This is a genomic window from Brachyspira hampsonii, from assembly GCF_001746205.1.
Lineage (GTDB): Bacteria > Spirochaetota > Brachyspiria > Brachyspirales > Brachyspiraceae > Brachyspira > Brachyspira hampsonii_B.
The window spans coordinates 180,514-295,856 of the sequence record NZ_MDCO01000001.1 but is presented as its reverse complement, the minus strand read 5'-3'; the positions used below and the strand labels follow the sequence as shown (position 1 = coordinate 295,856).

Below are 115,343 nucleotides of genomic sequence, written 5' to 3'. Positions count from 1 at the left end.
CTCAGCAATTTCCATTCCTCCTTGTGTATATTTTCGCTGCGGGTCAGCAGTTAGCCTTCCTATTAATGTTACAATGTTATGATCTGACATAACAACTCCTAATTTAATTTTATTACTATATCACAAAGTAAAGCAGCAATATTTGATAAAAAGAAACAAAGTAAATAAAATGCTTTACCTATAATATTTTTATTTGCTATACTAATAAATAAGAATATAAATCCTAGTATATGCCAAGATATAGATAAAAAATTATACATCATTTATATATCTCCACATTACTATAATAATTTTTATATGATAGTGCTAATTTTCTTGGAAGTTTTGAAACTCTCTTGAATAATAAGCATTGATATTTTTTACCGACTTTTATTAATATTTTTAATCTTGCTATGACATCTTTTTCCTTTTTATAACTTATCTTTTTATGCCAGTCATATCTAACACGCCTTTTTATTCGTTTATAAATAGCTTTATATTTATTAGCTTTATTCTTCAAGATCATAATAACTCCTATCAAATAAGTTCTGTATTTCTTCCTGAAACTCTTTATATATATCTTTTAAACATTTTCTTATTTTATTGTTCATATCAGATATATTTTCAACTTTAGTTCCTTTTTTTATTCTTATATATTCATGATGCATATATAAATCTATATGTTTTAATTGTTTGTAATCTCTATCAAAATGAATATTAAAGTCTAAGTCATGAAACGGAAGCATATTTTTTAATATACTTTTTACTTTTTCTCTTAAAATTATTATTTTTTTATTAAGCATTTTCAAACCTTATTCAATATATTTTCTACCGCCTGCATATAAAACTCTAAACTATGATGACACTCCAATCTTTCATTATTAATAGTTAGAAACAATTCATTTTTCTTTTTTAGTTTTTTATAACTAACATTAATATTTTTGTATTTATATTTTAATATTCCTAGAATATCATTCATTCTTCTGAACTCATCATTTACATCTTTATAATTAATAATCGCTTTAATCATATATTTTTATCTCTTTTATATGTTACTTATTAAGTCCTCTTCCTAAGATTTGCATCATTTTTAGATAATTTAAAACTTTATTTAAACAATTACTTGAATATAATTTTTTACTTCCTTTGCTATATAAAATAAATCTTTTTATTTTCTTTTTATATATTAAATTAAAATCTCTGCTTTTACCATTATGATAAAAGTTTTCTATTGTAAAACAAAATATTATAGATTTATCTTTTCCATTTTCCATAACTGCCATATCTTTTTGATAAGTAAAAAATAATCTAGTAAATATTCTTGATATTATTATTTTTTCTTTATTATTCTTCATTATCTTCTTCCTCACAAACAATCGTTATTGGAATACCCATATACTTCGATAAACCTTCTAAGCATGATATACAAAGTTTACCTTCTTTTTCTTTCTCTTTTTCTATACCATCTTTATCCTTATATTTAATATTTATTTGTCCTTCCAATATCTCATCATCATTTATATTTTTTTTACATATATCACAAATCATTTTTTATTTCCCTTATTCTTTTTTATATATTTATACAAAGTTTCTTTATTATCTTTCACTTTATATAATATATCCAAAACAACATCTTCAGGTTTTTTCTTAGTGTTTATAGCAGTTTGATATATAAGTGTTGCATATCCTATTAAAATATCTTCATAGCTACCTTTGGTTTTTATCAGAGTTTGATTTTCTTTTGTATTATCAAATATTATAATAGTGCCTTTCATTTATAAACCTCAATAATCAAAAAGCATTTTATTACCATCTGCATCTACTTTATCACCGTCTGCATCAAAATCCCAATTATTTATATTATCAGTATCTACACTTAATGGATCTTCATCTTCATCTATTTTATAATTAGACTGTTCTTCATCTTCTGAGAAAGATATTATCTCATTGTTTTCTTTTAATGTTTCTTCAAAAGATTTATTTTCTCTTTTATAAATTTCTTTTTGTATATCTTCTCTATAATTATCAAGCATTGTTACTTTCTCTAATTCTTTCAATTCTTCAAGAGTAAGTTCTGATAGTCTTCTGCCCTGTGTTATTTTATTTTCAAGTTCACGGCTATGATTAAACTTTTTGCCTTGTAAAATATGTTTTGCAGTTTCTGAATATCCACATATAGAAGCTAATTCACTTTCCAATAAAGCTATTTCTTCTAATTCCTCATTAGAAAGCTGTGTAATATCTCTTCCATTTTTTATACTTTTTATTTTATTATTAAGTTCATGCTCTTTTATATTTTCTATTATTGTGTTTGATTTTTTTTCTTTTTTAGTATTGTTATTATTACTGCTTTTCTTTTTTGATTTAGTCATACTTAAATCAAAAATACCTCTTTTATTTAATTCGTTTTTTATATAATCTTTATGCCCTTGCTCTAATTCCTCACTATTATACAACTCAATTAATTTGTCATCACTAAATAAATTTAAATATACATCTTTACTAGGACCATCTATAGGACATCTTGAATAGTCTTTTACAGAAGATTTACTGTTGTCATTAATATTTTCTTTTATTTCATTATCACTATTTTTTGATATAAACCTCTGTATAGCATTCATAATAGTATTAGCTTCTGATTTATTATCAGACTTAAAAGTTATACCAAAAAGTCCGTTATCTTCTATAAAGTTTAACTCTCTCATTCTTTATTTCCTCTTTTATTTTCTAATTCTAGTTTTTTCATTATTGCTTTATCTATCATTATTAAAAATACATTTGAAGGTATATTTATTTTCTTTTTTACTTATAAAGTCTATAAACTCAGATAATAAATATATAATGTCTTCACCATTGACATTGTTTATATCAATTAATACTTTTCCTTCAGATGTATTTTTTTCTAAATGTATATATTCTATATTATCTGTTTCCATAATAGCCTCATCAATAATCTTTTTTTTTATTTCCAAAAGCTCCATCTTCTTTTGCTGTTTTTCTGCTATGACACCTTTTGCATAAAGCCTGCAGATTACTTTTGTCATAAAACAGAGGATCATCTTCACTTTCTATTCTTTTTATATGATCCACATGTTCAGCAAAATTATGACACTCAGCAAAGTTTTTGCAAAGCGGATTTTCTTTCAAAAAACTTTCTCTAAAAGCACGCCATTTTTTGCTTTGATATCTTTTATATGCTTTTTCATCTCTTCTCATTATTATTCTCTTCTTTTTCTTTTAAGTAAATACTAAAAAGAACTGCATAGCCTGCTATATCAAATACAGTATCAATAATACTTTCCTCTACCATTGGTTCTTCTTTTGATAGTATAAGAGTTTTTAATCTGTTTAATTTATCTTCTATTCTTACTAACCCAATCTGTTTTCCAAACTCATCTAATGTTTTATCATAACTGTTTCCATAATCTTTATTCTTCTTAATTAATAAGTTTTTAAGCTCTTCACATTCATTAATAATTAAATCTTCTTTATTCATTTTTTATCTCCTAATTTTTGAACATCTTATTTACAAGTTATCAACATTGTTAACAGCTTATGAACATAGCATTATTCATTTTCACTAATTCGCTCTCCTATATCCAATATCAAAGATTCTGAATCTTCATAGCAATATGGTGCTTTTCCATCAAAACATATTTTGAATAATCCGTCATCTATATCTATATAACATCCGCATAAATCACTATTAATTTCTAATCTGTTTCTTTTTATCACCATAGAGTTGTTTAAGTCTGGATATTCCTCTGCTATTCTATTTAATATCATTTCTAAAATAGCCAATTTAGTTTGAATGTAATGCCTACATAATTCATCTAAATACATTTTTTATATCCTTATTTATAATTTGTAAAATCAATAACTAAATCTGTTTTTATATTATTATTATTTTTATCTATGATTTTATCACGAAGTTCGGTATATCCTCTATCAATAGTATCTACGCAATCTGAAGATAAAATAAAGAATTTGTATTTTTTATCATCTTCAATAATTAAATTATATTTGTTTATTGATAATCCATTAATATCAGCTTTATATATGTGCATAGGTTTTTCAATAAAAAATAAACTATTATCAGTTATTATAGTTAGCATACATATTTTCCTCTTTTAATAAAATCTTATAAAAATAATCAAAATAATATTTTGACTATTTAAGCAGTTATTAATTCTTTATATTTCTGCATTTCTAGTTCTATAATATTTAAGTTCTTTAATCTGCTTGTAAGCCTGCCTTTGATTTCCTCAATATTATCTTTTCTTGTTTTAATATTTAGACTGTTCATTAAACCTATATAGCTTTTATTTGATGTTAGTATCACTGTTTTTTCTAATTCTCTGATTTTATCAAATAATTTATAATAGCCTTCAGCAGCATAATGGAAACCTACACTGTCAATGTCGTCTATCATAATAATATCTGCAAATTTTATATTATCTATTTTGGCATCTATACTTGATTTCAAATCTCTATCTTGTGCATTTTTATTAAACAAGTTTTTATGCATATCTTCAAAAATAGATGCCTTCATATACAATGCTTTAATATTATTAATAGCATATATCTGCCATAACATTTTAAGCATTGTAGTTTTACCTGTTCCGCTTTCTCCTTCAATATAAAGTGAGTTCATACTTCCTAACTCTAAATATTTTTTTATACTGCTTACTAACTTTTGATTATTAAACTTTTCTGCAAAAATATTTAATGTCATATCATTGTCTAATTTATTAAATACAGTATTATATCTTTTTATTATTATTTCTAAGTCCTCTATTTTTCTTTCTATCTTACTTTTTTCATCACTCACGCAATAGCAAACAATAGGAACTATACTTTTAGAACCTTTTACAAATCCAAACTCATCGCATTTTGTGCAGTGCGGGTCTTTGCCTTCTCTTGCCGTTTTTTTCAATTCTTCCAAATGTTTTTTATAGCTAAGAAGGCAATAACTGCTATCCGCAATTTGCAATTTTAGCATACGCTTCATTTATGTTTCCTCCTTTTTCCAATTCATTTAATAAAGCATTTAATTTATCAAGTCCTCGAGGTATTGAGTATTTTTTGTTTTCTTTATCTGTTTTATTTTCTTCAAAAAAATATTTTTTAGCATCATCTATTTTTTTATCTTCTGCTTTTTGTAGATTTCCTTTCAATGCTAATCCTACTAAGTTTTGAAATTTTATACTGTCTCTTTTATTTTCTGCTAATCTTAAAAAATATTCTTTAGCAATTATTAAAGCATCATCTATATTGTCCGTAGTTCTTTTTCTATAATGCTCTAATAAATACTCTTTATATTTTGTATTTTTTCTGAAATCTAATTTAAACCCTAAAACCTCTTCATGCACATTAAAATATTTATCCCAGAATTTTTTAAAATCATCAGCTTCTTTTTTCTCTTCTTCTGTTTTTTCTTTTTTTATTAATTTTCTAGGCTGTAAAGGTTCTGTGTTTACATCTTCATTAAACAAGCTAGGCTCATCGTATTTCTGTTCAACAGGTGCATCCATATTGCGTATTGCTCTGTCTTCTTCAACAAGCATCTCTATTGCTTTTTTTAATCCTGCAAAATTATATACCGTTCCTGTTCCGCAGAATCTATTGTCTTTATAAATATATCTAGTTGTAAAAGTTAAATAGCCTTTTGCATACAGACTCTGTCTCTGTCGTGAATAATGTGTTCCTGTAGGATTGATTTCTTTATCTCTTATTTCCTTTTCTTTTTTCCAGCTCAAACTCATTACAGCGATAATAAACTCAAACTCGCTTGCTGTTAGCCCAAGTCTTTTTCTGTAATAAATTAATGTATTCGGTATTGATGTAAAGCCTCTGTCAAGCATAGCATCGCCGTACGCTGCTATTAAGTATTCGCTTTTTACTTCCTGTCTTTCCGTAGTCATTATACTGCTCCGCATAAATATTTTTTTGATTTGTTTTTTACATCAAAGAATGATGTTAAAGATTTAAATAAATTTCTTTTGAAGTGATTTTGATGTCTGATTTTTTTAACTGAGAAGTAGTTAAAAGATATGCTCAGATTTATATTAAAAAAGCTGTAAAAAAACTTTTTATTTGCTGTTATTATTTTCGAGATTTTGAAAAATTGATTTTGCTTTAAATCTAGTATGCGATTAACACATACTAGATTTTTTAACATATTAGTGAGATTTTTTTTATGAACTTGTACCGCTTTCCATATTCTTTTGAAATTCGTTGAAATTATTATTTTTTTTATTATTGCTAATAAAAATTGTTCGCTAAAAATGTATAGCAAGTAAATTTGCTATACGCCACAATTTTTATATTTTGCTTTCTAATATTTAAAAATTATTATATTTATATATGCTAAAGTAATTTTATAAAATATTTCTAAGCAGATTATTATAGTATAATAACAAAAGAAGAATTAAGTAATTAATATTATAGAAATGTAAATAAAGTATTAATGATATTTTTTAATAAAAATTCTTTTCAATAAATAGACTTGTTTTAAAAATACTTGAAAAGATTATATACAAAAATTTTATAATTTATTAATTATAAAAATGCTTTATATGTTTATAAATTATTACTTTAGTATATAAATATGCAGTCTTTCACTCAATCATAAATAAGATTATTTTTTAAACAAGACCCATATATTAATTAAATATTATTTTGTTGGTTAATTAAAATTGGAAAAATTAGTATTTTACTTACTTTTCTTTTTTGAGCTATTTTAAATCCCACCCTTCATTCTTATTGATGTATTCTGCAATTTATATTTTCTATTTTTTTCTGTCTAATTAAAAATTTTTAGCTTCCCACCCAATTCTTTTTAATTTTAAATTTAATACACCGCACGTTTTATTTAATTTTATATATATTTTTTATTATGATTGATAATCTATATATGTATATAAAACATTCAGCGTGCGTGTATTAAAATTTAATAAATTTCATTAAGCTGTTAATATTTATCAATTCTATATTTTTTATTATATGCTTCTAATATTTATATATTAAATATACAAAAAAAATAATAATAGTGATAATTTTAATATATATTTTTTAATTTTTTTCATTATAGTAGTTGACAAAAAATATAATTAGTATATAATACGAAGCATTCCTTAACTAATTTGGAGTTGTAGCTCAGTTTGGTTAGAGCGCCTGCCTGTCACGCAGGAGGCCGCGGGTTCGAGCCCCGTCAACTCCGCATTTTATTTTAATATGGAGTGAATTACAATGCCTAATATAGCTTCTGCATCTAAAAGATTAAGACAGAATGAAGTTAGAAATCTCTATAACAGAAAAATTAAAAGTTTCTTAAATACTCAAAAAAAGAAAGTAATTAAAGCGGTAGATAGTAATGATAAAAATCTTGCTTCAGAAGAATTTAAAAAATATGCGAGTGCTTTAGATAAAGCTGCTAGAAAATCTGTTATTCATGTTAATAGAGCAGTTGCTAAAAAATCTTATATGATGAGAAAAATTAATGCTATGAATTGATTTTGTTTTTGATTAGAAATACAAAGACCTATACATATAAATGTGTAGGTCTTTTTTATTTCTTCATTTTATTTTTTTAATAACATGTTTTTTGTGAAAAAATATATATTTTTTATTTTTTAAAATAAATTTTTGTTATTATTATAATATCAGATTTAAGTTGTTTAATAGTATATAGTTTTTATAATACTTAATGGTAAATTAATCTATATTTTTTATTATAATATTATTGCTTCTAAATATGATTAAGCCTTAGAGAAAAGGAGGAACCATTGTGATTAATAACTTAAATTTTCTTAATAATAATTATGATGATTCTATTATATTTAATGATGAAGATTATAATTCCTTAATTCAAGAATATAATGATATTATTAAGAATAGCATATCAGAACAAGAAAATAGTGTTCTTTAAAAATATTATAAAAATACCGGTTATTTTATATAGCTGGTATTTTAATTTTTAAAATGTATTTGTTAGAATTATTTTGAAACAATTACAATTATAATATAAAAAATTCTAACATTATAATTATAAAATACGAAAATAAAGGTTATGAAATATCTAAAATTAATTTTGCTTGTATTTATATTTAATTTAAATATATATTCTCAAACTATAACAGAAAATTCTCTGCCTTTGAGAGCAAAAAATTTTTTAAATATTAATTTTCCGGGAAATAATATAGAATCAGTTTCATTATATCAAAATGGTGGAGGATATGAAGTTGATATAGATTTTGGATATAAAGTTATTTTTTATAATACAGGACTTTGGAAAAAAATATCTATAATCAATGATGAAACTAAAAATATTGGAATACCAAGAAGCTGCATACATAAATCTATGGTTAATGTTATAGATAATGAATATCCTCATTCTAAAATAACTGAGATAGAGCGTAAAGATAAAAATTTTATTATCAAATTAGATGATAAATATTTAATGGAAATAACAGGATACGGTATTATAATCAGTCAAGAAAACTTAGATAAAGAAGATACTGATTCATATAATTAGGAAATTATTTCTTTGGCTTTATTGAATGCTATTATAGATTTATCTCTATCACCCATAGCATTATAAGTGTTAGCAAGTAATATATAAACTTCTTTATTGCTATTATCTAATTTAATACATTCTTCCAAGGCATTTATAGCATTATCGTAAAGTCCGGCTGAATAATATGAAAGAGCCAAGTAATAATAAGAAGATGAATGGCTGTTATTCATTTCTATAGCTTTATTTAAATATGATATAGCATTTATGTAATCTTTAGTTTCATATAAAGAAATTCCAATATAATAGCATAGCAAATAATCTTTATTATCTATATTCAAAGCACTATTAAAAGAATATACAGCATTATCAAAATCATTAAGCATAAAGAAACATAGCCCCATATTAAAATATGCATAATAGTTATTTTTTTCTATCTCTATTACTTTTTTTAATATATCTATAGACTTTTTATATTCATATTTATCTTTATATGAAATGGCAAGCATATATAGGCTAGTATAATCATATTTATTAAGTTCTATAGCTCTTTCAAAAGATTCTATAGCCTCATCCGTTCTTTTTAGATTATATAGTGCTATTCCAAAAGTACGCCAATTAAGATATTCTTTTGGTGCTATCATAAAAGATCTATTTAAAACATTTACGGCATCTTCATGTCTTCCTACTTCTACATAGCATTTTCCAAGCCAATTAAGACTTATATAATCATTATTTTCTATTTCACAAGCTTTTTCAAGATGAGCTATAGCATTATAATAATTATTTATTTTAGTATATGATATTCCTATAAGACGCCATATAGAATAATCACTATCATTTATGACTAATGCCTCTTTAAAAAGTTCAATAGCTTCTTTATGATTGCCTAATTGAGTATAAAATACTCCGAAATCTATTCTAGCTTTATGATTATTTGGTTCTCTATTACATATTTCTTTATAATGAGATATCATATTATCTATTTTATTTTGAAGGCTGTAATCTGATGAATTGTCCATAATTGATTTGATTTCCTCAACAAATAATTATATATAATAGTATATCTTTAAGTTAATTTTTTTTCAACTTTTAATTTTAATATATATTCTGTAAAAATTAAAATGTCATTGTAATTTGACAAAATTTTATTATATTACTTAAATAAGCAATAAAAATTGACAAACCTATTATTTTTAAATATACTACATATAGGTATATAAAAAGGAGTTAAAAATGAAAAAAGTTATAATAATAGGAGGCGTTGCTGCTGGAATGAGTGCGGCTGCCAAGGCTAGAAGATTAGATAAAGAGGCTGTTATTACAGTTTATGAAAAAACGGATGTTGTATCTTGGGGGGCATGCGGTATGCCTTATTATGTAGGCGGTTTTTATGAAAGCCCTAATACTATGATAGCAAGAACTGCTGAGGCTACTATAAAGTCAGGGATAGACTTAAAAGTGAAGCATGAAGTTTTGAAAATAGATGCTAAAAATAAAAAAGTATTGGTTAAAGATATAATAAATAATAAAGAATTTGAAGATAATTATGATTCGCTGCTTATAGCTACAGGGGCAAAATCAATAATACCTAATATAGAAAATATCAATATAGGCAATGTATCTACTTTAAAAGAGTTTAGTGATTCTATTAACATGAGAGAAAAAATGAAAGACTCTAGTATAAAAAATGTTGTTATATTAGGTGCAGGATTTATAGCTATTGAGGCTGCTCATGCTTTGAAGCATATAGGAAAGAATGTTATTATCATACAGCGTTCAGACAGAGTATTTGGAAATAAATTTGACAAAGAATTTTCTGATATGGTGATAGAACATATAAAAGAAAATGTTGACTTGCATCTAAATGAAAAAGTTCAGGGTTTAGAAGCTGACAGTAACAATAATGTAAAAGCAGTTGTTACAGACAAGGGAAAATATGATGCTGATTATGTTGTTGTTGCTATAGGAGTTACACCTAATACTGTTTTAGCTAAGGATGCCGGTATAAAATTAATGGATAATGGTGCTATATTAGTTGATAGGGAAGGAAAAACAAATATTGATTCTATATATGCTGCTGGGGACTGTGCTAGTATATATGATAAAGTATTGAATGATCAGACTTATGCTGCTCTCGCTACAGGGGCAAATAAATTGGGAAGAATGGTTGCTAGTAATTTAGTAGGAGGACATGAAAAGTTTATAGGAAGTTTAACTAGTGCATGCATACTTGCTTTTGAACTTGAAGCTGCAAGAACAGGAATAACAGAGGAAGAAGCTAAAAAAAGGAATATTAACTATAAAACTGTTACGGTAAAAGATTTAGATCATACTCATTATTATCCTGATTATCAGGACTTACATATAAAACTTGTATATTTAGCTGACAGCAGAAAGATAATAGGCGGTCAGATATTAGGAAAAAGAGGTGCTGTATTGAGGGCGGATGTCATAGCTGCTTGTATATATGCTGGGCTTACTGTAGATGAATTAGGAATGCTTGACTTATGTTATGCTCCTCCTTTTGCAAGGACTTGGGATTCTTTGAATGTCGTTGGAAATGCAGCTAAATAAATGATTTTAATTTTAAACCATGCTGCATAATTATTAATGCAGTATGGTTTTTGGATTTATTTTCACTACCCGCCCTTTATATTTTTTGCTTTATTTTGTTATTTCTAAATTATTATTCTTTTTTATTTCAAAAGAAAATATAGAGTCCCACCCAAGTTTTTTTAATTGGAAAATCTATTTCAACTAACAGTTAATTAATGATTATTTATAGCTAAAATTCTATTATTAACTTATTTATATTAGTTCATCTTGTATACAATCAATTAAAAAAAATTCTATTTATAATGACTTATAATTTTTGCTTTTTATATGAATGTATTATTTATTATATAAATGAATATTTATATAATAAATTTATGAATATAAAATTGGTATTAAATAAACAATAAAGGGAGATGATGATAAAGTACATTTAGTTAATAGTGTTTTTTGAGAATAATAATTGAAAAAATGCTATTATTAATTTATAATATATTTATGAATAAAAAACATTTTTTTATTAAAAAAAATAGAAAACATAAAAAATTTTATAAGAAATTATCACATAAAAAACATACGATTAAAAAATTTAGATATGAATTAAAGAAAAAAAGAAAAAGTGGTTTTGCTACTGGAAGCATATATAAAAAAAGTATACATAAAAAAAAAGATAAATTAGAAATAAATATTCCTAAAATTTTATCATTCGATGAAAATTTATACGAAACATTAGTTTTTTTCAATAAAATAAGAGAAATATCAGATAATAAAAAAAGATTGTTTATAAATATGCAATATCTTACATATATAACTCCTGAAGCAGCATTGGTATTGGTATCTGAATTAGATAGACTTTGTACTTTACATAAAACTAAAATTGGAGTTTATGATTTTAACAAATGGAACAATGAAATAAAAAATATATTTAATGATATAGGTATGTATGATTTTCTAAATATCAAATTATCAAGAAAAGAAAAAAGATATATAATTCCTAGTAATAATAGTAATATAATATATTTGAAATTTAAATCCGGAACTAGCGGTAATGAAGCTCGTAAATTACAAATTGTAAATGAAATGGAAAGCTTAATTAACGAAAATAGTATAAGTGGAAAGAAAACTCTTAAAGTTGGCATAACAGAAGCTATATTAAATACGCATCATCATGCTTATCCTAATGATTTTATTGGTAATTCTATATATAAATTAAAAAAATGGTGGTTATTAGGCTATATAAATATAAATGATAATAATATAAAAATTATAATTTATGACCAAGGAAAAACAATACCTAAAACACTAGATTTAAAGAAATATTTTATTTTAAATAAAAATGATGCGGAAAAAATTCTTACTGCAGTAGAAACAAGTGAATCATCAACAAAATTAGAAAATAGAGGAAAAGGATTGAAATCCATTAAAAAATATGCTAAAAAATCGGATGATGGTGAACTTGTAATAATTAGCGGAAAAGGTTATTATAAGTATACAAAAAATAATGATACTATCGAATCAAAATTATTAGCGGATAATCTTCAAGGTACACTTATTTCTTGGAATGGCTGCATAAAATCTGAAATAGATATAGATGAAACATTATATGAGGAGGAATAATTAATGAAATTAGTAAAAAAATATATAGTTTTATATAAAGATTTTAGTCCTTCTCCTTTTGGTAGATATAGAACTGATAGTGATGTATCAGGAGAAGTTTTTAGAGAGGATTGCTTGATACCATCTTTAAATAAATATGATAAAATAACTATTAACCTTGATAAGTTGGATGGTATAGGACCATCTTTTTGGGATGAAGCATTTGCTGGTTTGATTATACATAAAAATTATACTTTAGATGAAATCAATAAAAAAATTCAGTTTGAATGTTCAGATGATAAATTTTTAATAAAATATATAAAAAGTTTTATGGAAAAAGCCAGCAACTTAGTAAAAAAATGAATGCAGAAGTAATAATATCTATAATTTCTTTGTCTATTTCAGTAATAACTTTGATTGGAACTATAATATATAATCATATTGTGACAAGTAAATTTCCAAGTAAAAGATTATCTCATCAATATTTAAATATAATATTGAAAGAATTTGATGAAATTGAAAAATATATATTTAAGATTGTATATGATATAAATATATTAAAAGATGATAATTTTTATTTTGAAACATTTATAAGTGCAAAAAATAAAAATATAAGAGAATTACTTACTTTATTTGATAAAGAAAATAGAAGAGAATTAAATCATGAAACTTTTTTTGATAATATGAATTCTTATGAAAATTTATCTATTAAAATAAAAATATATAATAATAACATCAAATATGATTTAAGAGAATTCATAAATAAATTATTATCTTGTAAAAGGTATATATATACTCTTATATACAAAGAAAAAATTAAATCATAATGAATTAATATCCTATTGCAAGTAATTCTATACTTAGAAATAGTACAACTTACAATAGGATATTAAGAATTAATTACTGATTTTTTATACGATGCTTACATACAGGGCATATTGGAGGATTTGCATTTTCAGGATCTATATAACCGCATATATCACATTGCCAATTTGGTATATCTATTTTAGTATCTCTAAGTAAACTTTGAAATTGCTTTTTATGTCCGTCTTCTATTCGAGCAACATTCATAAAAGCCATAGCTAGATCATCAAATCCCTCTTCTTGAGCTGTTTTAGCATAAGAAAGATACATATCTATAGATTCGTAATTTTCATTGATTATAGACTCTTTTAAATTTTCTTCAGTGCTAAGTATACCATGAAAGTTTTTAAACCATATCTTAGCATGTTCCTGTTCATTTCTGGCAAATTTTTCATATACAGCTGCTACATCCTCTCTCCCTTCTTCACGAGCTTTTTCAGCATAATACATATACCTGCATCTAGCCATAGCCTCACCTATAAAAGCATTTCTCAAATTAACTTCAGTTTTAGATCCTTTTAATTTCATAGGTCTCTCCTTTATTAGTAATATTTATTAATAAGTATTATATACTAATATAACAAAAAGTCTATATGTATAATATTGTTAAATATAACAAATAATACAAATAAGGATAATAAAAAAACAAGAGCTACAAAAAATAATTTAAGCCCTTGTTTTTTGATGATATAGTATTAATATGATATTATTTTTCTATTTCTCTGATTAGGTTTACCATTTCAATAGCAGCCATAGCAGAATCGAAACCTTTGTTTCCAGCTTTAGTACCAGCTCTTTCAATAGCCTGCTCAATATTTTCAGTAGTTAAAACTCCGAACATTACAGGCACATCAGAATTAAGTGAAACATTAGCAATGCCTTTAGATACTTCGGCACAAACATAATCATAATGAGTAGTAGAGCCTCTTATAACAGCACCAAGACATATAACAGCATCATATTTTTTGGATTTAGCCATTTTAGAAGCTATTAGAGGTATCTCAAAAGCACCAGGCACCCAAGCAACAGTAATATCATCGTCTTTGATATTATGACGAGATAAAGCGTCCAAAGCACCGCCCAAAAGTTTAGAAACAATAAATTCATTGAATCTAGCACATACTATACCAACTTTAATTGGTTTTTCACTAACGAGTTTTCCTTCAAAAGTTTTCATGATTGTATCCTTTTTTAAATTTGCTAGAAAATTGCTCGCTATCTAGGCTCTGGTAACTTCCTTCGTCAGTTATCAGAGGCTCGCAATTTATCTAGCATTATATTTTTAAATTTTTACTTACTTCATCAAAGCTGCTGCTTCGCTAAAGTGCATATTAAAAAATTATTTAATACATATAAAAAAACTTGTTCATTAAAACACTCACAAGTTTTCTACTTCCTCTATACTCAAACCTGTATTTTCACTTATTATTTTTATATCTATACCAACTTTTTTTAAATTTCTAGCTATAGATATTGCCTTATTTTTTTCACCTTCTTCAATACCTTGTTTAATACCCTCTTCAATTCCTAGTCTTCTCTCTTCTTCAAGCATTATCTGATTACCATATAAATATGCCTGTCTCTTATCATATTCATTCATCATTAGCCTATCTTTAATGAAATTATTATATCGTCTCTGTACTTCTTCCATCACAGTTTTTTCTTTTACTAATTCTGACATTATAACCTCCTCATTCTCTTTCATTGTAAAGAATTTTAGCCAGCAATTTAAATCTGGTTTTAATAAATTATTATTAAATTTCTTTAGCTCAATTATATGTATTTGTAAATGGTCTGTTAGTAATCTTTGATTAACCGTATCATAAATCATATAGCAGGAATGTATATTATTACTGTCATCTAAATTAAAATTAAGAAGATTAATACTTATTACTGGAGTTAGAGCATCGTATTTTTCACCTTGCTTTAAAAGTTTGCTGTAATTAGAAGCCCAATAATAAAGTATGCGTTCTGGAAATCTTGAATTGCCTTGAAGCTGAATCTCTATAATAACAACTGAACCATTTTGGGTTATACATTTAACATCTGCAATTGTTTCTTTATCTTCATAGTTCTCCTTATAGTTAAATGGCGTCAAAATTTCAACAGAACGAAAAGTCTTCATTCCAGAGTCAAGCATTGTTGAATTAATAAAATCAAGCAATATTGCCTCACTTCCTTTATCTGAGAAAAGATATCTCACAAAATAATCATTCAATGTATTAAAGTATTTTATGCTTCTGTAGTTATTATCCATCATACAAACATTATAATAAAATTAATATAAATTGTCAAAATTATTATTTATTATTGCTATGTTCGCCTTCGCCTTAAATAAGCTAGTGAGTTTACTCACTCACACGTCTGTGCCCTGTGGGGCTGGCTTCGGCTCACTTGGTATTGCTATGCTCTTTTAATAGCCTCCGTTTTCAATTTTTATCTGTGAATTATGCACAAAGCCATGAATTGCATCTTTTCCATCTTTAGCATTTGGAGGCATATAATATACTTCACACCAACCTTTATCATCTATTTCATAATAATAATAATAATAATAATAATTATCAATAGCTAATAAAAGACCGCCATTATTAATCATATCGTTTTTCAAAATCTTTCCTATTACTTTTCCATTTGCTTTATCTCTTATATTCACATAATCATCTTTAGAATTATATTCAAGTTTAGTATAATAAGAATTTCCAGCATGATAATAACTGCCTTCAGAATTATCTTTAGAAAAATATTCTATTTGTACATCATCAAGTAATTTAATATTTACAAGATCGCCATAAGCCTCTCTTCCTGCTTCACCTTCACAAAAAATAGAATAATTTCTTATTGTTACCTCCGCCCTTACAGCAGCAGCACCTAAAAATCTTTTATTTAAAGGTTCTGGTAATTTTACTTCAATATTTTCTAATAAAACACCGAAGTCTAATCTTTCAAATTCTTTATAATCCTCCATATTATCTGAATATATACTAAATAAAAAAGGCAAATCAATATTATTATCAGGATAAAATCTTAAAGCACTATAAATAATATCAACATCAGAATTATCAGTTCTTTCCAACACTCCTGTTAATGTAATTTCACCATCAAAATAAGCAGAATAATTGCCGCCATCAATTTTTTTTACTTTAAGTGTATTTTTTATTACTTTACCATTATCGCTTAAAAGTTCATTGAAGTATGCTGCATCAGGCGGAAATGCCCATAATAAATTAATGCTTAAAAGAAATAAAATAATTTTTTTCATTACAATAGCTCCTTGTTTATAAATAACAATTATTCGATTCTTACTACTGATTAAAATTATAATAATCAATAAATTTTATATTCTTTACAACTTTTTCCCGCCGCACACCGCAGGTGGGCTTCGCCAAAGTTGCTGCCGCAGGCACGCTTTCGCGAAAGTGCATATTAAAAACCTATTTATTAAATGTAAAAACTTGTTAGTCTAAAGCTAGTAATTTTTTATTTTGTTGTTATGTCGCATTGCCAACACGCTTCGCGAGGTGGACTTCGTCCGGCACAAAGAGTGTTGGTCGGCTCACTTGTTATTGTTATGCTCTTTAATAGCCTCCGTTTTCAAGTTTTATCTGTGAACCATGCACAAAGCCATGAATTGCATCTTTTCCGTCTTCAGCCTCTGGAGGAAGATAAAACACTTCATGCCATTTTTTTTCAAAATTTTCATAATTCATATAATCAATACCTTCTCCATTGATAGATAATAAAACTCCCCCATCATAAAGCATATCGTTTTTCAAAATCTTACCTATTATTTTTCCATTTGCTTTATCTCTTATATTCACATAATTGTCTTTAGAATTATATTGAAGTTCGTTGTAATGAACCTCCCCTACATTATAATTATATTTACTAAAATACTTTGTTTCTACATCACCTAAAGCCTTAAAACCTACAATATCACCGTAAGCCTCTCTTCCTGCATCACCTTCTCCATAAAAACGATAATTTCTAATTGTAACTTCAGCTCTTACAGCAGCAGCACCTAAAAATCTTTTATTTAAAGGTTCTGGTAATTTTACTTCAATATTTTCTAATAAAACACCGAATTCCAATCTGTCAAATTCAACGCCGCTAAAATCCCAAGAATCACCATATTTAGAAGCACCTTGATTTTTCAAATTCATTTCAGATGAAGCATATAAAAAAGGAAGATCTACATTATTATCAGGATAAAATCTCAAAGCAGTATAATTATCTCCCATATCTTCATTATCAGATCTTTCAAGAACTCCTGTTAATGTAATCTCTCCATCAAAATAAACTATACCATAATCGTTTACATCATAAGCTTGCATTGTATTTTTTGTCACTTTACCATTATCGCTTAAAAGTTCAGAAAAATACGCTTCACTAGGCGGAAATGCCCATAATAAATTAATGCTTAAAAGAAATAAAATAATTTTCTTCATAATAACTCCTGTTAATATATAAAAAATTACTCGCTAATAAGCTCTAGCAACTTCCTTTGTCAGTTGCTAGAGGCTCGTAATTTTTTATTCTGTTGTTATGTTCGCGACGAAGTCCACATTGCGAAGCAGGTGCAGCCGCCTTAAAGCAGTGAATAAGCATGTCTGTGCTCGGATCACTTGCTTGTTGTTATGCCACCCATAATGGTGTCTTACCTACATTTTTTATTATATATAAAAAACTTATTTTTTACTACACTCACAAGTTTTTTATTAGTTCTATATAATTTTTATTATCCTTATGTTTAAATTAAAACATAAATATTACAAATTTATAAAACATTTACTATTTTATTATTTTATAACCGTACATACTCGCTATATCATTAGCTGTTTTACCTTCTTTATTTTTTATATTCACATCAGGATTTAATTTTAATATCTCATCTACAAGAGGTTTATATTTAAAGGTTATAGCATACATTAATAAAGTGTTTCCTTTGTTATCCTGTGAATTGATATCTGCTCCATTATCTATTAATAGCTTTACAAATTTAATAACATTTTTAGTTGCTTCTTCTTGTTCTTCTTTTCTATTTCCTGTTATCAATTCAGTTATCTCAGTGTTAATTTTTCCAAACATATTATATGTCATATTTTTACCATAATCTATTGCATGAAAATATAATAATGTATAGAATAAAGCAGTTTTTCCTTCTTTGTCTTTTATATGAAGATTGGCATTTGCTGATAAACACATATTTACTATTTCAATATTATAATCCTTAACAGCAAACATTAATGTTGTTATTCCTTCATTATCCTGAGCATTAATATCTGCTCCGTTTTCAATTAAAAACTTTACAATATTTTGACTTTGGTATGCTAACGAATATTGTATTAAAGCAGTTCTTCCAGTTATATCTTTTTTATTAACATCAATACCGTTTTTTATTAGATAATACATAGTTTCTATTTTACTAGCATAAAATAAAGCAGTAGAACCGTTATTATCTACAGTATTAAAATCTGGATTATATTTTTCAAATAGTTTCAGCATTTCAAGTTCATCTAAAGCAGCCGCCCAGAAAAATGCATTTCTTCCGCTATTATCTTTTATTTTAGTAACATCAGCATTATGCTCTAATAAAATTTTAACAGCCTCTATTTTTCTTCCTCTTATAGCATTCATTAAAGGAGTATATCCTTCTTCTTCATCTTGAACATTGATATTAACTTTATCAATTAATTCTTTAATTCTATAAACTTGCCCATAACGGCATGCATTCAGAAAAATGTTTTCATCTTGAGAGATACCATAAGAATTATTCACCATAAAAACTAATCCTATAATCATTAACAAAATATATTTTTTTAACATTTTAACTTACTCGCTTATTATTACTAATAAAAATTGTTATTAGCTAAATGATAAATTAATTTTAAGATTTAAATTATTTTATATTGATGATATTTGCTGAATTTGGTATTAATAAAATAATACAACTTTTCAAAAAAATAATATAAACCTCTTTTATAAGATAAACTATTAAAACAAAAAAGTCAATATAGATATATATGGTATATGATTTTATCAAATATATTTATGCAATTAAAAAAGGCGATAGTATTAAAAATACTATCGCCTTTATATTTAAAGAAATTAAAACTTATTAATTTTCTTCTTTTTCATTTGACCAATTTTCTCTAGGCTCTTCTTTATCCTGAGGCGGCTCTTTACCTGTTTGTAAATATTCAATAGCAGCCTTTAACTGTTTATCATAACGAAGATCATATATCTCTTTATAATTATCTAAATTTCTTTCATTATATATTAAACGCTCAAGCAAATAATCACTAGGCATTATATTTTGTTTTCTAAGCTCTTCTTTGAAAGCAGGCAAAGCATCAGCATCAGAACTTTCATTAGGATATTTTTTAGCATAAGCAGAAATCTGTCCGCCTTTTCTAAGCTCTGTTAAAGCTGTTATATCTGTACTTGAAAGTTTAGGTTCTACTACAACAAAGTCAGGAGTTAAGCCTTTACCATGAAGTCTTCTTCCATTTGGAGTATAATAATGTGCTACAGTAAATTTGAAAGAAGTATTATCTCTAGCATCTAATGGGAGTACATACTGAACACTAAATTTTCCGAATGTAGTTTCACCCAAAAGTTTAGCTCTTCCGCTGTCTTGCAAAGCACCGGAAAGTATTTCAGAAGCAGAAGCACTGTACTGATTTACTAAAACTAATGTATCGCCTTCAAGCCATTCATCGCCTTTCTTAGAAGCATAATAATCCTGATTTTCATTTCTGCTTCTTCCTCTTGTATAAACTATTTTTCCTTCAGTTAGGAACTCTTCTACTATATTTATTGCAGTATCAAGTCTTCCGCCCGGATTATTTCTTAAATCAAGTATAAGTTTTTTCATACCTTGTTTTTTAAGATCTATCAAAGCATTTTCTAAATCTTTTGCTGTATCATCACCGAAAGTAGTTATTCTTATATAACCTATAGAATCATCAACCATTTTATATTTAACGCTTTTTATTTCTATGATTGCTCTTGTAAGAGGATATTTAATAGGTTCAGCAACACCATCTCTCACTATTGTAAGAGTAACTTTAGTACCCTCTTTACCGCGCATTATATTTGCCGCATTATCAACTGACATATCTTTAGTGCTTTTACCGTCTATCTCTGTTATGATATCGCCTGATAATATACCAGCTTTCTCACCGGGACCGTCTTCTATAGGAGAAACTACCATTAAGCCTTTATCAGCATTCTTTGAAATAGAAAGCCCTACTCCGCCGTATTTTCCTGACATTTCTGTATTTAATGCTGTATTTAATTCCTCATCAAGAAGAAATGTAAATGGGTCATCAGTTGCTTCAAGCATTCCTTTTATCGCACCATACATAAGTTTTTTTGTTGTTACATTATTAGTATCAACGAAATTCTGCTGTAATGTGGCAAATACTTTTTGGAACAATCTGCTGTAATAATAAAAATCATTATCAGACTGAGCATTTCCCTGCTGTGCTATTGCAAGCGAAGGACTTTTAAAATTGAAAAAAGAAATTGCTACTACAAAAATTAAAAGAAATATCCATAAAAGTCTTTCTTTGTTTTTCATCATGTCTAAAATCCTTACATTAAAAATATATTATAAAAATATATATATATTCAAAAATTTTACTATTTATATAAATAAATTATAACATAAATAGTAAAAAATTTATATACATAACTTAAAAATATTATGATAACTTTATATTATTTGCTTTACTTTTAAAATGATTTCTATATAATTACTATATAATTTTTAATTAAACGGACATATTTATGAAATATACTAAAAAATTTATATTAATTTTTGCAATATCATTAGTATTACTATCATGCAGCAATATGCCTACAGGAACAAGGGAAGCCCTTAAACTTAAAGAAAGAGCAGGAAGATATCTTGTTAATGGTAATTTTGATAAAGACATAGAATTAAATTTTATAATATTTGAAACAGGAAACATAAATTTCATAGGAAGTAAAGCAGATAAGGCAAATAATCTAGGAACTTATGTACTTGGAAATCCGGAGAGTACAAATAAAACTTTTTCTTTCGATATAAAAGAAACCATAAACGGAGTTGCTCCAAATACTTATTTTATAGATTTTTTATATAGTCAAATTGAATATTCAACAAATAAAGTTTTATTTAGAAAAAGCTCAGATAGTACAAATATAAAAGTTGGAGAGAGAATAGGAGTATATTATAATCAAAATAAAGATCATAAAATAACCGTATCAGAAAACAAAATTGAATGGAGCTATTTTACTGATGCCTATATAGATATAAGCGATATATATTCTGAAGAAAATACATTTACAAAAACACAGATATTTACTAATGAAAATAATGAGGAGCATAGCTTTTCATTGAATATAGTTTTTACAGATAATGCCTGCAAACTTACATTTAATATAACAGATCCTAATTACTCTCAATATAATAAGAGCGAAGAAGAATATAGAATATCTTGGGAATAAAAATTTTTATAAGGTTATAAATTAATGATTAAAGTATCCGTAATTTTGCCAATATATAATATAGAAAAATATTTGCCTAAATGTTTAGAGAGCATTGTAAATCAAACTTTAAAAGATATAGAAATAATATGTATTAATGACTGCTCTCCTGATAATTCAGAAAATATAATAAAAGAATATATAAAAAAAGATAACAGAATAAAACTTATAAACAATGAAAAAAATATTGGTGTAGGACTTTCAAGAAATATAGGTGTTGATTTAAGTAATGGAGAATATATTTCTTTTATCGACTCTGATGACTTTATAAATAATAATTATTTGGAGAGTTTATATAGTACCGCAAAGAAATATGATGCCGACATAGTTTTTACAAACAATATGTATACAGTTAATGACAACAGCGGATATATAAAACCTTATTATCATAATAGAATGCATATATGGAAAAAAAAGTTTAAAAATACTTGGAAAGAAGGAAAAAGCAGCTTTGATGTAAGCACAACAGAAAAAGAAAATACTCCTGAATATCCATTGGTATCAAGTGTGAATAAAATATTTAAAAAATATTTCATTACTAATAATAATTTAAAATTTCAAAATTATATTGTAGCTGAAGACAGTGAATTCTTTTACAAATATTTAGTATATAATCCGAATATGTATTACAATAATAATGCAGAGTATTATTATGTTCAAAGAAAATCATCAGCCGTTCATTCTATAGAAAAAGATGAAAAAATGGCATCAGATGCTTTATCTGTATTCAGCAATATATTTAACTTTTATAAAGAAAAAAAATTTAATCTATTAAAAGAATCCAATTTTTATAATTTCTATTCATTTTTATTTATATTTAATAATTATAAAGCTGAAAATAAAAGTGAATTCTACAAAAAATGCCATGAAACAATGAAAAAATTAGATGTTGAAATAGACCGAGATAAACATGCCTTTTATGCCTACAGTGTATATATAATGAAGACTTATGATGATTATAATATTTATTTAGAAAAGATTGAATCAATTAAGAAAAAAGTTTTTGATATAGCTTGGTGGATACCTTCAATCACATTAAGAGAAAAATATAAAAAAATAAACCTTGATAAACTTGCAAATAAAAATTGGAAATAGAAAAAATCAAATACTTGAAAAAATATTCAGTTATACTATACTAATAAAAGTTAAATATTTGTAAAAGGTATATAAAAATAATGAAAAAAGAATATAAATATAGATTAACTGAAGACGATTTTATAGATTTTCAGCTTCATTATTTAAAATCAAATTCAAATATTACATCATCAATAAAAAAAACTATTATTATACTCATAGCACTTTATATTATTGTATTTGCATCTATGGCAATATACTTTAGAAATAATGCATTTTTAATAGTGATAATAGCTTTACTAGTATCTGCTTTTTCTATACTTCAAATATTTACATATAAAAAGCGTCTTGAAAAAAAGATAGTGAAAAAAGTGAAAGAGTATGCAAGAAGCGGTAAATTGGATAAGGTTTTCGGAGATAAAGAATTAACTATATATGATGATAAAGTAATTTTTAAAGAGGACAGAGGAACAAGTCAATTTAATAAAGATGAAATAAAAAAAATAGATTCTGCAAACAAATGCATATTTCTCTATACAGATGAAATGTCTGCGATAATAATACCTAAAAATATATTAAGCTCTGAAGATATAGATTTTATTTTATCTTATAAAAAATAAATAAGAAATAAAATTTTAAATTATACTTGAAAAACTATTTATATTTATTATACTGTTTTTATTATGGTTATTTTGAAAATGAAATTAAAAGGCGATAAGATATATATCAAAGTATCAGGCGGAGATGTATTTACTATACCAAAAAACGGACTCTATGAACTTGATTTATATGAGGGAATGGAGCTTGAATATGATGAAATACCGCATATAAGGTTCAGGGCTTTTGAATCTGCCGCAAGAAAATCTGCTGTATCAATACTTAAACGCGGATTTATAAGCGAGGGTATGCTTAGAGAAAAACTTACAAAAAAAGGACATAAAAAAAGATTTATTAAACATGCTGTAAACTACTGCAAAGAATATGATCTTATAGATGATAAAAGATTCGTAAAAATAGCAATTAATAGCCTAAAACTTAAAGGAAAAAGCAAAAGGCATATAATAGATTATTTAAAGAAAAATAAAGTAAAGCCAAGTTTAATAGAAAAAGCACAAAACTCTATAAGCGATAGAATAGATGATAAAGCCTTAAAAGATGCTATAAGAAAATATTATAAACTGTATGAAAATAAAGAAAGAAAAGAAGATTATATTATAAAGACATTAATGCGTAAAGGTTTTAAATACGATAGAATAAAAACTTTGTTAAAAAAGTATATAGACAAAAAAAAGAATTATGAAGATTAATTATTGTTTGGCTGCCTCTCTAGCATAAGGAGAATGCCCTGTTGTAGTTTTATCTATCTGCTCGGCTGCTTTTCCGCCTATACCTGTATATCTAGGTACATATTTTGAAGAATTAGCTGTCATATCATCTTCATATACTTGATATAGAATAATATTTTTATTTGCATCAATAAATCCTATAGGATCATATTCATAGAATTTATACCCTAAATGATAATGTTCTATAGCCTTAAATTCAGTAGGAAGAAGCTGTCCCAATATATCAGAATACTTTGTAATTTTAGCATAAGCAAATATATATTTACTGTATGTATCTATAGCTATCAAATAATTATCTAACTTAACGCCTGCTATGCCTACTAATCTTATAAAGAAAAACCGTTTTATTCTTTCAGAAGAATTATAAACTCCGCTAGAACTTACTAACGGATTTTTACCGTAACGATATACTGTCATAGGAGATATTTTTATTAGATTTGTAATTATAGGAGTTGCTGTAGTGTTGCCATCATCGCTAGCATCAAAAGTATATTCATCATAATAGCTTGAAGAATCTTTTTTCCATTCTCTTCCGTCATTAGGCAAAAAGAAAGAATATACAGGAACAGTTGTAACCTTAAAACTTATTTTCATAAAATAGTTATATAATTCATTTCCGTTAAATTTATAATCTATTCTATTCCAATCCTCTTTGCTGTTAAAAGGATCCGATGCATCATTGGCATCATATAAAGGCATATCTATATCCGGATAATTTTGTTTTTTATTAGAATTATAATAATATCTTTCTCTCGAATTAAATGGATTCGTACATGAACATAAAAAACTTATAATTATTGCCAGATATAGTATGTTCTTCATATTTTAAATAAAATTAACTAGCTTGATATTGTAAATCAGCATTCATTGTTGGATTAAAGGCATTTCCAGTCGACATATCAATATCAACTGTAGCTCCTTGTGTTTTATCTGTTCCTGATTTAAATGTTACTTTTATTTTTGCACTTTGAGATATTACTTGACTGTTAACATTCATCTTAACAGTTGCAGTAAATGGACCGAAAACTGTTTCTTTTGAATTAGGGTCAAATTTTATAGGATTGGCTGGATCTAAACTATCATTTCCATTAACCATCAATGATGTTATAGTTCCTGTATTATCAAGTGTCATAACAAGATTCATTCCCATAGAAGAAATAGTTCCGTTGTAAGTACCTGCTCTCTCTGAAAGAGATATATTATTATTATTATTATTGCTTGGGTTGTTTGGGTTATCTTTAGCACATGACAATATGATAAATGATGATAAAACAAAACTTAATATAATGGCTGTTTTTTTCATTTTTAAACTCCGAAATATAATTTTTATATAAGAGATATTAAAATAAATTTATAAAAATTCAATATAAAAAATATACATTTTTCTAAAAATGTCTTCAATTTATTTTTATAAAATCAAAATATGTATAAAATGTATTATAATGTAATATGTAAACTAAAAAATATTATTTAAAACTATACATTATAGAAATATGATATTGTGATAATTTCAATAATAAACTACAATTTTTCAAAAATGTAGGGAGAAAAATTATGATTAAAAAAATATCCATTTTGATTTTAGCTATTATTATTATATCTTGTGCAAATAAGAATCCCAATAACCCTAATAATAATACCGATAACGGAGAAAATGGCGGAGGAGGAACTACCCCAGAGATTCCAACAACATCTATAAATTTTGATGAAATGTTTTTAAAATTTGAAACAGACAATAAAACAGTTCCTCATTTTACATTCTTTAAAGATGACGGAACAGCTGCTACAGGTCCTAGACAATGGACAGCTAACCATGATGGTACTAATACTTGCTATATTTACAATGCCCCAGATGGAGAAAGTGGAAATCAAATGCCAGGAGATACTCCTAGTAGTCCATTACCTATAACAGGTTTGCAAGTATATGTATACAGAGGAATTAATCCATTTAAAACTGCTGTTGAAAATGAAATAGAAAAACAATTCTACTTCTACAGATATACAGGAACAGTATTATTACCTCCAGAATTGGATAATTTTTTGATAGCTGTTGATACAAAAACAGGCTTAATATTCCCTTATGCTGTACCTGAAAAATGGAGAAGTGTTTTTGGTATTTCTTGGGCACCTGACGGCTGGATATCTGCTGAGTTAGGAGAAACAGGAAAACCTCAAACTACAGATCAAAAAGTTACATTTGAAGCTCATAAATTCTGGCAGTATGACCCTATAGGGAAAGTTAATGATGACGGTACTGTTACTTTAGAGCAGTTCTATATTGATGCTCAAGGAAATAGTGATTACAAGCCTAGATATACAGGTACTTCACCTTACAAAGACATACAATAATTATTTGTTCTTATAAATAAAAAGAGATGCTGTTTATTTTACGGCATCTTTTTTTATTTATTAAAAAATAATATTAAATATTGAATTATAAAATTAATATAATATAATACAAAAAATATTATTTTAGGATTTATCATTATGATTGAAAACAATATCAGTGAAATTGCAAAAAAAATAGAAAAAGAATCAAAAAAACTAGACAAAAAAATAAAAGATATTGAAAAAATAAAATCATCTATAACTAAAGACTTAAAGAAAAATGTTAAAGAATTAAAAACAAATCAGTTAAAAAAACTTCAGGAAGAAAAGAAAAATATTACAGAGAAAGTTAAGGAAATGAAATATAATCTGTTAAGTGCTAAAAAGGCAAATGCTTCCAAAGATGAAAATAAAAAAAATACAAAAATAGAAGATAATTCAAATAAAAAGCCTATAGATAAAACAGCAAAAAAAATTATGAATATGATGGCTTTATACAATAAAAATGCAAATAAAAAACTCATTGAAATTTTACAAACAGTTAAAGATGAAGACTTAAAAAAAGAAAACAATGCATATTTTAAATCCATACATGGAACATTTATGCATATTATTCAATGCGATATGTATTTCTTTAAAGAATACAGAAAATATTCAAGCAAGAAGAAAATAGAAAATGAAAATATATTAAATTATCTAAATGAAGATTTTACTTTCAATATAAGTATAAATGAAGATTTAAAAAGTTTAATAGATATAAGAACAAAATTAGATGATGTTATAATAGCTATTATTAATAGTATAGAAGATTTTAATATATCAGAAAAAGTAATAGTTCCAAATGCGGTAATAAAAAAACCTAGATATCATTTGATAATGCATGAATTAAATCATGACACTCATCATAGAGGTGAGATTTCTGTAATGCTCGATCAAATGGGATATAAAAATGATTATTCAAATTTAATTACTATAGTTTAAAATTAAAACATATATGCAAATAAATATCTGCATATATGTTTTTTTATAAAAACTATTTTAAAAGACCTAATATATACAAAACAAGATTATTGAAATCAAGATTTACATGCTTAGCCATTGCAGGTATATCAGAAGTATTAGTCATGCCTCCTTGAGTATTTACCTCCATAAGATAAACTTCATTGTCCTCCCCTACTATAGCATCTATTCTTGAAAGCCCGCTGCAGCCTAAAACTGTATAAGCCTTTTTGCATGTTTCCATCACTTTATTTTCCATTTCTTTTGATAATTTCGCAGGCATTTCCATCTCTGTTTTTCCGGGCGTGTATTTTGCCTCATAATCATAGATTTCATTTTTAGAATTTATTCCTAGTATAGGAAAAACATAAATATTATCATCGTCTTGTCTTACTAAGCCTACTGTGATTTCTTTTCCTTTTATATAAGGCTCTAAAAAATAATTTTTTGTTTCTTTTATACCGCTTACTATACTTTCAAACTCTGATTTTGTTTTTATCAAATGAACACCTACGCTTGAGCCGTCTGATATAGGTTTTAATATTATAGGAAAATTAAAAGTGAGTAAACTTCCTTTCACACTTTTATCATTAATCTCTTTAACATCTTTAAGAAGCATAAAATCTGCAGTAGATACATTTGAAGACTTCCATATTCTTTTTGTATAAACCTTATTCATACAAACGGCACTAACTAAAATATTCTCGCCTGTATATTTAATATTAAGACTTTCCAAAAGCCCCTGAATAGTTCCGTCCTCTCCTGATGTGCCATGCAGAATATTGTAGCAGTATTCAATATTATTTTCTTTTAAAGTATTTACCAATTCATAAGAATCCTTTACATCTATTAAAATACAATTATCTTTTATTTCATCAAAGCTAGTTAATGCCTTATAAACATTCTGTCCGCTTCTAAGTGAAACTTCCCGCTCGGAACTTAATCCGCCATACAAAACTGCTATTTTTTTATTTTTAAACCTATTTAAAATATTTTGTTTTAATTCGCTGTTTAATATCATTTTATATACCTATTTATATTTTAATTGTATTATTTTAATAAATAATCTTAATCTTATTATATCGTATAATTTTATATTTATATAATTAAATTTTTTAATACATTATTGCTTTAATATGAAAATAGTTATAAATTACCATTTACTTTATTACAAATAAGGTTTATTATTAAAATATTATGAATGCTGATTTGAATAATAATATAAAAAATTCTGTTTCTAAAATAAGTGCTGTTATATGCATAATATGTGCTAGTTCAGCAATAGCTGTTTTAGTGCTTTTAATAATTAATTCTAAAACTGCCAGGGAAATAACTTCATTTTCTCTATACTCTAGCTTTTTAACAATATTTTATATAATAAATTCAATATACCATTTTTTCCCTTTTAACAATAAAGCTAAAAAAGTTTTTTATATACTATCTCATGCATTTTTTATTATGATGATTTGGGGCATATATATTCCGCCCTGCCTAATATCATTAGAAAATGGATGGGGCTGGAGCTTTTTTGGAATTATTACAGGACTTTGTATATTAGGTATTACATTAAGAAGTATATTCGGGTACAGATGGCGCGGGGCTACTGAAACAATTTATTATTTTTTATTAAATTGGGTTTGGCTCATAGCAATATCAAAAATATCTGCAGCTGTAGGCGAATACGGTGCCATATTATATTTAACAGGTTTTCTTCTGCTAAACATATCAATGGTGTTCTACAGACTTGCTATGTATGAATCTAACAAAAGATATACTCTATTCTTACCTTTGTTTTATTCGCTGTTAATAATATCCAATATATGTCATGCAGTTTTTATGTTTAGATATGTTGCTAACATTTTCTAATTTTTTTATATATAAAAAATAAATATTGAGGAGGCTGATATAATATGATTAAAGAAAGACTAAGCGAATATATTCAAAATAGTATAAAAGAAAATTGGGATATAAATGCATTAGCTGATTATGGAACTAATAATATATTAAAATATTCTGATATAGCCAAAAATATATTAAAAATACATACAGGTTTTAAAAAGCTCGATATACATAAAGGAGAAAAAATAGCTCTATGCGGTGCGAATTCTGTTAATTGGGCTTTAACATACATTTCAATAGTAACTTACGGAGCAATCGTAGTTCCTATACTTGTGGACTTTTCAAAAGAAGATATAGCATCCATTATCAAAGATTCCGGAGCTAAATTCTTATTTGCAGATTCAAATATATTAAAAGGAATTGACACTGATACTTTATCAATTCTTACTAAAGCTTTTCATTTAAATAATTTTGACACTTTTACTATAGAAAAGGAAAATACAGAAAATAATAAAAAATCTGAAAATATATTCATCGATATAGAAATTGAAAATATAAATAAAGAAGATTTTAATCTTACTATATTTGAAAATGATACTTTAGCTACTATAATATATACTTCAGGAACTACAGGATTCAGTAAAGGAGTTATGCTCAATCATAATTCATTAGCTGCAAATATAAGATATGCTATTAATAATATGCCTATAAAGCCTCATGATCATATACTTTCTTTTCTTCCTCTTGCCCATGTATTCGGATGTTTATTTGACTTTTTATTTCCATTTTCAAGAGGGGCATGCATATATATGCTTAATGCTATACCTAGTCCTAATATTTTACTTAAAGCATTTGATGAAGTAAAACCTAATCTTATACTTATGGTTCCGCTTATCATAGAAAAAATTTATTTGAAAAAAATACTCCCTACCATAAGCAAACCTTTAATTGCTGGTTTATTAAAAATGCCTATTATATCATCTTTACTAAAATCAAAAATCAGAAATACACTTACACAATCTTTCGGAGGAAATTTTTACGAAGTTATAATAGGAGGAAGTGCTTTAAATAGTGATGTAGAAAAATTCCTTATGGATATAGGTTTTAAATTTACAGTAGGATATGGTATGACTGAATGCGGACCTTTAATCAGTTACGGACCTTGGAATAAGCATGTACCTAGAAGCTGCGGATGCATAATTGACACACTTGAAGTTAAAATTGATGCTGAAAAAGAAGGTGATGTAGGAGAAATCATGGTAAAAGGTGAAAATGTTATGCTTGGATATTACAAAAATTACAAAGCAACTGCTGATGTTCTTTCTAAAGACGGATGGCTTAGAACAGGTGATTTAGGAGTGCTTGGTGAGAATAACAGGATATTCATAAGAGGAAGAAGCAAGAATATGCTGCTTGGTGCAAGCGGTCAGAATATTTATCCTGAGGAAATTGAAAGTAAATTAAATGCTATGCCATATATATTAGAGTCTTTAGTTTTACAAAGAGAAAATAAACTTCATGCTCTATTATATTTGGATGCAGAAAGAATAAAAAATGAAAAATTGAGCGAAGAAGAAGTCAATAAACTTATAGAAAATAATAGAATAGAAGTTAATAAAATGCTTCCAGAGTTCGGAAGAATATCAGGATTTACAATACAAAAAGAAGAGTTTATAAAAAATCCTACTAAAAAGATAAAGAGATTCTTATACAAATAAAAGATATTTAAAATAAATAATATAAATAAAAAGGCTTGGATTATATATTCAAGTCTTTTATTTTGACTTATTTTAACCAAAGAGTTTTATAAATTTTAGGCTTTCAAACCGCACGCAGAAAAAAGTTTTAAACTTATGAGCATTAAAAATTATAAGTTAAATAATAAATAAAATTCTATTGACCGTGCGTTGAGTAAAGTTGCTAAGCTAATAAAAACTTGGGCGGGGGCTGAAATTTCTAATTAAGCAATAAAATAATTTTAAATTATAATTTAAATTAAAACAGAAAATATTAAAGGGCGGGGTATGTAAATAAAATTTTAAACTTAAACAGCTTTTAAGGATTGCACACTTTGCATGCAGAATATCCCATTGATTTAGCTTTACTTAGTGATATAGCAGTTGTATTTGAATTTTTTGTTGTTCTGCAATATTCCCTATGATATTTCTTTCCTTTTTCTGTAATATAAACAGTTTTATCCTGAGAATATGATAAAGATGATATCAATAATAATAAAAATAAAAACTTAAAAATCTTCATAATTATTTATCCTTTATATAATAGTAGTATAAATATTATAAGACTATAAATTTTTATAAACCTTATATAAGATGTTCTTATATAAAAAAAATGATTTTTTAGTAACTTTTTGTTTCTTTACTTATACAACACAATGAATACAATATTTAGAAAAAATTAAAATGAATTTTAAAATTCTAATATCATTTTTTAATAAATATAATAATAAATATTTCCATTTTTATTTTTTATATGCTCTAATATAAAGCTAGTTTTATTATACATCTTCACGCAGTCAAATATTACAGTATTTCCTCTGTGGTCAATAATATCTTCTTCTTTGCATTTAGAGCATCCCACCGACATACTTTTTGGACAGAATGCAAAGTTCATAGCAGGTATAAAGCCTTCTTTGATGCTTATAGTATGTTTTAAAGTTTTACCTGCCTCAACAGCTGATATCACGGTATCAATACCTAACTTATATAAAAAGTTCACACTGTAATTATTAATGGCATTAAGTCCTATTCCAGACCATAATACAGCTTTATTTTTTAATGCTTCAATATGCCCCAAGTTATTGCATATTACAATCATGCCGTCTGTTTTTTCTGCTATGCTTTTTATAACCTCAATATCTTTATCGAATGTTACATGAGGAAGTATTATACCGTCTATTTTTTTATTTTCAAAAAGTGTTATTATTTTTTCATCATAAACACTTGGAAATAATATCTTTTTATCATAATGAATATCAGAATATAATTTTAATTTCTCTTCGCTGTTTACAATCAAAACTTTTATATCAGTATTAGGATAATTGATATCATTAAAAATATTTTTATTATAATGAATTTCTTTAGGCTTAATCAAGGTATTTTCCAATTTTTCTATTAATCCTCTCCTAGCTTCATTTAAAACTTTTACTGGGATAAAAGGATTTTTAAAATTCTCTTCTATAATAATATTTTCAAATTCAAATACAGTTGCCCCAGTCTTTGAAATAGAATTAAAAATATGTTCTTTAGTGGTTGATTTTGTTTTGGCTTCTTGAAGAATATAATCGCTTATATATTCTATATTATTTAATCTATCATCGTATTTGCTATGAACTTCCAATTTTATTTTGTCATTATTAAATCCTACTGTGCATTTCAAATCAAGAATATGTTTAAAACTATCATTTTCAATTATTTTGTTTGCCTCATCAATCTGCAGTTTATCTGTAGTCCTATAAACTTTATCGCCTACATTGACATTTTTTATAACAGCAGAAAAACTCAAATTTCCCTTAGCTCTTTTTACTCTCTCATTATCTTTATACAAATCAGAAATCTGCATTCCAACCGTTCCGCTCTCTCCAAATGAAAGCCCGTCATATACATTTAATTCTTTATCCGCATGTATATATATCTTATTTTTCTTGTATGCAGTAACTTTTCCTATATATTCACCGTCATGGCTTGGTTTATAATTTTCAAAAATGTCCTTTGAATTATAATAATAACCTTGAGAAAATCCGCCCCTATTAAAAATCTTCATCAAACTTTCTCTGTACTTTTCAATTGGTATATCCTTATTTTCCAAAGTCAAATCAATAGCATGCCTGTATATAGAAGTTGTAATTGCGGCATATTCGCTTCTTTTTGCACGTCCTTCAATTTTAAAAGATGTTATTCCGCTTTTAAGCAGATCAGGAATTATATCAATAGTCATCAAATCTTTTGTGCTTAAAGGATAATTAGTTTTACCTCCTGTGTATTCCATTCTGCAAGGCTGAGCACATGCACCTCTATTGGCACTTCTTCCGCCATGCAGATATGAATAAGCACATTGACCTGAAAAACTCACGCATAAAGCTCCATGCACAAAAGTTTCAAGCTCTATATCAGTATTATCTCTAATATATTTTATATTATCCAAACTCATTTCACGGGCTAAAACTACTCTGTCAAGTCCAATACTTTTTAAAAGTTTTACACTCTCTAAATTATTACAAGACATCTGCGTACTAGCATGCATTGCAATATTTAAATTATTTCTTACTATATCAATAATACCCAAGTCCTGCACTATAATAGCATCAGCCCCCATATTATAAACACTTTTTATAAGAGGAAGCACTTTATCAATTTCATCATTATAAACTAAAGTGTTAACCGTTATATAAACATTAACATCTCTTAATTTAGCAAATCTGATATTCTCTTCAAGTGCCTTTTCATCAAAGTTTTCTGCCGCACCAACTCTAGCATTAAAACTTTTAGTGCCAAAATACACAGCATCAGCCCCAGCATTAACAGCCGCCTTCAAAGCTCTTTCATCTCCAACAGGTGCGAGAAGTTCTATTTTTTTGTTTTGAGTTTTTATATTCAAGTTATTTTCCATTATTTTTTAGTTTATTATTTTATGATTTAAACTATAGCATATAAGTGTATGAATTCAAGTACTGAATATATTTTTGATGATTATATTTATATAGTTTTAATACTATCTATTTAGTATTTCCAGCCTTTATCTTTACAGAATTTTATTGCTACTTCATTTCCTTGTATAGCCATACCAATAATTTTGTCTTGTATTATTTTTCTTAATTGTTCATTAGATAAATTGTAGGCTGTATCTAAATCATTATAGTCATCATTAAAAGATTTTTTATATTCATCTAAATCTTTATCAGTTATTTTGGATAATAATAATGATTTAGCAATATATCTATTAAAATAAGCTTCCGAATAATTAGGATTTAATTCTATTGCCTTATTAAAATCTTCAATAACATTATTTAATATACCAATTTGCAATTTTAATAACCCCCTGTTGCTATAAGCTTCTGCATAATATGAGTTTAATTTTATTGCTTTATCAAAATCATTCAAAGCATCATTTCCTTTATTTAAATTTTTCATTAGCACACCCCTATTATTATATGCTTCTGCTAAATATGGATTTAATTCTATTGTCTTATCAAAATCTTTTAAAGCTCCTTCATAATCTTTTAAATGTTGTTTTAATAATCCCCTATTATTATATGCTTTTGAATTATTAGGATTTAATTCTATTGATTTATTAAAATCTTTCATTGCTTCTTCTAAGTAATCTATATTATTATAAATATAATATAAATTATTTTTAGTATTGCCTCTATTATTATAAGCTTCTGAATAATTAGGATTTAATTCTATTGATTTATTATAATCTTCTAAAGCACCTTTATAATCTTCCAATTTTTCTTTGCAAGTCCCTCGATTGTTATATGGTTTAGGATCTTTATTATTTAAACTTAAAGAATAATTAAAATAATTTAAAGATTTATCATATTCTTTTTTAGCATAATATACTAGACCTAAATTATTATATACTTCAGAATTATCTGGATTTAATTCTATTGATTTATTAAGATAATAAATAGCTTCATCATACATTTTTAACTCATATTTAGCTGTACCTATATTATAAAAAGCCCCCGCATAATTATTAATATGATTTTTATCTTTTATATTATCAACATTTCCATATAATTTTATTATTTCTAAATTATATTTTATAAGAGAGTTGTAATCTTTATTTTTACCACAATCATCAGCTAAATTAAATAATTGTGATATTCTTATATATCTATTATTTTCATCAATTATTTTTTGTGTTTCTATTCTACTTTCTTCTTTTATATTTTTTATAGACTCTTTTGACTCTCTTTCTACCATTTTTAATTGAGTTTTTGATTGTTCCAAAATATTATTATTTATAAAATAACCTGCAAAACTAAATACAACCATTATCACTGATAAAAAGGCAAACCAGAATGTAAGAACATCATTTGAGTTTTTCATTGTTTCTGAAAGCGAAGCCTTTAATAAATCTAAACCTATTTCAAAAGATTTTTTTAATTCATCAAAACCATCTCCCTCACTACTTATCATATTCATAATATTATTATTGTTTATTGATATTCTATCTCTTGTACTTGTGCATAATGAAGATGTTCTATTATTAGATACTATGCTTTCATTGGTTTGATTATTTGTTGATATATATAAATTATTAAATATATTTGATATACTTTGTTCATATGACTTAAGTGCATTATCAAATCTTTTTTCTACATTATTTGTATGAGTAAAATAAATACTGCTGAATGATAATAAAGATATAAGAAACAAAATTATAAAAAATAAATTATAGTATTTGTGTAAAAACTTTAACAACTCTTTTAATTTATCTCTATTAGATTTTTTATATAAAATAAACATTATGATAAATATTATTAAAAAAGATAAATAATACATAACCAAATTTAAATTATTAATTATAATACTGTTCACATTATTAATATTCATATACAAATCCTATAAAAATATTATAAACAATATTTTTATTTTTATCTATTAAATTAGATACAAATATTTACATTAAAAACATAAAAAACTATATATAGTTCATAATAAATTATTTTTTACTTCTAATTTTTACCATTATATTAACTTTTGATTTTTTCTTAATGAGGATTATTAAATCTTCCGCTATTTATTAAACTCGATATTATATGACTTTTAGATTTATCTTTTGCATCTAATATTTCATTAACATCATTAATAAAATCTTGAAACTGTCTGTTATAGCAAAGTTTATGCATAGTGTCTATATCTAAATAATTTCTTTTTTTGGCAGAAAATAATATCTCAGAATCTTCTGGGTTATTATAGTCTAATTTAATTACACCTACTCCGAAAGACTGGTTTAATCTTTTTATTTCTTCCATCAATTCATCGTAATTATTTTCATCTATTTCCATAGCAACAAGCCAAGCTTCATTAGCCCATCCGGAATTTGATAATGCCTGAAAATAATATTCTGTTAAACTTCCAAGTGTAAGTTTTAATTTTAATTCATAAGCATAAAGCTCTGTGGTAGGTAAATTTATATGATTGAACAATTCTAAAACTGATTTATTAATATAATCTTTAAATGTAACAGCCACTATATCAGGAGTACCCCATTTCATTTTTCCTTTCAAGTTAACATCTGTGGCATTTGCATTTATTGTTTTAGAATATATTTTCATTGAATACAAATACTTTGTAAGCGGTATATGCAAATCTTCTTCTAATATTTTTTTATTTGTAATTGTATTTTCAATTATATCTTCTGCATCTTCTTCTTCGCTTAAATTATTAATTTCATTTATCAAATTCTGATTAGAATTATTTATTTTACTCTTTAATAAGAATTTCCCCTTACCAATTTTAATAAATATAGTAGTATCAGGATTGAATTTTATATCTGTATATATTTTAGCACCCAAACTTGAAATTGGGGTTTTACTCATTTTTCCGTTTAATGTTTCAGCTATAATTTTATCATAACCTAATTCGCAAGCCTTAGCCCATATTTCATCAACTTTCATGGGAACATCGCTTTGCTCCAAAACTTTTTTAGCTGCATCATAATATGTCATAATTTAACTCCTAAAACTTCATCATAGCATTATAACATATTTATACAAAAATTAAACTAATTATAATATACACTACTACATCATTTATATTTGATATATACAAAATTAAATGATATAATATTATAATTAACTTAAAAATATTGGACTTCTATGAATCATTTAATTACAGGACCCATGTTCGCAGGAAAATCAAAATATTTAATTAAAACTTTAGATTATCTTTTAATGGAAAATAAAGATATTAAAATATTATTCATATATCCGGCAATATCTTTTAGAGGCTATTTCTGCCGCGATAAAGATGTTTCCTTAGATAAGAGAATAGATATAATCACTGAAGAAGAAATCGAAAATAATATCGGAAAAGATGTAGAAAATATTTATAATTATATTTCAAGATATGATATTGTAGGAATAGATGAATTTTGCTTTTTAAATGATACTTCCATTTTTATAAAACTAATAAAAGCATGCACTCAAAGAAATTCTGCAACTAACTTTTGTATAGCTTCTCTTGACATGGACTATAAAAGAAATTATTGGGAAAGTGTGTCGGCATTAATAGAAGAAGATTTAATTGACATACATACAAAAGTTTTTGGTAAATGCGACTGCGGAAGAAAAGGAATATACTCAAAAAGAATAGTTAAAGATGTTGACAGAGTTGTAATAGGAGATGATATATATAAATGCGTATGCAGGTATTGCTATGAAGGCGAAGATGAGGTTAAGTTTGATTTATAAAGATATTTAATTTTTTACTCATACTACGCACGCAGAATAAATTTATAAAATATATTTTCATTATTATTTCTAGTTTACACTATATAATAAATTTTTTTAACCGTGCGTTATTATTCATTATCAATTAAAAAAACTCTTGGGTGGGCAGCTATAATTTATGATTGAAATATTAAATATAATAAAATTTTAAATGCATATTAAAGTTATAAATCTAAAGGGTGGGTTTTCTAAACGATTTTTGTTTTAAAAAATTAATTACATACCCCGCCCTTTTTCCTTTTTAAATTAATAAGTAATAAAAATACTAATATTCTTTTTTATTAAATGAGAAATGTTAACACCCGCCCAAGTGTATATTAATTTATTGAATTATATGAAATAAGCAATACTTTAATATCAAATGAATAATATTAAAGTATTGCTTTTTATATTTAATTATATTTTTATTTAATTAACTTTTCTTAAAACTTGATATTTTATCATAGAACTTAGGAGCAAGAATAGCAAGTACACACATTACTATAAAACCTGTTAATAGAGCAGCTATAGGATTTAAAGTTATTCCTCCAACTACTACACCAATAAATGCAGATATTGCCACCAAACCTGCATAAGGAATCTGTGTTGCCACATGTTCAAGTAAAGGACAGTTACTTCCGGTAGAAGAAAGTATTGTAGTATCGGATATAGGCGAACAGTGATCTCCAAATACAGCACCAGAAACAACAGAACCTACATTTATAAGAAGAACATTAAGAAGAGCATTGTCAGTATATCCGTTAGCAGCAGCAAGCCCATTTGCAATAGGTATTACTATAGGAATAAGTATTGCAAAAGTACCCCAGCTTGTACCGGTAGAAAATGCTATAACACATCCTAGTAAATATCCTATAGCAGGAAGTATCCAAAGAGGAAAACCGCCTCCTTTTACATCCTCAGATAAAAAAGCAGCAAGTCCAAGTCCGCCGTCTGCAGGAGATGATTTAATAACACTTCCTATAGACCAAGCTAAAGATAGAACTACTAATGCCGGAACCATTGATTTAACACCTTCCATAATAGAGTTGCCGGCAGAACGAATACTTAATAATCTTCTGGCTATATAGTATATGTACATTATTATAAGAGAAATAACAGCTCCGTAAAATAAAGCCTTAGAAGCATCGGTATCCAAAAAAGCCTGATTCAATGATATGCTTGACATAGCCTGAGAGAAAGTTTCTATTCCATCACTTCCAACTAAGCCCATATATGTAGTAACAGGAAACATTACTATACATACTATTATAAGCACAAGTATAGCTATAACCATATCATACCATTTAGCTTTATTATTTGAAGAAGTTTCCATATTACCCGGACAAGCTCCGTATAATTCTTCATCAAAAAGTTTTCCATTTTGAGCATTATCTTCACTTCTCTTCATAGGTCCGAAATCTTTAAATACTAAAGAAATAAGAACTACAAAAGCTAAAGCAAGAAGCGGATAAACAGAATAAGGTATCATCTTTATGAAAAATACGAATTCACTTATATTTAAAGATTCAAACCCTTGAGAATCCCTTATATAACTCATAACTGTTACCACCCAAGTAGATATAGGTGCAAGTATGCATACAGGAGCAGCTGTGGAATCCAATATATAAGCAAGTTTTGCCCTTGAAATTTTATTCTGATCTGAAACCGGACGCATGACAGTACCAACTGATAAACTGTTAAAATAGTCATCTATAAATATAATAAGCCCGAAAAACCAAGTAAATATAAGTACACTTTTTTTGCTTTTTAAATATTTGCTAGCCCATAAACCAAAAGCCCTAGTAGCACCTGTCTTTGAAAGCATACTGACAAAAGCACCAAGCAAAGCACAAAATAAAAGTATTCTTATATTCCAAGCATCTCCGCTCATCTCTGCTACTTTATCAGTAAATATTGTAACGGCAGTAAATACATTGCCATGTGCTATTATTAAAGTTCCAGATAATATACCTAGCGTAAGTGAAATAATAACTTCTTTAGTTACCAAAGCAAGTATAATAGCTAAAAGAGGCGGTATAATACCCAACAGACCATAATGTTCCATAAGTTACTCCTAATTAATATATACACCTTATAATTTTGAATGATTTCTTAAATAATATTGTTAAAATATAAAAAAGCCCCCTTATTTAGGGAGCCTTAAATATTAAAAATTATTATACAAAGAATATAATAATTCAACACTCCCAAGAATAGAATGCTTTTTTAAACTTCTTATATAAGAAAAAATTATTCATAGAAAATACCCAAAATTATCCTTACTTTTTATAGTATATTAAAAATATCACTTTGTCAATAGTATTATTAATAAAGAATACATTAGTACCGTATATATTTATAATATAAATTACATACCCCGCCCTTTATATTTTTTCATTTTATTCACATCTGATAGTTTTATTTAAGTTTTAAATTCATATAATAAAAACATGCCCGCCCAAGTGATGATTAGTTTTAAAAACTATATTAACGCACGGTGTATGCATTTTTATTTATTGTATAAATTATAATTTAAAATATTTTTATATTTTAAAGTTTATTTACCGTGCGTATCATGAAATTGTATCTTTAATAAAATATTTATAATACAAAATTATTTTTTATCGTAATAATATATAAAGAAATAAATATTAATCCAAATAGTATAAATAAAACATAAAGAATACCTTCAGAAAAAGGAAGTTTTATATCTCTTGGTTTTTCATGGTTATACCATAATGTTAATTTATCTCCTACTTTTCTAAAAGGATAATAGCTTTTTAAAGTAGTGTATAATTTTCCGTATTTATCAGTATCATAACTTATTACCATTGTATTTTCATATCTTATTTTTCTATGTTTATATACCTTTTTAGTATTATATTGTTCTACTATGCATACTGTATGTATATAATTTTTTGTACCAATAAAAATGGAAAAAATACCTATTATTCCTACTATAAATAAAAATATTCCTACAATAAAAATTATTATTCTATATATTTTTTTATCCATAAGCATTACTTTAAATTAAGCCCGCTTATTTTTATAAAAAGAATAAAAGAAAAATTTTATAATTAACTTTCACTATCTTTTTTAAATATACCTTGAAGTATTAAAGCTAAAGCACCATCTCCTGTAACATTACATGCAGTACCGAAACTGTCCTGTAATGCAAATATTGCAAGTATCAAAGCAGTACCATCATCATTAAAACCTAAGACAGAAATTATTATTCCCAAAGAAGCAACAACAGTTCCTCCTGGTACACCCGGAGCACCAACAGCAAATATACCAAGCAATATAATAAATAGAATCATAGTACCAATTTCAGGTAAATGTCCGTATAATATTTTTGATATAGTCATGACAAAGAAAGTTTCTGTAAGTACAGAGCCGCATAAATGTATAGTTGCTCCCATAGGTATTGCAAAGTTCACAATATCTTTGTCTAAAGCATCAGATTTACTTGCACATTTCAAAGCTACAGGTAAAGTTGCCGCAGATGACATAGTACCAACTGCAGTAAAATATGCAGGTCCATAATGTTTAAATACTCTTGCCGGATTTTTCTTTGATACAATACCAGCTATAGAATATAAAAAAGTAAGCCATATAAAATGTCCTATTATTGCTATGATTATAATTATTAGGAATATAGGCACACTTTTAATTATAGTACCCTCATAGGATAAAGTAGCAAAAGTAGTTCCTATATAAAATGGTAATATTGGCACTACGACATTATTTACTAAAAACAATATTATATTATTAAGCTCATCTAATAGACTTTCAAAATATTTTGATTTAGTTTTAATAACAGCCACTCCTCCGCATATAGCCAAGAATAATGCAGTTATTACAGGAAATATAGGGTTAATGTCTAATTTAAATATTATTTCAGGAAGTTCTCTACCCCCTGCAACATTTGAAGCTATATTTAGATTAGGAATTATTATATACCCGGCAATAGCAGCAAATAAAGCAGCACCTACTGAAGAAAAATATGCTAAGGATAAAATTACTCCTAACATCTTATTTGCTTTGCTTCCCATTCTAGTAATAGCAGGGGCAATAAATCCTAATACAATTAATGGAACCATAAATGATATTACCTGATTAAGCACATATTTTATAGACTGTATTACATTAATGACAGCTTCATTACATAGCATACCTATTATAATACCTAAAGCTATGCCTAATAAAAGCTTTATTAATAAATAATCTTTTTTTACTTTTGGTTCTAGCTCTTCCATAAAAATATCCTCAAAATTTATCTTATAAAAAAATAGTATATTCAATTTATATTCATTTGCAAATAAAATTCATTATTTAATAATTTTTTCTTTATTATTATTAAAATATTTGAAAATTATATTACAAAGTTGATAAAAATTTATTTTTAAGATATAATGAGAATATATTTAAATATTTGGGGAATGAGGGTGTAAATCCTTCGCTGGCACGCAACCGTAAAGTTTAATTTATAAATTAACGAAGTCGGATTACCTAATCAATAAATAATCAGTCGAGTGCACTAGATTATATTTTCCTAATCAGGCACTCCTATTTATTATTAAAAAAATTGTATAGCACTTAGTCATATAATATAAATTTGATTGATCTCTTATACATAAATAAACCAAATATCTAAAAATTAGGCAGGACTTATTTTTTAATTCCTGCCGTATTTTTAAATATTAATGTTTATACCCTGAACTATATTTTTTTCTTTCATCTTCTTCGATATTAGATTTATTATTTCTCCTTTTGATTTTATCCATTTAGGAGCTATTAAACTGTCTCCCAAACTATCCCCCATTAAACGAGCTATGATAATATCAGACCTCGTAAAAGAAATTGCATCGCTCATTAAATCTATATAAAAATCTTCATCTAAAGTGGGAAAAATATAATCACTATACATATTCTCAAAATAAGAATTTTTTACTATATCAAGCTGATGAAATTTTACAGCATCAATTTGTAAAGCAGATACATCTTTAACTGTTTTTATCATATCATCTCTGCTTTCTAATTCTATTACTTTATTATTAATTTTTTTAGGGAGTCCGAATATTATATGAGTACATATTATAATATTACTATAATTCTCTTTTATATGATTTACCATTTTAGCAAAAGAATTATAATCATGTCCTCTATTAATGAATTTTGAAGTTTCATCATTTGATGATTGAAGTCCCATTTCAAGCCAAATTTCTTTTCCAGATGAAGATGATAAGTTACTAAGTTCTTTCAATACATTATCTTCAAGCATGTCGCTTCTTGCCCCAAACATAAGTCCTACACATTCATCAAAATTTACTAATTTATTGGCATATTTTAATGATTCTTTGGAAGCTAATGGTGATAATGGTGTACCTAATTGAAAATATCCGTAGAATTTTTGGTATCTTCCTTTATAATTTTTTAATCCGTTAATCCATTGATTATTAATATCTTCTTCTGTTACATAAGGCGGTTTATAGCTATTTAAATTACAGAATCTGCATCCGCCGTCATTAGCTTTATGAGCACAGCCGAAATCTGTATCTATAGAAATTTTACCTACTTTCACTCCAAATTTATTTTTAACATAATCAGAAAATGAATAATAATTTTTATTGTTTTGAATATTATTTTTATTTTGCATAATGCTGTAAGTATATCATAAAATAAAATTTTTAAAACTATTGATAACAAATGTAATTTTTATTTAATTTATGGGCGGTATATATGCTATAAAATAAAAAAACACTTGGGTGGGCATCTAAAATAACAATATAGAATAAAATAGAAAAATAGTATATAAAATACATAATATGTTAAAAACTTAAGGGGTGGGAAAATGTAATTAAATTTTTAAACTTTTATTACATACCCCGCCCTTTTTCTTTAGTATTTTATTCTGAAATTATTATTTTTATTTTCTTAAATGCTTATACAGAAATATTAGCACCCGCCCAAAATTTATTTAGATTTATAATTCTTATACCGCATGTATAGTCAAATTTCAAATATAGCTTATAATGAATTATAATTTAAATAAATTAAGAGTTCATTTACCATGCGTTAATTAATTTACAAAAGAGCTATCCTCACTATATTTGTACCCATCAGAATAATATAAAGGCATTTTATCAATTCTGTAAATTCCCCAAGTTCTTATTCCAAATCTTAAATGATAATAAACTTCCTTAGTTTCTTTATTTACTTCTATTATCTGTGAATTATTTCCGAAATCAAGAAGCATATTCCCATTACTCAAAAAATCTATATCTGATATATAGTGAGAATATAATTTATTTTCTGTTTTATACTCGTAAATTTTGTCAGCTTTCCAAGAACCATGAGAACCAGTGATTTTATATTCTACATACCTTGAGCCGTTATAGTTAATATCTTCATCGCCCTGATTGTCAAACATACCTATTACATTTGTTGATATCAGAAATAAAGCATGCTGACTTTTAGGTCCGTCTGTATTGCCGTCTCCAAGAACCTTATAAGGATCAAATGATTTTAAATCTTTTAAATATCTGCCGTAAGGATTATATGATTCCATAGTGTCCAATGTATCATCAGCCATATACCAAATAAGCTCCCATTCACTGTAATCAACTGCCATAACAGCTAAACTTCTCACAGATAAATAAAGTATATCATTATCCTCATCATAAACCAAAGAATTACAATGTGCCCAATCCATAGGAAAATCTCTTTTTCTTCCTATGCTGTAGTATTTATTATCCTCATCAAATATAAGTTTTTTTAAATACTCTTTCTCTCTCTCATCTCCGTTTTTATTTACTATTTTTTTTATCAAATCTCCTACATACAAATCTCTAATCATATTTCCATTGCTATCAACTTCACAAATCCTATCTTCAACACCCCAAGCAGAATTTGCAAGCATTATATAATTACTGTCAGACTTTTTCCTTATAGTGTCATGATGAACTCCTATATCAAGTTTTGTAACATCTAATTTGGCATTTCCAAGTAAATCGCTTACTCCCATAGTATCATAAATAACAATATCATTATCTTCATCGATTACCTTTGCTATTTCATTTGTAAGATAGAAGTTGGAATAATTCACATAACGCAAATTTCCGTTACTGCTTACTCCCATTAAGAAAAGACCTTTCCAGCTTCTATTTATAACAGGACTTGCAAAATATATCTCTTCATTATTATCAGTTAAATTGCTTATTGAACTTTCATCATTGATACCGGCAAAATATACATTCTCTTCAGGCACTAAATTTTTTATAACTCTGTTAGTAGCTGGTATATAAAGCCCGTCAATATATAGTTTATCTACTATTATATTAGTTGCTATTCTGTTAGTGCCGTTAATAATATAGATGGTATTTGTATTCTCAGGATACATGCCATGTATAGCAAAATTAGATCCGTAATTTTTAGGATAAGTAAATATGATATCATTATCTCCAAGCATTCCTTTTGTTATGACTGTAACAGGGTAATTATTATTAGTTTCTATTTTATAAACTAATGATAATGGCGTTTGTCCGTTAGGATTTAATATAAGCTCCCCTATTTTATCATCAGGAAGCGGCATCTCTTTTTTTGAGCATGAGAAAAATAAAAATAATATTAAAATTATAAATGCAGTAAATCTTTTCATTTTTAAATATCCTAATTGTTATCATTAATGTAAATTTTTTTTATATTTTAAATAATAAAATAAGTTTTTGCAATAAAAAATATATAAAAAATATAAATATAATTGAAAATATCTATTTTATTATATAGAATACAATCTCTATTTTTTAGAAGTTAGTTTTTATAATAGTTACAAAAGGAGAAAAAATCAAAAATGAAAAAATTAAAATTTCACGATTTTATTTTTCACATAATTTATATTATGTGCTTTTTTTTAATATTATCTAATAATATTCTTTTGGGTCAGAAATTAGATAAAACTAAATTAGATTTAAATTATTATGAAAAATTTAAAGGTCAAAACAGAATATTAAATATATGCAACTGGGGCGAATATATAGCTGACGGTTCTGATGATTCTATGAACATAGTAAAAGAATTTGAAGACCTTACAGGTATTAAAGTGAATTATACAACTTTTAATTCTAATGAAGAGCTTTATATAAAATTAAAATTAGGAAATACTGATTATGATCTGATATTTCCTACAGATTATATGGTCATAAGAATGATTAAAGAAGGATTGGTGCAGAAAATGAATATAGATTTACTTCCTGCAAGAACTAATATTGATCCATTTTTCTTATCATTAGCTTATGATAAAAACGGAGAATACACTATTCCATATACTTGGGGAATGAGCGGCATAATATACAATACTAAAGAAGTTGATGTTAAGCCTGAAGATGTGAGCTGGTCTTTATTATTTGATGAAAAATATAAAGATAAAATATTAATGGCTTATGGGCTTAGAGATGCTTTTGCCGCTGCTAAAGGATATTTGGGATACAATGTAAATAGTACAAATGAAACTGAAATAAGAAACGCTTATGAGGCTTTAAAAAAACAAAAACCTATTGTTCAGGGATATGTTATGGATGAGATATTTGACAAAATGGAATCAGAATCCGCTTATTTAGGAATTACTTATGGAGGAGATGCTTTAAGAACCATAGCAAATAATACTAATCTTAATTTTGCAATTCCCAAAGAAGGAGGAAATGCCTTTGTTGAATGCATAGCTATACCTGCAAATGCTAAAAATGTTGAAGAAGCTCATATGTTTCTTAATTTCTTATGCGAGCCTCAGGTTGCTTTGGCAAATGCCAATTATATAGAATATGCCTCTCCTAATATGACAGCTGTTAATATGATGCCGGACGAAGTAAAAAATGATAGGAGAATATATCCGGATAAAAAGGCTATGGAAAATATGATTCATTATGTAGCCAATCCTGATGGGAAAGATAGTTTGCTTATGGAAAGCCTTTGGAAAGAAATGCTTACTACAGAAACTACTAAATCAAATAACAGTATTATTATAATATCTGTTATTGCGGTTATATTAATTGCTGTTATAGTTATTAAAAAAACTAGAAAAAAAACTTATTAATTAATTTTTAACTTCTAAAAAATATAAAAGATGATTGGGTTAAAGTAAAATATACTTTAACCCATAAATAAAATTGAGGATTTAAATATAATATATGAAAGAGTTTTTTGATGCTGCTAAAAATGGAGATTTAAAAACATTAAAAGAATGCTTAAAGAAAAATATAGATATAAACAAATTAGATAATGAAGGATTTACTGCTTTGATGCTTGCTTCTATATTCAATAGAGTTAGTATTGCAGAAGAATTAATAAAAAATAATGCTGATATTAATTTGAAAACAGAAGAAAATTGGACTGCTTTGATATTTGCTTCATTTTACGGACATGACAAAATAGCTGAAATTTTACTTAATAACAATGCCGATTTAAATATCAAAAATAAACAGGGTTTTGATGCTTTACTTATTTCTGTTTTTTATAAAAAAATTGATACTGTTAAGCTATTATTAAAATATAATGCTGATGTTAATACAAAAAATAATGAAGGATTTACTCCGATTATTTATGCATGTAATCATGATAATACTGATATATTAAAACTTATTATAAATTATCATGCTGATATCAATGATAAAACTAATAATGGTATTAATGGACTTATGTATGCATGCTTAATGCTTAGAGAAGATATAGTAAAAGAACTTCTTGAAAATAATATTAATATTTATGAAACTGATAATAATGGAGATAATGCATATATTTATTTAAAAAGTAATGAAAATAATGAAAACGATGAAGAATTAAAAACTATGAATAGAATAAATGATATGATAAGCAATTATATAAAAAATAGAGAAAATAATAAATAAAATTCTATTTTGTTTTTTTATCTTATCTGCCCGCCCGCCCCCTAAATATTAATTTGTAATAATGCTTTTTTTACTATATAATAATTAAACTTATAAATAAATTTTAAATAGTTGTAAGATTTATGCAGGATATATGTATAATAACTGATATAGGAACAATATACGGGTTCGGACATATTACTCGTATGAAATTTATATCAAATAAATTAAAAGAATATTATAATTTCACATTTTCTTCTATTAACGATAACAGCGGTATATTTAAAGATAATACCATAAATACATGCAAATATAATGAAATAAAAAATTTAAATCCTTATTTGATAATAGTAGACAGCAGAGAAGTAGATTCAGCATATATAAGAGAATTAAAGAAAATAAGCAGTGTTATAATAGTAGACAGTGTAGGAAATGAGAGAGTATTGGCTGATATAGTTATAGAAATGCTCCCTAATATAGATAATTCCAAAGAGGTAAATGTAAAACCTTTTATAGCTACTATATTAAACTCTAATGTAAAACCAAAATATGATGCAGATGCTCCTGTACTTCTATATTTAGGATTTAATAATGAATTAAAAAATAAAGCCATAGAAATAATAAGCAAAATAGAAAATAAAAACTTTGTATTGATAGATACAGAGAAAGAAAGCGAATACAGTAATATAAGATATAAAAATTTCGGAACAGATATATTTCAAAATCCATATAGTGCCGTTATAACATATTTCGGATTAACTGCTTTTGAATGTATAGAATCCTCAATCCCTGTCATTTTGCTCTCTCCCACAAAATATCATGATGATTTGGCAAAAAGTCAGGAGGAATTATTCTTTAATTTAGGCTTCTTTCAAAATATAGATACAAATACAGCAGTAAATAAATTGAGAGAATTTTTATTTAATGATGATATACTAAATAAGTTTAAAGAAAAAGGTAAATTAATTAATACAGAAAAATCTTTAGATCGTATAAAAACTATAATAGATAATATAAAAGATTTCAAAGATATAGAATGTCCTTTTTGTAAAAGCAAAAATATAGAAATGAAAAATAGAAATTTGGAATCTAATCTGTATAAATGCAGAAAATGCAGTACTCTATTTAGAAAATATTTTCTTCCTCCTTTTACAGATTATTCATCTAAATATTTTGTTGAGGATTATAAGAACCAATACGGTAAAACTTATGAGGAAGATAGTGCTAATTTAACTGCTTTGGCTAAAAGAAGATTAGAAAAAATAAGAAAAATAAAGCCTAATGGAAAAATACTTGATATAGGAAGTGCAATGGGTTTTTTCCTTAAAGAGGCGAGAGAATATGGATATGAAACAGAAGGCATAGAGATAAGCGAATATGCATCAAATTACTGTATAAATACTCTTAATCTCAATGTGCATAATTGCTCTTTGCTTGATTTTGAATATAAAGAAAAAGAATACGATATAATAACTGCTTGGTATGTTGTAGAGCATATATACAATTTTGAAAGTATTTTAGAGCATATAATTTACTCCCTCAAAGATGATGGAATATTGGCTTTTGCTACACCTAATGGCAATGGTTTAAGCGGAAGATTTAATAAGAACTATTTTTCTATAGTACCTTCAGATCATGCATTTGAGGCTAATCCTAAGTCTCTTGATATACTTATGTCTAAATATTCGTTGAAATGTATAAATTTAGAAAATCAAAGCGTTTATTATAATAGATTCTGCGATATATTCGGCTTTAATCTTATTAGAAACAATAATTTTCTATCAGGAATATATAATTCTCTAGCTAAAAATAAGAATTTAGGCGATACATTTGAATGCATATATCAAAAATCATAAAAATGTAGTAAATGTTGTTTAAATTTATATATTAAATGATTAATTGATATATTATGAAAATAACTATCATTTTTTTGATTTTACAAATTATTATTATCATTGTTATAAATGTATATTATGTTAATTATTTTAATATAATAGTATACAAATATGATACTTAAGGAAATATAATTATGAAAAAAATATTTTTACTTATGTCAGTAGTGATTATAGCGGCTGCCTGTAAAAGTGCCCCTGTTGCTACTGGTCCTGAAGAGAATAGCGGATTCAAAACAACTGAGGCTAACAATCAAAATTCTAAGGGACTTAATCTACCTGACGGAGCTACTGTTAGAGAAACTCCAAGAGGAAAAATATTGGTGCTTCATGATCCTAAATCTAAAACAGATGTTGGTAAGCCAGGTTCAGCTTATGAAGTAAAATTCGGATTTGATAATACTATAGAAATAGGAACTTATAAAGAAGCTTATAACTTAGTTTATCAAATAATAAATAATAATCCCGATATCAGAATAATTTCTGAAGGGCATTCAAGTAAAGAAGGTCCTGCTCCTTATAACTATGCTCTATCTCAAAGAAGATCTGATAAGAGCTTTAATTACATAATAAAATTAGGTGTAGAAAACAGCAGATTATTAAAAAATGCATTCGGAGAGGCTTTGCCTGAATACCCTACTCTTAGAGAAAATAGAAGAAGTGAATTCATAATAATAATGACCGAAGATGATTTGAAAAAATATAACGATTTTGCTAAAACTGTCGACATTAATAAAGAAACAAATTAATGTCGAGGTTTAAGTAAGATAATGAAAAAACTTTTATTTATTTTTAGTTTATTGATCTTTGTCATAGCATGTAAAAGTACGCCTACAAACACAACACCGGAAGATGTAGTTATAGCAGATGATCCTCCTGCAGTAGAAGAAGAAAAGCCGAAACCTGAAGAAGTGGTAGCTGATACAAATATGGAATCAGATACTCAAACATTGACATCTAGTTCTGAAGAGCTTTATCTTCCTGTAAATACTTCAATAAGAGATACTGAGAGAGGAAGAATTTTAGAAACTACACCAAAAGTAATATTCAAATTTGTAGAAACTAATATGCCTGCATCAGCAGAAATGTCATTCAATCAGGTAATAGAGTTTTTAGAGAAGAATCCTAATGTTAATATAGTTTTGGAAGCACATACAAGTAATAGAGGAAAAGCATATCCTTATAATTACAATCTTTCTGTTGTAAGAGCCAAAAATGGTAAGGTATACTTATTGGCTAAGGGTATTCCTTCAGAAAGAGTTATGGAAAGTCCGCTTGGTGAGGCTATTCCTGAATATCCTACTCAAAATGAGCTTAGAAGATATGAGTTTGTCATAATAGCCAATGATGAAGATTTAGTAAAGTATAATACTTATATTTCTAATTTGGATGTGAGAAAAGAAAGTACATATCAGGGAAACTGATTAAATTATAAAATAGCAAAAAAAATTAACCTCCTTTATTATTCACATTTTAAAGGAGGTTTTTATTATAAACTTTAAGGAAATTTTTATTTTATGAGAAATATTATTATTTGCATTTTATTATTCACTATTTTAATTAATTTTGAAGCTTTTTCAGAAAGTCCTACAAATGAAGCTCCTACAACGGCACCTACTATTTCAACTAATACTTCATCAGGGCTTATAAATCCTGAATATGAAAAAGCTTTTAAATATGGAACTCCTACACAAAAAATATCAACTATAGCCAAAATAAAAAGAACTAAAAATGAAGCTGATATTGCAATGCTTGCTAATCATTATCCTGAAGAAAAAAATAACAGGGTTAAAAGCGAGATTATCAATTTCTTTAAGCAAAATAAGAATGATAATGCAAAAGCTGTAATAGAATATGCTATTAAAGATGAAAATGATAATGTTAGAAAAGATGCTTATTATTTATGCTCTATTTATCCGGATATTCAATACGAAGTACCTATAATGTCTGAAATTTCTAATGCTTCTGGGCTTGTATTAGATAGTATGGTAAATGCTTTGGGGGCTATAAAATCAGAGATGGCTGCGGATTATTTACTAGAAATATATACAAATAACACTGCTGCTTCAAGCACTAAAGTTGAAATATTGAGATACTTCAGCGAAACTAAAAATACTAAAGGTGAGAAGATCTGTCAGAATGCAGCTCAAAATGCTGGAGAGCCTGCTTTGGTTAGATATATGGGGGTTGTTGCATTGGGGGCTTATCCTAGTGCGGAAAATTATGAGATACTTCAGAAACTTCTTGCTGAAGATTTACCTGAAATTACTGCCAGAGTTATATATGTACTCCCTGAGTATAGTGCTTATGGCGATGTAAAAAAAGATATAATAGAAGCCGCTAAAAATGACAGCGATTCTGTACGAATTTATGCTATTAAAGCATTGTCTAATTATAAATCCGAACCTGAAATAGAGGAACTTCTTATTTATAGACTTAAAAATGATAATTCAGAAGCTATCACTATGGAAATAATTAATTTATATAAAGAATCTGCACCTACAGGAAATATGTATGATGCTATAAAAACATTAGCCGATTCATCTGCAAGCGAAAAAATAAAAAACCTTGCCAAATCTGTTATAGGTGAAGACAAAGATTCTTCAACTGCTACTATAGAAGAATCGCTAACAGGTATAAAAAACGAATCTGCTGATAACCCTAATTAAAAAGTTATATATTTTTTAGGTTTACTGTTATAATTAATATAATAGTAAGCCTTTTTTATTTTTAAATCTAATCAGCCTGCCCAACCCACCCAAAATTAGTAATTTATAAAAAACCCCAAGTATTATATTAATAACACTTGGGGAAAACTATGATTAGAATATATTAATTAAAAGTTGACATCATTTCCATAGTAAGCTGCTTCTAATACTTTTCTCATATTAGTTTCATCTGTTTCTCTCGGGTTAGAACCTGTACAAGGATCAGTAACAGCATTTTTAACTATACTATCACATTTTTGTTTGAAATGTTCCTCTGTTACCCCATTTTCTTTATAAGTTTGTTTAATGCCTAATTTAGAATTTAATTCTTTTACTTTTTTAACTAATGAAGCTGTAAGTTCTGCATCATTATTACCAGAAAGTTTAAGCATTCTAGCTATATCAGCAAATCTGTCAGCACAGACTTTTGAATTGTACTCTATAACATAAGGAAGAAGTATAGCATTGCATCTTCCATGTGTGATATGGAATTCTGCACCTGTTTTATGGGCTAAACTGTGAACTATACCAAGCAAAGCATTTGAAAAAGCCATCCCTGCTAAGCATTGAGCTACATGAAGTTTTGCTCTTCCTTCTTTATCTCCTTTAACTGCTTTTTCTATATTATGCACTATCATATATATTGCTTTCATAGCTAAAGCATCTGTTATATCTGTTCTAAGTGAAGCAACATAAGCTTCTATAGAGTGAGTAAGAGCATCCATACCTGTATCAGCAGAAACTGTTTCAGGCATTGTCATAGGTATTGAGTAATCAAGTATAGCAATATCTGGTGTAATTTCAAAGTCAGCTAATGGATATTTAATATTTGTAGAATAATCAGTTATAACTGAGAAAGCTGTAACTTCTGAAGCCGTACCGCTTGTTGAAGGTATAGCTGCAAATATAGCTTTTTTTCTAAGTTTTGGCATAGTAAAAGGAGTTTTTATATCATCAAATTTTTTCTCAGGATATTCATAGAAAACCCACATGGCTTTAGCAGCATCAAGAGCAGAACCTCCTCCTAAAGCTACTATTAAATCTGGGTTAAACTCTCTCATAGCCTCAGCACCCTTATAAACTGTTTCTATGGAAGGGTCTGGTTCAACACCATCAAAAATTTTCACTTCCAAACCAGCTTCTTTTAATATCTTTTCACATTTATCAAGGAAGCCTCCTCTTTTCATAGAAGAGCCTCCAGTAACAATTATTGCCTTTTTATGACCTTGTAAGTTTTTTAATTCCTCCATAGCATTATCGCCATAGTATAAATCTCTAGGAATTGTAAATCTTGACATTATTTTTTAATCTCCTAAAATATCATTTTATTGTTCTCTATTATAATATTTATATAAAAATTGTCAATTATATTATTATAATTTATTACTTTTTATAACTAATAAGTATTATAAAATAAAATATTTTTTATATAAATATGTAAATATAAATAACTCTATGTAATCGGTTATAGTTTTCTTAAATGATATTTTATAAATTATTAAATATAAAAGGTTTGTAAATTATAAATTTAAAAAAAACTTGGGCGGGTGCCTTATATTCTCATTAAACAATAAAAAAATAAAAAATATAAATTTCAAATTAAATGATGAATATAAAGGGCGGGGATATGTAATTAAATTTTAAATATTATTAAATGCTTCATTATTCCTTTTTAGTTTTATAATAATTAAAAAATAAGTATAAATTTTATAAAAATTAACTCAACGCACGGTAAACAAAATTTCACTTATTATTTCTATTATAATTTAAAATTAATATATATTTTTTATCTTATTCTGCGTGCGGTATTGAAAATTAAAAAAATAAAATATTTATATAATTAATCCCTGCTGAAATTTTGATATATAAATTTGAAAGGAATATAAATCTTTCCATTTTCAGCATAATCATTCCATAAACCTTGAGGAGGAGGTTTTAACTTTTTTGCATATTCAACCGCTTTTGAACATGAATTATCAAGACTAGTCTGACCGTTTATAGAAGTTTTCAAAAACTTTTCAAATTCTATATTTCCTTCTTCATCTATAGAAAGTAAAACTTCAACCTCATCAGTTCTTATAAGTCCCAAATAATGAGCCTGATTGGGTATAGTAAGATACCAAGAATCTCTTATAGAACCAACCAATGCATAGAAATACCAAAAATATTCTTGAGCCTTAGTACCAAGCTGCATACTTCCTGTTTCACTTGAAAAGACAACAGCTCTGTCAGCACCTTCTTCAAATGATGCCGGTATTTTAGTATCACCTTTAATTCCAGGATTTTTAGGTTTATAAGTTTCTACATTATCTCTGGATATATCTTTTCCTAATTCTTTTTTTTCTCTATTTTGATTTTGATTATTATTAGGCTTAATATTTTCTGTAGGTCTTCTTTCTATTATTGGGCTATTTGCTCCGTCTCCCAAAAAAGAAAATACTGAAGTATCAGAAAATACTTTTGAAGGTTTAACATCTGTCTGACCTTTGGATCTTAATGTTTTATCAGAGGCAAAAGGAGTATCTTCTTTACTCTCCTCCTCTTCTATTTCAGGAGTTTCTACCAAGAACATATAATCATCTTTTTTATATCTTTCCTCTGCTTCTTTTTTAGCCTTTTCATAAGCAAATACTTCCTGCATTATAGAAGTGTTTATAAAGCTGAATAAAAATATATGCAGTATAAAAGATACTATAACAGAAAATAGTATATCTTTTCTTTTAATTATTTTTTGTTTAAAGTTTTTAATTTTTTCTTTCATAAATACAATAAAGCCATAACCTAATATAAGTATAATTTTATACTAATTACTATAATTTACAATATTAATTTTATAATAAATTTAACCATATTATATATGGTATTTAAAATATTTTATATGAACAATAAAATTAATAATAATTTTTGTATAAGAAATTGACAAAATATTATATATATGATATCATAAGTTATGCTCAAATCAAATCAAATCAAATCAAATCAAATCAAATCAAATCAAATCAAATCAAATCAAATCAAATCAAATCAAATCAAATCAAATCAAATCAAATCAAATCAAATCAAATCAAATCAAATCAAATCAAATCAAATCAAATCAAATCAAATCAAATCAAATCAAATCAAATCAAATCAAATCAAATCAAATCAAATCAAATCAAATCAAATCAAATCAAATCAAATCAAAATAAATTTAATTCTATATCTTTTAGAATATATTTAAAAAATAGGAGTATTTTAAATTATGAATAAAAAAGTAATAGATAAAATAGTGTGGTGGATACCTTTTAAAAATTTAAGGAATTCTATTAGAGATTTAATTAATACAAATTATGATAAAATATGCAATATAGAAAATAAAATTTCATATATAGAAAATAAGATATATAATGATTCAGAAAACTCAACAAAAGAAAAATATAGAATGTTAATAGATAAAACTGCTAACTTATTAATGAATCAAGAAAATGAAGAAATAAAAAAAAAGATGTTTAAAGAAAACGTTCATTTAATTGAAATAGCTATATCATCATATTGCAATAGAAAATGTTGGTTTTGTCCTAATTTTATAGTAGATAGACAATCTAAAATTTCAGAACTAGATGAAAAATTATTTTTAAAATTAATAATGGAATTAAAAGAAATAGATTATTCCGGATACATTACTTTACATAGATATAATGAAACTCTTTACAATAAAGAATTAGTGATAAAAAGGATAAGACAAATAAATGAAAACATACCAAACTCAAAAGTAAAAATATTTACAAATGGTGATTATTTAGATTTAGAATATTTAAGAATATTAAGAAATTTAAATGTAAAAAATATTCTAATATCATACTATTATGATGCTTTAGATAGAAATACACCTTTTGATATAGAAAATATAATAAAACCAGGTATGGATAAATTAATAAATAAATTAAATTTAAACTATAATGTAATAATATCTACAAATAATGAATATTATTTAAAATTAGAATATAAAGATATGGAAATAATATATAAAGCACAAAATTTTAAAAATGTAGCAACTCCAAGAGGAAACACTGTAAAAGACATAAATTTAAGAAAGAGAGTTATTCAATGTTTTATGCCAGTAATATCTATACAAGTTGATTATGATGGAAATTACACACCTTGCTGTGAATTAAGAAGCGATATAGAAGAACATAAAAAATACATATTAGGTAATATAGCTTCTGATACTGTATTTGATATTTATACAAATAAAAAAATTGCTGATTTTAGAAAAGACATATTTACTATTGGTGATAAAAAAAGTGTTTGTTATAATTGCAAACAATCTGAATATAATATGCCTGGATATTTTTAGTGGATAAAATGTTTCACATGAAACATTTTATCCACTAAAGAATTAATTATTAATATGATACTATTAGCTTTCATATATAATTTTATTAATAAAAAAAATTATTAAGCCCATCCACCCCAAAATAAAACGCACGATTAAAAAAGTATACACAATAAAGATAAATATATAAAAACATACCTAATATATTATTTATCTATTAACCGTGCGTAAAAATGTTTTATGTGAAACATTTTATTATAGCATTATTGTATTAATAAAAACTTTAATATATAATAGAAATAAATAAATAATGGAGAATAACTATTAAAAATAATAATAAAAAAATAATTAATAATGATGATATAAAAACTGATGAAGAGTTTATAAAAGAAATAATAAATCATGACAATAATAAAAATATAGTGGAAAATGGTGTCATATATGTAGTAGCTACTCCTATAGGAAATATGGAAGATATAACTATAAGAGCTTTGAAAATACTTAGAAATGTTAACTTTATATTGGCAGAAGATACAAGAGTTGCCCTAAAGCTCCTTAACTTTTATAATATAAAAAATAAATTATTTTCTTATCATAGCCATTCATCTGAATATAGAATCAATGAATATATAAATGAAATATTAAATGGAAATTCAGCTGCCATAATAAGCGATGCAGGAACTCCATGCATAAGTGATCCGGGTGTAAGTATTATAAAATCGGCTATAGAAAAAAATATAAAAATAGTTCCTGTAGGAGGAATATCAGCATTTACTTCTTTACTCTCAGTTTCAGGAATTTCAGGCAACACTTTATTTGTTGGCTTTCTTTCTAATAAATCAGGAAAAAGAAGAAATCAATTAAAAGACTTATACAATAATCAAAAAACAATAATAGTAATATATGAATCCGTTTATAGGGTCAAAGAATGCATAGAAGATATTGTTAACATATTCGGAGAAAAAACGGACATTGTTATCGGAAGAGAAATCACCAAACAATTCGAGCAAATAATCAGATCAGAGGCTAAAAATATCCTTGATTTTTTTATAGATGGTAGTATACTAACTAAAGGAGAATTTTGTATTATAATAGATAATAGAAAATCTAAAGTATGCAAGGCTAATGCCGAAAATAATCTATGTAAGGAGTCAGACTATGACAATTGATAAAATAGGCGGCACATCAAATATACAACAAAAATCTAATGTTAAGTATAATGAAAAAGTTTCTAAAATGTGTTCAGATAGAATAGAAATTTCTAATGAATCAAGATTAGCTTTGCAAAATGAAAAATTAATGAATATCATCAAAGAAGCTCCAGATGTAAGAGAAGAAAAAATCGCAGAAGCTAAAAAAAGATTAGAATTATATATGCAAGATGGTGCATTAAGAGAAGAGGTGTTAAACTCTTTGGCTAATTCTATAATAGATTCTATGCCTATAGAATAATAAAAATCTGTTATAATTATTTTTTAATCTAATCTTAAAAATAGTAAGTATTATTCTTACTATTTTTAAAAATTAAGTTATCATAAACAAATAATTATATACATAATTTAAGCCTATTTTTTAGAAAATTTATTCACTAACTCTACCCTATTCTTTACTCCTGATTTCTCATATATGTTGGCCACATGGTTATTTACTGTGTTAAGAGATATACTTAATATTAATGATACCTCTTTATTAGTTTTGCCGTCAAGAAGATAAGACAGTATCTCTTTCTCTCTTTTAGTTAAATTTACATCTATTTCTCTTTTTTCTGTGTTATTATACTTAATATCATCTTCTATAGCATTTTCACTATTAATATTATTATTTGATATTTTATTATTAACCATATTGATAAAATACCAAGATAAATAGCCAAGTATAACTAAATTCCACCATATATAAAATAATACCAATGTGATATCCATAGACCCCATATCAGCTGCTTCAATTCTATAAATAATAAGCTGATATATAAGAACCGGATATATTATTATAGTTATAAGTCCAAGTATCTTTACTATTAATTTTACAGTCTTGTCTTTTATATTCTTATAATTTACTGCCCCTATTATAAATATTATAATTATAGAAATATAAAAAATAATACCGCTTATAATATAAATATCAAACTTTATCAATATTCCCAATATACTCAAAATAAAATGAATTATTGATATAGTTATATATATAATATTTTGTTTTAGATTCCATTTTATATTTAAAAATCTATATAAAAATGCCGGTATAAAATAAAGCATTAATGACATAGCTACAGAAAAACTAAAAAAGTATAATGTATTAAATATATTATTAGACATGAAATATGGAACTGTTAAAAAACTTAAAATTTTTACAGCCCTTATCATAAGAAGAAGAGAAAAAGTGAATAAAAATATTATATAATATTTAAGCCATGCAACCCTTTCTATTATATAATAAATAATAGAGAAAAGTATTGAAGAAAAACCTATTATAAAAGAAAATAAATAGGCAATTAAGAGAATATATCCTAATACATAATTCATAACTTATTCTTAGCCGGCAATATTATATTAATTCTCTGCTCATTTCTTACTGATTCAAACCATATATTACCATAATGTTCTTTTATTGTTCTATAGGCAGTATATAGATATAAATTATTAAAATTGAAATTATCATAAGATATTAAAGGGGTTTTAAAAAGCATTCTTTTTATATCATTAGGTATATCATCGCTTTTAAATGTTATAGATATATCTATGCATTCTTCATTTAAATCAAGTGTTTTCTCATCTTTTTTACTTATACCATCAATTCCATTTATTAATAAAAATTCTTTATCATCATCATAATTAATTAAATTATATGTTATATCCATTGATGTATTCACTTTTATTATATTGTAAATAAAAGTAAATACATTAAGAATACTTCTCTTTATCTTATCTCTATCCATTAAAACTATGCATTCTTTCAATATTTTATCATTTAATGTTATTTTAATTCTTTTAGATTTAAATAAATCAAATATATCATCTAAAGCTTCATTTATAATAATAGATATATTTTCAAAATTCATATTGAGTTTAAAAGAATCAGAGTTTATATCATTAAAGTCATTTAAAGCTTCCATAGTTCTATTTATTAGAATAGATTGTCTTACTATTGTTGCTCTTGATTCGCTGCAATAATTATTGGCACATCTTTCTATATCTATATATTTAGATATTATATTATTATAATTTTGAACATCGTAAATTATATTTGAAATTAAATCTTTTAATTTGCTATTTATATAAAAATTTTGTTTCATAATACGCCTGAAATAAACATAATATTTACTATTATTATAACACAAAATTATTAAAAATGCCAATTCTATAAAATAAATTCAAAATTTGAATTCATAATTTAAATTTATATTATAAATTCTTTAATTAAATTTCATAGTAAAATTTATACAGTATTTTTATTTTAATTTATTAACATTATCAACAAGTTATTAACATTATTAAAATAATTGAATTCATTATATTTTTATTTCTTAAAATTCAAATTTTGAATATATGATAATTTATTTTATATAATAATATTATATATTTAAATTTTTAAATAAATTTTTTATTATTATTAAGATGTTGATATGTTGATAATTTATTGCATATAAGAAGAAAATAGAAAAAACATATAAATATAATGTTGATAACTATGTTAATATTAACAAGTATTAAAATATATAAAAACAATAAATTTTATAATGAAATTCAGAATTTTTATTAAATATAAATTTGTTTGCAATGTTAATATTTTTTTATTATTTATTAACATTTTATCAACTATATTGTTTTAAGACTAAATTTTGATATACAATTATACCTATTAAAAACTAATTTTATAACTGATAAATTACAAAAATTTATATACAATATTGTCAAATAGTTTTGAAACAAGAGTATTACAATTATTGATTTTTAGATTATTTTAATATAATATTTTCCGAAAATCATGAACCAAAAAGTAAATAACTATGATTAATGATTCAAATAATAATATAAAATTAGGTTCTTTATTTATAATATTTTCTGCTCTTTCATTCAGTATAATGGAAATAGCAGTAAAAATTTCAGGCTCAAATATACCAGTAATGGAACAGGTTTTTGCCCGCAATTTTATAACATTGTTTATAAGTGCTTTTGTTATGATTAGAGATAGAGAAAAACTATTTCCAAGTAAAAGCAATATTTTATCAATAGTATGCAGGAGTGTTTCTGGATATTTAGGTATTATATGCTATTTTTATGCTGCGAATAATATGGTTCTTGCCGATGCATCAGTACTTCAGAAAACATCGCCTTTTTGGTCTAGTTTTTTTGCTTTTATTTTAATTAAGGAAAAGGTTCTGAAAATACAGTGGCTTGGAATGATTATTGCTGCAATAGGCTCTATATTCATAATAAAGCCTACTATGAACTCAAATGTATTTCCTGCTGTAGTGGCTTTGTCTGCTGCTATGTTTGCGGGTATATCTTATGCTATAATAGGATCTTTGAAAGGAAAAGAGAGCAGTTCTTTAATAATATTTTATTTTTCTTTGTTTTCATGTATATTTTCATTATTCTTTGTGAAAAGTTTTGTCATTCCTAATTTGTTTGAAGTGTTATTACTTTTGCTTATAGGAATATTCGCAGGATTTGGGCAGTTCTTTTTAACTATAGCATATAAAAAAGCACCTGTTTCTGCTGTAAGTATATATAATTATACAGGGGTAATATTTTCATATATTTTCAGTGTATTTTTATTTAAAGAAAGGGTAGATTTTTATTCTTTTATAGGAATGATTCTTACAATATTTGCTGCATTATTAGTTTATTTTTATAAAAATAGAATTTATATTAAAAATTAATTTATTAGTATATTTTTATTTCATATTATTATATAATATACATATATAAAATATCTTATTGGAAAAGAAAATGAGTAATAATATTTCTAAAAACACTATGAAGCTTTTATTAGAGATGCAGCAAAATGAGGTAACGGAGCATGCTGTTTATTTAAATCTTATAAAGTTTGTGAAGAAAGAAGATGATAGAAAAATATTAGAAAGTATAGCAAAAGAAGAATATGCTCATTCAAAAATACTAGAGAAATATACAAATAAAAAATTAAAGCCTCAAAGATTAAAAGTATTAAAATATTTTATATTAAGTTTCATTTTAGGATACACATTCGTAATAAAGATAATGGAAGGCGGTGAGAAAAATGCTGAGAATATTTATTCAAAAATAGTATCAGAAGTGCCTGATGCCAAGAAAATAGCTTTTGATGAAGATGAGCATGAAAATAAACTCATATCCATACTAGATGAGGACAGGCTTAAATATGCAGGTTCTATGGTTTTGGGCTTAAGCGATGCTTTAGTAGAGATAAGCGGTACATTAGCAGGTTTAAGTTTTGCTTTGCAAAATAACAAATTAGTGGCATTATCTGGAATTATAACAGGTATATCTGCTACATTATCAATGGCTTCCTCTGAGTATTTATCCGCTAAAGCTGAAGGCGATAAAAACGCTTTTAAATCATGTTCATATACAGGAATAATGTATTTAATAACAGTAACACTCTTAATACTGCCTTATCTCATTTTTCCAAGCAATCACTATTTATATGCTTTGATTACTATGCTTTGTATAGTTGTATTTATAATATTTTTCTTTACATACTATATATCTGTTGCTAAAAGCCTTCCTTTCAAAAAGAGATTCATAGAGATGGCTGGGATTAGTTTAACAGTTGCTGGGATAAGTTTTTTAATAGGTCTTTTAGTGAAGCAGTTTTTAGGTATTGATATTTAAAAAATTATCAGCTTACTATATTTTCAAGCTCTTCTATGATATTGGATATTATTTCATTATATTCTTTGAACCAGCCGCTATTAGTGAGAGTATCCCAAATGCTGAATTTTAAATCCTTAGTATTTCCTGTATCATTATCTAAAAGTTTTATATTAGAAAAATTTACTATAAATTTGTCATATTCTAAATGAAAACTTATATCAAAACATAGAGAATTATTGTTTACAACATTATTAGAAACAAAAAATAAATATACTAATCCATTATCATAACTGCTGAATTTATTATTTGCAGCTTCATTTTTTACCCATTTGAGAATTTCTTTTCTTAAATTATTTCCTTTTAATTTTGTAGATACAAATATTTTCTGTTCGGCTACAGCTATTGTATGAATACTAAGTAAAAATATTAATACTATTTTTTTCATTTAAAGTTTTATATTATAACTCTCTTATTCTAGATAAAATATTATTAATCTGTTTATATTGTCTTTTATAATCATTTTTTATCAAAGCAACCATAACTTGATGATAATAATTTTTTGTTTCTAGTGTATATAAAAGATAATGAACTAATGTATTTTCATAGTATGAATCAAATTCTGTTATATACATTTCTTTATTATTAACTTCTATTTTATTAGAGGATATAATGTTTTCTCCATTCATTCCATTTAAAATATTTGTGTTATATTCTTCCAAGCTTATATTATTTAATTCCTCTTTAGATTTAGAAAACATTATAAAACATACGCCTTTTTTATTATTTATAGCTTCCAAATTAGAATTTTCATTAAGCTCGTTTTTTTCTTTAGATAGTTTCCATTCATTATCAAATATAAAAGCAAATTTTCCGTCATAACTTTTTATAAAAAACTCACCTTTGCTGTTTCTTCTTTTTAATACTATTAAAGCTGCTGAAACTGTGATGATTGTACTGCTTAAAATGATTAGAGGAAGTTTTTTGCCCATAGTAATCACCCCTATATTTTATTACTAATAATAGGCTATAACATTTTAGTTAAAAAATCAAGGAATTGTATAAAATTATTTATTATTATAACAAAAATATTTGTATTAATTAACGCACGGTGAGCAGATTATAATATATAATTTTTTCTTTAATATATATTGATTAATGACTATAGTACCATCAATCGTGCGGTTTATAAGCTATAAATTTAAATAAAATTTGGGTGGGTGCTAATAGGTGTAAATTAAATAATAAAACAATGTAAAACTAAAATTTAAAGTAAAGCAATAAACTTTAAAGGGCGGGGAGTGAAAATAAAATTTTTTGCTTTATTCTCATTCCCACCCTATAGGCTTATTGTTTTATTTTGAAATTAAGATTTTATTTGTCTTTCTATTTTTATATAATTTATTAACGCCCACCCAAGTGTTAATTAGGTTTTTAATCTTTACAACGCACGCAAAATGTTATTTTTAAACATAATTAAAATTGTATTTTAATTATGTTATATTTTATAATTTAATTAACCGTGCGGTGAATAGACAGCAAACTAAAATTAATTTGGGCGGGTGCTGTAATTACAGAAAAAGTTTTAAAGAAAAACGGAATAAAAATATCTTGAAATATTAAAAAGTATGGAGGGTGGGGTAGTTATAATAAAGTTTTAAAACTTAATTACATTTGCCCGCCCTCTATATTTAAAGTTATATTATTAATATTAACTTTCAGTTTTTTATAACTTAATTAGAATTTATTAGCTGCCCACCCAAGTTTTTTTAAATTTAAAGAATATATAATTATTCTTCAGACCACATTCTCTCTATTTTAGTTATTCCTATTATATCAAAGCATATACCAAGTATTTTTTTAACAGCTTTAATTAGAGTGAGTCTTTCCTGCCTTATTTCTTCATTTTCTTCTAGTACAATATTATCATAGTAGAATCTATGCAATGCACCAGCTATTTCATAAGTATAATTAATAAGAGTATAAACTTCTAAAGATTTAGCCGCTTCATTTATTTCATCAGGAAATCTTAGTATCATTTTAGCAAGTTTTAAAGAGCTTTCATTAGCAATTTTTGAAATATCAAAAGTCTTATTATCATCATAAGACATATTTTTTTCTTCTAATTTAAAGAAAATATTGCAAATTCTAGCATAAGCATATTGAACATAATAAACAGGATTATCATTATCCTTTTTCTTAGCAAGCTCCAAATCAAAATCAAGCGAACTAGAATAAGAACGCATAAGAAGAAAATATCTAGTAGGATCAACTCCGATCTCATCAATAACATCTTCAAGACTAATCATATCTCCTGTTCTTTTACTCATTCTAACAAGTTCATTTCCTCTGTAAAGACGAACTAACTGTCCTAGTATAACTTTCAAAGAAGCAGTATCCTTACTAACAGCCCTAACAGCAGCAGTGATTCTAGGTACATAACCATGATGATCAGCACCTAATATATCTATTAAATAATGATATCCTCTGTCGATTTTATTTTTATGATATGTAATGTCCGGAGCGAAGTATGTGTATGTTCCGTTGCTTTTTTTAACTACTCTGTCTTTATCATCACCATATTTAGTGCTTCTAAACCAAACAGCATTATCCTCTTCAAATAAAAGCCCTTCCTTGTCAAGAAAGTCCATAGTTTTTTCTAATTCCCCGCCTTCTCTTATTTTTAACTCGGAAGCGTAATTGTCCATGTGGGTGCCAAATCTCTCTAATAATTTTTTTTGACTTTCTAATATAATATCCTTAGGTACTCCGTCCTGTTTGGCTATATCTTTTATGTATTCGCCATGATAGCCGTCTTCAGGTATTTCTCTTCCTTCTTTTACAGCTTTAACACTTTCATTTAATTTGGTTATCTGTTCGCCGGCATCATTAACATAGAACTCCTGATAAACTTCATGTCCTGCATATTTAAGTATATTAGATAATGCACTTCCAATAGCAGCCCATCTTCCATGCCCTATATGAAGAGGACCTGTTGGATTTGCACTTACATATTCTATTAATATCTTTTTTTTATCTTCTGCTGTATTTTTTCCGTAGTCATCATTATTAATAAGGTTATTTATACATTCATTTATATAGTTATATGATAAAGTTAAATTAATGAATCCCGGTTTTGCTGCTTCTATTTTTTCAAAATATTTTTTATCTATTTTTTCAGCTATTTCATTTGCTATTTCTAAAGGGTTTTTCTTTAATACTTTAGCAAGTCTCATAGCAGCAGGGCAAGCATAATCACCGAATTTATCGTCTACTGCATATCCTATTTCTATATAAGATTCTATATTTTCAATATCAGTATTTTTTAAATATTCTTTTAAAGCCTCTTTTAGGATATTTGAGATAAATTTTTTAAGCATACGCTCTCCTGTTGATATTATATTAAAAGTAAAAATATTTTTTAGTATATAGAGTATATCAAAGATTAGAAGTTCTGCAAGCATAATTTTGGAGCTATTAAAAAATTATTAAAAAGTGTAAAAGTTAGATTATTAAAAATCCGATTTTCATAATATATTAATAATTAAGGACAAAAAATGAATGATAGAGAAATAGAAAAAATATGGGAAATAATATTATATCATTATAATAAATATCTAGCTGATAAAGGTGTTGAATTGCCTGCTTTGAAAGATAAGAATGGATATACTAAAAATGCTTTGGTTTTAGTTAGATTAGCAAAAAATTATCCGAATACAGATATAGTATCAAAATCTGAATTGACAGATTTCATAAAACAGTATTATCCTGATGTTGTAGATGTGCAGCAGGGAAGACATTTATCTATGCAAAAAGGTTGGAATATAATTTCAGGAACTAGGGGAGATAGCAGGTACAATATTCCTTCTGGATCTTATAAACTTATAGATTTAGAAAATCCATATCCTGCCTTTTCTTCAAAAAGGAGAGAAGGATTTTCAGGTGATTGGGAAAAAATAAAAGAGCTTTATAATTATCGCTGTGCCAGCTGCGGTTCAAAAGAAGGAGAGGAGCATTTATTTAGAAAAGGTGTTAAAGTAAGTTTACAGAAAGGACATATGAATCCTGCTTTGCCTTTAGAGGAAGGAAATATTATTCCTCAATGTCAAATTTGCAACAGACCCGATAGAAATAAATGGATTTATGATAAGACAGGAAGAGTTATTGGAGTTGCTAATACAGAAGATGGTTTTAGAATTGTAGAAAAGTTTATAAAAAATTCATCAGATGAGACTAATGAAAAATTATTTAAGTTACTTATAAAAATATTAAAAAAGTGATTTTTGATAAACTTCTTTTTCTAATCTATTTTTGGCGATATCAAAATATTTTTTTTCTATTTCATATCCTATGAAATTACGATTATTCATAAGAGCAGCAAGTGCATGAGAGCCGCTTCCCACAAAAGGATCTAATACTGTTTGACCTTCTCTTGTAAAAAGTCTAATAAGATGTGAAATTAAATGCACTGGTTTTACAGTCATATGTTCAATCTTTTTATCTGTTTCATTTTTTCTTATCTTTTTAGATATTTCCATAACAGTACCGGGGAATTTACCATCTAAAGATTCATTTGTATTCATTAAACCTACTTGATATTTTTCCCAATTTTCAACGAATGTTCCTTCTCTTGGTTTTTGAGCTAAAACCATAGGCTCCATTTGCGGTTTAAGCTGCGGAGTTTTAAGCCCTTTAAGTTCAGCAATAAGTTTTTCTTTTTCTTCTTCTGTTTTATTTTTATCTCTTTTTATAAAATGATCCTGAGAAAATGCTTTAGCCTGTCCCTCATATTTCCAAGCCATTAAATCTCTAATTTCAAAACCTGCTAAATCTAAAGCCATAGCAGTTCTATGATACAATCTTCCTTGAGAAAATATTATACAAAATCCTCCGGGCTTTAATATTCTAAAAAAATCCTGACATATAGGCTCTAAAAATTTCTGAAGATTTTCACCTTGTTTTCTGTCAAATTTCATGCCGGCTGGTATTCCTCCTATAACATTAGAATATTTAGTTCTTCTCTTTAATTCTCCGTCATTCCAATTATTATCCATTCCGTCAATAAAATATGGAGGATCTGTTACTATGAAATCTATATTATTATCAGGTATTTTTTTTAAACCTTCTCGGCAGTCCTTATTAAATATATAGTAGCTGCTTTCTTCATTATTTTTAAAACAATAATCATCTGTATTTGATTTTAATGAGTTTTCTATAATTTTATCCAAATTCATATATGTGTCCATGTTTTTACTAGATTATATAAATATAAATAAAATTTGTCAAAATATTAATAGCATTGTTTCAAAATTAATTTCATTTATATAAGTGAAAACTACACTGCATTATCCATATTGTAATAACACATATTCTATATGCATAGTTGATGATAATTAGGCATAACTAACATAAAGAATGACTGTATATTTATATGTTAAAATAATCAATTATGAGATATGTAAAATTTTATGATTATAATTTAAAATTAAATAATTAATCTTGTATAGAAGTTTAAAAATAAGTCTAATATATCTTTTACAATTTCATACCTATTTTTTATTTAATAAATTCTACAAATTTACGATACTTTAATATAAGAATTTATATATTTTGAAGATGTAATTAATTATGAATGAAAATATTTTAGTAGTAGAGCATAGAGCAGACCTTTTAGACAGGTTTGTTGATCTATTAAGAGGAAGACATTATAATCCGATAGCAACAAAATCCAGATCTCAGGCAGTTAATATTTCCAATGAAAGTACATTGGATTTAATACTTTTAGATGCAGATATAGGGGACTCACAAGGTTTGCAGCTTCTTGATACTTTTAAAAATCAGGAATCTACTAAAGGAACTCCTGTAATTCTTTTAAGTACGCCGTATAGAAAAATGGAGTTCATAGAGGAAGCTATAAATTTAGGTATTGACGGACTTATATTTATTCCATTTGATGAGATGGAGCTTGTCGTAAGAGTTAATAGCTGTTTGAAATACAGAAGACTTTACTTAGAACATCAGAAATTAATTAAACAGGCAGATTATCTTCAGAATTCTTTAGCTGATATGACAGAAGTTTCTAATAGAAATTATCAGTCATATAAAGATGCTCAGAAAAAATACGATGATATACTTAATGTGGATTTAGAAACAGGGCTTTGGAATAAAAAAGAGTTTTATGAGCAGTTTACAAGACTTCTTTATGAAACAGTAAGGCATGAAGAAACTATAGTGCTTGCATGCTTTTGTATAGACGGACTTGATAGTATTATAAGCGAATATGGAATCATAGCTGCTGAAGAAATAATGCTTAAGTTTACAGATGTTCTTAAAAAAACAACAAGAAGAGAAGATATTTTGGCGAGATTTGATAATAATCAGTTTATGGTTGCTTTCAATAGAATGAATATCAAATTATATGATAAGAAAATTGAAGAAATAAAAGGTTTTGTTGATAAAAATGAACTCGAATACAATGGCGTTATAATTAAATATACAATATCTGTCGGTATATCATATACAGCATATAAAAAGAATTATCATATAGAGGGTATGGAAAAAGAAATAGCTCCTGTATTACTAGCACTTCATAATGCTAAAAGGAGAGGATTTGCAAGTTTGTTTGTACACCCTACACTTATTAAAAGGTAATAATTATTTATGATAGTTAATCTTGAAAAAAATAATTCAGAAAGTATAGAGTATGCAGCTAATGAAGTTATAAAAGTTATTAATAAAGGCGGAATAGTAGTTTCCCCAACAGATACAGTTTATGGAATGCTTGCTGATGCTTTTAATACTGATGCTGTAAATAGAATATATACTATAAAAGAAAGAGAAAAAAATAAGCCTCTTTTAATATTATCAAAAAATTTAGAAAGTGTGAAAAGATTCTCAAATAAAGAAGTACCTGAAATCATAAAAAAAAATATACCGGGTGAATTAACTTTTATTATGCCTCTTTTAGATGAATTAAAAAATCGATTCTCATATTTGAAAGATACGATAGCTTTAAGAATACCTAATGATAAATATATGCAGCTTATACTAAAAGGAACTAATCCTTTGGTAGCTCCTTCCGCCAATCCGAGCGGTTACGGTATTATACTTGACGGCAATGAATTAGCAGAGCTTTATAAAGACAAAGCTGACTTAATAATTAATGCCGGTATATTAGAAAATAAGATGCCTTCAACACTTTATGACTGCTTAGAAAATAAAGTTCTTCGTCAGGGTTCTGTTCATTTGTAATTATATATTTTTATTTAATATTAATAAATTGTATTATAAATATAATAGTGTAAAAAATTATGTAATAGATTACCCAATTGTCCTATATAGAAAACAGTATATTTCAAAATTAGATATTATTAGTCTTCTTGATAAAACAGAAGGTTATTCTGGTGCTGATATTGAATCTATTATTCAGCATGCTATAGAGAAATGTTTTATTGAAGATTGCAAAAAAATGGAGACTAAATATTTGGAAGAGGCTATGAAAGATTTTAAATGCATATCAGTAACATTTAAAGAAAAACTAGAAGATATGAAAAAGAATTTGGATAAATACGATATGAAGTATGCTTCTAAAAAATAGCATATATTTTTATAATTAAAAATAAAGGGCTTTACTTTTAATCAAGTGTAAGCCCTTATTTAATTTATTGCTATTAATCAATTTTTATACAATTAATTTTTATTATCCCATTGAGTTATAGCATCATCATTTTTTAATTCTTCAATTATATCTTTACTAAATTTAGGCTTTTTATGTTCTTTTAATTGACTTACATAATGTTTAGTAAGCAGGTATACGGGTTTATTAAGTATGACCATAACTATGATGTTCAATAAAGCCATAAATCCCATAAACATATCTCCAGCTCCCCATATAGTTTTGAATTCAGCTAATGAACCTGCAAATACCATTACTATAGTCATAAGTCCAACTATTATATAAGATACAAAATTATCTTTTATAGCAGCGGCACCTGTTTTTATATAGAAAAAATTTCCTAGTATAGAACTGTAAGAGAAAAACAATATACATACAGTAATAAATATAGAACCGAAACTTCCCAAATGAGATTCCATAGCATATTGGAATAAATTAATACCTTCTATATTTTTAACTTCTTTCATAGCCTCCGGAGATAATAGAAGTATGAATCCTGAAATAGAACATATTAATATAGTATCAGTAAATACTGAGAACATCTGTATCAAGCCCTGTTTACAAGGGTGAGAAGTATGAGCGGCGGCAGCAGCATGCGGAGCTCCTCCCATACCTGCCTCATTTGAGAATAAACCTCTTTTTAATCCGTTTGAAATTGTAATTCCTATAGCACCTCCGAAAACAGCACTAGGCTTAAATGCTTGTACGAATATATTTTGAAATGCTGTAGGTACTGAAGACAAATTAGTAAAAAATATAAAAAGTCCCATTAATATATAAGGTATCGCCATAACAGGTACTATGAATACACATGCATGAGTTATAGTATCTCTTTTTTTACTGAATAATATTATTCCTGTAATTATTGTTAATATGATAGCAGTTATAATAAATGATACATTATATTTTGACAAAGCACTTGATATTGTATTTGCCTGAACACCATTAAAAGTTGTATATGTGAATATCATACATAGAGCAAATAATACTGCTATTACAGGTTTTTTTAATTTGCTTTTTATATAGAAAGAAGCCCCTCCTATAAATTTTCCTTGAGAATCTTTTTCTTTATAAAGCTGAGCTAATGTACTTTCGGAAAAAGCTAAACTTCCGCCTAAAATAGCCATTATCCACATCCAAAATAAAGCTCCAGGTCCTCCTGCCGAAACAGCTCCCATAACTCCTGTAATATTTCCTGTTCCAACTCTTGAAGCTGTACTTATACAAAAACTTACAAATCCTGAAACTCCGTCTCCTTTTTCATGCTTTGAAAACAGAAGTTTTAAAGCATGTATAGAATGTGAAACTTGTATGCCTTTTAATCTTATGGTAAAGAAAACGGAAATAACAAAAAATACAGCAAGAAGAAGATAACCATACATTACATTATTAGTATTTGTTATTATACTATTAATAATTCTCATTTTTTTCCCTTTTATTTATATATTAATTACATAATTATACAACAAATATATTTTTTGTATACTATATTTATAAAATATTATATTTGTAATTTTTCTAATTTTTTTGTTATTTCATTTCGTTTTTTTATATATTTATCATATAATACAGGATTAGGTTTTTCATTATTGATTATGTAAAGATTATAATTAACAGCTTCAAGTAATTTACTATAATATATTTGAGAATTATATTTATCCCCCAAATTTTCATATATACCAGCTAATTCTTCTAAAGCCTCATCATCATTTTTATTTATATTAATAATCTTTTTCAAATATTCTATTACTAAATTTCCATTTTTATTCATATCTCTTTTTAGCAAATACACAGCATCTTTTATCAAATTTATATCTTTATCATAAATTTCTATAGCGGCATTATAATATTTTGAAGCGTTGCTGTAATCATTTTTTAATATATAAGCATCAGCAAGTTGTTTATAATATATATAATTATCTTTTTTAGCATTTATTGCTTTGTTATAATTTTCTATACTTTTTTCTATATCCTCATTTTCTACATTAACTTTATATCTGCTGTAATATAAATCTCCCAAAGCAGACAGATAATAATGATTATTTTTATCCAAGTATTTTTTCATATTATCTATTATTGCAGTCATATCATTAATAGAATTTTTATTTCCTTTTTCTATAAGATATTCTAAATAATCCATGTTGAAATAAAGATTATCTTTGTAGAAATTAAAAAACATTTCATAAACTTTATTCTCATCATTACTGTTTATTATTTGGCTGTAATAACCTATAAGTGAAATGTATTCATCTTCTGTTATAAGATTGTTGTTTTTCTTGGAATAGGAATATATATCTTCTAATACTTTATTAATAGATTCAAATAAATTTTCTTCTTTTGAATAGATATTTTTTTCTTTCCATTCATTAGGTTTTTCTCTGTCAAATATTACATAATTAAGTACAAGTCCGTGTTTATATTTAAACAGGTCATAAGTTATTGATAAATCGGCATTATTATTTAAAGTAAGTTCTTTAATTTTTGATTTTATTTCTTTATAATTACTTTTTTTATATGGTATATAAGGTATTATATGAAAGTCAGAATTAACAAATAAATTTTTTATTATTAAATCTTTTACTGCATAAGAGTTATAATTATTACTGTATTCTGTTTCAAATATTATTATTTTTTTCTGAGCAAAGGATATGCTGTTTATAGTCAAGGCGGTAAAAAAGATAATGAATATTTTTTTCATCATAGCTTAATAATATACAATATAAATATTAAAAAATCTATACTTGTTTTTTATTTTACGGCATTATATTATTATAAAAAATAATAAGAAAATTTAAAATTTTTATTAGGAGTTTATATGTTTAATATTTTAGACGGCAGGGAATTAGCTAAGGAGATAAAAGAAAGAATAAAAAAGGAAACAGAACTTCTTGAGAGAAAACCAAGAATAGATTTTATATATTTTGAAGATGATAAATCTACAGAAGTTTATTTTACAAGAGCAAAGAAGCAGGCTGAAAGTGTTGGAATGATAGGATCTTTGCATAACCTTTCTGTAAACACAACAGAAAAAGATTTTTTGACATTGATAGAATATTTAAATGAAGAATCTGAAACAAGCGGAATAATGGTTCAGATGCCTCTTCCTAAACATATAAATAAGAAAAAAGTTTATGAGACAATTTCAATAGAAAAAGATGCTGATGCAATATCTCATGTTAATTTAGGCAGGATATTTATAGGAGACAGCAATTTAGCTCCTTGTACGGCAAAGAGTGCTATGGCTTTAATAGAGAAATCTGGTATAAATATAGAAGGTGCTAATGCTGTTGTTATAGGAAGGAGTGAGATAGTTGGTAAGCCTTTAGCTCATTTGCTTTTACAGAAATCTGCTACTGTAACAATAGCACATTCAAAAACTAAAAATTTAAAAGATATTTGCAGAAATGCTGATATATTATGTGTATCTATTGGAAAGCCTGAATTTATTACAGGTGAGTATATAAAGAAAGATGCTGTTGTTATAGACATAGGTATAAATGTATTAGAAGATGGTTCTTTAAAAGGAGATGTTAATTTTGAGGAGGCTTCTAAGATAGCTTCTTATATTACACCTGTACCGAATGGAGTTGGAAGTGTTACCGTTTCTATGCTTTTAGATAATGTGCTTTATCTTCATAAAAAGAAGATAAACAAAAAGTAATTTCATAAATAATAAAACACTATATTAAAAATTAAGAGCTTTTTTATGGATATTATTTTTGCATTATTATCATCAATATTTGCATCACTCACTGCTATACTTATAAAGATAGGATTATCAGATATTAATTCTAATTTAGCAACCGCCATAAGAACTATTATTATATTAATAATCTCTTGGATTATAGTTTTTTATACTAATTCATTAAACTCTATGAATACAATTGAAACTATAAAAAATCTAAATACAAAGACTGTTATATTTATAGTATTATCTGGTATAGCCACAGGTTTATCTTGGATTTTTTATTTTAAAGCATTGCAGATTGGTAATGTTAATAAGGTAATAGTTATAGATAAACTTTCTATAGTTTTTACTATAATACTAGCGGCTATCTTTTTAAAAGAGTCTTTGAATATAAAAGTGATTATAGGAATGCTGTTTATAGTGGCAGGCACATTGATAATAAGTTTTCAATCATGAAAAAGTTTTAAAATATAAATAAAACTTGGGCGGGCTTTAACATTTAAGTATTGGCATATAAAAAATAATAAGCAGAAATTTTTTAATAGTTTTTATAGAAAAAAGGCGGGGTATGTAATTAAGTTTTAAAGCTTTATTTTCATGCCCACCCTTTAGTTTTATAATTTAAATTCGGATTAAAACTTTTAATTTTTTTATTGTTAAATTAGAATTTATAATTACCCACCCAAGTGTTTTTTAATTTTATTATGCTTATACCGCCGTTATAGGATATGCTTAAAATATATGCTATTTTTTTATTATAATTTAAACAATGAATGATATGTTATTAAACGGCGTTGAAAATTTACGCTTGAAAAAAATATAAGTTATACTAAAATAATAATATATAATAAAAAAGAGAGTGATGTCAATGAAAAAATTTAATAATACATTAATAATGCTTTTTTTGAGCATTTTTATCTTTTCTAATTATTTATATTCAAAAGATGCTAAAGTTTATGTTATAAAGAAGCAGGAATTTCAAGAGATAAATAGATGGTATGCTGGATATTTAAAAAATGCTATAGATGAAGCAAATGATGAAAAAGCAGATTTGATTATATTAGAACTTGATACACCTGGAGGACTTCTTTCATCAGCCTTATCTATAAAGAATTATATTATGGAAAGTAATGTACCTGTAGTTGTTTATATTAATAAGAATGCATTATCTGCGGGAGCTTTAATATCATTGAGTGCTAAAGAAATTTACATGTCTGACGGCAGTGTAATAGGGGCAGCTACTCCTGTATATTTAAATGGAAATGAACCTAGAAAAGCAGGAGAAAAAGAGGTGAGTGCAATGCGTGCTGCGATGAGAGCTTCTGCCGAAACTACTAAAAAGAATGTTAAAGCTGCTGAGGCTATGGTTGATGAAACTATAGTTTTAACTAAAAGAAGTGATGGTATTGATTTAGATGATAAGACTTTATTGACATTAAGTGCTGATGAGGCAGTATCTATAAATATTGCAGATAAGAAAGCAAATTCTATAAATGATATATTAGAATTAAAAAATATGAATAATGCAGAAATAATTAATATAGAAGAAGAAGGCTATGATTCTGTATTGAAGGTTCTTCTTAATCCTTTTATTTTAAGTATTATAATGTCTATAGGAATAGCTGGAATATATATTGAAATGAAGACTCCGGGATTTGGTGTAGGCGGAGTAACAGCGATAATAGCTTTTGCTTTATTTTTCTTTATTCAGTTTTTTTCAGGCAGCAGTAATTTTTTAGCACCTGCAATATTCCTTCTTGGAGTTGTTCTTCTTTGTGTAGAAATATTTCTTATACCTGGCTTTGGAATCACAGGCATACTTGGTATAATAGGAATTGTAGCGGGAATATTTATTTCTTTTGGAATACATAATATAGCTGTAGCTTCTTTTGTAATATTTGTATCTTTAATAATAGATATTATACTTGTATTATTGATTGCAAGGTTTATGAGTAAGTCAAAAGATTTTAGAAATAAGATTACATTAGAGAGTGATGTTTCAGGATATCATTCAAGTATTTCTTATGATGATTTAATTGGAAAGGATGGAGTTGCTGATACTTTTTTCAGACCTGCAGGTTATATAGTCATAGATGGAAAGAGATATGATGCTGTAAGCGAGGGTGAGTTTATAGATAAAGGCAGCAGTTTAAAAGTTATTCTTGTAGAGGGCAATAGAATAGTAGTTAAGAAATCCAATTAATATTAATTTATGCATTTAAATTTCTAACTAGAATAGAAATATATTTACAGCATAAGTATTTTATAAAAAATATACTTATGCTAATGAACTGAAAGCTCTTACAGAAGATATATCTATTCTAAGCTGCAAAACATATCTTTTGCCATCTCGTCCTATAGCATAAGTGTATCTGCTTGAAAGAGGAGATATGCCGCTTCCTTGCTGGCTTATCTTTTGTATGTTAGCAGGATTTTGAGCTGAGTTATTTTCTTTAGGAACAGGCATTTGAACTTGCGGTGTTTGCTGTACATTATTATTTATTCCATTGATAGTCATACTAATAACTCCTTTATTTAGCAATTAACTTCTGATATTAACGGTAATATAAAAAAAACCTTAAGGATTTTATTTAATTCATTTAATGCTATTTATTTTTTATAATTTAATAAAAGCGACAATTTTTGTCATTTATAGATGTTATAATAGAAATTTTTACTTTTATATATTTTTAATCTATACAACGCACGATAAATCAATCAAATAATTTAAATATATTAAATAATATAATTTTGGTTATATTGAAAGATATTTTCACCGTGCGTGAATTGTGTTATAAATCTAATTAAATTTATGGTGTAATATAAGTGCTTAATAATTAGTAAAGCTTTAATTTTAGATTAAGTTAAAAAATATAAAAGGGCATGGTATATAAACTAATTTTTAAAACATAAAAATTAATTTAAATGATATATGATAATTTCAATTGAAATATTTAATTATATGCTATAATATATAATGTAATTAATTTAAAGGATTTTTTATGAAAAGAATTATTGTAACAGGCGGAGCTGGATTTTTAGGCTCTCATTTATGTGAAAGATTATTAAATGAAGGAAACTATGTAATATCTATAGATAATTTTTTTACAGGCAGTAAAGAGAATATTAAACATTTATTAGATAATAAAAATTTTGAAAGTATAAGACATGATATCACAGAACCAATACATATAGAATGCGATGAGATTTATAATTTTGCCTGTCCTGCTTCTCCGATACATTATCAAAGAAATCCTGTACATACATTTAAGACAAGTGTTTTCGGTATACTTAATATGCTTAATTTAGCAAGAGATTGCAATGCCAGAATACTTCAAGCTTCAACTAGTGAGGTATATGGGGATCCTTTAGAACATCCTCAAATGGAAACTTATTGGGGACATGTTAATCCTAATGGTATAAGAAGCTGCTATGATGAAGGTAAAAGGGGGGCTGAAACTTTGATGATGGATTATTACAGGGAGTATAAAACAGATATAAAGATAATAAGAATATTTAATACTTATGGTCCTAGAATGAATGAATATGACGGCAGGGTAGTTTCAAATTTTGTTATACAGGCACTTCAGAATATACCTATAACAGTTTATGGCGATGGAAGCCAAACTAGAAGTTTCTGTTATTGCGATGATTTAATAGACGGTGCTGTAAAAATGATGAATGCGGATAATTTTATAGGACCTGTAAATTTAGGAAATCCTGCGGAAATGACTGTTTTAGAATTTGCCCAAAAAATTATAGAAATGACAAATTCGAAATCAGAAATAGTATTTAAAGATCTTCCTAAAGATGATCCTATAAAAAGACAGCCTAATATTAGTTTAGCCAAAGTAAAACTTAATTGGAAACCTGAATATAAATTGGAAGACGGTTTGAAAAAGACTATAGAGTATTTTGATGATTATTTAAAAAACAAATAACATAATATAAATGTATTATTTGTATTATATATAATAAAATTAATAAAAATAATTTATTTTTTAATTATATATGTATTTTTACAGTAGCAGGTATATTTCTATTTTTTAGTAAAAATATTTTATAACTATATTATAATTTTAAATAAAATTCTTAAATTTGTTAATATATTGATTGTATGTAAATTAATTTTATTTTTATAGAATATTTCATATGAAATAAATTTTTTATATTTTTATATATAAAAATAACAAATAAAGGAAAAAATAAGAATGAAATTAAAAATACTTTTAATAGTTATTGTAATTTTATTTGCAGTATCATGTGCAAAGAATAACCCTTCAAATCCTACATATGCTGTAAGTAATACGCCTACAGGAAATGAAGAAAATAAATCTGCAGATAATGTAAATAGTAAAGAAACCTCTAATACTGATGAAGAAAATAGTTTAGATAACTACGGAGAAAAAACTGATTTACCTATTAATGATAATACAGTAATAGATGACGGTGCTTTAGAATATAAAGGAAAAGTAGAATATACAGTAGAAACATTAGATTCTTCATCTTTTACAAATCCTGAATATATAGATATATATGTAGATATTTACAATGATGAAAAGATGATATTAATATATACGCCTAATAGATTTAGGTTTGAAAATGTTTCTATTACAGGAAGTAAATATGAGGGAAATATGTCAGATGATAATGGTACATATACATTTTCAATGACAGTAAACAGAGATACAATTACAGATTTTAATTTTACAATATTAGGAAAACAGGAAAGATATTATATGAAATCTAACCAATTAGATGCCATTAAATAAATTATAAAGTTATTATCTAGAAAGGGGCGTTAAAAAGTATGCCTCTTTTTTTATATAAAAGTCAATATACCCATAGTCCCTACTTGAATTTTATTAAAAAATTATTATAATTATATTGTTAGATAATTGTAACATTTAATAAAAAATAGTAAAATAGGATATGTTTTTTATATAGGAGTATTTATATATGAAAATGACTTTAAAAATAGGAGGAATGCACTGTGCTGCTTGTTCTAGAGCAGTGGAGAGAGCATTAAAAAAGACTGAAGGCATTGATGATGCTAATGTTAATATAGCTACAGAAAAAGCAGTATTCAATTATGATGAAAAAAAACTAAAGTATGATGATATAGTGAATGTAGTTGTAAAGGCTGGATATCAGGTAGTAGGAAAGGAGGAAGATCCGGCTGAGAGAAAAGCTAAAGAGATAAAAGAGCAGAAAATAAGATTAATAGTATCTGCCATATTTTCTATACCGCTTTTTTATATATCAATGGCACCTATGGTGAGTATAGTAAAGTTTCCAATACCTAGTTTTTTGGTTCATCATGTCAATCCTCAGGTTTTTTCTATAGTCGCTATACTTTTATGCGTACCTGTTATGATATCAGGCTATAAGTTTTATACATTAGGTTACCCTGCACTTTTCAGAGGCTCCCCTAATATGGATTCGCTTGTAGCAATAGGTACAACTGCAGCATTTGTTTATAGTATATATTCTAGTATTTTAGCATTTATGGGGCTTAATCCTCATGGTGAAAACTTATATTATGAATCAGCTGCTGTTATAATTACATTGGTACAGTTTGGCAAGTATTTAGAGGCTAGAAGCAAAGGAAAAACAGGTGAGGCAATAAAAAAACTTATGGGACTTCAGCCGAAAACAGCAACTATAATAAAAGACGGAGAAGAGAAAGAGATAAAAATTTCTGAAGTAAAAGTTGATGATATAGTTTTGGTACGCCCAGGTGAGAAGATACCTGTTGACGGAGAGATTATAGAAGGATACAGCAGTGTAGATGAATCAATGCTTACAGGAGAGAGCATACCTGTTGAAAAAAGTGTAGGCGATAAGGTGGTTGGTGCTTCAATTAATAAAACAGGAAGTTTTAAGTTTAAGGCTCAGAAAGTAGGTTCTGATACGGCATTAGCTCAGATTATAAAATTAGTAGAAGATGCTCAAGGCTCAAAAGCTCCTATAGCACATATTGCCGATGTAGTGTCTTCATATTTTGTACCTGCTGTTATTACTATAGCTTTGATATCTGGTATAATTTGGTTTATAGCTTTGCATAATTTTGTATTCTCTTTAACTGTATTTGTGTCAGTATTAGTTATAGCTTGTCCTTGTGCTTTGGGGCTAGCTACTCCTACTGCTATAATGGTTGGTACAGGAAAAGGTGCTGAGCTTGGAATACTTTTTAAAAATGCTGAAGCGTTGGAAGTATCTCAAAAAATAAATGCTGTAATGTTTGATAAAACAGGTACTCTAACAGAGGGCAAACCTTATGTTACTGATATTATTTCTGATGATAAGGATAAACTTCTTTTAATAGCTGCAAGTGCTGAAAATGGAAGTGAACACCCATTAGGTGAGGCTATAGTAAGAGAGGCTAAAGAAAAAAATATTAAACTTCTTGATATAGAAAATTTTAAAGCTATAGCAGGTTTCGGTATAGAAGTATTCATTGATAATAAAAAAGTTTTGATGGGCAATGATAAACTTATGAATAAAGAAAATATAAATACGGAGAATTATCATTCATATATGGATAGCCTTTCAAAAGAGGGTAAAACCCCAATGTATGTTGCCTATGATAATAAACTTTTAGGTATTATAGCTTGTGCGGATAAATTAAAAAAAGAAAGCATTGATGCTATAAGAAGGCTTCATAAATTGGGTATAAAAACAGCTATGATAACAGGAGACAATAAAAATACAGCTAATTCGGTAGCAAAAGAAGCTGGTATTGATATAGTGTTTGCTGAAGTTCTTCCAGAAGAAAAATCAAAAGAGGTTAAAAAACTTCAGGACGAAGGAAACATTGTTGCTATGGTAGGAGACGGTATAAATGATGCTCCTGCTTTAACTCAGGCTAATGTAGGCATTGCTATAGGAAGCGGCACTGATGTTGCTATAGAAAGTGCTGATATAGTATTAGTAAAATCAAATACCAATGATGTAGTAACTGCAATAGAATTGAGCAAGGCCACTATGAGAGATATTAAACAGAATCTTTTTTGGGCTTTTTGCTACAATGTTATAGGTATACCGATAGCTGCGGGAGTTTTGCATGTATTTAGAGAGCCTTTAATAGCTTCTTCTATAGGAGATTTTTTAGTTGCTATTATGGGTAAGGATTTACTTTTGAATCCTATATTTGCAGCTCTTGCTATGAGTTTAAGCTCTGTATCAGTAGTTACTAATGCTTTAAGACTTAACTTTTTTAAACCAAGCAAATAGATTTTATTTTTATATACTAAGTTTTTCAATCATATATACTCAAAAGTACATAGAGATTTAATTTTTAATTTCTATGTACTTATTTTTTGTAATTTTAAAAACGTATGCAGTGTAAATACAATGAACAATAATAAGTTTTAATTCAAATTTTACTAAAAAAAGAATTTTATTTTAACATGCGTTAATTAATGCTAAAAAATTAAATAAAACTTGGGCGGGTGCTTTAATTTCTCATTGAGCAGTAAAATAAATGAAGGAATAACTTTTTTACACAAAAATTACAAAAAAATAAATATACAGAAACTTTTAACCATATAATTCGTCTAATAATCTAAATAGCATGCTATATATTATTTTACTTTTTAAAATAAACTGATTCTGCAATAGGGAGAAAATTATATATGAAAAATAAAATTAAAATATTTATAGATATAATAATGACTATTCTTTTTTTTGTTTTAATTGGCTATCGTTTTACAGGCCGTACCATGCATGAATATTTGGGATATTTAATTTTTATATTTTTTATACTTCATCATATACTGAATTTTCATTGGTATAAAAATCTAAATAAAGGAAAATATAGTTTAAATAGAATATTAAATACATTTATAAATTCTATGCTCTTTATATGTATGCTTGGATTAATTATAAGCGGAATATTATTTAATAGAAATGTAGTTGAATTTTTTAATCTTGAAGGCATTAAAGTATTTAATAAAAGACTGCATATAATTTGCTGTTATTGGGGACTTATATTAATGTCTTTACATTTGGGTATGCATTGGGGTATGTTTATAAATATGAGTAAGAAATTCATGAATATAAAAAAACAAATATATATGATAATGGGTTTATTAGTAGCTGTATATGGAGTAGTTTCATTTATAAAAAGAGGTATATATATTAGACTATTTTCAGTTACAAAAGTTCCTTCTTATGAAGAGGCTTTTATATTTTTCTTTATGGATCATATTGCTGTGATGGGACTTTTCATATTTATTACTTATTACTTGCATAGATTAAGCAGCAAATTAAATAAGATTAATACACAGAAAGAATAATAATTTTTATTAGCAGTAATAAAAAATAATAAGTTTATAATAAAGTGCGGTAATATGTAATTAAGGTTTAAAGCTTAATTTACATGACACACCCTTTATCTTTAATATTTTACTATAAAATTTTTATTTTAATTTTTTTTAATGCCTATAGTAGAAATATTAGCACCCGCCCGAGTTTTTTTATTACTATTGACAGATATATTTAAAAATATATAATTTATAATATTTCGATAAATTGAATAATCTAATTTTCAGGATAATAGATGATAGTTTTGGAAAATGTTAGTAAGGTATTTAAAACAGCCAAAAATAAACAGCTTAATGCTGTTAATAATGTATCTTTAAAAATAAACAAAGGTGAGATATACGGAATAATAGGTTTTTCAGGAGCTGGAAAATCAACTTTAGTAAGATGCATAAACTTATTAGAAAGACCTACATCAGGAAAAGTATATGTAGATGAAGAGGAATTAACATCTTTAAAACCCAAAGAACTTAGAGAAAAAAGAAAAAAAATGGGTATGATATTTCAGCAGTTTAATTTGTTTAGTTCAAGGACAGTATTTAAAAATGTTGCATATCCTTTAAGATACAGAGGGCTTTCAAAAGAAGAAATAGAAAAAAAAGTAATGTCTTTGCTTGAGCTTGTAGATATAAAAGAAAAGGCTAATGTTTATCCTTCGCAATTAAGCGGCGGACAAAAACAAAGAGTTGCAATTGCAAGAGCTTTGGCTAATGATCCGCAGATACTTTTATGCGATGAGGCAACTAGTGCTTTGGATCCGCAGACGACTTCTTCTATATTAAAATTATTAAAAAAGTTAAATGAAGGTTTAGGAATTACTATAGTTGTAATAACGCATGAAATGAATGTAGTTAAGGAACTTTGTCATAGAGTTGCGGTTATGAATAAAGGAAGTCTAATAGAAGAAGGAGATATATTTGAAGTATTTTCTCATCCAAAAAATCAAATTACGCAGGAGTTTATAGATACTACTTCAAATCTTTCAAAAATATATACGCTTGTTGAAGAAAAGGATAAGATTACAAATATTAAAGCCGGAGAATGTATAGTAAGATTAAAATACAAAAAAGATAGTGTAGGAGAGGCTTTAGTTTCTCATGTATCCAGAAAATTTAATGTGGATGTTAATATAATATTTGGGAATGTAGAGCTTATAGATGATAGTTTGCTTGGAGGCTTGGTAGTAATACTTCATGAAAAAGAAAAAGGCGGTATTACTAATACTATAAAGTTCTTTCAAGAGCAAAATGTTGATACGGAGGTAATAAAAGATGCTAGATATGATGAATAATTTAATGCCTAATGTTATGGCAGATTTACCTAGACTTTATCAAAGCATAATACAAACATTTGTAATGCTTTTTTATTCAGGGATAATATCATTTTTTGCGGGCGGTTTTTTAGGCGTACTTTTAATAGTTACTAAAAGATTTGGAATAATGGAGAATATATTAGTATATGAGGTTCTTAGTAAATTAATTAACTTTTTCAGAGCGATACCATTTATAATACTTCTTGCAATGCTTGTACCTCTTACAAGATTTATAATGGGTACTGCTATAGGGGTAAAAGGTGCTATTATACCTTTAATATTCGGAACAGTTCCTTTCTTTGCAAGACAGATAGAAAGTGCTTTAGCTGAAGTGAATCCGGGTTTGGTAGAAGCGGCACAGTCTATGGGATCATCACCTATAGCAATTATTTTTAGAGTATATTTAAAAGAAAGTATAGCTCCTATAGCAAGAGGTACTACTATAACGGCAATTAGTTTAATAGGTCTTACTGCTATGGCTGGAGCTGTAGGTGCCGGCGGACTTGGAACTTATGCTATACAATCCGGATACTATAGAAATAAATTAGATATTATATATGTGTCTGTAATACTTCTTGTAATACTTGTAGGTATTATACAGGCTGTAGGAAATTTCATTGTAAAAAAAGCTACACATTGATAAAAATTATTATGATATAAAAAATTATTTAATATTAAGAGGAATTATTTATGGAAACTTTATTAAAAAGAAGAAAAGCTGTATTAATAGGAGCAGGACATGTGGGTTCTCATGCCGGATATGCATTAGCTTCTCAGGGTTTAGTTGAAGAAATAGTTTATATTGATATAGATGAGAAAAAAGCATTTGCTCAGGCTTTGGATATATTTGATGCTGCAGTGTATCTTCCTCATAGAGTAGAAGTTAAAGCAGGAAATTATAAAGATATAGATGATGCGGATATAATGGCGGTATGTGCAGGACCTTTGCCTACTATCAATCAAACTAGAATGGATACTTTAGGCTCTACAATAGAGGTTATGAAAGATATAATAGAGAAAATAAAAAAGACTAAGTTTAACGGCATAATAATAAATATATCTAATCCTGCTGATGTTATTACTCATTATTTACAAAACAAATTGAATTATGATCCTAAGAGAATAATATCTACAAGCACAACATTAGATTCGGCAAGGTTAAGAAGGGCTATATCAGAAGCAATTAATATTGATCAGAAATCTATATATGCTTATGCTTTAGGAGAGCATGGAGAAAGCCAAATGGTAGCATGGTCAGCTGTAACTATAGCAGGAAAACCTTTATTTGAGCTTATGAAAGAAAAAGAAAAATATTCATGTCTTGATTTGAAAGAATTAGCTAATAAAGGAAGAAGAGGCGGATGGGATGTTTTAGAAGGTAAAGGCTCTACAGAGTTTGGAATAGGTACTGCTTTAGCTGAAGTTGCTCGGGCAATACTTTGCGATGAACATAGGGTGCTTCCTGTTTCTGTATACTTGAATGGTGAATATGGTCAGAATGATGTTTATGCTTCTGTTCCTGCAGTGCTTGGAAGAAACGGAGTTGAGGAGATAATTGAGCTTAAAATGAATGATGAAGAGAAAAAATTATTTTCTGAATCTTGCAATGTTATGAAAAAGAATTATGAGTTGGCTTTGAATATGTAATAATATTTATTAGCGATTATAGTATTATTATATGTTCAATTATAATTAAATAATTTTTTAACAGAATTATATTAAAATGATAATGCTATGAAAAATATGAAAAAAATAATTTTACTTTTTACTTTTATATTTTCTGTTTCATGTTCTAATGCAGATAAAAATGTTAATATTGTAAAAGTGGGATATATAGGAGAATCTGATAAAGTTATTTGGCAGGAAGTTATGAAAAAAGTTTCTAATGATAATATAGAGATAGAATTAATTTCTTATATAGACTATTTTTCTCCTAATAAAGACTTGAATGACGGAAAAATAGATTTAAATAATTTTCAGCATTATGCTTTTTTTAATCATGAATTGGAATCTAAAGGATATGAACTAACTGCTATAGCAGATACATGTATTGCAGCTATGAATATATATTCTTATAATATAACAAATATTAATCAGATTAAGGAACATGATAAAATAGTTATACCAGATGATGATTCTAATAGAGGCAGAGCTTTAAAAGTGTTAGAGGCGGCTGGTATTATCAAATTAAAAGACCGATACAAGCAAAATCCTACTATAGATGATATAAAAGAAAATAAGTTAAAGGTGAATATAATTGAAGTTGATGCTGGAAGTATATATAGTTTGCTTTCTGACATAACATGTGCGGTTATTAATAGTAATTTTGCTTTAAGTTTTGGGCTTAATCCTTACACGGACTCTATATTTAAAGATAATCCTAGTAATTATGCTGATAAAAACTATGTAAATATTATAGCTGTGAGGACTGAGGATAAAGATAATGAAATATATAAAAAAATAGTAAAAGCATATCAGTCTGATGAAGTTAAAGAAATATATGATAAAAATTTTAATGGTATATATATATCAGTTTGGTGATTTTATAAGTTGGAGGAAATATGAAATATTTATTAAAGTTTTTTTTATTAATGAATATAATTTCCTGTGAAAGTTCTAATACTGAAGTTGTAAAAGTAGGACATATTGGCGAGTTTGATTATGATATATGGCAGCAAATAAATGAAGAGTTAAAGATAGAGAATGCTAGATTGGAACTTATATATTTTGAAGATTATGATATTTTGAATAAAATGCTGAACGATGGAGAGATCGATTTGAATTCTTTTCAAAATTATATTTATTTTGTTAATGAGACTAATAGATATAATTATGATCTTTATGTTATTGGAAGAACTTTTGTAGCTCCTATGAATATATATTCAAAATTTCTTACAAATATTAATCAAATATCATCAAATGCCAAAATAGCTGTTCCTGATGATGAAGTAAATTTATCAAGGGCATTACAGATATTAAGATCTGCAAATATTATTAAACTTGAAAGGTCGGATAAAAAATTTTATAAAATATCTAATATTACAGAAAATAATTTAAATATTCAATTTATTCCTATGGATGCAAATATCATTTATTATAATCTTGACAATGTAGATGCGGCAGTTATAAACTATGGTTTTATTTCAGATCATGTAGGTTATAATATTATATATTATGATGATGTATCTAAATATTCACATAGCGGTATGATGTCTTATGCTAATTTGATTGTATGCAGAGAAAAAGATAAAGATTATAATCTTTACAAGTTTATATCAGAAAGCTACAGACAGAAAATGAGAAAGAATATAGAGAGTAATGCCTCAAATGGTCTTATTATGGCTGATTAAGGATATATGAACATGAAAAAAGTATTATTTATTTTATTATTATTTATTGTTTCTTGTAATTCTAAAAAAGAGAATATAGTAAAGATAGGATATATAGGCGAGTTTGATATAGATATATGGGAATATGTATCCAATGAAATGAAAGAACAAAATATCATTTTAGAATTAATACAGTTTTCTGATTATTCTGTAATAAATAAGGCATTAAACGGCAGACATATAGATTTGAATCATTTTCAAAATTATGATTATTTTGTTAATGAAACAAATAAAAATGATTATTACTTAAGTATAATAGATAAAACTTTTATTGCTTCTATGAATATGTATTCAGAAAATTTAACTAATTTATCTCAATTGCATCTTCATTCTAAAATAGCAGTTCCGAAAGATGAAGTAAATTTATCAAGAGCTTTAAAAATATTGGAATCTATTGGTATAATAAAATTAATGAGAAAGAATAATATTAATTATCATTTTACCACAAATGATATAGTAGAAAATTATTTACAATTAGACTTTGAAGCTATAGATGCAAATAATGTTTATTCTGTTATATCATCTGTTGATGTGGCCTTTATTAATTTCAATCTTAGTTTTGATGTTGAGGATGCAAATATTTTATATTATGATGATCCTAGTAAGTATAATTCTGATATGTATATTAATTTAATGGCGGCTAGATTGGAAGATGAAAATAATAGTGTTTATAAAACTATAGCTGATTCTTATAAAAAAAGGATTAAAGAGCTTGTTGAATCAGGAAAATTGCAGGGAATTATCATTAATTATTAGAACTTTTTATTGAAATTATTCAAAAAATAATATAATCTAAACATACTAATTTATTTAAAATTTAATAGAGGAGCGAAAATGAAAAAAATTTTATTATTGGTATCATCAGTTATACTGTCATTAATGATATTATCATGCACAAATAATTCTTCTGGTGATCAAAAGGTGGTTAAAGTTGGTTTTGCTGGAGAGTCTGATTACCAAATTTGGAATCCTATAGTAGCTAAATTAGCTGAAGAAGGAATAAAAGTAGAGTTAGTATCTTTCTCTGATTATACTATACCAAATCAGGCTTTAAATGACGGAGAAATTGATTTGAATGCTTTTCAGCATTATGCATACTTTAATGATGAAGTATCAAATAAAGGATATGATTTAACTGCTATTGCAGATACTTATATATCTGCTATGAATATTTATTCTACTAATATTACAGATGTAAAAGAATTAAAAAACGGAGATAAAATAGCTATACCTAATGATCCTTCTAATGGAGGAAGAGCTTTAAAAGTTCTTCAGGCGGCAGGAATTATTAAAGTAAGACCTGAGGCAGGAGATACTCCTAGTGTAAGCGATATAATAGAAAATCCTTTGAATATTGAAATAGTAGAAATGGATGCCGGTGCTATTTATGGTGTTCTTCCTGATGTTGCTTGTGCTGTTATAAATGGAAACTATGCTATAGATTTTGGTTTGAATCCGGGTTCTGATTATATATTTAAAGATGACCCTTCTATTTACAGCGGAAAATCTTTTGTTAATTTAATAGCTGCAAGAACTAAAGATAAAGATAATGAATTATACAAAAAAGTTGTAGAAACTTATCAATCTGATATAGTAGAAAAAGTTTATAATGAAAACTTTTTAGGTTCTTATCTTCCTACTTGGAAATAATAATTAAAAATATTTAAATAATATGAAAGCATGAGATATCAATAAATCTCATGCTTTTTTAATATATAATTATTATTTTTTGATTTAAATATTATAATGAGTATTCATCATTATCTTTTTTATAAGCATTCTCACAATAAGGAGCATTATAACAGTTTATGCAATTTGTACTATTTGCTATATAAACTAATTCCCCTTCTAAAATTTTATTAAATATCTCGTCAAAATAATCTTTCAAATTATATTCACTGTCAATATAGCCGCATATAGATAAAAGCATATCTCTGTCATTATACATCTGATTTATTTTCTGCGATTCATTGATAATATCTTTTTCTCTATATACCGTAAAAACTACTTCGCAATGCTTTATTTTTTCTGATATATTTTTTTGTATATATTGATTGAGTATATATTTTAAATATAAAATAGGCTGCAAATATATTCTTATAGTTTCTCTTATAATATCTTTTTGAGTTTCTCCTTTCGCTTCCTCTATTTTATATCTTGACTTGTAATCAACAATTCTTATTCCATTTATATTCTTATGCTCTTTATCAGAGTAGCTTAAATCTATTCTATCAACTATGCCTTTTATTTTTATAGATAGCTCTTTATTTTTATATATAATAAAATCTTCTTTACTTCCTATGTATCTTTCAAAATATGTAGGTATATAAAAACAGCCTTCATCTTCTTCTTTTAATTTGTTATTGATGATTTCTTTTTTTATAAAATATGACATAACATTTAGGGCTTCTTCTCTTATAACATTATAATCAAATTTATATTCTAATAAGTATTTTTCTTCTAAGTCCTTTGAGGAATACATATTTATTAATTCATCTATATGATTATCCACAACCTGATTTGCTATATTGCAGTAATTATTAAATTCGCTTTCTATTAAGCGGCATCCTTCATCGGAATATTGATTTTTTACTTCTTGATAGAAATCCTGAAAGAATTTATGATATGCTCTTCCTCTATCCATGTAATTTACACCTTGTATTTTAGATTCTACAGATTCTTTTGAGTACAATCTTGAATAGAAGAATTTGGCAGGACATTCCATTATAGCCTGCAAAGTTGTAACAGATATTTTTTCTTTTAAAATATTTAAAAAGAAATTTTTTATATCTTCTTTATTATTAAAATCATGATGCATATTTTTATTATGCTTATGATAAACTGTATCTATAATATTTTCTGCATTATCTATTTTATAAGCTATAGTATTATATAAAAATAAACTCATAAGATTTTCTTTATCTGTATGTATATTATCTTCTCTTTGTATATATTCTTTTCTGTATATAAGTCCGTTTTTCTCTAAATTTTCAAATTTAAAATCCTCATTATATAACTCTCTGTATATATTCTCTAAATAATAAAATGGAATCTCTAAATTACCTTTTTCATCTTTAAATCTGAATGAGAAATAAATATTACTATCTTCATAGCAGCCTGATAATATATTTAAAAATAAAGCATAATGAATATCTGATAAATAACTTTGTGTATTAAAAACTATTTTTTTATTTTTTTTATTTATATACTCTCTTAATTTAGCACTTATAAAAAATGTATTAGGTCTTATTTTGATAAAATCATTATTCATTCCTAATATAAATATATGTTTTAATTTTAATCCCCTAGCATCATATAAATTACTTACTGTAAGAGTGATATCTTTATTTTCATCTTCGCCTATAGATTTGTCTCTTAAAATTGTATTTAAAGCGGCATGAAAATCAAAATGGCTTATTTCCTGATTCTCTATATTATCAAGTTTTTCTGTATATGCTATTTCTAGTATAAGATTAATAAATAAAGCTAATGCCTCATTATCTCTATAGAAATATTCATTCTTATTATTATCGTCTGTATTTTCTATATTTCCCACATCTAAAAATTTTAAAATATTTATATATGCAAGCCCTATTTCTTTATAACTTTTCTTTGATACCAGATTATTCAATAAATCCAAAAAATCTACTATTGATTTTGAAGCATCATTATATTCAAATTTTTTAGAAATCTTATTTTTAAAATCTTTGAAAGACATTTTTGAAAATATTTCTATAGAGTTATAATCTTCATAAGAATATATTAAATCTCTTATATTATAAGGATTGATGCCGTTAAGTTTTATATATGAGCTTGATAATATTTTTATTAAAGCATCTGCATCTATTTCGCCATTATATTTATCTAATATTAAAAATATTGAAGTGAGTACAGGTATTATAGGTACTTTCCATATAAAGTTAGCTCTTCTTTCATTAAATTTTATTTGGCATTCTTTTAATCTATTTGAAACAATATCGCTGTATAACTGAATATCTGAAAATATTATTCCTATATCATAGGGATTAACTCCATTTTCTATCAATTTAATTATCTCATCAATGACTGTATCAGCTTCCTGTTTGGCCCCGAATCCGGATATGAACTTTATTTTGTTTTTATATTTATTTATATCCTTATTTTCTCCCAGCAGTGCTTTTGCTAGATTTGAATTTTTATTTACTTCAAAATTATCAATACCTTGATAGAATGATTTATAATTATTAAAATGTTTTTCCATATTATAAGGCATTATAACTTTGATAGTTTTATTATAATGTTTTTTTATAGATTCAAGAAATATCAAATGTAAAGGCGGTATTTTTTCAAAATTATAAATTGTTATAGATTCATAAGTATTTAAAAATTCTAATTCTTTATTTTCTATAGATTTTATAAAAAGCTCGAAAATATCAAATTCATCTAACAAATTATTTTCTTTATTGTATTCTTTATATAGATTTATTATTTCATTTATATCTTTAAGATTATCATATTCATCTAATTTAAATCCGTAGAATTTAGCTAATGTTATTTCTTCTATTAGTTTATATAAAGTGTATGCCAATTCATAAGTTGTATTTTGTTTTGATATTAGGGCTTCTTTATTTTTTGTTTTATATTGGAATAATATATTATGAATATTGATTATTGCTATTGACTCATCTATATCCTGAACATTATGTTCTATTCTATAATTTTCAAAAAATATTTCTTTGCTGCTTTTATAGTATTGATGCAGAGTTTGATAATTAGTTATATCCAAGGTATATTTTTTGAAATTATTTTTTAGATAATTATTCTTTGCTTTATAGTTAGGAAATAAAAATAATTCTTGCATATATATGTATCTCTTTTTTATTTAATTATACTTGAATGAATGTATTTTTTGTCAAAATAAGTTTTATTTATTTTGATGCTTTTTCCAACGCACGGTAAAAAGGCTTTTATTTATAGTTTAAATTATGATTTTGGATTAGCATATATTTTAAATATTATTCTGCGTGCGGGTATACATGTTTTAAAATTAAAAAAAACTTGGGCGGGTGCTAATAAATTCTAATTATACAATAAAAAAACAAAAAACTTTGATTGCAGATTTAAATAATAAGGCTAGAGGGCGGGGGATGTAATTAGGTTTAAAAATTAAAAGGCATGAATATATAAATATTCAAGCCTTTATTTATATTTAGGAGATACAAAATAATAAAAGTTATGCCATTATTAATTGTCCGTTATTTCTTATGCGTATTTCTAAAGAATTAGTTAATCTTATTTTGTAGAATTCTATTCTTTTACTTACTTCAAAAATATAAGCATTATTATATTTTTTCATTATGTTTTTTATTTTACCTGCTATATTTTTTGGCAGTATATTTTCAGATAATTTATCATCGCTGCTTATATAATTCCAAGTTCCATTTTTGTCAAAATTGATATAAATTCCATTATTTAATTTTATCTCATATTGTTCTTTTCTTATGTCAATATAAACTATTTTAGCTTTGCTGTAATTAGAAGCAATAAATCTTCTAATATTTTCAGGTAATTTACTAGGAGTAATTTTAATAAAAAGGTTTAAGCTGTTAGTCATAATATATCTCCTTACTTAGTATTGTAAAATATCTTTACATTTATAATTATAGCAGAATGTAAAAATTAAGCAATATTTATTTACAAATAATTTACACTAAATTTACAAAACATATATATGTTTGCTAGTTATTAATACATGTAATACATAAATAAGCTATATATGACAGATTAATGTAAAATATATTTACAAATATTATAAAATTACCTGTAAATATAGGATTTTACTATGAAAATTAGAAATAAATTGGAAATTTTGATTAAAATCTGTAATTTGTTATAAGAGAAAATAAAAAATTTTATTTACATACCCCGCCCCTTATATTTCTTAATTCATTTAGAAAATTATATTTAAATTTTCTTAAATGCTTAATTAGAATTTATAAGCACCCGCCCAAGTTTTTATTAAAATTTAAAGTCTTACTTTAATATTATTCTTATGAAGATATTCTTTCAATTCTTTAATATCTATTTCTTTAAAATGAAATATAGAAGCAGCCAATCCGGCATCAACACCTTTAACTTGAAATACATCTTTGAAATGCTCCATATTTCCTGCTCCGCCTGAAGCTATTAAAGGTATGGAAACATTATCAGCTATTTCCTTAAGTAATTCTATATCAAAACCATTTTTTACTCCGTCAGTATCAATACTATTTATTACAAGCTCTCCTGCCCCATTTTTCTCACCCTTTATAGCCCATTCAATAGCATCAATTCCTGTATCTTCTCTGCCTCCTTTAGAAAATACAGAATATTTTCCATTAACTCTTTTTATATCTATAGAAAGTACAACACATTGATTACCATATTTTTCAGCAGCCTCTCTTATTAAATCAGGATTCTTTATAGCACCGGAATTTACACTCACTTTATCAGCTCCGGATTTTAAAACCATATCAAAATCTTTTATAGTATTTATTCCTCCTCCAACTGTGAGAGGTATAAATATTTCATTTGCCACTTTCTCAAGCACATTGACAAATAATTTTCTTCCTTCATAAGAAGCAGTAATATCATAAAACACAAGTTCATCAGCTAAAGAGTTATTATAATATTTAGCAAGTTCTACAGGATCATTTACATCTTTTAATCCTTCAAAATTAGTACCTTTTACAACTCTGCCATTTCTTACATCCAAGCATGGAATTATTCTTTTTGTTATCATATAAAAACACCTAATTTAATTTATGAAATTATATAGCAAAAAATATATTTCGTAAAGTAATTTGAAAATTACATTATTGAAAAAACAGAAAAATAAAATATACTTAATAAAATTATTTTTTATAACGGATTTATCTATGAATAATGATGTAATTTCTAATCCTCTATATTATGAGAAGCCTTATAAACTTTTATTTAAATACGCTGCACCTAGTATTATATCGATGCTTGTAGGTTCTTTATATAATATAGTAGATCAAATATTTATAGGTCAGGGTATAGGCATTAATGGTAATGCTGCTACAAATGTTGCTTTTCCGCTTACTATAATTTGTATGTCCATAGCATTATTTCATGGATTTGGATGTGCTTCATTTTATAGCATATTATTAGGGCAGGGCAATAATAAAAAAGCTGCCAAAATTATAGGAAATACTATTGTATTAGTTTTAATATTTGGAATTATATTTACGGTAATAGTAAAAATTTTTAATAAAAAGTTAATGACTATGTTCGGCTCTACTGCAGAAGTTTTACCTTATGCAGTGGAATATACAAATATAACTGCTTTAGGTTTTATACCATTTATATTTTCCACTATGATGAGCCATATAATAAGAGCAGACGGAAGTCCTCAGTATTCTATGATGTCTGTACTTATAGGTGCTGTTATAAATACAATATTAGATCCAATTTTGATATTCAAATTTGATATGGGTATGTCTGGAGCTGCACTTGCCACTATAATAGGGCAGTTTGTTTCATTTATTATTGTTATAAGATATTTATTCAGATTCAAACATATAAAATTTGAAAGAGATAATTTTTTAATAGAACCCAAAAATATTTTAAAAATATATTCATTAGGTTCATCACCGGGCTTTAATCAATTAGCTATGATGATAGTTCAAATTACAATGAATAATGTACTTAGTTATTATGGAGCTAATTCTATATACGGAGGCAATATACCTTTGGCAGTAGCAGGCATTATTGCTAAAGTTAATACTCTTGTAATGGCTTTTATAATAGGCTCATCACAGGGAAGCCAGCCTATAATAGGTTTTAATTATGGAGCTAAAAATTATGACAGAGTTATAAAAACATATAAACTTACTATAACAATTACTACAATTATGGCCTTTACAGCATTTTTATTGTTTCAATTATTCCCAAGACAGATTGTAGGAATATTCGGAGACGGAAGCGATTTATATTTTCGTTTTGCAGAAGAGTATATGCGTATATATATGGCATTAATGGTTATAAACGGTATCCAGCCTGTAACAGGTACTTTCTTTACTTCTTTGGGCAAAGCATTTAAAGGAGCTTTTATATCTATGACAAGGCAGATAATATTTTTACTTCCGCTTATAATAATACTTCCTAGAATACTAGGGATAGACGGAGTAATGTATGCCGGACCTGTTGCTGACGGAGCTGCTTTAATCGTTACTGTTATATTAGTTAGCAGAGAAATAAAACATTTAAAAAAACTTAGTAATATTGAAAATAGTTCAGTTTATTAAAGATGTAATAAAAGTTTAATATGAATTTCGGTATTTAGTTTCAAAATTAATTTTATTTATTAATTGTCATGCTATGCAACAACTACTTCTTTTTTGGTTTTATTCTACTCGTTGTGCATGTCGAAGAAGTTTGCATTTGGTGTTTTCATTTTCAAAGGACTTTATATTTAATAATTTTAATTAAAAAATATATAAAAAAATATTTTCCATTATTTGATTAATATACATAATAAAAAAATTACAAATAAACTTGTAAAAACAATTTTAAATTGCTATACTATAAAATAATAGTTTAATTAAAAAAATAATCTATAATAGTAAAATAATTTTTAAGGAGAAAGCATGAAAGAAATAGTAATAGCAAGTGCTGTTAGAACACCTGTAGGTAAATTCTTAGGATCATTTTCAAATGTATCCGCTGTGGAATTAGGTACAATAGCAGTAAAAGAGGCATTAAAAAGGGCAAATATCAAACCCGAACAAGTTGATGAAACTTATTTCGGCTGTGTTATACAATCAGCACTTCTTCCAAATGTTGCAAGACAGATTTCTATTAATGCCGGAATACCTGTAGATAAGCCAGCATTAACTATAAATATATTATGCGGTTCAGGATTAAGAGCAGTATCAATGGCAGCACAAATGATTAAATCAGGAGATGCTGATATAGTAGTTGCAGGCGGTACTGAAAATATGAGTATGGCTCCATATACTTCTTCAGCTATGAGAATGGGTGCTAGAATGGGTGAAAGTAAAATGCAGGATACTTTACTTAATGATGCTCTTATTTGTGCTTTTGAGCATTATCATATGGGGGTTACTGCTGAAAATATTGCAGAACAATGGGGTATTACAAGACAGGAACAAGATGAGTTTGCATGCAGAAGTCAGAACAGAGCAGAAGAAGCTGTAAAAAGCGGAAGATTTAAAGATGAAATAGTACCTGTTACAATCAAAACTAGAAAAGGTGAAATAGTAGTAGATACGGATGAACATCCTACTTTTGGTACTACTATGGAATCTTTGGCTAAATTAAAACCTGCATTTAAAAAAGACGGTACTGTTACTGCTGGTAATGCTTCAGGTATCAATGATGCTGCTTCAGCTGTGGTTGTTATGTCTAAAGATAAAGCTGATGAGCTTGGAATTAAACCTATGGCTAAGATTTTAGGTTATGCTACACATGGTGTTGAACCTAGAATAATGGGTATAGGACCTATAGAGGCAACTAGAAAGGCTTTGAAAATGGCTAATCTTACAGTTGAAGATTTGGACTTAATAGAAAGTAATGAGGCTTTTGCTGCCCAGTCTATAGCTGTTGCCCGTGAGTTAAAATTCAATATGGACATAGTTAATGTTAATGGAGGAGCTATTGCTATAGGACACCCTATAGGAGCTTCAGGAGCTAGAATACTTACTACACTTCTTCATGAGATGAAAAAACGCGGTTCTAAAAAAGGACTTGCTACGCTTTGTATAGGCGGCGGTATGGGTACTTCTTTAGTTGTAGAAATGTAATTTATAATTAATATTATAAAACATGATGGGTTAAGGCTTAATATTAAGTTTTAACCCTTTTTTATTATTAATAAAATTTCAAATTATTATACATATACTTATCTAACATAAAATCAAATTCAGCAAAAATATCAAATTAATACTTAAATAATAATAGCAATAAATTCAATTATATAAATAATCTATTTATTGATTTTTTTAAAGTTTATTATCTTACTTGAAATTAGATTTTCTGTCAATTTTTATATCTTTTATACTTATTAAAATTGATAAAAAATATAAAAGAAAAAATACTTGTTAAAATTTCAGCTGTTGGAAAAGAAAACCATACTCCTGTCATATTAAAAATCGATGATAAAATAAATATTGAAGGCATTATAAATATAAAGCCTCTTAATATAGATATTATAAATGATTGTTTAGCCTTACCCATAGCAGAAAAATATACGCAGGTAATAATATTATAGCCTGCAAATATAAATGCTGTAAAATATATACGAAGTCCATTAACAGATATTTTTTGAAGATCTTCAATATTATCTCTATTAAAAATCAAAGTTATTTCATTTGCAAATACATAAGTGATTATATAAACTAAAATAGAAATGATGCTTGATAAAACAAAAGCGTACTTATATATTTTATTTATATTCATTTCATTATTATAATTCATACTTATAATAGGCTGCATACCTTGACCCATTCCTGTAAATATTGCTATAATTACCAATGCTATATTGGCAGTTATACCGTAAGCAGCAACTCCTATATTACCAGCAATATTTAATATTATTATATTAAAAGCTATCATAACAATACCTGATGACAGTTCTGTTATCAAAAAAGATATTCCAAGAGATGATATTTCTAAAAATTGCTTAAAACTAATATTAGGCTTAACAATGAAGAATGTATTTTTCTTTTTAATGAAAAGTGATGATAATATGAGTATGCTTATAAGAGGCGAGAAAACAGTTGCTAGTACCGCTCCAAATATACCCATATTAAAAGGAAATATAAATATATAATCAAAAATAATATTAAATAAACTCCCCATAAGCATAGCAATCATTGCAAGTTTTGGGTGATTATCATTTCTAATAAATCCTAAAAGTACATTATTGAGCATAAACATAGGTGAAAATAAAAGTATCATATTTATATATATATTCGTCATGCTATGTATATTATTTCTAGCTCCTAGAATATATGATATGCTTGATGTAAATAGAATACTTACAATGATAAATAAAGCAGATATTATTAATATATAAATTAAAGAGTTAGTAAATATGATATTAGCTTCATTATTTTTATTTTGAGTTTTTAATATAGCGTATTTAGTAGCAGAGCCCATGCCAAGCATTAGTCCAATTCCGTTGATTAAATTAAAAATAGGTATAGCTATATTTAATGCAGTTAGTCCGTCAGATCCTATTCCTCTTGCCACAAAAAAAGTATCTGCAAGTATATAGCATGATAATCCTATCATTCCAAATATATTAAGTGATACATATTTAATAAACATATTCAAAACATTCATAAATATACCCTATAATAAAAAAACGTTTGCGTTCATACTTTCTAAGGCCTACAGTATGAATACAAACGTTTTAAAAAAATTTATCCGGCGACAAATTTTATTATTTTTTATAGATATTTATGCTCTTTATTATATATAAAAAATATTATAAGTCAAATAATAATGCTTTAATTACATACCCCGCCCTTTTATGTTTTTTACTTATTTTTAAATCAATAATTTAATTTTTATTTTTTGATTCATTTATAAAAGCATGCCCGCCCAAGTGTTAATTAGATAATGAGTATATTTAAACGCACGGTAAACAAATTTTCAATTATAGATTTATTTGCAATAATAATTTAATCCATATTTATAGTTTTGCTAACCGTGCGGTTAGAGCATAATAAATTTATTTTAAACTAGGGTGGGCAGCTAAAAAATTCTAATCCGATAATAAAGAAATTAAAAGTTAAAATTTCAGATTATAACTATAAGTATAGAGGGTGGGGATTAAAAGAGATCTTATATATTGTATGAAGAATGTATAGATATATATTCCTGAGTGAGATCAGTGAAATAATAATAATCCTCATATTTTGTATTATATCCTAAATCTATAGTTATATAATTTTCCTTTCTTTCTGTATCAATATCATATTTATTTATTATTCCATTTTTATAAATTTCTACATCGTTTACATATAGTGATATATTATTTATATTAATATTGCAATTACCTACAACAGATAATATCTTTTCAAAATTTGGCTCTTTAGAAAGAAATAATATTTTAACTAGATTTGAAGTAGCTATTTTTTTAGCAATGTCAAAAGCATTACTCTGAGTTTTTGCTCTTTTTATTGAAACTATTATTGTTTTTGTTATTCCTTCTCCGTCAAGTATTATCATTTTTGCTAGATATGCACATATTTCATCTAGTTTGTATTTTAATTCTTTAAATAATTTTTTATTTTTTTCAGTAATTATTTTATTATTTAATGCTCCGTTTGCCATTATAAGAGCCATATCATTTGTGGAAGTTTCTCCGTCTACAGATATTCTATTTAAAGTTTTATCTATTGCACCTTTAAATGCTTTATCTAAAGTTGCTTTTTCTATATTCAAATCTGTAAATATAAAAAGAAGCACAGTAGCCATATTAGGATGTATAATAGAACTTCCCTTTGCAATAGCATAAAAATTAGCGGTTTTTCCTGAAGATACTTCTAATTGAGTAGTATATATCTTATCAAATTTATCTCTAGTTTGAATTGCCCTAGAGATATTATTAAAGTTATTATTAAAATATTTATCAGATATCTTTATAGCTTTTTTTATTTTTTCTGTTTCAAGCGGTATTCCAATAATTCCAGTTGAAGCCATTAATATATTATCTTTTTTTATATTAAAGACCTCTCCCGCATATTTAACCACATCCACAACATCATCATATCCTTTTTTACCGGTTAAAGCATTAGCTATTTTACTATTAACTATTAATAATTCTATATCATTTTTGTCATTCTTTTTAGAAAATACAATAGGAGCAGCCTGAAAGCTATTTTGAGTATATACGGCAGATACAACACTTGGGGGATCGCTTTTAATTATCGCCAAATCATAATCATTATTTTTAAGCCCCGACTTCATTGCAGCAGAAGAAAACCCCAGCGGTATATCACACATTAAACAAATCCTCCTCTTCCGGATCTGAATCATCTTCTATTTTTTTCACTTTTCTATTTTCATAATTTATTCTTTTTCGTACAAAAAATCTAGTATTCTTTCCGTTTTGTCTTTCCTGTATAATTCCAAAAGTTCCAGAACCGAGATAAACTATTTTATCTTCTTCTTCCATATCAGCAATATTGTTATCTTTAATTTCATTTAATATGCATTCAAAATGTGCCAACTCTCCGCTTGCATTATGTCTTATAGCTTCTTCTACTATATAAATAGGTTCATTGCATATAGGACATATAGGTCTTTCAACCTCTTCTTTCATACGCTTTTTAAGATAATTTTTCTCGTATTCCTCTATGCTTTTTTCCTGATATTTACTATATTGATTATTATATTTTTTTTTGTAAAATTTGGTTTTATTTTTTTTGCCGAAAAACTTTTTATTATTTTCTTTATTGTTATTATTATTATTAAATTTTTTGAATTTCTTCTCTGACATCATAAGCCTTTTGCATAATAAAGCAATACTTATTATTGAAGTATTGCTTTAATTTATATAATTAACAATTAATTATTCATCAAAATCATCATCATAATCATCTTTATCATCATAATCATCGTCAAAATCATCATCATAATCATCATCGTCGAAGTCATCATCATCATCAAAATCGTCGTCGAAATCATCATCAAAATCATCTATATCATCATCATAATCGTCATCATCTTCGTCATAATCATCATCGTAATCATCATAGTCATCGTCATCATCATAGTCGTCTTCATCATCATAATCATCATCGTCGAAGTCATCATCATCATCAAAATCACCATCGTCATCATAATCGTCTTCATCATCATAATCATCATAATCGTCGTCATAATCATCATCGAAGTCATCATCATGTTTGGCAAAATAACCATTATTTAATATATTTAGTTCGTCTAAAAAATAGATAGATTCTAATTCTTCCATCATTCATTTGCTCCATAATTCATAATTTTAAAGCTATAATAATATATAAGTTTTTTTTGTCAAGTATAAATACATTTAATTTTAAAAATTATTCAATAACACGAAATTAAAATAAATTATACAAAAATATAGTGTATTATAATATATTTTGTGTTAATTTGACGAAGATTATAATTATTGTATTGTAATGCATTAATATGCTAACTTATATATTAAAAATAAAATAGTTTGATAAAAAAACTCTGACAGCTCCTGTAATACTTCAAGGTAATTCAATTCCTTATATCATAAAATCAAAATAGTTCGCTAAAAAACCCGCAGCAACTAAAGTTACTACGGGCTCACTATTTTGATTTACTTAAAATTTAACTATAATATATTATTTGTCTTGTAATACTGCAAGGTAATTCAATTCCTTATATCATAAAATCAAAATAGTTCGCTAAAAAACCCGCAGCAACTAAAGTTACTACGGGCTCACTATTTTGATTTACTTAAAATTTAACTATAATATATTATTTATCCTGTAATACTGCGATACCTGGTAATTCAATTCCTTCAAGGAACTCTAAAGAAGCTCCGCCGCCTGTAGATACATGTGTCATTTTATCAGCAACACCTGATTTATTAACAGCAGATACACTGTCTCCTCCGCCTATGATACTTACAGCTCCAGAATTAGCTATAAATTTAGCTACCTCAAAAGTACCTTTGGCAAAATTAGGCATTTCAAATACACCTAATGGACCGTTCCAAACAACTGTTTTAGCATTTTTAAGTATATCTTCAATCTCTTTCAAAGTTTTAGGTCCAACATCCATGCCCATCCAGCCTGCAGGTATAGCATTAGAATCTACTGTTTTAAAATTAGCATCATTATCAAATTTATCAGCTATAACATTATCAACAGGCAAGTATAAAGTTTTATTTAATTCTTTGGCTTTATCCATAATTTCTTTAGCTGTAGCGATATAATCATCTTCACATAAAGAAGTACCTATCTCTAATCCTTTAGCTTTAAAGAAAGTATAAGCCATACCGCCTACAACTATTAAAGTATCTACTTTATTAAGTAAGTTTTTAAGTACAGAAATTTTAGAAGAAACTTTAGCTCCTCCTATTATAGCAACAAATGGACGAGCAGGATTAGCAACAGCATCACCTAAATATTTAATTTCTTTTTCCATTAAGAATCCGGCAACAGCAGGCATACCAGCTTTAGCAGATACTATACCAGCAGTAGAAGCATGTGCTCTGTGTGCAGTACCGAAAGCATCATTAACATAAACATCAGCCAAATCAGCTAATTGTTTTGAGAAATTAGGATCATTTTTCTCTTCTTCAGCATGATATCTTAAGTTTTCAAGTAAAAGTACATCTCCTGCTTTAAGTTCAGCAGCCTGTTTTTTTACTTCCTCTCCTATACAGTCTTTGGCAAATTCTACTTTATTATTAGGAAGTTTAGTTTTTAAATAATCATAAACAGGTTTTAAAGAGTATTTAGGATTAGGTTCGCCCTTAGGTCTTCCCAAATGGCTCATAAGTATAAGACAAGCACCTTGAGAAAGTATATATTCTATAGTAGGCATAGCAGCATCTACTCTTGTAGTATCTGTAATTTTTGAACTAGTTTCTTTATCAAGCGGTACATTAAAGTCCACTCTCATTATTACTTTTTTACCTTTAATGTCTATATCTTTTACTGATTTTTTCATTATGAACTCCTTAATATAGATTCTTTTAATTAGCAAATAAATAAAATTATTTGCCCGTCTGTGCCCTGTGGGCTGATTTTAGCTTTCTTTTTATATTTATACTATTACTAATAAAAATTGTTCTCATTAAATGGCTTTCAATTATACTTTTTAGACGCTCACAATTTTTATTCTCATTAAAAATTTAAAGGGTGCTATAATGAAATATAACACCCTTTTATTATAGCTTAAAAAAATTTAATTATTACTAATTATTATTTTTTACTGTACATATATAACAATAAATCAATTACTCTGTTAGAATAACCCCATTCATTATCATACCATGAAACAACTTTGAAAAATCTTTTTTCGCCTTTTAAGTTATTTTGAGTAGTAGCTAAAGAGTCATAAATAGAACTTCTATTATCATGTATGAAGTCGCTAGATACCAATTCTTCATTACAATAACCCAAAACACCTTTCATATAAGTTTCAGAAGCTTTTTTCATTAAAGCATCAATTTCTTCTATAGAAGTTTCTTTTTCACTTCTGAAAGTTAAATCTACAACAGATACATCAGGAGTAGCAACTCTGAAACTCATACCTGTTAATTTACCTTTAGTAGCAGGTAATACTTCACCTACAGCTTTAGCAGCACCTGTAGTAGATGGTATTGTGTTAATAGCACCAGCGCGTCCGCCTCTCCAGTCTTTTTTAGAAGGACCGTCTACGATTTTTTGTGTAGCAGTATAAGAGTGAATAGTAGTCATAAGACCTGTTTCTATACCAATGCCTTCTTTAAGAAGTACATGTACTAATGGAGCTAAACAGTTAGTAGTACAAGAAGCATTAGATACTACATGATGATTAGCAGGATCATATTCTTCATGGTTTACACCATAAACAAAAGTTCTTAAATCGCCTTTACCAGGAGCAGAAATAATAACTTTTTTAGCACCAGCTTTAATATGTCCTTCTGCTTTTTCTTTTTCAGTATAAAGTCCTGTAGATTCAATTACATATTCAACACCCAAGTCTTTCCAAGGAAGCTGTTCTAATTGATTCAATGGAGCAGCTTTGATACATTTTATTTTATTACCATTAACTACTAATACATCTTCGCCTTCATGACTAATTTCTGCTTTCATTTTACCATGAACTGAATCATATTTTAACTGATAGGCAAAGTATTGGGCATCTGTGCTTACATCTACTACGCCTACTACTTCTATTTCTTTACCCAATAAACCGCGTTCTACCAATGCCTGAAAAACTAGACGACCAATGCGTCCGAAACCATTTATTGCTACTTTTACAGCCATAAATATACTCCTAAATTAAAATAATATCCTATACGCGAACATATAAAATTCACCTACTATGCTAACATAAATAAACGATTAAGTCAAGATTTTTTGTGTAATTTACTTGTTTAAGTGCCATAGATATTGCACCGTTTTTAGTTTAAAAAAAGCAGTTCATGCTTCTTGTAATGGTGGAAAGTGACAATTTAAATAATGTTTGTGTGAGTGTGATTTTTGAATTACTTATCTTATGAATTTAATAAAAATAATATTAAAAAATAAAGCATTTAAATCTGAAATGGATGGGGGTAAAATAAAATTTTTAAAATATTGCTATTAACTGATAATAGAGTATTTATCTAAAAAAGCGAATTTTGTATCAATTTGAACTTTTTATACCAATGTACCCTTCGTGCCGACTTCTTTAATATAAAAAACATGGTTTCTTCTATCATTATATGTTTATATCCTTCGGTATCTTTCTTTTTTGATACAAATTATACTCTTACATATTGTTTCAATATATGTTGCAATTATTATACGTTATTTTTTTATTTTTAGTTTACTATTTTTTGTTATTTGTATTATATTCTTGAATAGGTATTACTTTCTATTCATTGAGTTAATTAACATTATAAGAAATATCTGTTTTTTAAAATAAAAAGTACATAATATATATCCCTTAGACAATAATTCATAAATTTATTGTTGATTATTTTTTTAAGTTGTTATATAATACCAAAAAATATTTCTGGAAAATGTAATGAACAAGCAACAAGCTTAAACAAATTTATCTTTATTATAAAAAATACCTTTATCAAACTAAATACAATCTTTGTATTTTATGGAGTAATTTATGAAAAATATTAAATTATTAATAGATAAATATATATTTACAAAATTTGATAAGCATTTTCCTAGATTATATAGATTTTTAACTCTAGATTTATATTCAAATATTTATACTCCTATTATTAATAAGATTAGATATAAAGATAAGTATTTCTTTAATGAAGTTATTATAGAAATAAATACATATTGTAATAGAAAATGCGATTATTGTCCTAATAAATATCAAGAATCACCTAAAAACTATATGTCAGAAGATGTTTTTTATAGAATAATAGAGCAATTAAAAATTATAAAATTTTCTGGAATTATCAGATTTTCTTTTTTTAATGAACCATTATTTGATGAAAGATATGTTAAGTTTGCTGAATATATTAAAAAAGAATTGCCTAATGCTGTTCAAGTAGTAGTTAGTAATGGTGATCTTTTAACTGTTGAAAAAGCTTTGCAATTAGAAAAAGCAGGAATAGATAAATTTGTTATTACAATACATGATAAGAATCCTGAAAGAGCTTATGAAAGATTATCTAAAGTAAAAGATGTATTAAAACATAAAATAAGAATACAGACACAAAAAGATCTTAGTATGCAAAATGTAGGAGGTAGTGTTGATGTTTCTAAATACAAAAATAAAAAAAACAAAAAATGTCCTCACCCATTTGTTATGACTATAACATATAATGGCGATGTTGTATTGTGTTGTGCCGATTTTTATAGAAAATATGTTTATGGAAATATAATGCAAGATACTATAGTAAATATATGGAATAAAAATGCTGAAATTAGAAAAGAATTATTAGATGATAATTATGCTAGATATGATATTTGCAAAAAATGTTTGGAAATAGAATGATAATTTTATTTATCTAATAATTAAGATATTTTTCTTTATTAATTATAATGATAAATAATCTTTCAATTCTTGGAGTAATTTATGAACAATAATAATTTGTTTTTTAAAATATACATTTCATTATTAATAATTTGTTTTATAACTTTTATAATTTTATATACATCAGCAGGTAAAGGAAGAGTTGGTTATTTGTCTAACTTTATTTTTGATGATAATCATATAAATAGAACTTTACAATTAAATGGATTTAATATAGAAGAAACTAAAAAAATCTTTACTACAGATGACAAATTAGACAATAATGATCTTACTAATTATATATTTACAAATAAAGCTATTACAAATTATAGTTATGGTTTAAAAATGGGATATTATAGTAAAATTTTTAAACATAGTGATTTATATAGAGTTTATCCTAATGTTAACAAGATATTAGATGATAATAGTTTTATTAAAGAAATTAAAATGGATGAAGGAGGAAGTCCTTTTGGTAATTTAATTTCTGAGAAAACATTGGAATATAATGAAAAAATAGATAATATAATATATACATTAGTATTTAAACTAAATATAGATATAATTTTAATAGCATTAGGAAGCATAATACTTATAAGTTTATTTATTAAATATGCAGATAATAAGATAATAAATAATGTTCCTTTACTTTTTATATTGCTATTGTCTTTTACTATTTTGCTTTTTATTATTTTCTTTATAAAAGATAAAGGTGGAAGACAATTGAATATTGTATTAGGTGGTTGGGATTTATTTGCTGACTTTTATAATGTATTAAGATTTATTGCTAGAAAAGATCCTTATTTTGACTACATTTTGGGTCAGGCATATCAATCTTATTTGCCATTATCATATTTATTAATATATCCTTTCTCTATTATAAGAAATTATGCTAATATGAGCTTGTATGATGTTCAAGTTGATCCTGTATCTAATATGTCTTTGGTAATATTTATGTTTATTGCTGTATTACTTTTTATTTTGTTTTTAAAAAAACTATATAGTAAAAAGGATTATAATTATATAATTCCTTTTTAATTAAAGATAAATTCTATAAAATAGATTATATATTTTTAATATTATTTGTTTTACTTTTAATGCCTTTTCAAACTTCTATATATGTTTCTCCAACTTTAGGAAGTTTTTTATCAGCTTCAATATGGTTAATAGCACTTATTGAAACTATCATAACTAGAACAAATATATTAATTAAAAACATAAAAAATATGAAAATAGCATAAAAAATGGAAATTGTTTAAAATTTATAGTGATAAAATAGTAATATAAGAGAATACTTTGTATAAAATGTGTATTTTGGCTACAAAATATGTATAAATAAAATTAGTATATTGTTGATAATACTTGATGATAATAAGTATATTAGTTTGGATATTTTATGAAAAAAATTATAGTAACAGGAATTACGGGGTTAATTGGTCAGTATATATTAGCTCCTCTAAAGAAGTTAGGATTTGATGTTTATGGAATAGGTACTAGAGATATTGTGTCTAAAGACTTCAAATATATAAAGTTAGATATTTCTGATTATAAATCAGTTGAAAATATTTTTGATGATATAAAGCCAGAATATTTGATAAATTTAGCTTGGAGTACACAAGATTTAAACTCAAATTATCAGTTTGATTTGTTAACTTCTTCTATTGAGATGTTAAAGTATTTTAAAAAAAATAATGGTAGAAGAGCAGTTTATTTAGGTACTTGTTTTGAGTATAAATTTACTGATAATAAATTAAAGTAATATGATGAAATTGATCCTATTAGTATATATGCTAAATGTAAAAATTATTTGAGAGCAATATCAGAAGACTATTGTATTAAAAATAGCATTGATTTTTGTTGGGCTAGGGTTTTTTATACTTATGGAAAAAATGAAAATCCTAAAAGGATATTTCCATATATAATTAATAATTTAAAAGAAAATAAAAAAGTTGTTATTAATCATTCCCACTTAAAAAAAGATTATATGTTTGCTGGAGATGTAGCAGAAGCTATAGCTTTAATTGTAGATTCTAATTTTATTGGACCAATTAATATTTGTTCTGGTAAAGTAATATCATTAAAAGATTTTGCATTAATAATAGCTAAAAAAATGTATAAAGAAAGTTTATTGGAATTGAAAGAATTGGAAACTAATGAACCTAATATTATAATTGGTGATAATACAAAACTTATTAATGAATTAAATTTTAATAATTATAGTAATATGGAAGATATTATTTGTAAGTTAAGAGCAGAGCAGAGCAGAGCAGAGCAGAGCAGAGCAGAGCAGAGCAGAGCAGAGCAGAGCAGAGCAGAGCAGAGCAGTAAAATATAAACCCTGTTTTATTGTACTTTATCAAAAATTAAATGTCAATACATTCCTATATTTATTTAAATATGGGAGTGTTGCATGATTATAAGAAAAAATATTATAAAAGGTTCATATATATTACAAAATAATTATATAGAAGATGAAAGAGGGTATTTTTTAAGAATGTTTGATAATAAAGAACTTGAAAAATATAATTTAAATTTTAATTTAATACAATCTAACATAAACTATAATAAAAGAGTAGGTACATTAAGAGGTATGCATTATCAAAAATATCCATACCCTGAAATAAAAATTGTTAGATGTTTAAAAGGAAAAATATTTGATGTAATAGCAGATATACGTAAAGATTCTCCTACTTATGGTAAATATTCCTCTGTTGAATTATCAGATGAAAATGGAAAAATGGTTTATATTCCTCCTTATGTTGCCCATGGTTTTCAGACATTAGAAGATGATACTATAGTTGCTTATTTTTTAAGTACATATTTTGTACCTGATGCTTATGGTTATTTAAGATGGAATGATCCGGCATTTAATATTAAATGGCCTGAATGTGAAAATAGAATAATGAGTGAAAAAGATAAAAATATACCGGATTTTATTTTTTAGGATTTAATCATGAAGAAAGTAGTAGTTACAGGAATTAATGGACTAATAGGACAATATATATCAGAACCATTAAAGGAATTAGGTTTTGAAGTGTATGGAATAGGTACTAGAAATATAGAAACTGATAAATTGTATTATATAAAACTTAATATTAATAATACAACTCAATTAGAAAATAAATTTAAAGAAATAAAACCTGAATATTTAATACATTTAGCTTGGGATACAAAACAAGGATATTTAGATTCAGATTCCAATTTTGATTTACTTGCTTCATCTATAAATATGCTTAAATATTTTAAAGAAAATGGAGGTAAAAGAGTAATTTATACAGGTACTTGTTTTGAATATAAATTCAAAGATAGTAAAATAAAAGAATATGATGAATTAAATCCAACTACTATATATGCTAAATGTAAAAATTATTTAAGGGAAATATCTGAATTATATTGTAGTAAATATAATATTGATTTTTGTTGGGCCAGAGTTTTTTATACTTATGGAGAAAATGAAAATCCGAATAGACTATTCCCATATATAATTGAATTACTAAAAAATGATAAAAAAGTTTCTATAAATCATTCACAATTAAAAAAAGATTATATGTTTGCAGGTGATGTTGCAAAATCTATAGCACTAATAACAAATTCAAATTTTCATGGTAGCATAAATATATGTTTAGGAAAGGCATTATCATTAAAAGAGCTAGCTTTTATGATTGCTAAAAAAATGAATAAAGAATATTTAATAGAATTAAAAGAATTTGAAACCAATGAACCTAGTATTATAATTGGAGATAATTCAAAACTTATTAATGAAATAGGTTTCAAGAAATATTCTAATATTAATGATATTTTAGATCAACTTATTTTGGAGTATACAAAATGAAAAAAATTAGCATACTAGTTCCAACATATAACGAAGAAAAAAATATAGAGCCGCTTTCAGAAGAAATTATAAAAGTGTTATCTAATTTTAATTATGATTATGAAATTATTTTTATAGATAATTGTTCTACAGATAATACGAGATATATAATAATAGATTTATGCCAAAAAAATAAAAATGTTAAAGCTATTTTCAATTCCAGAAATTTTGGTCCATTAAAGAATTTTTATTATGGATTAACTCAAATAACGGGAGATTGTGCAATACTTATATTTGCAGATTTCCAAGATCCCCCAAAATTGATATATGAGTTTATTAAAGAATGGGAAAATGGATATAAAGTAGTTATAGCTAAAAAAACAAAAAGTAATGAAGGTATTGTTTCTATTTTAAGAGGTGTTTATTATAAAATAGTGTCTATTTTATCTAAAATAGACAGTGCCAAAATAATATCTAATTTCAATGGTTTTGGTCTTTATGATAAAGATTTTATTGATATATTGAGAAAAATAGAAGATCCTGAACCATATTTTAAAAATGTAGTTGGAGAATTTGGTTTTAAAATAAAAGAAATACCATATATACATGAAAAAAGAAAAACAGGTAAATCTAAACTTAGTTTTTATAAATCATATGATATAGCAATGTTGTCTATAATAAGTTATTCAAAAGTTATATTGAGAGTTTCTACTTTTATTGGATTTGTATTTTCAATAATAACCTTTATTATTGGATTAATGACATTAATACAAAAAATTATTAATTGGAGTACATATCCAATAGGTATGGCGACATTAATGGTAGGTGTTTTCTTTATAGGTTCAGTACAATTATTTTTTATAGGACTTTTAGGTGAGTACATTTTAAATATTAATCTTAGAATAGTTAAAAAACCATTAGTTATAGAAGAGGAAAGAATAAATTTTGATGAATAAAGTAATTATATTAGGTACTGGAATATCTGGTATATCAGCAGGGTACAAGTTAAAACAAAAAAATATTGATTTTGAAATATTTGAAAAAGAAAATGAATATGGCGGATTATGCAGAAGATTAAAAATAGGTAAATTTATTTTTGACAGATTTCCACATTTTTCTTTTACAAAAGATAAGCAAATTATGAAATTATTTAATATAGCATCTAATGAATATTATAGTCATATTCCAAATGTAGCTAATTATTATAAAGGTTTATGGCTTGGAAATCCTACTCAAAGTAATTTATATCCTTTAGATAAAGAACAAAAAATAAAAATAATAGAAGGTTTTAAAAATAAACCAAATATAGAAAATCCTAAAAATTATAGAGAATGGCTTGATGGTTCTTTCGGATATTATTTTGCCAAAGAATTTTCAGATAAGTATACTAAAAAATATTGGACTACAGAAGCAGAAAATATGAGTATTGATTGGATTGGTTATAGAGTGATGAAAAGTGATTTGAAGGAAATAGAGTATGGTGCTTGGAATAAGGACAGTAAATCTAAATATTATGCTAGTGAAATGAGATATCCACAACATGGTGGATTTCAAAGTTTCTTTGATTCTTGGACTCCGAAAGAAAATATTAGATTAAATCATAATTTGATTAGATGGAATATTAAGAAAAAGGAACTATTATTTGATAATGTCTATAGGATTCATTATGATAAAATTATATCTACTTTACCATTAACCTATATTACTAACATCATTGAAGATATTCCAAATAATGTAAAAGAAGCAGCCTCAAGACTTTGTTATACATCGGGTTATACTGTATCGATAGGATTAAAAGGAAAAGTGAATGTACCTTATTTATGGTTTTATGTATATGATGAAGAAATTTTATTTCCTAGAGTTTACATTGCTAGCCTAAAATCTCCATATAATGCACCTGAAGGTTATAGTTCATTGCAGGCTGAAATACCTTGTTCTAAATTCAAACAAATAAATTTAAGTAATAATCAAATAGTGGAGCATACTATTAATAAACTTGTAGAAATGAAAATATTCGATTATAAGCAAGTAGAGTTTGCTCAATTAGATTACCATCAGTATGCTAATATATTATTTACACTCGATACAGAAATCAATAAAAAAATAGTTTTAGACTGGTTAAAAGAAAATAATATATATACATCAGGAAGATATGGAAAATGGGAATACTATTGGACAGATCAGGCGATTATTAGCGGAATCGAAGCGGCAAATTATATTTATTCTAATTAAGAAACATAAATAAACTTTAAATTTTTAGTAGTTAGATTAATATTACATATTAAAAAATAATTTTAATAATTTTCTGATTAGTATTATATTGCTGCAAATGTATTTATTCTTGTATATTTTGTGTTAATTTAAATTATAAATAATAAGAACATACTTTTTTAAAACTAAAAAGAATATATGGCTCTTAAGCATTTTTAAATTTTTGCTGTACTTGAAAAAAAATACAAATTCATATAAAATAAACATAATATTTTTAAAAATTACTTTAATAATTAGGATTAATAAATATGGAATATGAAGCAGTCATAGGATTAGAAGTGCATGTTCAGCTTAATACTAAAACTAAAGCATTCTGTTCATGCCCAAATACTTTCGGTGCTCCTGCAAACACTCTTACTTGTCCAAGATGTCAGGCTCACCCCGGTACTTTGCCTATAGTTAATAAAGAAATGGTGCATAAAACTATTAAAGCAGGACTTGCTACTAACTGCACTATTCAAAAGAAAAGCAGATTCGCGAGAAAACATTATTTCTATCCGGATTTGCCTTCCTACTATCAGATTACTCAAATGGATGAACCTATTTGTACAGAAGGTCATCTTGATATCACTGTACTTAATGATGATGGCTCTTCCTATAATAAAAGCGTAAGAATAAATAGAATACATATGGAAGAAGATGCTGGTAAACTTGTTCATGATGATACAGGAAGACCTTTAAGCTATGTAGATTTAAACCGTGCAGGTTGTTGTTTGATAGAATGTGTAAGCGAACCGGATATTTCTACAGGAGAAGAAGCTTATCAGTATTTAACAGAGCTTAAAAAAATATTTAAATATATTGATGTTTCTGACTGCAATATGGAAGAAGGTTCTTTGAGATGCGATGCCAATGTTTCAATTCGTCCTAAAGGAAGCAAAGAACTTGGGGTTAAAACTGAAGTAAAAAACATGAACAGTTTCAGAAATGTAAGGTTAGCTATTGATTATGAAATCAAAAGACAAATAAAAGCTCTAAATAATGGAGAGAAAATCTTACAAGAAACAAGACTTTATGATGCTAAAGAAAACACTACTAAAGGTATGCGTTCAAAAGAAGGTGCTGCAGATTACAGATATTTCCCAGACCCTGATATACCTCTTTTAGTGCTTCAAGATGAAGAGATTGAAAATGCTAAAAAAGAGCTTCCAGAACTTCCACAGCAAAAACGCGAAAGACTTAAAAAAGATTATGATTTACCAGATCAGGATATAGTAGTTCTTACAGAAGATGCTGCCTTAGCTGATTATTATGAAGCTGCAGTTAAGGCATATCCTAAACAGCCTAAAAAAATAAGCAACTGGATAATGGTTGAAGTTAATGCATACTTAAATAAAAAACTTCTTACTATTAAGGATTTTAAACCAAAACCAGAGCATATAGCTGAAATATTTAGACTTATAGATGATGGTGTTATAAGCGGTAAAATAGCCAAAGAGATTTTTGAGGATATGTGCGAAACAGGTGAGGCTCCTTCTGCTATAGTAGAGAAAAAAGGAATCAAACAGGTAAGCGATACAGGAGAGCTTGAAACAATAATAAGAAAAGTTTTAGAAGAAAATCCTAAATCAGTTGCTGACTTCAAAGCAGGTAAAGAAAAATCATTCGGATTCTTAGTAGGTCAGACTATGAAAGCTACTAAAGGTCAGGGCAACCCTAAACTTGTTAATGAAGTTTTGAGAAAAATTTTAAGCGAATAATTAAATTAAAATTGATAATAAAGCCTAGCTATTAAATATAGTTAGGCTTTTATAATGGAGTTTATATGAGTTTTCCTAGTACAAATGAATTTTATATACCTATATTAGAATACTTTTATTTAAAAAATAAAATGGAAAAATATATAAAAAATGAAAATTTAAAAAATGTTATAATAGATAGGTTGAAATTAAATGATGAACAAATAAAATTAGAAACTCCAAAAGGAAATAATAAATTAGATTCTAGTATAGGTTGGACTATTACATTTTTGTATAAATCAGGATTATTGAATAGACCAAGGAGAGGATATATTATAATTAGTGAAGAGGGTAAAAAAATATATAAAAGTAAAATAGAAATTACAACATCATTTTTAAAAGAAAATTACCCTGAATTTAGAGAATTCATGTCTCCTGAAAAAACAGATATTGAAGATGAAAATACATTAGAATTTGAAGAAATAATAAATGATTTATATTCTAAAGTTAGTGATTATTATGAATATATAGAAGAATTAATTTTGAAAAAATTAATTAAAATGACAGAAAAATGTACATCTAATAAAGATAGAGGAGATATATTGGAAAACATATCTGTACAGCTTTTTAGTAAAATGGGATATTTTGATGTAAAAAGAAAAGGTGGTACTAATGATGGTGGTATAGATGGAGATTTTTCTATAGATAAATTTGGTCTAGAAAGAATAGCATTTCAGTGTAAGTTTTTTGCTAGAAATAATAAAGTTTCTTCAAAAGATATAGATGCATTTAGTGGTTCACTAACTAAATTGGGATATCATAAAGGTATTTTTATAACAACATCTTATTTTACTAAAAAATCAGATTATAAAAATATAACATTGATAAATGGTAAAAGACTTGCTGAACTTATGAGAGAATATGAGATATTATGTAATGTAGATAATACTTATAAACATTATAATTTAGATGATTAATATTTTTTATATTTATTAGTTTGTATTCAATTAAATTTGAAAATCTACTTATTATTTACTATATTTAAATATATATTATTGTAAGGACTATTTATGAATATAGAGAAATTATCAAAGATGATAGAAATTTCAAGCGGTAAGGTTTTGGCTGATTTGGTTATAAGAAACTGTAAGGTAGTAGACCCAATATCTTCAACAATTACGGATGCAGATATAGCTATTGCTGATGACTATATTGTAGGGGTAGGTTCTTATAATGGAAAAGAGATTATAGATGCTAAAGGCTCTTATGCTACAAGCGGACTAATAGATTCGCATGTGCATATAGAGTCGTCTTTGTGTACACCTGTTAATTTTGCTGAAGCTGTCATTCCTTTCGGTACTACTTTGGTTGTAACGGATCCGCATGAAATTGCTAATGTATGCGGTATTGGCGGTATTAAATTTATGATAGAGTCTGCAAAAAAGAGTCCTCTTAAATGTAAATTTATGCTTTCTTCATGCGTTCCTGCGGTAAGCTTTGAGGATGCAGGTGCAATACTTGATTCTAATATAATAGAAGAGTTTATAAATGATGAAGATATATTCGGACTTGCTGAAATGATGAATGTTCTGGGAGTATTATCGCTTGATAGAGATGTACTTAAAAAATTACTTGCGGCAATAAATGCGGATAAGATTATAGACGGACATGGAGTTATGCTTAGCGGAAAAACTTTGAATGCTTATAGAGCAGCCGGAGTTTATACAGATCATGAATGTGTATCTGCTAAAGATTTAAAGGCAAGAATAGCTAATGGAATGTATGTG

General features: G+C 26.1%; 112 protein-coding genes, 1 tRNA gene and 1 pseudogene (2 of these 114 only partly in view). 58 read left to right on the top strand and 56 right to left on the bottom strand.

Annotation, left to right across the window (positions count from 1 at the left end; all coding sequences use genetic code 11):
- From BFL38_RS01385 to BFL38_RS01310, 16 genes are all read right to left on the bottom strand, one after another.
- On the bottom strand, positions 1-90 hold the start of the coding sequence (locus BFL38_RS01385) for a single-stranded DNA-binding protein (protein ID WP_069725378.1). The gene continues 297 nt to the left of window position 1, outside the view; only the first 90 of its 387 coding nucleotides appear in the window; the start codon lies at positions 88-90; its stop codon lies beyond the left edge, outside the window.
- Positions 91-98: 8 nt separating this feature from the next.
- Complete coding sequence (locus BFL38_RS01380; RefSeq protein ID WP_069725377.1) at positions 99-263, bottom strand: group-specific protein; 165 nt, start codon at positions 261-263, stop codon at positions 99-101.
- Positions 260-505, bottom strand: coding sequence for a hypothetical protein (locus tag BFL38_RS01375; RefSeq protein WP_069725376.1), 246 nt, complete (start codon positions 503-505; stop codon positions 260-262). Before BFL38_RS01375 ends, BFL38_RS01380 begins: the two co-directional genes overlap by 4 nt.
- A complete protein-coding gene (locus BFL38_RS01370; RefSeq protein WP_069725375.1) occupies positions 489-782 on the bottom strand; it encodes a hypothetical protein in 294 nt (97 codons plus the stop codon). Before BFL38_RS01370 ends, BFL38_RS01375 begins: the two co-directional genes overlap by 17 nt.
- A 2-nt stretch (positions 783-784) precedes the next feature.
- On the bottom strand, positions 785-1,009 hold the full coding sequence (locus BFL38_RS01365; RefSeq protein ID WP_069725374.1) for a hypothetical protein: 225 nt from the start codon (positions 1,007-1,009) through the stop codon (positions 785-787).
- A gap of 22 nt (positions 1,010-1,031) precedes the next feature.
- Positions 1,032-1,334, bottom strand: coding sequence for a hypothetical protein (locus BFL38_RS01360; RefSeq protein ID WP_083249357.1), 303 nt, complete (start codon positions 1,332-1,334; stop codon positions 1,032-1,034).
- Positions 1,324-1,527 (bottom strand): hypothetical protein, encoded by a 204-nt coding sequence (locus tag BFL38_RS01355; protein ID WP_069725373.1) that lies wholly within the window; start codon positions 1,525-1,527, stop codon positions 1,324-1,326. The genes BFL38_RS01360 and BFL38_RS01355 overlap by 11 nt, the downstream gene beginning before the upstream one ends.
- Positions 1,524-1,754: a hypothetical protein gene (locus BFL38_RS01350; RefSeq protein WP_069725372.1), complete on the bottom strand. Its 231-nt coding sequence runs from the start codon at positions 1,752-1,754 to the stop codon at positions 1,524-1,526. Before BFL38_RS01350 ends, BFL38_RS01355 begins: the two co-directional genes overlap by 4 nt.
- Positions 1,755-1,763: 9 nt before the next feature.
- Positions 1,764-2,684, bottom strand: a complete 921-nt coding sequence (locus tag BFL38_RS01345) for a hypothetical protein (RefSeq protein ID WP_069725371.1) — start codon at positions 2,682-2,684, stop codon at positions 1,764-1,766.
- A gap of 48 nt (positions 2,685-2,732) precedes the next feature.
- Positions 2,733-2,915 (bottom strand): hypothetical protein, encoded by a 183-nt coding sequence (locus tag BFL38_RS01340; RefSeq protein ID WP_142950317.1) that lies wholly within the window; start codon positions 2,913-2,915, stop codon positions 2,733-2,735.
- 10 nt (positions 2,916-2,925) lie between these two features.
- The gene (locus BFL38_RS01335) at positions 2,926-3,195 is read right to left on the bottom strand and encodes an HNH endonuclease signature motif containing protein (RefSeq protein ID WP_069725370.1); all 270 of its coding nucleotides are present in this window, start codon (positions 3,193-3,195) and stop codon (positions 2,926-2,928) included.
- Positions 3,182-3,475 (bottom strand): nucleotide modification associated domain-containing protein, encoded by a 294-nt coding sequence (locus BFL38_RS01330; RefSeq protein WP_069725369.1) that lies wholly within the window; start codon positions 3,473-3,475, stop codon positions 3,182-3,184. The genes BFL38_RS01335 and BFL38_RS01330 overlap by 14 nt, the downstream gene beginning before the upstream one ends.
- Positions 3,476-3,546: 71 nt before the next feature.
- Positions 3,547-3,822: a hypothetical protein gene (locus BFL38_RS01325; protein ID WP_013114189.1), complete on the bottom strand. Its 276-nt coding sequence runs from the start codon at positions 3,820-3,822 to the stop codon at positions 3,547-3,549.
- An 11-nt stretch (positions 3,823-3,833) separates the two neighbouring features.
- Positions 3,834-4,094, bottom strand: coding sequence for a hypothetical protein (locus BFL38_RS01320; protein ID WP_069725368.1), 261 nt, complete (start codon positions 4,092-4,094; stop codon positions 3,834-3,836).
- Positions 4,095-4,153: 59 nt separating this feature from the next.
- The gene (locus tag BFL38_RS01315; protein WP_069725367.1) at positions 4,154-4,990 is read right to left on the bottom strand and encodes a DnaA ATPase domain-containing protein; all 837 of its coding nucleotides are present in this window, start codon (positions 4,988-4,990) and stop codon (positions 4,154-4,156) included.
- The gene (locus BFL38_RS01310) at positions 4,956-5,903 is read right to left on the bottom strand and encodes a hypothetical protein (protein WP_069725366.1); all 948 of its coding nucleotides are present in this window, start codon (positions 5,901-5,903) and stop codon (positions 4,956-4,958) included. Before BFL38_RS01310 ends, BFL38_RS01315 begins: the two co-directional genes overlap by 35 nt.
- 1,223 nt (positions 5,904-7,126) lie before the next feature.
- Between BFL38_RS01310 and BFL38_RS01305 the strand changes: the two genes are divergently transcribed.
- The 4 genes from BFL38_RS01305 to BFL38_RS01295 all read left to right on the top strand — a co-directional run bounded on the left by BFL38_RS01305 (position 7,127) and on the right by BFL38_RS01295 (position 8,515).
- Positions 7,127-7,201 (top strand) — tRNA-Asp (locus BFL38_RS01305).
- A gap of 29 nt (positions 7,202-7,230) precedes the next feature.
- The gene (rpsT, locus tag BFL38_RS01300) at positions 7,231-7,494 is read left to right on the top strand and encodes a 30S ribosomal protein S20 (protein WP_069725365.1); all 264 of its coding nucleotides are present in this window, start codon (positions 7,231-7,233) and stop codon (positions 7,492-7,494) included.
- Positions 7,495-7,768: 274 nt separating this feature from the next.
- The gene (locus BFL38_RS15055; RefSeq protein ID WP_176720531.1) at positions 7,769-7,909 is read left to right on the top strand and encodes a hypothetical protein; all 141 of its coding nucleotides are present in this window, start codon (positions 7,769-7,771) and stop codon (positions 7,907-7,909) included.
- Positions 7,910-8,050: 141 nt separating this feature from the next.
- Positions 8,051-8,515: a PepSY-like domain-containing protein gene (locus BFL38_RS01295; protein ID WP_069725364.1), complete on the top strand. Its 465-nt coding sequence runs from the start codon at positions 8,051-8,053 to the stop codon at positions 8,513-8,515.
- Here BFL38_RS01295 and BFL38_RS01290 read toward each other — a convergent pair.
- Complete coding sequence (locus tag BFL38_RS01290) at positions 8,512-9,516, bottom strand: tetratricopeptide repeat protein (protein WP_069725363.1); 1,005 nt, start codon at positions 9,514-9,516, stop codon at positions 8,512-8,514. The genes BFL38_RS01295 and BFL38_RS01290 overlap by 4 nt on opposite strands.
- A gap of 214 nt (positions 9,517-9,730) precedes the next feature.
- Between BFL38_RS01290 and BFL38_RS01285 the strand changes: the two genes are divergently transcribed.
- The 4 genes from BFL38_RS01285 to BFL38_RS01270 all read left to right on the top strand — a co-directional run bounded on the left by BFL38_RS01285 (position 9,731) and on the right by BFL38_RS01270 (position 13,473).
- Positions 9,731-11,071, top strand: a complete 1,341-nt coding sequence (locus BFL38_RS01285) for a CoA-disulfide reductase (RefSeq protein ID WP_069725362.1) — start codon at positions 9,731-9,733, stop codon at positions 11,069-11,071.
- Between the two features lie 477 nt (positions 11,072-11,548).
- A complete protein-coding gene (locus tag BFL38_RS01280; protein WP_142950316.1) occupies positions 11,549-12,667 on the top strand; it encodes a hypothetical protein in 1,119 nt (372 codons plus the stop codon).
- 3 nt (positions 12,668-12,670) lie between these two features.
- Positions 12,671-13,009 carry an STAS-like domain-containing protein gene (locus tag BFL38_RS01275; protein ID WP_069725360.1) on the top strand — a complete coding sequence of 113 codons (339 nt, stop codon included), beginning with the start codon at positions 12,671-12,673 and terminating at the stop codon, positions 13,007-13,009.
- The gene (locus tag BFL38_RS01270; protein WP_069725359.1) at positions 13,006-13,473 is read left to right on the top strand and encodes a hypothetical protein; all 468 of its coding nucleotides are present in this window, start codon (positions 13,006-13,008) and stop codon (positions 13,471-13,473) included. Before BFL38_RS01275 ends, BFL38_RS01270 begins: the two co-directional genes overlap by 4 nt.
- Before the next feature lie 73 nt (positions 13,474-13,546).
- Here BFL38_RS01270 and BFL38_RS01265 read toward each other — a convergent pair whose 3' ends face one another.
- The 7 genes from BFL38_RS01265 to BFL38_RS01235 all read right to left on the bottom strand — a co-directional run bounded on the left by BFL38_RS01265 (position 13,547) and on the right by BFL38_RS01235 (position 21,098).
- A complete protein-coding gene (locus BFL38_RS01265) occupies positions 13,547-14,038 on the bottom strand; it encodes a rubrerythrin family protein (protein WP_069725358.1) in 492 nt (163 codons plus the stop codon).
- Between the two features lie 178 nt (positions 14,039-14,216).
- Entirely contained in the window at positions 14,217-14,687 is a 471-nt protein-coding gene (gene ribH / locus BFL38_RS01260) for a 6,7-dimethyl-8-ribityllumazine synthase (RefSeq protein ID WP_069725357.1), read from the bottom strand.
- Between the two features lie 201 nt (positions 14,688-14,888).
- Complete coding sequence (locus BFL38_RS01255) at positions 14,889-15,767, bottom strand: Rpn family recombination-promoting nuclease/putative transposase (protein ID WP_069725356.1); 879 nt, start codon at positions 15,765-15,767, stop codon at positions 14,889-14,891.
- 156 nt (positions 15,768-15,923) lie between these two features.
- Entirely contained in the window at positions 15,924-16,772 is an 849-nt protein-coding gene (locus BFL38_RS01250) for a hypothetical protein (RefSeq protein ID WP_069725355.1), read from the bottom strand.
- 316 nt (positions 16,773-17,088) lie between these two features.
- Positions 17,089-17,958, bottom strand: coding sequence for a hypothetical protein (locus tag BFL38_RS01245; protein ID WP_069725354.1), 870 nt, complete (start codon positions 17,956-17,958; stop codon positions 17,089-17,091).
- 343 nt (positions 17,959-18,301) lie between these two features.
- Positions 18,302-19,336, bottom strand: a complete 1,035-nt coding sequence (locus BFL38_RS01240; RefSeq protein ID WP_069725353.1) for an ankyrin repeat domain-containing protein — start codon at positions 19,334-19,336, stop codon at positions 18,302-18,304.
- Positions 19,337-19,628: 292 nt separating this feature from the next.
- Entirely contained in the window at positions 19,629-21,098 is a 1,470-nt protein-coding gene (locus tag BFL38_RS01235) for a S41 family peptidase (RefSeq protein WP_069725352.1), read from the bottom strand.
- Positions 21,099-21,304: 206 nt separating this feature from the next.
- Here BFL38_RS01235 and BFL38_RS01230 point away from each other — a divergent pair, with 206 nt between their 5' ends.
- From BFL38_RS01230 to BFL38_RS01215, 4 genes are all read left to right on the top strand, one after another.
- The gene (locus BFL38_RS01230; RefSeq protein ID WP_069725351.1) at positions 21,305-22,006 is read left to right on the top strand and encodes an outer membrane protein assembly factor BamD; all 702 of its coding nucleotides are present in this window, start codon (positions 21,305-21,307) and stop codon (positions 22,004-22,006) included.
- A gap of 24 nt (positions 22,007-22,030) precedes the next feature.
- The gene (locus BFL38_RS01225; RefSeq protein ID WP_069725350.1) at positions 22,031-23,140 is read left to right on the top strand and encodes a glycosyltransferase family 2 protein; all 1,110 of its coding nucleotides are present in this window, start codon (positions 22,031-22,033) and stop codon (positions 23,138-23,140) included.
- Between the two features lie 80 nt (positions 23,141-23,220).
- Positions 23,221-23,739 carry a YcxB family protein gene (locus BFL38_RS01220; protein WP_069725349.1) on the top strand — a complete coding sequence of 173 codons (519 nt, stop codon included), beginning with the start codon at positions 23,221-23,223 and terminating at the stop codon, positions 23,737-23,739.
- A 78-nt stretch (positions 23,740-23,817) separates the two neighbouring features.
- Positions 23,818-24,426, top strand: a complete 609-nt coding sequence (locus BFL38_RS01215; protein WP_069725348.1) for a regulatory protein RecX — start codon at positions 23,818-23,820, stop codon at positions 24,424-24,426.
- On the opposite strand, the gene BFL38_RS01210 is transcribed toward BFL38_RS01215, so the two are convergent.
- Both BFL38_RS01210 and BFL38_RS01205 read right to left on the bottom strand, forming a co-directional pair.
- The gene (locus BFL38_RS01210) at positions 24,427-25,287 is read right to left on the bottom strand and encodes a hypothetical protein (RefSeq protein WP_256097165.1); all 861 of its coding nucleotides are present in this window, start codon (positions 25,285-25,287) and stop codon (positions 24,427-24,429) included.
- A gap of 13 nt (positions 25,288-25,300) precedes the next feature.
- The gene (locus tag BFL38_RS01205; protein WP_069725346.1) at positions 25,301-25,768 is read right to left on the bottom strand and encodes a hypothetical protein; all 468 of its coding nucleotides are present in this window, start codon (positions 25,766-25,768) and stop codon (positions 25,301-25,303) included.
- A 251-nt stretch (positions 25,769-26,019) separates the two neighbouring features.
- Here BFL38_RS01205 and BFL38_RS01200 point away from each other — a divergent pair, with 251 nt between their 5' ends.
- Entirely contained in the window at positions 26,020-26,814 is a 795-nt protein-coding gene (locus BFL38_RS01200; RefSeq protein WP_069725345.1) for a hypothetical protein, read from the top strand.
- A 138-nt stretch (positions 26,815-26,952) separates the two neighbouring features.
- Positions 26,953-27,774: a DinB family protein gene (locus BFL38_RS01195; RefSeq protein ID WP_069725344.1), complete on the top strand. Its 822-nt coding sequence runs from the start codon at positions 26,953-26,955 to the stop codon at positions 27,772-27,774.
- 52 nt (positions 27,775-27,826) lie between these two features.
- Here the strand turns inward: BFL38_RS01195 and BFL38_RS01190 are convergent, their stop codons facing one another.
- On the bottom strand, positions 27,827-28,813 hold the full coding sequence (locus tag BFL38_RS01190; RefSeq protein WP_069725343.1) for a D-alanine--D-alanine ligase family protein: 987 nt from the start codon (positions 28,811-28,813) through the stop codon (positions 27,827-27,829).
- Positions 28,814-28,989: 176 nt separating this feature from the next.
- Between BFL38_RS01190 and trhA the strand changes: the two genes are divergently transcribed.
- Positions 28,990-29,658 (top strand): PAQR family membrane homeostasis protein TrhA, encoded by a 669-nt coding sequence (gene trhA / locus BFL38_RS01185; protein WP_069725342.1) that lies wholly within the window; start codon positions 28,990-28,992, stop codon positions 29,656-29,658.
- A gap of 44 nt (positions 29,659-29,702) precedes the next feature.
- Positions 29,703-31,349: an AMP-binding protein gene (locus BFL38_RS01180; RefSeq protein ID WP_069725341.1), complete on the top strand. Its 1,647-nt coding sequence runs from the start codon at positions 29,703-29,705 to the stop codon at positions 31,347-31,349.
- A 337-nt stretch (positions 31,350-31,686) separates the two neighbouring features.
- Here the strand turns inward: BFL38_RS01180 and BFL38_RS01175 are convergent, their stop codons facing one another.
- The 4 genes from BFL38_RS01175 to BFL38_RS01160 all read right to left on the bottom strand — a co-directional run bounded on the left by BFL38_RS01175 (position 31,687) and on the right by BFL38_RS01160 (position 37,327).
- Complete coding sequence (locus BFL38_RS01175) at positions 31,687-31,890, bottom strand: hypothetical protein (protein ID WP_069725340.1); 204 nt, start codon at positions 31,888-31,890, stop codon at positions 31,687-31,689.
- A 189-nt stretch (positions 31,891-32,079) separates the two neighbouring features.
- A complete protein-coding gene (locus BFL38_RS01170) occupies positions 32,080-34,257 on the bottom strand; it encodes a peptidase U32 family protein (RefSeq protein ID WP_069725339.1) in 2,178 nt (725 codons plus the stop codon).
- A gap of 110 nt (positions 34,258-34,367) precedes the next feature.
- Positions 34,368-36,209, bottom strand: coding sequence for a tetratricopeptide repeat protein (locus BFL38_RS01165; protein WP_069725338.1), 1,842 nt, complete (start codon positions 36,207-36,209; stop codon positions 34,368-34,370).
- Between the two features lie 158 nt (positions 36,210-36,367).
- On the bottom strand, positions 36,368-37,327 hold the full coding sequence (locus BFL38_RS01160) for an HTH domain-containing protein (RefSeq protein WP_069725337.1): 960 nt from the start codon (positions 37,325-37,327) through the stop codon (positions 36,368-36,370).
- Between the two features lie 150 nt (positions 37,328-37,477).
- Here BFL38_RS01160 and BFL38_RS01155 point away from each other — a divergent pair, with 150 nt between their 5' ends.
- Positions 37,478-38,071, top strand: coding sequence for a thymidine kinase (locus tag BFL38_RS01155; RefSeq protein WP_069725336.1), 594 nt, complete (start codon positions 37,478-37,480; stop codon positions 38,069-38,071).
- 451 nt (positions 38,072-38,522) lie between these two features.
- On the opposite strand, the gene BFL38_RS01150 is transcribed toward BFL38_RS01155, so the two are convergent.
- From BFL38_RS01150 to BFL38_RS01130, 5 genes are all read right to left on the bottom strand, one after another.
- Positions 38,523-40,154, bottom strand: coding sequence for a Na+/H+ antiporter NhaC family protein (locus tag BFL38_RS01150; protein ID WP_069725335.1), 1,632 nt, complete (start codon positions 40,152-40,154; stop codon positions 38,523-38,525).
- Positions 40,155-40,690: 536 nt separating this feature from the next.
- Positions 40,691-41,110, bottom strand: coding sequence for a hypothetical protein (locus BFL38_RS01145; RefSeq protein WP_438357061.1), 420 nt, complete (start codon positions 41,108-41,110; stop codon positions 40,691-40,693).
- A gap of 56 nt (positions 41,111-41,166) precedes the next feature.
- Positions 41,167-42,348 (bottom strand): dicarboxylate/amino acid:cation symporter, encoded by a 1,182-nt coding sequence (locus BFL38_RS01140; protein ID WP_069725334.1) that lies wholly within the window; start codon positions 42,346-42,348, stop codon positions 41,167-41,169.
- A 437-nt stretch (positions 42,349-42,785) separates the two neighbouring features.
- A complete protein-coding gene (gene mnmL, locus BFL38_RS01135) occupies positions 42,786-43,748 on the bottom strand; it encodes a tRNA modification radical SAM protein MnmL/YtqA (RefSeq protein WP_069725333.1) in 963 nt (320 codons plus the stop codon).
- Between the two features lie 423 nt (positions 43,749-44,171).
- Positions 44,172-45,749 carry an aryl-sulfate sulfotransferase gene (locus BFL38_RS01130; RefSeq protein ID WP_069725332.1) on the bottom strand — a complete coding sequence of 526 codons (1,578 nt, stop codon included), beginning with the start codon at positions 45,747-45,749 and terminating at the stop codon, positions 44,172-44,174.
- Positions 45,750-45,941: 192 nt separating this feature from the next.
- On the opposite strand from BFL38_RS01130, the gene BFL38_RS01125 reads away from it, so the two are divergent.
- The 6 genes from BFL38_RS01125 (at position 45,942) to BFL38_RS01100 (ending at position 52,531) form a co-directional block, all read left to right on the top strand.
- On the top strand, positions 45,942-47,180 hold the full coding sequence (locus tag BFL38_RS01125; RefSeq protein ID WP_069725331.1) for an ABC transporter substrate-binding protein: 1,239 nt from the start codon (positions 45,942-45,944) through the stop codon (positions 47,178-47,180).
- A 94-nt stretch (positions 47,181-47,274) separates the two neighbouring features.
- Positions 47,275-47,991, top strand: a complete 717-nt coding sequence (locus tag BFL38_RS01120; protein WP_069725330.1) for an ankyrin repeat domain-containing protein — start codon at positions 47,275-47,277, stop codon at positions 47,989-47,991.
- Positions 47,992-48,113: 122 nt separating this feature from the next.
- Positions 48,114-49,826 (top strand): class I SAM-dependent methyltransferase, encoded by a 1,713-nt coding sequence (locus BFL38_RS01115; protein WP_069725329.1) that lies wholly within the window; start codon positions 48,114-48,116, stop codon positions 49,824-49,826.
- A gap of 173 nt (positions 49,827-49,999) precedes the next feature.
- Entirely contained in the window at positions 50,000-50,611 is a 612-nt protein-coding gene (locus BFL38_RS01110; RefSeq protein ID WP_069725328.1) for an OmpA family protein, read from the top strand.
- Positions 50,612-50,632: 21 nt separating this feature from the next.
- Entirely contained in the window at positions 50,633-51,286 is a 654-nt protein-coding gene (locus BFL38_RS01105) for an OmpA family protein (protein ID WP_069725327.1), read from the top strand.
- 93 nt (positions 51,287-51,379) lie between these two features.
- Complete coding sequence (locus tag BFL38_RS01100; RefSeq protein ID WP_069725326.1) at positions 51,380-52,531, top strand: HEAT repeat domain-containing protein; 1,152 nt, start codon at positions 51,380-51,382, stop codon at positions 52,529-52,531.
- Between the two features lie 167 nt (positions 52,532-52,698).
- Here BFL38_RS01100 and BFL38_RS01095 read toward each other — a convergent pair whose 3' ends face one another.
- Complete coding sequence (locus tag BFL38_RS01095; protein WP_069725325.1) at positions 52,699-53,868, bottom strand: iron-containing alcohol dehydrogenase; 1,170 nt, start codon at positions 53,866-53,868, stop codon at positions 52,699-52,701.
- A 542-nt stretch (positions 53,869-54,410) separates the two neighbouring features.
- Positions 54,411-55,331 carry a hypothetical protein gene (locus BFL38_RS01090; protein ID WP_069725324.1) on the bottom strand — a complete coding sequence of 307 codons (921 nt, stop codon included), beginning with the start codon at positions 55,329-55,331 and terminating at the stop codon, positions 54,411-54,413.
- Positions 55,332-55,811: 480 nt separating this feature from the next.
- Here BFL38_RS01090 and BFL38_RS01085 point away from each other — a divergent pair, with 480 nt between their 5' ends.
- From BFL38_RS01085 to BFL38_RS01075, 3 genes are all read left to right on the top strand, one after another.
- A complete protein-coding gene (locus BFL38_RS01085) occupies positions 55,812-56,906 on the top strand; it encodes a radical SAM/SPASM domain-containing protein (protein ID WP_069725323.1) in 1,095 nt (364 codons plus the stop codon).
- A 401-nt stretch (positions 56,907-57,307) separates the two neighbouring features.
- Positions 57,308-58,054 carry a 16S rRNA (cytidine(1402)-2'-O)-methyltransferase gene (gene rsmI, locus BFL38_RS01080; RefSeq protein ID WP_176720530.1) on the top strand — a complete coding sequence of 249 codons (747 nt, stop codon included), beginning with the start codon at positions 57,308-57,310 and terminating at the stop codon, positions 58,052-58,054.
- Positions 58,044-58,337: a flagellar biosynthesis anti-sigma factor FlgM gene (locus tag BFL38_RS01075; RefSeq protein ID WP_069725321.1), complete on the top strand. Its 294-nt coding sequence runs from the start codon at positions 58,044-58,046 to the stop codon at positions 58,335-58,337. The genes rsmI and BFL38_RS01075 overlap by 11 nt, the downstream gene beginning before the upstream one ends.
- A 113-nt stretch (positions 58,338-58,450) precedes the next feature.
- On the opposite strand, the gene BFL38_RS15690 is transcribed toward BFL38_RS01075, so the two are convergent.
- A complete protein-coding gene (locus BFL38_RS15690) occupies positions 58,451-59,407 on the bottom strand; it encodes a helix-turn-helix domain-containing protein (protein ID WP_069725320.1) in 957 nt (318 codons plus the stop codon).
- Positions 59,404-60,177, bottom strand: a complete 774-nt coding sequence (locus tag BFL38_RS01065; RefSeq protein ID WP_069725319.1) for a histidine kinase — start codon at positions 60,175-60,177, stop codon at positions 59,404-59,406. The genes BFL38_RS15690 and BFL38_RS01065 overlap by 4 nt, the downstream gene beginning before the upstream one ends.
- A 714-nt stretch (positions 60,178-60,891) precedes the next feature.
- On the opposite strand from BFL38_RS01065, the gene BFL38_RS01060 reads away from it, so the two are divergent.
- Entirely contained in the window at positions 60,892-61,767 is an 876-nt protein-coding gene (locus tag BFL38_RS01060) for a DMT family transporter (protein WP_069725318.1), read from the top strand.
- A gap of 70 nt (positions 61,768-61,837) precedes the next feature.
- Positions 61,838-62,719: a VIT1/CCC1 transporter family protein gene (locus tag BFL38_RS01055; RefSeq protein ID WP_069725317.1), complete on the top strand. Its 882-nt coding sequence runs from the start codon at positions 61,838-61,840 to the stop codon at positions 62,717-62,719.
- A gap of 7 nt (positions 62,720-62,726) precedes the next feature.
- Here BFL38_RS01055 and BFL38_RS01050 read toward each other — a convergent pair whose 3' ends face one another.
- The 3 genes from BFL38_RS01050 to BFL38_RS01040 all read right to left on the bottom strand — a co-directional run bounded on the left by BFL38_RS01050 (position 62,727) and on the right by BFL38_RS01040 (position 66,078).
- Complete coding sequence (locus BFL38_RS01050) at positions 62,727-63,146, bottom strand: hypothetical protein (RefSeq protein ID WP_069725316.1); 420 nt, start codon at positions 63,144-63,146, stop codon at positions 62,727-62,729.
- Positions 63,147-63,159: 13 nt separating this feature from the next.
- Entirely contained in the window at positions 63,160-63,690 is a 531-nt protein-coding gene (locus BFL38_RS01045; protein WP_069725315.1) for a hypothetical protein, read from the bottom strand.
- Between the two features lie 798 nt (positions 63,691-64,488).
- Positions 64,489-66,078 carry an arginine--tRNA ligase gene (locus BFL38_RS01040; RefSeq protein WP_069725314.1) on the bottom strand — a complete coding sequence of 530 codons (1,590 nt, stop codon included), beginning with the start codon at positions 66,076-66,078 and terminating at the stop codon, positions 64,489-64,491.
- Between the two features lie 177 nt (positions 66,079-66,255).
- Here BFL38_RS01040 and BFL38_RS01035 point away from each other — a divergent pair, with 177 nt between their 5' ends.
- Positions 66,256-66,978, top strand: a complete 723-nt coding sequence (locus BFL38_RS01035; protein WP_069725313.1) for a hypothetical protein — start codon at positions 66,256-66,258, stop codon at positions 66,976-66,978.
- On the opposite strand, the gene BFL38_RS01030 is transcribed toward BFL38_RS01035, so the two are convergent.
- Positions 66,967-67,932: a DNA-methyltransferase gene (locus BFL38_RS01030; RefSeq protein ID WP_069725312.1), complete on the bottom strand. Its 966-nt coding sequence runs from the start codon at positions 67,930-67,932 to the stop codon at positions 66,967-66,969. The two genes, BFL38_RS01035 and BFL38_RS01030, sit on opposite strands and share 12 nt — an antisense overlap.
- Positions 67,933-68,326: 394 nt before the next feature.
- On the opposite strand from BFL38_RS01030, the gene BFL38_RS01025 reads away from it, so the two are divergent.
- From BFL38_RS01025 to BFL38_RS01015, 3 genes are read left to right on the top strand one after another with little or no spacing between them, the layout of a single operon-like run.
- Positions 68,327-69,349: a GGDEF domain-containing response regulator gene (locus BFL38_RS01025; RefSeq protein ID WP_069725311.1), complete on the top strand. Its 1,023-nt coding sequence runs from the start codon at positions 68,327-68,329 to the stop codon at positions 69,347-69,349.
- 9 nt (positions 69,350-69,358) lie between these two features.
- Positions 69,359-69,949: an L-threonylcarbamoyladenylate synthase gene (locus tag BFL38_RS01020; protein ID WP_069725310.1), complete on the top strand. Its 591-nt coding sequence runs from the start codon at positions 69,359-69,361 to the stop codon at positions 69,947-69,949.
- A 28-nt stretch (positions 69,950-69,977) separates the two neighbouring features.
- Positions 69,978-70,295: a hypothetical protein gene (locus tag BFL38_RS01015; protein WP_069725309.1), complete on the top strand. Its 318-nt coding sequence runs from the start codon at positions 69,978-69,980 to the stop codon at positions 70,293-70,295.
- A 92-nt stretch (positions 70,296-70,387) separates the two neighbouring features.
- On the opposite strand, the gene BFL38_RS01010 is transcribed toward BFL38_RS01015, so the two are convergent.
- Entirely contained in the window at positions 70,388-71,797 is a 1,410-nt protein-coding gene (locus BFL38_RS01010; protein WP_069725308.1) for an alanine/glycine:cation symporter family protein, read from the bottom strand.
- 77 nt (positions 71,798-71,874) lie between these two features.
- Positions 71,875-73,074, bottom strand: coding sequence for a tetratricopeptide repeat protein (locus BFL38_RS01005; protein ID WP_069725307.1), 1,200 nt, complete (start codon positions 73,072-73,074; stop codon positions 71,875-71,877).
- A 114-nt stretch (positions 73,075-73,188) separates the two neighbouring features.
- Between BFL38_RS01005 and BFL38_RS01000 the strand changes: the two genes are divergently transcribed.
- From BFL38_RS01000 to BFL38_RS00990, 3 genes are all read left to right on the top strand, one after another.
- Positions 73,189-74,034, top strand: a complete 846-nt coding sequence (locus tag BFL38_RS01000) for a bifunctional 5,10-methylenetetrahydrofolate dehydrogenase/5,10-methenyltetrahydrofolate cyclohydrolase (RefSeq protein ID WP_069725306.1) — start codon at positions 73,189-73,191, stop codon at positions 74,032-74,034.
- Between the two features lie 45 nt (positions 74,035-74,079).
- Positions 74,080-74,517, top strand: coding sequence for an EamA family transporter (locus BFL38_RS00995; RefSeq protein ID WP_069725305.1), 438 nt, complete (start codon positions 74,080-74,082; stop codon positions 74,515-74,517).
- Between the two features lie 412 nt (positions 74,518-74,929).
- Positions 74,930-76,264 (top strand): NfeD family protein, encoded by a 1,335-nt coding sequence (locus BFL38_RS00990; RefSeq protein ID WP_069725304.1) that lies wholly within the window; start codon positions 74,930-74,932, stop codon positions 76,262-76,264.
- A gap of 75 nt (positions 76,265-76,339) precedes the next feature.
- On the opposite strand, the gene BFL38_RS00985 is transcribed toward BFL38_RS00990, so the two are convergent.
- Positions 76,340-76,579, bottom strand: a complete 240-nt coding sequence (locus tag BFL38_RS00985) for a hypothetical protein (RefSeq protein WP_069725303.1) — start codon at positions 76,577-76,579, stop codon at positions 76,340-76,342.
- Between the two features lie 484 nt (positions 76,580-77,063).
- Here BFL38_RS00985 and BFL38_RS00980 point away from each other — a divergent pair, with 484 nt between their 5' ends.
- From BFL38_RS00980 to BFL38_RS00930, 11 genes are all read left to right on the top strand, one after another.
- Positions 77,064-78,002 carry a UDP-glucuronic acid decarboxylase family protein gene (locus tag BFL38_RS00980; RefSeq protein ID WP_069725302.1) on the top strand — a complete coding sequence of 313 codons (939 nt, stop codon included), beginning with the start codon at positions 77,064-77,066 and terminating at the stop codon, positions 78,000-78,002.
- Between the two features lie 270 nt (positions 78,003-78,272).
- A complete protein-coding gene (locus BFL38_RS00975; protein WP_069725301.1) occupies positions 78,273-78,833 on the top strand; it encodes a hypothetical protein in 561 nt (186 codons plus the stop codon).
- Positions 78,834-79,020: 187 nt separating this feature from the next.
- Positions 79,021-81,297 (top strand): heavy metal translocating P-type ATPase, encoded by a 2,277-nt coding sequence (locus BFL38_RS00970; protein ID WP_069725300.1) that lies wholly within the window; start codon positions 79,021-79,023, stop codon positions 81,295-81,297.
- Between the two features lie 401 nt (positions 81,298-81,698).
- A complete protein-coding gene (locus BFL38_RS00965; RefSeq protein WP_069725299.1) occupies positions 81,699-82,361 on the top strand; it encodes a DUF4405 domain-containing protein in 663 nt (220 codons plus the stop codon).
- A 263-nt stretch (positions 82,362-82,624) separates the two neighbouring features.
- The gene (locus BFL38_RS00960; RefSeq protein ID WP_069725298.1) at positions 82,625-83,677 is read left to right on the top strand and encodes a methionine ABC transporter ATP-binding protein; all 1,053 of its coding nucleotides are present in this window, start codon (positions 82,625-82,627) and stop codon (positions 83,675-83,677) included.
- Complete coding sequence (locus BFL38_RS00955; RefSeq protein ID WP_069725297.1) at positions 83,658-84,338, top strand: methionine ABC transporter permease; 681 nt, start codon at positions 83,658-83,660, stop codon at positions 84,336-84,338. Before BFL38_RS00960 ends, BFL38_RS00955 begins: the two co-directional genes overlap by 20 nt.
- A 50-nt stretch (positions 84,339-84,388) precedes the next feature.
- The gene (locus BFL38_RS00950) at positions 84,389-85,345 is read left to right on the top strand and encodes an L-lactate dehydrogenase (RefSeq protein WP_069725296.1); all 957 of its coding nucleotides are present in this window, start codon (positions 84,389-84,391) and stop codon (positions 85,343-85,345) included.
- A gap of 96 nt (positions 85,346-85,441) precedes the next feature.
- Positions 85,442-86,239 (top strand): MetQ/NlpA family ABC transporter substrate-binding protein, encoded by a 798-nt coding sequence (locus tag BFL38_RS00945; RefSeq protein ID WP_069725673.1) that lies wholly within the window; start codon positions 85,442-85,444, stop codon positions 86,237-86,239.
- A gap of 20 nt (positions 86,240-86,259) precedes the next feature.
- Positions 86,260-87,048 carry a MetQ/NlpA family ABC transporter substrate-binding protein gene (locus BFL38_RS00940; RefSeq protein ID WP_069725295.1) on the top strand — a complete coding sequence of 263 codons (789 nt, stop codon included), beginning with the start codon at positions 86,260-86,262 and terminating at the stop codon, positions 87,046-87,048.
- A 12-nt stretch (positions 87,049-87,060) separates the two neighbouring features.
- Positions 87,061-87,843 (top strand): MetQ/NlpA family ABC transporter substrate-binding protein, encoded by a 783-nt coding sequence (locus tag BFL38_RS00935; RefSeq protein WP_069725294.1) that lies wholly within the window; start codon positions 87,061-87,063, stop codon positions 87,841-87,843.
- Positions 87,844-87,921: 78 nt separating this feature from the next.
- On the top strand, positions 87,922-88,737 hold the full coding sequence (locus BFL38_RS00930; RefSeq protein WP_069725293.1) for a MetQ/NlpA family ABC transporter substrate-binding protein: 816 nt from the start codon (positions 87,922-87,924) through the stop codon (positions 88,735-88,737).
- Between the two features lie 91 nt (positions 88,738-88,828).
- Here BFL38_RS00930 and BFL38_RS00925 read toward each other — a convergent pair whose 3' ends face one another.
- From BFL38_RS00925 to hisF, 3 genes are all read right to left on the bottom strand, one after another.
- Entirely contained in the window at positions 88,829-91,927 is a 3,099-nt protein-coding gene (locus BFL38_RS00925; protein WP_069725292.1) for a PD-(D/E)XK nuclease family protein, read from the bottom strand.
- Positions 91,928-92,299: 372 nt separating this feature from the next.
- Positions 92,300-92,680 carry a PepSY-like domain-containing protein gene (locus tag BFL38_RS00920; protein WP_069725291.1) on the bottom strand — a complete coding sequence of 127 codons (381 nt, stop codon included), beginning with the start codon at positions 92,678-92,680 and terminating at the stop codon, positions 92,300-92,302.
- 411 nt (positions 92,681-93,091) lie between these two features.
- Entirely contained in the window at positions 93,092-93,847 is a 756-nt protein-coding gene (gene hisF / locus BFL38_RS00915) for an imidazole glycerol phosphate synthase subunit HisF (protein WP_069725290.1), read from the bottom strand.
- Positions 93,848-93,983: 136 nt separating this feature from the next.
- Here hisF and BFL38_RS00910 point away from each other — a divergent pair, with 136 nt between their 5' ends.
- Positions 93,984-95,375 (top strand): MATE family efflux transporter, encoded by a 1,392-nt coding sequence (locus BFL38_RS00910; RefSeq protein ID WP_069725289.1) that lies wholly within the window; start codon positions 93,984-93,986, stop codon positions 95,373-95,375.
- 342 nt (positions 95,376-95,717) lie between these two features.
- Entirely contained in the window at positions 95,718-96,893 is a 1,176-nt protein-coding gene (locus BFL38_RS00905) for an acetyl-CoA C-acetyltransferase (RefSeq protein ID WP_069725288.1), read from the top strand.
- Between the two features lie 235 nt (positions 96,894-97,128).
- Here BFL38_RS00905 and BFL38_RS00900 read toward each other — a convergent pair whose 3' ends face one another.
- The 6 genes from BFL38_RS00900 to gap form a co-directional block, all read right to left on the bottom strand.
- A complete protein-coding gene (locus BFL38_RS00900) occupies positions 97,129-98,436 on the bottom strand; it encodes an MATE family efflux transporter (RefSeq protein WP_069725287.1) in 1,308 nt (435 codons plus the stop codon).
- Between the two features lie 504 nt (positions 98,437-98,940).
- Complete coding sequence (argJ, locus tag BFL38_RS00895) at positions 98,941-100,104, bottom strand: bifunctional ornithine acetyltransferase/N-acetylglutamate synthase (RefSeq protein WP_069725286.1); 1,164 nt, start codon at positions 100,102-100,104, stop codon at positions 98,941-98,943.
- Positions 100,097-100,600: a hypothetical protein gene (locus tag BFL38_RS00890; RefSeq protein WP_069725285.1), complete on the bottom strand. Its 504-nt coding sequence runs from the start codon at positions 100,598-100,600 to the stop codon at positions 100,097-100,099. The genes argJ and BFL38_RS00890 overlap by 8 nt, the downstream gene beginning before the upstream one ends.
- A 72-nt stretch (positions 100,601-100,672) precedes the next feature.
- Positions 100,673-101,080, bottom strand: a complete 408-nt coding sequence (locus tag BFL38_RS00885; protein ID WP_256097164.1) for a DNA primase — start codon at positions 101,078-101,080, stop codon at positions 100,673-100,675.
- Positions 101,081-101,592: 512 nt separating this feature from the next.
- Positions 101,593-102,792, bottom strand: a complete 1,200-nt coding sequence (locus BFL38_RS00880; protein WP_069725284.1) for a phosphoglycerate kinase — start codon at positions 102,790-102,792, stop codon at positions 101,593-101,595.
- A 254-nt stretch (positions 102,793-103,046) separates the two neighbouring features.
- Positions 103,047-104,096: a type I glyceraldehyde-3-phosphate dehydrogenase gene (gene gap, locus BFL38_RS00875; protein ID WP_069725283.1), complete on the bottom strand. Its 1,050-nt coding sequence runs from the start codon at positions 104,094-104,096 to the stop codon at positions 103,047-103,049.
- An 838-nt stretch (positions 104,097-104,934) separates the two neighbouring features.
- Between gap and BFL38_RS00870 the strand changes: the two genes are divergently transcribed.
- From BFL38_RS00870 to ade, 10 genes and pseudogenes are all read left to right on the top strand, one after another.
- Positions 104,935-105,780: a radical SAM/SPASM domain-containing protein gene (locus BFL38_RS00870; protein ID WP_069725282.1), complete on the top strand. Its 846-nt coding sequence runs from the start codon at positions 104,935-104,937 to the stop codon at positions 105,778-105,780.
- Between the two features lie 81 nt (positions 105,781-105,861).
- A complete protein-coding gene (locus BFL38_RS00865; RefSeq protein ID WP_256097163.1) occupies positions 105,862-106,833 on the top strand; it encodes a hypothetical protein in 972 nt (323 codons plus the stop codon).
- A gap of 358 nt (positions 106,834-107,191) precedes the next feature.
- Positions 107,192-108,130, top strand: a pseudogene (locus BFL38_RS14545) (SDR family oxidoreductase).
- Between the two features lie 75 nt (positions 108,131-108,205).
- Positions 108,206-108,739 (top strand): dTDP-4-dehydrorhamnose 3,5-epimerase, encoded by a 534-nt coding sequence (rfbC, locus tag BFL38_RS00850; RefSeq protein WP_069725279.1) that lies wholly within the window; start codon positions 108,206-108,208, stop codon positions 108,737-108,739.
- Between the two features lie 9 nt (positions 108,740-108,748).
- Entirely contained in the window at positions 108,749-109,627 is an 879-nt protein-coding gene (locus BFL38_RS00845) for an NAD-dependent epimerase/dehydratase family protein (RefSeq protein WP_069725278.1), read from the top strand.
- The gene (locus BFL38_RS00840; protein WP_069725277.1) at positions 109,624-110,562 is read left to right on the top strand and encodes a glycosyltransferase family 2 protein; all 939 of its coding nucleotides are present in this window, start codon (positions 109,624-109,626) and stop codon (positions 110,560-110,562) included. Before BFL38_RS00845 ends, BFL38_RS00840 begins: the two co-directional genes overlap by 4 nt.
- Entirely contained in the window at positions 110,555-111,838 is a 1,284-nt protein-coding gene (locus BFL38_RS00835) for a protoporphyrinogen/coproporphyrinogen oxidase (RefSeq protein ID WP_069725276.1), read from the top strand. The genes BFL38_RS00840 and BFL38_RS00835 overlap by 8 nt, the downstream gene beginning before the upstream one ends.
- Before the next feature lie 287 nt (positions 111,839-112,125).
- On the top strand, positions 112,126-113,577 hold the full coding sequence (gatB, locus tag BFL38_RS00830; protein ID WP_069725275.1) for an Asp-tRNA(Asn)/Glu-tRNA(Gln) amidotransferase subunit GatB: 1,452 nt from the start codon (positions 112,126-112,128) through the stop codon (positions 113,575-113,577).
- Between the two features lie 65 nt (positions 113,578-113,642).
- The gene (locus BFL38_RS00825; RefSeq protein ID WP_069725274.1) at positions 113,643-114,533 is read left to right on the top strand and encodes a restriction endonuclease; all 891 of its coding nucleotides are present in this window, start codon (positions 113,643-113,645) and stop codon (positions 114,531-114,533) included.
- 93 nt (positions 114,534-114,626) lie between these two features.
- Positions 114,627-115,343 carry the 5' portion of an adenine deaminase gene (gene ade, locus BFL38_RS00820; protein ID WP_069725273.1) on the top strand. It continues 1,014 nt past the right edge of the window, so 717 of the gene's 1,731 nt are visible here — the first part of the coding sequence; the start codon lies at positions 114,627-114,629; its stop codon lies beyond the right edge, outside the window.

What these genes read in the sequence shown, in the direction of transcription:
- BFL38_RS01380 (WP_069725377.1), bottom strand. Translation starts at nt 263, where the DNA reads ATGATGTATAATTTTTTATCTATATCTTGGCATATACTAGGATTTATA.
- BFL38_RS01375 (WP_069725376.1), bottom strand. Translation starts at nt 505, where the DNA reads ATGATCTTGAAGAATAAAGCTAATAAATATAAAGCTATTTATAAACGA.
- BFL38_RS01370 (WP_069725375.1), bottom strand. Translation starts at nt 782, where the DNA reads ATGCTTAATAAAAAAATAATAATTTTAAGAGAAAAAGTAAAAAGTATA.
- BFL38_RS01365 (WP_069725374.1), bottom strand. Translation starts at nt 1,009, where the DNA reads ATGATTAAAGCGATTATTAATTATAAAGATGTAAATGATGAGTTCAGA.
- BFL38_RS01360 (WP_083249357.1), bottom strand. Translation starts at nt 1,334, where the DNA reads ATGAAGAATAATAAAGAAAAAATAATAATATCAAGAATATTTACTAGA.
- BFL38_RS01355 (WP_069725373.1), bottom strand. Translation starts at nt 1,527, where the DNA reads ATGATTTGTGATATATGTAAAAAAAATATAAATGATGATGAGATATTG.
- BFL38_RS01350 (WP_069725372.1), bottom strand. Translation starts at nt 1,754, where the DNA reads ATGAAAGGCACTATTATAATATTTGATAATACAAAAGAAAATCAAACT.
- BFL38_RS01345 (WP_069725371.1), bottom strand. Translation starts at nt 2,684, where the DNA reads ATGAGAGAGTTAAACTTTATAGAAGATAACGGACTTTTTGGTATAACT.
- BFL38_RS01340 (WP_142950317.1), bottom strand. Translation starts at nt 2,915, where the DNA reads ATGGAAACAGATAATATAGAATATATACATTTAGAAAAAAATACATCT.
- BFL38_RS01335 (WP_069725370.1), bottom strand. Translation starts at nt 3,195, where the DNA reads ATGAGAAGAGATGAAAAAGCATATAAAAGATATCAAAGCAAAAAATGG.
- BFL38_RS01330 (WP_069725369.1), bottom strand. Translation starts at nt 3,475, where the DNA reads ATGAATAAAGAAGATTTAATTATTAATGAATGTGAAGAGCTTAAAAAC.
- BFL38_RS01325 (WP_013114189.1), bottom strand. Translation starts at nt 3,822, where the DNA reads ATGTATTTAGATGAATTATGTAGGCATTACATTCAAACTAAATTGGCT.
- BFL38_RS01320 (WP_069725368.1), bottom strand. Translation starts at nt 4,094, where the DNA reads ATGCTAACTATAATAACTGATAATAGTTTATTTTTTATTGAAAAACCT.
- BFL38_RS01315 (WP_069725367.1), bottom strand. Translation starts at nt 4,990, where the DNA reads ATGAAGCGTATGCTAAAATTGCAAATTGCGGATAGCAGTTATTGCCTT.
- BFL38_RS01310 (WP_069725366.1), bottom strand. Translation starts at nt 5,903, where the DNA reads ATGACTACGGAAAGACAGGAAGTAAAAAGCGAATACTTAATAGCAGCG.
- rpsT (WP_069725365.1), top strand. Translation starts at nt 7,231, where the DNA reads ATGCCTAATATAGCTTCTGCATCTAAAAGATTAAGACAGAATGAAGTT.
- BFL38_RS01295 (WP_069725364.1), top strand. Translation starts at nt 8,051, where the DNA reads ATGAAATATCTAAAATTAATTTTGCTTGTATTTATATTTAATTTAAAT.
- BFL38_RS01290 (WP_069725363.1), bottom strand. Translation starts at nt 9,516, where the DNA reads ATGGACAATTCATCAGATTACAGCCTTCAAAATAAAATAGATAATATG.
- BFL38_RS01285 (WP_069725362.1), top strand. Translation starts at nt 9,731, where the DNA reads ATGAAAAAAGTTATAATAATAGGAGGCGTTGCTGCTGGAATGAGTGCG.
- BFL38_RS01280 (WP_142950316.1), top strand. Translation starts at nt 11,549, where the DNA reads ATGAATAAAAAACATTTTTTTATTAAAAAAAATAGAAAACATAAAAAA.
- BFL38_RS01275 (WP_069725360.1), top strand. Translation starts at nt 12,671, where the DNA reads ATGAAATTAGTAAAAAAATATATAGTTTTATATAAAGATTTTAGTCCT.
- BFL38_RS01270 (WP_069725359.1), top strand. Translation starts at nt 13,006, where the DNA reads ATGAATGCAGAAGTAATAATATCTATAATTTCTTTGTCTATTTCAGTA.
- BFL38_RS01265 (WP_069725358.1), bottom strand. Translation starts at nt 14,038, where the DNA reads ATGAAATTAAAAGGATCTAAAACTGAAGTTAATTTGAGAAATGCTTTT.
- ribH (WP_069725357.1), bottom strand. Translation starts at nt 14,687, where the DNA reads ATGAAAACTTTTGAAGGAAAACTCGTTAGTGAAAAACCAATTAAAGTT.
- BFL38_RS01255 (WP_069725356.1), bottom strand. Translation starts at nt 15,767, where the DNA reads ATGGATAATAACTACAGAAGCATAAAATACTTTAATACATTGAATGAT.
- BFL38_RS01250 (WP_069725355.1), bottom strand. Translation starts at nt 16,772, where the DNA reads ATGAAAAAAATTATTTTATTTCTTTTAAGCATTAATTTATTATGGGCA.
- BFL38_RS01245 (WP_069725354.1), bottom strand. Translation starts at nt 17,958, where the DNA reads ATGAAGAAAATTATTTTATTTCTTTTAAGCATTAATTTATTATGGGCA.
- BFL38_RS01240 (WP_069725353.1), bottom strand. Translation starts at nt 19,336, where the DNA reads ATGTTAAAAAAATATATTTTGTTAATGATTATAGGATTAGTTTTTATG.
- BFL38_RS01235 (WP_069725352.1), bottom strand. Translation starts at nt 21,098, where the DNA reads ATGATGAAAAACAAAGAAAGACTTTTATGGATATTTCTTTTAATTTTT.
- BFL38_RS01230 (WP_069725351.1), top strand. Translation starts at nt 21,305, where the DNA reads ATGAAATATACTAAAAAATTTATATTAATTTTTGCAATATCATTAGTA.
- BFL38_RS01225 (WP_069725350.1), top strand. Translation starts at nt 22,031, where the DNA reads ATGATTAAAGTATCCGTAATTTTGCCAATATATAATATAGAAAAATAT.
- BFL38_RS01220 (WP_069725349.1), top strand. Translation starts at nt 23,221, where the DNA reads ATGAAAAAAGAATATAAATATAGATTAACTGAAGACGATTTTATAGAT.
- BFL38_RS01215 (WP_069725348.1), top strand. Translation starts at nt 23,818, where the DNA reads ATGAAATTAAAAGGCGATAAGATATATATCAAAGTATCAGGCGGAGAT.
- BFL38_RS01210 (WP_256097165.1), bottom strand. Translation starts at nt 25,287, where the DNA reads ATGAAGAACATACTATATCTGGCAATAATTATAAGTTTTTTATGTTCA.
- BFL38_RS01205 (WP_069725346.1), bottom strand. Translation starts at nt 25,768, where the DNA reads ATGAAAAAAACAGCCATTATATTAAGTTTTGTTTTATCATCATTTATC.
- BFL38_RS01200 (WP_069725345.1), top strand. Translation starts at nt 26,020, where the DNA reads ATGATTAAAAAAATATCCATTTTGATTTTAGCTATTATTATTATATCT.
- BFL38_RS01195 (WP_069725344.1), top strand. Translation starts at nt 26,953, where the DNA reads ATGATTGAAAACAATATCAGTGAAATTGCAAAAAAAATAGAAAAAGAA.
- BFL38_RS01190 (WP_069725343.1), bottom strand. Translation starts at nt 28,813, where the DNA reads ATGATATTAAACAGCGAATTAAAACAAAATATTTTAAATAGGTTTAAA.
- trhA (WP_069725342.1), top strand. Translation starts at nt 28,990, where the DNA reads ATGAATGCTGATTTGAATAATAATATAAAAAATTCTGTTTCTAAAATA.
- BFL38_RS01180 (WP_069725341.1), top strand. Translation starts at nt 29,703, where the DNA reads ATGATTAAAGAAAGACTAAGCGAATATATTCAAAATAGTATAAAAGAA.
- BFL38_RS01175 (WP_069725340.1), bottom strand. Translation starts at nt 31,890, where the DNA reads ATGAAGATTTTTAAGTTTTTATTTTTATTATTATTGATATCATCTTTA.
- BFL38_RS01170 (WP_069725339.1), bottom strand. Translation starts at nt 34,257, where the DNA reads ATGGAAAATAACTTGAATATAAAAACTCAAAACAAAAAAATAGAACTT.
- BFL38_RS01165 (WP_069725338.1), bottom strand. Translation starts at nt 36,209, where the DNA reads ATGAATATTAATAATGTGAACAGTATTATAATTAATAATTTAAATTTG.
- BFL38_RS01160 (WP_069725337.1), bottom strand. Translation starts at nt 37,327, where the DNA reads ATGACATATTATGATGCAGCTAAAAAAGTTTTGGAGCAAAGCGATGTT.
- BFL38_RS01155 (WP_069725336.1), top strand. Translation starts at nt 37,478, where the DNA reads ATGAATCATTTAATTACAGGACCCATGTTCGCAGGAAAATCAAAATAT.
- BFL38_RS01150 (WP_069725335.1), bottom strand. Translation starts at nt 40,154, where the DNA reads ATGGAACATTATGGTCTGTTGGGTATTATACCGCCTCTTTTAGCTATT.
- BFL38_RS01145 (WP_438357061.1), bottom strand. Translation starts at nt 41,110, where the DNA reads ATGCTTATGGATAAAAAAATATATAGAATAATAATTTTTATTGTAGGA.
- BFL38_RS01140 (WP_069725334.1), bottom strand. Translation starts at nt 42,348, where the DNA reads ATGGAAGAGCTAGAACCAAAAGTAAAAAAAGATTATTTATTAATAAAG.
- mnmL (WP_069725333.1), bottom strand. Translation starts at nt 43,748, where the DNA reads ATGCAAAATAAAAATAATATTCAAAACAATAAAAATTATTATTCATTT.
- BFL38_RS01130 (WP_069725332.1), bottom strand. Translation starts at nt 45,749, where the DNA reads ATGAAAAGATTTACTGCATTTATAATTTTAATATTATTTTTATTTTTC.
- BFL38_RS01125 (WP_069725331.1), top strand. Translation starts at nt 45,942, where the DNA reads ATGAAAAAATTAAAATTTCACGATTTTATTTTTCACATAATTTATATT.
- BFL38_RS01120 (WP_069725330.1), top strand. Translation starts at nt 47,275, where the DNA reads ATGAAAGAGTTTTTTGATGCTGCTAAAAATGGAGATTTAAAAACATTA.
- BFL38_RS01115 (WP_069725329.1), top strand. Translation starts at nt 48,114, where the DNA reads ATGCAGGATATATGTATAATAACTGATATAGGAACAATATACGGGTTC.
- BFL38_RS01110 (WP_069725328.1), top strand. Translation starts at nt 50,000, where the DNA reads ATGAAAAAAATATTTTTACTTATGTCAGTAGTGATTATAGCGGCTGCC.
- BFL38_RS01105 (WP_069725327.1), top strand. Translation starts at nt 50,633, where the DNA reads ATGAAAAAACTTTTATTTATTTTTAGTTTATTGATCTTTGTCATAGCA.
- BFL38_RS01100 (WP_069725326.1), top strand. Translation starts at nt 51,380, where the DNA reads ATGAGAAATATTATTATTTGCATTTTATTATTCACTATTTTAATTAAT.
- BFL38_RS01095 (WP_069725325.1), bottom strand. Translation starts at nt 53,868, where the DNA reads ATGTCAAGATTTACAATTCCTAGAGATTTATACTATGGCGATAATGCT.
- BFL38_RS01090 (WP_069725324.1), bottom strand. Translation starts at nt 55,331, where the DNA reads ATGAAAGAAAAAATTAAAAACTTTAAACAAAAAATAATTAAAAGAAAA.
- BFL38_RS01085 (WP_069725323.1), top strand. Translation starts at nt 55,812, where the DNA reads ATGAATAAAAAAGTAATAGATAAAATAGTGTGGTGGATACCTTTTAAA.
- BFL38_RS01075 (WP_069725321.1), top strand. Translation starts at nt 58,044, where the DNA reads ATGACAATTGATAAAATAGGCGGCACATCAAATATACAACAAAAATCT.
- BFL38_RS15690 (WP_069725320.1), bottom strand. Translation starts at nt 59,407, where the DNA reads ATGAATTATGTATTAGGATATATTCTCTTAATTGCCTATTTATTTTCT.
- BFL38_RS01065 (WP_069725319.1), bottom strand. Translation starts at nt 60,177, where the DNA reads ATGAAACAAAATTTTTATATAAATAGCAAATTAAAAGATTTAATTTCA.
- BFL38_RS01060 (WP_069725318.1), top strand. Translation starts at nt 60,892, where the DNA reads ATGATTAATGATTCAAATAATAATATAAAATTAGGTTCTTTATTTATA.
- BFL38_RS01055 (WP_069725317.1), top strand. Translation starts at nt 61,838, where the DNA reads ATGAGTAATAATATTTCTAAAAACACTATGAAGCTTTTATTAGAGATG.
- BFL38_RS01050 (WP_069725316.1), bottom strand. Translation starts at nt 63,146, where the DNA reads ATGAAAAAAATAGTATTAATATTTTTACTTAGTATTCATACAATAGCT.
- BFL38_RS01045 (WP_069725315.1), bottom strand. Translation starts at nt 63,690, where the DNA reads ATGGGCAAAAAACTTCCTCTAATCATTTTAAGCAGTACAATCATCACA.
- BFL38_RS01040 (WP_069725314.1), bottom strand. Translation starts at nt 66,078, where the DNA reads ATGCTTAAAAAATTTATCTCAAATATCCTAAAAGAGGCTTTAAAAGAA.
- BFL38_RS01035 (WP_069725313.1), top strand. Translation starts at nt 66,256, where the DNA reads ATGAATGATAGAGAAATAGAAAAAATATGGGAAATAATATTATATCAT.
- BFL38_RS01030 (WP_069725312.1), bottom strand. Translation starts at nt 67,932, where the DNA reads ATGAATTTGGATAAAATTATAGAAAACTCATTAAAATCAAATACAGAT.
- BFL38_RS01025 (WP_069725311.1), top strand. Translation starts at nt 68,327, where the DNA reads ATGAATGAAAATATTTTAGTAGTAGAGCATAGAGCAGACCTTTTAGAC.
- BFL38_RS01020 (WP_069725310.1), top strand. Translation starts at nt 69,359, where the DNA reads ATGATAGTTAATCTTGAAAAAAATAATTCAGAAAGTATAGAGTATGCA.
- BFL38_RS01010 (WP_069725308.1), bottom strand. Translation starts at nt 71,797, where the DNA reads ATGAGAATTATTAATAGTATAATAACAAATACTAATAATGTAATGTAT.
- BFL38_RS01005 (WP_069725307.1), bottom strand. Translation starts at nt 73,074, where the DNA reads ATGATGAAAAAAATATTCATTATCTTTTTTACCGCCTTGACTATAAAC.
- BFL38_RS01000 (WP_069725306.1), top strand. Translation starts at nt 73,189, where the DNA reads ATGTTTAATATTTTAGACGGCAGGGAATTAGCTAAGGAGATAAAAGAA.
- BFL38_RS00995 (WP_069725305.1), top strand. Translation starts at nt 74,080, where the DNA reads ATGGATATTATTTTTGCATTATTATCATCAATATTTGCATCACTCACT.
- BFL38_RS00990 (WP_069725304.1), top strand. Translation starts at nt 74,930, where the DNA reads ATGAAAAAATTTAATAATACATTAATAATGCTTTTTTTGAGCATTTTT.
- BFL38_RS00985 (WP_069725303.1), bottom strand. Translation starts at nt 76,579, where the DNA reads ATGACTATCAATGGAATAAATAATAATGTACAGCAAACACCGCAAGTT.
- BFL38_RS00980 (WP_069725302.1), top strand. Translation starts at nt 77,064, where the DNA reads ATGAAAAGAATTATTGTAACAGGCGGAGCTGGATTTTTAGGCTCTCAT.
- BFL38_RS00975 (WP_069725301.1), top strand. Translation starts at nt 78,273, where the DNA reads ATGAAATTAAAAATACTTTTAATAGTTATTGTAATTTTATTTGCAGTA.
- BFL38_RS00970 (WP_069725300.1), top strand. Translation starts at nt 79,021, where the DNA reads ATGAAAATGACTTTAAAAATAGGAGGAATGCACTGTGCTGCTTGTTCT.
- BFL38_RS00965 (WP_069725299.1), top strand. Translation starts at nt 81,699, where the DNA reads ATGAAAAATAAAATTAAAATATTTATAGATATAATAATGACTATTCTT.
- BFL38_RS00960 (WP_069725298.1), top strand. Translation starts at nt 82,625, where the DNA reads ATGATAGTTTTGGAAAATGTTAGTAAGGTATTTAAAACAGCCAAAAAT.
- BFL38_RS00955 (WP_069725297.1), top strand. Translation starts at nt 83,658, where the DNA reads ATGCTAGATATGATGAATAATTTAATGCCTAATGTTATGGCAGATTTA.
- BFL38_RS00950 (WP_069725296.1), top strand. Translation starts at nt 84,389, where the DNA reads ATGGAAACTTTATTAAAAAGAAGAAAAGCTGTATTAATAGGAGCAGGA.
- BFL38_RS00945 (WP_069725673.1), top strand. Translation starts at nt 85,442, where the DNA reads ATGAAAAAAATAATTTTACTTTTTACTTTTATATTTTCTGTTTCATGT.
- BFL38_RS00940 (WP_069725295.1), top strand. Translation starts at nt 86,260, where the DNA reads ATGAAATATTTATTAAAGTTTTTTTTATTAATGAATATAATTTCCTGT.
- BFL38_RS00935 (WP_069725294.1), top strand. Translation starts at nt 87,061, where the DNA reads ATGAAAAAAGTATTATTTATTTTATTATTATTTATTGTTTCTTGTAAT.
- BFL38_RS00930 (WP_069725293.1), top strand. Translation starts at nt 87,922, where the DNA reads ATGAAAAAAATTTTATTATTGGTATCATCAGTTATACTGTCATTAATG.
- BFL38_RS00925 (WP_069725292.1), bottom strand. Translation starts at nt 91,927, where the DNA reads ATGCAAGAATTATTTTTATTTCCTAACTATAAAGCAAAGAATAATTAT.
- BFL38_RS00920 (WP_069725291.1), bottom strand. Translation starts at nt 92,680, where the DNA reads ATGACTAACAGCTTAAACCTTTTTATTAAAATTACTCCTAGTAAATTA.
- hisF (WP_069725290.1), bottom strand. Translation starts at nt 93,847, where the DNA reads ATGATAACAAAAAGAATAATTCCATGCTTGGATGTAAGAAATGGCAGA.
- BFL38_RS00910 (WP_069725289.1), top strand. Translation starts at nt 93,984, where the DNA reads ATGAATAATGATGTAATTTCTAATCCTCTATATTATGAGAAGCCTTAT.
- BFL38_RS00905 (WP_069725288.1), top strand. Translation starts at nt 95,718, where the DNA reads ATGAAAGAAATAGTAATAGCAAGTGCTGTTAGAACACCTGTAGGTAAA.
- BFL38_RS00900 (WP_069725287.1), bottom strand. Translation starts at nt 98,436, where the DNA reads ATGAATGTTTTGAATATGTTTATTAAATATGTATCACTTAATATATTT.
- argJ (WP_069725286.1), bottom strand. Translation starts at nt 100,104, where the DNA reads ATGTGTGATATACCGCTGGGGTTTTCTTCTGCTGCAATGAAGTCGGGG.
- BFL38_RS00890 (WP_069725285.1), bottom strand. Translation starts at nt 100,600, where the DNA reads ATGTCAGAGAAGAAATTCAAAAAATTTAATAATAATAATAACAATAAA.
- BFL38_RS00885 (WP_256097164.1), bottom strand. Translation starts at nt 101,080, where the DNA reads ATGATGGAAGAATTAGAATCTATCTATTTTTTAGACGAACTAAATATA.
- BFL38_RS00880 (WP_069725284.1), bottom strand. Translation starts at nt 102,792, where the DNA reads ATGAAAAAATCAGTAAAAGATATAGACATTAAAGGTAAAAAAGTAATA.
- gap (WP_069725283.1), bottom strand. Translation starts at nt 104,096, where the DNA reads ATGGCTGTAAAAGTAGCAATAAATGGTTTCGGACGCATTGGTCGTCTA.
- BFL38_RS00870 (WP_069725282.1), top strand. Translation starts at nt 104,935, where the DNA reads ATGAAAAATATTAAATTATTAATAGATAAATATATATTTACAAAATTT.
- BFL38_RS00865 (WP_256097163.1), top strand. Translation starts at nt 105,862, where the DNA reads ATGAACAATAATAATTTGTTTTTTAAAATATACATTTCATTATTAATA.
- rfbC (WP_069725279.1), top strand. Translation starts at nt 108,206, where the DNA reads ATGATTATAAGAAAAAATATTATAAAAGGTTCATATATATTACAAAAT.
- BFL38_RS00845 (WP_069725278.1), top strand. Translation starts at nt 108,749, where the DNA reads ATGAAGAAAGTAGTAGTTACAGGAATTAATGGACTAATAGGACAATAT.
- BFL38_RS00840 (WP_069725277.1), top strand. Translation starts at nt 109,624, where the DNA reads ATGAAAAAAATTAGCATACTAGTTCCAACATATAACGAAGAAAAAAAT.
- BFL38_RS00835 (WP_069725276.1), top strand. Translation starts at nt 110,555, where the DNA reads ATGAATAAAGTAATTATATTAGGTACTGGAATATCTGGTATATCAGCA.
- gatB (WP_069725275.1), top strand. Translation starts at nt 112,126, where the DNA reads ATGGAATATGAAGCAGTCATAGGATTAGAAGTGCATGTTCAGCTTAAT.
- BFL38_RS00825 (WP_069725274.1), top strand. Translation starts at nt 113,643, where the DNA reads ATGAGTTTTCCTAGTACAAATGAATTTTATATACCTATATTAGAATAC.